This is a genomic window from Vibrio sp. B1FIG11 (genome assembly GCF_905175335.1).
GTDB lineage: Bacteria > Pseudomonadota > Gammaproteobacteria > Enterobacterales > Vibrionaceae > Vibrio > Vibrio campbellii.
Window position 1 is genome coordinate 2,535,363 of the sequence record NZ_HG992751.1, and the last position, 115,343, is coordinate 2,650,705.

General features: G+C 46.3%; 106 protein-coding genes, 1 pseudogene, 1 riboswitch and 1 other annotated feature (2 of these 109 cut by a window edge). Of the genes and pseudogenes, 30 read left to right on the top strand and 77 right to left on the bottom strand.

The window, feature by feature from the left end; all coding sequences use genetic code 11:
* Positions 1–104, bottom strand: a sequence feature (His leader region); it reaches 34 nt to the left of the window's first position.
* A gap of 362 nt (positions 105–466) precedes the next feature.
* The gene (gene txr, locus KHO06_RS11710) at positions 467–1,423 is read left to right on the top strand and encodes a putative sigma-54-dependent transcription factor Txr (protein ID WP_045397998.1); all 957 of its coding nucleotides are present in this window, start codon (positions 467–469) and stop codon (positions 1,421–1,423) included.
* A 292-nt stretch (positions 1,424–1,715) separates the two neighbouring features.
* Here txr and tet(35) read toward each other — a convergent pair whose 3' ends face one another.
* Positions 1,716–3,317, bottom strand: coding sequence for a tetracycline efflux Na+/H+ antiporter family transporter Tet(35) (gene tet(35), locus KHO06_RS11715; RefSeq protein ID WP_005427522.1), 1,602 nt, complete (start codon positions 3,315–3,317; stop codon positions 1,716–1,718).
* 109 nt (positions 3,318–3,426) lie between these two features.
* Positions 3,427–3,607, bottom strand: a riboswitch (Lysine riboswitch).
* 601 nt (positions 3,608–4,208) lie between these two features.
* Between tet(35) and KHO06_RS11720 the strand changes: the two genes are divergently transcribed.
* Positions 4,209–4,616 (top strand): H-NS family nucleoid-associated regulatory protein, encoded by a 408-nt coding sequence (locus KHO06_RS11720; RefSeq protein ID WP_005427520.1) that lies wholly within the window; start codon positions 4,209–4,211, stop codon positions 4,614–4,616.
* A gap of 128 nt (positions 4,617–4,744) precedes the next feature.
* On the opposite strand, the gene KHO06_RS11725 is transcribed toward KHO06_RS11720, so the two are convergent.
* Together KHO06_RS11725 and KHO06_RS11730 are read right to left on the bottom strand one after the other, a co-directional pair.
* On the bottom strand, positions 4,745–6,049 hold the full coding sequence (locus KHO06_RS11725) for an inosine/guanosine kinase (protein WP_005427518.1): 1,305 nt from the start codon (positions 6,047–6,049) through the stop codon (positions 4,745–4,747).
* A 116-nt stretch (positions 6,050–6,165) separates the two neighbouring features.
* The gene (locus KHO06_RS11730; RefSeq protein ID WP_005528818.1) at positions 6,166–6,435 is read right to left on the bottom strand and encodes a hypothetical protein; all 270 of its coding nucleotides are present in this window, start codon (positions 6,433–6,435) and stop codon (positions 6,166–6,168) included.
* Positions 6,436–6,625: 190 nt separating this feature from the next.
* Here KHO06_RS11730 and mnmA point away from each other — a divergent pair, with 190 nt between their 5' ends.
* The 3 genes and pseudogenes from mnmA to purB all read left to right on the top strand — a co-directional run bounded on the left by mnmA (position 6,626) and on the right by purB (position 9,900).
* Positions 6,626–7,750 (top strand): tRNA 2-thiouridine(34) synthase MnmA, encoded by a 1,125-nt coding sequence (gene mnmA, locus KHO06_RS11735; protein WP_038889518.1) that lies wholly within the window; start codon positions 6,626–6,628, stop codon positions 7,748–7,750.
* 10 nt (positions 7,751–7,760) lie between these two features.
* Positions 7,761–8,378 carry a high frequency lysogenization protein HflD gene (gene hflD, locus KHO06_RS11740; RefSeq protein WP_005427511.1) on the top strand — a complete coding sequence of 206 codons (618 nt, stop codon included), beginning with the start codon at positions 7,761–7,763 and terminating at the stop codon, positions 8,376–8,378.
* A 152-nt stretch (positions 8,379–8,530) separates the two neighbouring features.
* Positions 8,531–9,900, top strand: a pseudogene (purB, locus tag KHO06_RS11745) (adenylosuccinate lyase).
* Positions 9,901–10,173: 273 nt separating this feature from the next.
* Here the strand turns inward: purB and KHO06_RS11750 are convergent.
* The 9 genes from KHO06_RS11750 to htpX all read right to left on the bottom strand — a co-directional run bounded on the left by KHO06_RS11750 (position 10,174) and on the right by htpX (position 17,420).
* Positions 10,174–10,692 (bottom strand): DUF3833 domain-containing protein, encoded by a 519-nt coding sequence (locus KHO06_RS11750; RefSeq protein WP_212582475.1) that lies wholly within the window; start codon positions 10,690–10,692, stop codon positions 10,174–10,176.
* A gap of 17 nt (positions 10,693–10,709) precedes the next feature.
* Positions 10,710–11,303 carry a chalcone isomerase family protein gene (locus tag KHO06_RS11755; protein WP_045368520.1) on the bottom strand — a complete coding sequence of 198 codons (594 nt, stop codon included), beginning with the start codon at positions 11,301–11,303 and terminating at the stop codon, positions 10,710–10,712.
* Positions 11,260–11,775 carry a DUF2878 domain-containing protein gene (locus KHO06_RS11760; RefSeq protein WP_038889521.1) on the bottom strand — a complete coding sequence of 172 codons (516 nt, stop codon included), beginning with the start codon at positions 11,773–11,775 and terminating at the stop codon, positions 11,260–11,262. Before KHO06_RS11760 ends, KHO06_RS11755 begins: the two co-directional genes overlap by 44 nt.
* Positions 11,776–11,781: 6 nt before the next feature.
* A complete protein-coding gene (locus KHO06_RS11765; protein WP_162093504.1) occupies positions 11,782–13,038 on the bottom strand; it encodes a cyclopropane-fatty-acyl-phospholipid synthase family protein in 1,257 nt (418 codons plus the stop codon).
* Entirely contained in the window at positions 13,032–13,853 is an 822-nt protein-coding gene (locus tag KHO06_RS11770; RefSeq protein ID WP_050910473.1) for a DUF1365 family protein, read from the bottom strand. Before KHO06_RS11770 ends, KHO06_RS11765 begins: the two co-directional genes overlap by 7 nt.
* 1 nt (position 13,854) lies before the next feature.
* On the bottom strand, positions 13,855–15,165 hold the full coding sequence (locus KHO06_RS11775) for an NAD(P)/FAD-dependent oxidoreductase (RefSeq protein ID WP_081233904.1): 1,311 nt from the start codon (positions 15,163–15,165) through the stop codon (positions 13,855–13,857).
* A gap of 12 nt (positions 15,166–15,177) precedes the next feature.
* The gene (locus KHO06_RS11780) at positions 15,178–15,903 is read right to left on the bottom strand and encodes an SDR family oxidoreductase (RefSeq protein ID WP_005528835.1); all 726 of its coding nucleotides are present in this window, start codon (positions 15,901–15,903) and stop codon (positions 15,178–15,180) included.
* Entirely contained in the window at positions 15,900–16,319 is a 420-nt protein-coding gene (locus tag KHO06_RS11785; RefSeq protein ID WP_005427506.1) for a nuclear transport factor 2 family protein, read from the bottom strand. The genes KHO06_RS11780 and KHO06_RS11785 overlap by 4 nt, the downstream gene beginning before the upstream one ends.
* 231 nt (positions 16,320–16,550) lie before the next feature.
* The gene (gene htpX / locus KHO06_RS11790) at positions 16,551–17,420 is read right to left on the bottom strand and encodes a protease HtpX (RefSeq protein WP_005528841.1); all 870 of its coding nucleotides are present in this window, start codon (positions 17,418–17,420) and stop codon (positions 16,551–16,553) included.
* A gap of 362 nt (positions 17,421–17,782) precedes the next feature.
* On the opposite strand from htpX, the gene KHO06_RS11795 reads away from it, so the two are divergent.
* On the top strand, positions 17,783–17,950 hold the full coding sequence (locus KHO06_RS11795) for a hypothetical protein (protein ID WP_010449198.1): 168 nt from the start codon (positions 17,783–17,785) through the stop codon (positions 17,948–17,950).
* A 95-nt stretch (positions 17,951–18,045) separates the two neighbouring features.
* On the opposite strand, the gene bioD is transcribed toward KHO06_RS11795, so the two are convergent.
* From bioD to bioB, 4 genes are read right to left on the bottom strand one after another with little or no spacing between them, the layout of a single operon-like run.
* The gene (gene bioD, locus KHO06_RS11800; RefSeq protein ID WP_038889525.1) at positions 18,046–18,729 is read right to left on the bottom strand and encodes a dethiobiotin synthase; all 684 of its coding nucleotides are present in this window, start codon (positions 18,727–18,729) and stop codon (positions 18,046–18,048) included.
* The gene (gene bioC / locus KHO06_RS11805) at positions 18,726–19,532 is read right to left on the bottom strand and encodes a malonyl-ACP O-methyltransferase BioC (RefSeq protein WP_045368499.1); all 807 of its coding nucleotides are present in this window, start codon (positions 19,530–19,532) and stop codon (positions 18,726–18,728) included. Before bioC ends, bioD begins: the two co-directional genes overlap by 4 nt.
* Positions 19,532–20,683: an 8-amino-7-oxononanoate synthase gene (bioF, locus tag KHO06_RS11810; protein WP_212581629.1), complete on the bottom strand. Its 1,152-nt coding sequence runs from the start codon at positions 20,681–20,683 to the stop codon at positions 19,532–19,534. The genes bioC and bioF overlap by 1 nt, the downstream gene beginning before the upstream one ends.
* Entirely contained in the window at positions 20,670–21,722 is a 1,053-nt protein-coding gene (gene bioB / locus KHO06_RS11815; RefSeq protein ID WP_005378222.1) for a biotin synthase BioB, read from the bottom strand. Before bioB ends, bioF begins: the two co-directional genes overlap by 14 nt.
* 130 nt (positions 21,723–21,852) lie before the next feature.
* Between bioB and bioA the strand changes: the two genes are divergently transcribed.
* Complete coding sequence (gene bioA / locus KHO06_RS11820) at positions 21,853–23,133, top strand: adenosylmethionine--8-amino-7-oxononanoate transaminase (protein ID WP_212581630.1); 1,281 nt, start codon at positions 21,853–21,855, stop codon at positions 23,131–23,133.
* Between the two features lie 69 nt (positions 23,134–23,202).
* Here bioA and KHO06_RS11825 read toward each other — a convergent pair whose 3' ends face one another.
* The 8 genes from KHO06_RS11825 to lrp all read right to left on the bottom strand — a co-directional run bounded on the left by KHO06_RS11825 (position 23,203) and on the right by lrp (position 32,403).
* On the bottom strand, positions 23,203–23,469 hold the full coding sequence (locus KHO06_RS11825; RefSeq protein WP_012127608.1) for a DksA/TraR family C4-type zinc finger protein: 267 nt from the start codon (positions 23,467–23,469) through the stop codon (positions 23,203–23,205).
* Between the two features lie 137 nt (positions 23,470–23,606).
* Entirely contained in the window at positions 23,607–24,047 is a 441-nt protein-coding gene (locus KHO06_RS11830) for a hypothetical protein (RefSeq protein WP_212581631.1), read from the bottom strand.
* Positions 24,041–24,772, bottom strand: a complete 732-nt coding sequence (locus KHO06_RS11835) for an ATPase (protein ID WP_212581632.1) — start codon at positions 24,770–24,772, stop codon at positions 24,041–24,043. The genes KHO06_RS11830 and KHO06_RS11835 overlap by 7 nt, the downstream gene beginning before the upstream one ends.
* A 207-nt stretch (positions 24,773–24,979) precedes the next feature.
* Positions 24,980–26,287, bottom strand: coding sequence for a serine--tRNA ligase (gene serS / locus KHO06_RS11840; RefSeq protein ID WP_045378081.1), 1,308 nt, complete (start codon positions 26,285–26,287; stop codon positions 24,980–24,982).
* 92 nt (positions 26,288–26,379) lie between these two features.
* Positions 26,380–27,735, bottom strand: coding sequence for a replication-associated recombination protein A (locus KHO06_RS11845; RefSeq protein WP_038889531.1), 1,356 nt, complete (start codon positions 27,733–27,735; stop codon positions 26,380–26,382).
* Positions 27,736–28,362, bottom strand: coding sequence for an outer membrane lipoprotein chaperone LolA (gene lolA, locus KHO06_RS11850; RefSeq protein WP_005431005.1), 627 nt, complete (start codon positions 28,360–28,362; stop codon positions 27,736–27,738).
* Positions 28,363–28,423: 61 nt separating this feature from the next.
* A complete protein-coding gene (locus KHO06_RS11855; protein ID WP_212581633.1) occupies positions 28,424–31,756 on the bottom strand; it encodes a DNA translocase FtsK 4TM domain-containing protein in 3,333 nt (1,110 codons plus the stop codon).
* 152 nt (positions 31,757–31,908) lie between these two features.
* Positions 31,909–32,403, bottom strand: coding sequence for a leucine-responsive transcriptional regulator Lrp (gene lrp, locus KHO06_RS11860; protein ID WP_005528862.1), 495 nt, complete (start codon positions 32,401–32,403; stop codon positions 31,909–31,911).
* A gap of 156 nt (positions 32,404–32,559) precedes the next feature.
* Between lrp and ald the strand changes: the two genes are divergently transcribed.
* Positions 32,560–33,684, top strand: a complete 1,125-nt coding sequence (ald, locus tag KHO06_RS11865; protein WP_012127601.1) for an alanine dehydrogenase — start codon at positions 32,560–32,562, stop codon at positions 33,682–33,684.
* 93 nt (positions 33,685–33,777) lie between these two features.
* On the opposite strand, the gene KHO06_RS11870 is transcribed toward ald, so the two are convergent.
* Together KHO06_RS11870 and cysB are read right to left on the bottom strand one after the other, a co-directional pair.
* Positions 33,778–34,974, bottom strand: a complete 1,197-nt coding sequence (locus tag KHO06_RS11870; RefSeq protein ID WP_212581634.1) for a methyltransferase — start codon at positions 34,972–34,974, stop codon at positions 33,778–33,780.
* 53 nt (positions 34,975–35,027) lie between these two features.
* Positions 35,028–36,002, bottom strand: coding sequence for an HTH-type transcriptional regulator CysB (gene cysB / locus KHO06_RS11875; RefSeq protein ID WP_005425353.1), 975 nt, complete (start codon positions 36,000–36,002; stop codon positions 35,028–35,030).
* Between the two features lie 338 nt (positions 36,003–36,340).
* Here cysB and KHO06_RS11880 point away from each other — a divergent pair, with 338 nt between their 5' ends.
* Together KHO06_RS11880 and KHO06_RS11885 are read left to right on the top strand one after the other, a co-directional pair.
* Positions 36,341–37,105: a hypothetical protein gene (locus tag KHO06_RS11880; RefSeq protein WP_050918679.1), complete on the top strand. Its 765-nt coding sequence runs from the start codon at positions 36,341–36,343 to the stop codon at positions 37,103–37,105.
* 126 nt (positions 37,106–37,231) lie between these two features.
* A complete protein-coding gene (locus KHO06_RS11885) occupies positions 37,232–38,011 on the top strand; it encodes a tRNA isopentenyl-2-thiomethyl-A-37 hydroxylase MiaE (RefSeq protein ID WP_005528870.1) in 780 nt (259 codons plus the stop codon).
* 242 nt (positions 38,012–38,253) lie between these two features.
* Here KHO06_RS11885 and KHO06_RS11890 read toward each other — a convergent pair whose 3' ends face one another.
* Both KHO06_RS11890 and KHO06_RS11895 read right to left on the bottom strand, forming a co-directional pair.
* The gene (locus tag KHO06_RS11890) at positions 38,254–39,282 is read right to left on the bottom strand and encodes a metal-dependent hydrolase (RefSeq protein ID WP_212581635.1); all 1,029 of its coding nucleotides are present in this window, start codon (positions 39,280–39,282) and stop codon (positions 38,254–38,256) included.
* Between the two features lie 157 nt (positions 39,283–39,439).
* Positions 39,440–39,697 carry a hypothetical protein gene (locus KHO06_RS11895; RefSeq protein WP_038889538.1) on the bottom strand — a complete coding sequence of 86 codons (258 nt, stop codon included), beginning with the start codon at positions 39,695–39,697 and terminating at the stop codon, positions 39,440–39,442.
* Positions 39,698–40,092: 395 nt separating this feature from the next.
* Between KHO06_RS11895 and guaD the strand changes: the two genes are divergently transcribed.
* Positions 40,093–41,511: a guanine deaminase gene (gene guaD, locus KHO06_RS11900; protein ID WP_212581636.1), complete on the top strand. Its 1,419-nt coding sequence runs from the start codon at positions 40,093–40,095 to the stop codon at positions 41,509–41,511.
* A 94-nt stretch (positions 41,512–41,605) separates the two neighbouring features.
* Here the strand turns inward: guaD and KHO06_RS11905 are convergent, their stop codons facing one another.
* The 3 genes from KHO06_RS11905 to KHO06_RS11915 form a co-directional block, all read right to left on the bottom strand.
* Positions 41,606–44,044 (bottom strand): M9 family metallopeptidase, encoded by a 2,439-nt coding sequence (locus KHO06_RS11905; protein ID WP_212581637.1) that lies wholly within the window; start codon positions 44,042–44,044, stop codon positions 41,606–41,608.
* Positions 44,045–44,284: 240 nt separating this feature from the next.
* Positions 44,285–44,623 (bottom strand): aldehyde-activating protein, encoded by a 339-nt coding sequence (locus KHO06_RS11910; protein ID WP_047478898.1) that lies wholly within the window; start codon positions 44,621–44,623, stop codon positions 44,285–44,287.
* A 68-nt stretch (positions 44,624–44,691) separates the two neighbouring features.
* On the bottom strand, positions 44,692–45,549 hold the full coding sequence (locus KHO06_RS11915; protein ID WP_212581638.1) for a YDG/SRA domain-containing protein: 858 nt from the start codon (positions 45,547–45,549) through the stop codon (positions 44,692–44,694).
* 340 nt (positions 45,550–45,889) lie between these two features.
* On the opposite strand from KHO06_RS11915, the gene KHO06_RS11920 reads away from it, so the two are divergent.
* Both KHO06_RS11920 and KHO06_RS11925 read left to right on the top strand, forming a co-directional pair.
* Positions 45,890–47,218, top strand: coding sequence for a sphingomyelin phosphodiesterase (locus tag KHO06_RS11920; RefSeq protein ID WP_212581639.1), 1,329 nt, complete (start codon positions 45,890–45,892; stop codon positions 47,216–47,218).
* A complete protein-coding gene (locus tag KHO06_RS11925; RefSeq protein ID WP_212581640.1) occupies positions 47,215–48,174 on the top strand; it encodes a chromosome partitioning protein ParA in 960 nt (319 codons plus the stop codon). Before KHO06_RS11920 ends, KHO06_RS11925 begins: the two co-directional genes overlap by 4 nt.
* Before the next feature lie 222 nt (positions 48,175–48,396).
* Here the strand turns inward: KHO06_RS11925 and trpS are convergent, their stop codons facing one another.
* Positions 48,397–49,419: a tryptophan--tRNA ligase gene (gene trpS, locus KHO06_RS11930; protein WP_212581641.1), complete on the bottom strand. Its 1,023-nt coding sequence runs from the start codon at positions 49,417–49,419 to the stop codon at positions 48,397–48,399.
* A 797-nt stretch (positions 49,420–50,216) separates the two neighbouring features.
* Here trpS and katG point away from each other — a divergent pair.
* Complete coding sequence (gene katG / locus KHO06_RS11935) at positions 50,217–52,397, top strand: catalase/peroxidase HPI (RefSeq protein WP_212581642.1); 2,181 nt, start codon at positions 50,217–50,219, stop codon at positions 52,395–52,397.
* Between the two features lie 142 nt (positions 52,398–52,539).
* Here katG and KHO06_RS11940 read toward each other — a convergent pair whose 3' ends face one another.
* Entirely contained in the window at positions 52,540–53,988 is a 1,449-nt protein-coding gene (locus tag KHO06_RS11940) for a lytic transglycosylase F (protein ID WP_212581643.1), read from the bottom strand.
* Between the two features lie 252 nt (positions 53,989–54,240).
* Between KHO06_RS11940 and KHO06_RS11945 the strand changes: the two genes are divergently transcribed.
* Entirely contained in the window at positions 54,241–55,197 is a 957-nt protein-coding gene (locus KHO06_RS11945; RefSeq protein WP_045453126.1) for an AEC family transporter, read from the top strand.
* A gap of 135 nt (positions 55,198–55,332) precedes the next feature.
* Here the strand turns inward: KHO06_RS11945 and KHO06_RS11950 are convergent, their stop codons facing one another.
* From KHO06_RS11950 to KHO06_RS11960, 3 genes are all read right to left on the bottom strand, one after another.
* Positions 55,333–56,034 (bottom strand): DUF1028 domain-containing protein, encoded by a 702-nt coding sequence (locus tag KHO06_RS11950; protein WP_212581644.1) that lies wholly within the window; start codon positions 56,032–56,034, stop codon positions 55,333–55,335.
* 24 nt (positions 56,035–56,058) lie between these two features.
* Positions 56,059–57,450: a TIGR00366 family protein gene (locus KHO06_RS11955; RefSeq protein ID WP_045378038.1), complete on the bottom strand. Its 1,392-nt coding sequence runs from the start codon at positions 57,448–57,450 to the stop codon at positions 56,059–56,061.
* Positions 57,451–57,583: 133 nt separating this feature from the next.
* Positions 57,584–58,831, bottom strand: coding sequence for an allantoate amidohydrolase (locus KHO06_RS11960; RefSeq protein ID WP_212581645.1), 1,248 nt, complete (start codon positions 58,829–58,831; stop codon positions 57,584–57,586).
* 238 nt (positions 58,832–59,069) lie between these two features.
* Here KHO06_RS11960 and KHO06_RS11965 point away from each other — a divergent pair, with 238 nt between their 5' ends.
* Complete coding sequence (locus KHO06_RS11965) at positions 59,070–59,816, top strand: FCD domain-containing protein (protein WP_212581646.1); 747 nt, start codon at positions 59,070–59,072, stop codon at positions 59,814–59,816.
* 29 nt (positions 59,817–59,845) lie between these two features.
* Here the strand turns inward: KHO06_RS11965 and KHO06_RS11970 are convergent, their stop codons facing one another.
* From KHO06_RS11970 to KHO06_RS11995, 6 genes are all read right to left on the bottom strand, one after another.
* Positions 59,846–60,298, bottom strand: coding sequence for a MarR family transcriptional regulator (locus KHO06_RS11970; protein ID WP_212581647.1), 453 nt, complete (start codon positions 60,296–60,298; stop codon positions 59,846–59,848).
* Positions 60,299–61,071: 773 nt separating this feature from the next.
* Entirely contained in the window at positions 61,072–64,233 is a 3,162-nt protein-coding gene (locus tag KHO06_RS11975; RefSeq protein ID WP_212581648.1) for an efflux RND transporter permease subunit, read from the bottom strand.
* A 2-nt stretch (positions 64,234–64,235) separates the two neighbouring features.
* Positions 64,236–65,372 carry an efflux RND transporter periplasmic adaptor subunit gene (locus KHO06_RS11980; RefSeq protein ID WP_162092628.1) on the bottom strand — a complete coding sequence of 379 codons (1,137 nt, stop codon included), beginning with the start codon at positions 65,370–65,372 and terminating at the stop codon, positions 64,236–64,238.
* Between the two features lie 353 nt (positions 65,373–65,725).
* Positions 65,726–67,363 carry a methyl-accepting chemotaxis protein gene (locus tag KHO06_RS11985; RefSeq protein ID WP_212581649.1) on the bottom strand — a complete coding sequence of 546 codons (1,638 nt, stop codon included), beginning with the start codon at positions 67,361–67,363 and terminating at the stop codon, positions 65,726–65,728.
* 194 nt (positions 67,364–67,557) lie between these two features.
* Entirely contained in the window at positions 67,558–68,025 is a 468-nt protein-coding gene (locus tag KHO06_RS11990) for a hypothetical protein (protein WP_212581650.1), read from the bottom strand.
* 173 nt (positions 68,026–68,198) lie between these two features.
* Positions 68,199–68,534 carry a zinc ribbon domain-containing protein YjdM gene (locus KHO06_RS11995; RefSeq protein ID WP_005426222.1) on the bottom strand — a complete coding sequence of 112 codons (336 nt, stop codon included), beginning with the start codon at positions 68,532–68,534 and terminating at the stop codon, positions 68,199–68,201.
* 711 nt (positions 68,535–69,245) lie between these two features.
* On the opposite strand from KHO06_RS11995, the gene KHO06_RS12000 reads away from it, so the two are divergent.
* The 3 genes from KHO06_RS12000 (at position 69,246) to KHO06_RS12010 (ending at position 75,243) form a co-directional block, all read left to right on the top strand.
* Positions 69,246–70,364 (top strand): hypothetical protein, encoded by a 1,119-nt coding sequence (locus tag KHO06_RS12000; protein WP_005426312.1) that lies wholly within the window; start codon positions 69,246–69,248, stop codon positions 70,362–70,364.
* 66 nt (positions 70,365–70,430) lie between these two features.
* Positions 70,431–74,123: an RHS repeat protein gene (locus tag KHO06_RS12005; protein ID WP_212581651.1), complete on the top strand. Its 3,693-nt coding sequence runs from the start codon at positions 70,431–70,433 to the stop codon at positions 74,121–74,123.
* Entirely contained in the window at positions 74,113–75,243 is a 1,131-nt protein-coding gene (locus KHO06_RS12010; protein WP_212581652.1) for an RHS repeat-associated core domain-containing protein, read from the top strand. The genes KHO06_RS12005 and KHO06_RS12010 overlap by 11 nt, the downstream gene beginning before the upstream one ends.
* A 66-nt stretch (positions 75,244–75,309) precedes the next feature.
* Here KHO06_RS12010 and KHO06_RS12015 read toward each other — a convergent pair whose 3' ends face one another.
* From KHO06_RS12015 to KHO06_RS12025, 3 genes are all read right to left on the bottom strand, one after another.
* Positions 75,310–76,857, bottom strand: coding sequence for an arylsulfatase (locus tag KHO06_RS12015; protein WP_212581653.1), 1,548 nt, complete (start codon positions 76,855–76,857; stop codon positions 75,310–75,312).
* A gap of 160 nt (positions 76,858–77,017) precedes the next feature.
* Positions 77,018–77,257, bottom strand: a complete 240-nt coding sequence (locus tag KHO06_RS12020; protein WP_005426150.1) for a hypothetical protein — start codon at positions 77,255–77,257, stop codon at positions 77,018–77,020.
* A 296-nt stretch (positions 77,258–77,553) separates the two neighbouring features.
* Positions 77,554–78,291: a carbon-nitrogen hydrolase family protein gene (locus tag KHO06_RS12025; protein WP_212581654.1), complete on the bottom strand. Its 738-nt coding sequence runs from the start codon at positions 78,289–78,291 to the stop codon at positions 77,554–77,556.
* A gap of 381 nt (positions 78,292–78,672) precedes the next feature.
* Between KHO06_RS12025 and KHO06_RS12030 the strand changes: the two genes are divergently transcribed.
* Positions 78,673–79,044: a zf-TFIIB domain-containing protein gene (locus tag KHO06_RS12030; RefSeq protein WP_005528920.1), complete on the top strand. Its 372-nt coding sequence runs from the start codon at positions 78,673–78,675 to the stop codon at positions 79,042–79,044.
* Positions 79,045–79,107: 63 nt separating this feature from the next.
* Here KHO06_RS12030 and vopD read toward each other — a convergent pair whose 3' ends face one another.
* Genes vopD through sctW form a run of 12 tightly spaced genes read right to left on the bottom strand, consistent with a single transcriptional unit; the run spans position 79,108 to position 88,771 of the window.
* Positions 79,108–80,112 carry a type III secretion system translocon subunit VopD gene (vopD, locus tag KHO06_RS12035; protein ID WP_005426184.1) on the bottom strand — a complete coding sequence of 335 codons (1,005 nt, stop codon included), beginning with the start codon at positions 80,110–80,112 and terminating at the stop codon, positions 79,108–79,110.
* A 9-nt stretch (positions 80,113–80,121) separates the two neighbouring features.
* The gene (vopB, locus tag KHO06_RS12040; protein ID WP_212581655.1) at positions 80,122–81,321 is read right to left on the bottom strand and encodes a type III secretion system translocon subunit VopB; all 1,200 of its coding nucleotides are present in this window, start codon (positions 81,319–81,321) and stop codon (positions 80,122–80,124) included.
* Positions 81,322–81,324: 3 nt separating this feature from the next.
* Entirely contained in the window at positions 81,325–81,816 is a 492-nt protein-coding gene (vcrH, locus tag KHO06_RS12045; RefSeq protein WP_005426175.1) for a SycD/LcrH family type III secretion system chaperone VcrH, read from the bottom strand.
* A gap of 12 nt (positions 81,817–81,828) precedes the next feature.
* Positions 81,829–83,646: a virulence-associated V antigen gene (locus tag KHO06_RS12050; protein WP_212581656.1), complete on the bottom strand. Its 1,818-nt coding sequence runs from the start codon at positions 83,644–83,646 to the stop codon at positions 81,829–81,831.
* A gap of 10 nt (positions 83,647–83,656) precedes the next feature.
* Positions 83,657–83,947: an LcrG family type III secretion system chaperone gene (locus KHO06_RS12055; protein WP_005426293.1), complete on the bottom strand. Its 291-nt coding sequence runs from the start codon at positions 83,945–83,947 to the stop codon at positions 83,657–83,659.
* A gap of 60 nt (positions 83,948–84,007) precedes the next feature.
* Positions 84,008–84,421 carry an LcrR family type III secretion system chaperone gene (locus KHO06_RS12060; RefSeq protein ID WP_005426145.1) on the bottom strand — a complete coding sequence of 138 codons (414 nt, stop codon included), beginning with the start codon at positions 84,419–84,421 and terminating at the stop codon, positions 84,008–84,010.
* Complete coding sequence (vcrD, locus tag KHO06_RS12065) at positions 84,421–86,547, bottom strand: SctV family type III secretion system export apparatus subunit VcrD (RefSeq protein ID WP_086369559.1); 2,127 nt, start codon at positions 86,545–86,547, stop codon at positions 84,421–84,423. The genes KHO06_RS12060 and vcrD overlap by 1 nt, the downstream gene beginning before the upstream one ends.
* Complete coding sequence (vscY, locus tag KHO06_RS12070) at positions 86,531–86,869, bottom strand: type III secretion system chaperone VscY (RefSeq protein WP_005426237.1); 339 nt, start codon at positions 86,867–86,869, stop codon at positions 86,531–86,533. Before vscY ends, vcrD begins: the two co-directional genes overlap by 17 nt.
* Before the next feature lie 5 nt (positions 86,870–86,874).
* Entirely contained in the window at positions 86,875–87,252 is a 378-nt protein-coding gene (gene vscX, locus KHO06_RS12075; RefSeq protein ID WP_005426245.1) for a type III secretion system protein VscX, read from the bottom strand.
* Positions 87,249–87,623 (bottom strand): type III secretion chaperone SycN, encoded by a 375-nt coding sequence (gene sycN, locus KHO06_RS12080; RefSeq protein ID WP_005426085.1) that lies wholly within the window; start codon positions 87,621–87,623, stop codon positions 87,249–87,251. Before sycN ends, vscX begins: the two co-directional genes overlap by 4 nt.
* A complete protein-coding gene (locus KHO06_RS12085; RefSeq protein WP_005426113.1) occupies positions 87,610–87,894 on the bottom strand; it encodes a TyeA family type III secretion system gatekeeper subunit in 285 nt (94 codons plus the stop codon). The genes sycN and KHO06_RS12085 overlap by 14 nt, the downstream gene beginning before the upstream one ends.
* A complete protein-coding gene (gene sctW / locus KHO06_RS12090) occupies positions 87,875–88,771 on the bottom strand; it encodes a type III secretion system gatekeeper subunit SctW (protein ID WP_212581657.1) in 897 nt (298 codons plus the stop codon). The genes KHO06_RS12085 and sctW overlap by 20 nt, the downstream gene beginning before the upstream one ends.
* A gap of 187 nt (positions 88,772–88,958) precedes the next feature.
* On the opposite strand from sctW, the gene vscN reads away from it, so the two are divergent.
* The 8 genes from vscN to sctU are packed head-to-tail and all read left to right on the top strand — an operon-like array spanning position 88,959 to position 96,035.
* Positions 88,959–90,281 carry a SctN family type III secretion system ATPase VscN gene (gene vscN, locus KHO06_RS12095; RefSeq protein ID WP_038892010.1) on the top strand — a complete coding sequence of 441 codons (1,323 nt, stop codon included), beginning with the start codon at positions 88,959–88,961 and terminating at the stop codon, positions 90,279–90,281.
* The gene (locus KHO06_RS12100) at positions 90,278–90,739 is read left to right on the top strand and encodes a YscO family type III secretion system apparatus protein (protein ID WP_212581658.1); all 462 of its coding nucleotides are present in this window, start codon (positions 90,278–90,280) and stop codon (positions 90,737–90,739) included. Before vscN ends, KHO06_RS12100 begins: the two co-directional genes overlap by 4 nt.
* Positions 90,740–90,748: 9 nt before the next feature.
* Positions 90,749–92,296, top strand: a complete 1,548-nt coding sequence (locus KHO06_RS12105; RefSeq protein WP_212581659.1) for a type III secretion system needle length determinant — start codon at positions 90,749–90,751, stop codon at positions 92,294–92,296.
* On the top strand, positions 92,296–93,261 hold the full coding sequence (sctQ, locus tag KHO06_RS12110; RefSeq protein WP_212581660.1) for a type III secretion system cytoplasmic ring protein SctQ: 966 nt from the start codon (positions 92,296–92,298) through the stop codon (positions 93,259–93,261). Before KHO06_RS12105 ends, sctQ begins: the two co-directional genes overlap by 1 nt.
* The gene (gene vscR, locus KHO06_RS12115; RefSeq protein WP_005426130.1) at positions 93,258–93,908 is read left to right on the top strand and encodes a SctR family type III secretion system export apparatus subunit VscR; all 651 of its coding nucleotides are present in this window, start codon (positions 93,258–93,260) and stop codon (positions 93,906–93,908) included. The genes sctQ and vscR overlap by 4 nt, the downstream gene beginning before the upstream one ends.
* Positions 93,909–93,921: 13 nt before the next feature.
* Positions 93,922–94,188 (top strand): SctS family type III secretion system export apparatus subunit VscS, encoded by a 267-nt coding sequence (gene vscS / locus KHO06_RS12120; protein ID WP_005426136.1) that lies wholly within the window; start codon positions 93,922–93,924, stop codon positions 94,186–94,188.
* On the top strand, positions 94,185–94,967 hold the full coding sequence (sctT, locus tag KHO06_RS12125; RefSeq protein WP_005426270.1) for a type III secretion system export apparatus subunit SctT: 783 nt from the start codon (positions 94,185–94,187) through the stop codon (positions 94,965–94,967). Before vscS ends, sctT begins: the two co-directional genes overlap by 4 nt.
* Positions 94,968–94,985: 18 nt before the next feature.
* On the top strand, positions 94,986–96,035 hold the full coding sequence (gene sctU, locus KHO06_RS12130) for a type III secretion system export apparatus subunit SctU (protein ID WP_038866876.1): 1,050 nt from the start codon (positions 94,986–94,988) through the stop codon (positions 96,033–96,035).
* A 146-nt stretch (positions 96,036–96,181) separates the two neighbouring features.
* Here sctU and KHO06_RS12135 read toward each other — a convergent pair whose 3' ends face one another.
* The 20 genes from KHO06_RS12135 to KHO06_RS12230 all read right to left on the bottom strand — a co-directional run bounded on the left by KHO06_RS12135 (position 96,182) and on the right by KHO06_RS12230 (position 114,354).
* Positions 96,182–97,660 carry a CesT family type III secretion system chaperone gene (locus tag KHO06_RS12135; RefSeq protein WP_212581661.1) on the bottom strand — a complete coding sequence of 493 codons (1,479 nt, stop codon included), beginning with the start codon at positions 97,658–97,660 and terminating at the stop codon, positions 96,182–96,184.
* An 11-nt stretch (positions 97,661–97,671) separates the two neighbouring features.
* The gene (locus tag KHO06_RS12140; RefSeq protein ID WP_212581662.1) at positions 97,672–98,130 is read right to left on the bottom strand and encodes a CesT family type III secretion system chaperone; all 459 of its coding nucleotides are present in this window, start codon (positions 98,128–98,130) and stop codon (positions 97,672–97,674) included.
* 340 nt (positions 98,131–98,470) lie between these two features.
* A complete protein-coding gene (locus KHO06_RS12145; protein WP_212581663.1) occupies positions 98,471–99,631 on the bottom strand; it encodes a VopS family T3SS effector adenosine monophosphate-protein transferase in 1,161 nt (386 codons plus the stop codon).
* A 3-nt stretch (positions 99,632–99,634) separates the two neighbouring features.
* Entirely contained in the window at positions 99,635–100,072 is a 438-nt protein-coding gene (locus KHO06_RS12150) for a CesT family type III secretion system chaperone (protein WP_212581664.1), read from the bottom strand.
* Between the two features lie 277 nt (positions 100,073–100,349).
* Entirely contained in the window at positions 100,350–103,253 is a 2,904-nt protein-coding gene (locus KHO06_RS12155) for an ADP-ribosyltransferase (protein ID WP_212581665.1), read from the bottom strand.
* A gap of 3 nt (positions 103,254–103,256) precedes the next feature.
* Positions 103,257–103,652 carry a hypothetical protein gene (locus tag KHO06_RS12160; protein ID WP_005426189.1) on the bottom strand — a complete coding sequence of 132 codons (396 nt, stop codon included), beginning with the start codon at positions 103,650–103,652 and terminating at the stop codon, positions 103,257–103,259.
* 226 nt (positions 103,653–103,878) lie between these two features.
* Entirely contained in the window at positions 103,879–104,514 is a 636-nt protein-coding gene (locus KHO06_RS12165) for an HrpE/YscL family type III secretion apparatus protein (RefSeq protein WP_212581666.1), read from the bottom strand.
* Positions 104,493–105,158, bottom strand: coding sequence for a SctK family type III secretion system sorting platform protein VscK (gene vscK, locus KHO06_RS12170; protein ID WP_212581667.1), 666 nt, complete (start codon positions 105,156–105,158; stop codon positions 104,493–104,495). Before vscK ends, KHO06_RS12165 begins: the two co-directional genes overlap by 22 nt.
* Positions 105,151–105,897: a type III secretion inner membrane ring lipoprotein SctJ gene (gene sctJ / locus KHO06_RS12175; RefSeq protein ID WP_212582476.1), complete on the bottom strand. Its 747-nt coding sequence runs from the start codon at positions 105,895–105,897 to the stop codon at positions 105,151–105,153. Before sctJ ends, vscK begins: the two co-directional genes overlap by 8 nt.
* A gap of 17 nt (positions 105,898–105,914) precedes the next feature.
* A complete protein-coding gene (gene sctI / locus KHO06_RS12180; RefSeq protein WP_005426285.1) occupies positions 105,915–106,259 on the bottom strand; it encodes a type III secretion system inner rod subunit SctI in 345 nt (114 codons plus the stop codon).
* An 8-nt stretch (positions 106,260–106,267) separates the two neighbouring features.
* Complete coding sequence (locus KHO06_RS12185; RefSeq protein ID WP_212581668.1) at positions 106,268–106,930, bottom strand: YopR family T3SS polymerization control protein; 663 nt, start codon at positions 106,928–106,930, stop codon at positions 106,268–106,270.
* Positions 106,930–107,286, bottom strand: coding sequence for a YscG family type III secretion system chaperone (locus KHO06_RS12190; RefSeq protein WP_212581669.1), 357 nt, complete (start codon positions 107,284–107,286; stop codon positions 106,930–106,932). The genes KHO06_RS12185 and KHO06_RS12190 overlap by 1 nt, the downstream gene beginning before the upstream one ends.
* 3 nt (positions 107,287–107,289) lie before the next feature.
* Complete coding sequence (sctF, locus tag KHO06_RS12195) at positions 107,290–107,538, bottom strand: type III secretion system needle filament subunit SctF (RefSeq protein WP_212581670.1); 249 nt, start codon at positions 107,536–107,538, stop codon at positions 107,290–107,292.
* Positions 107,539–107,558: 20 nt separating this feature from the next.
* Positions 107,559–107,759, bottom strand: coding sequence for an EscE/YscE/SsaE family type III secretion system needle protein co-chaperone (locus tag KHO06_RS12200; protein WP_212581671.1), 201 nt, complete (start codon positions 107,757–107,759; stop codon positions 107,559–107,561).
* On the bottom strand, positions 107,746–109,047 hold the full coding sequence (gene sctD, locus KHO06_RS12205) for a type III secretion system inner membrane ring subunit SctD (RefSeq protein WP_212581672.1): 1,302 nt from the start codon (positions 109,045–109,047) through the stop codon (positions 107,746–107,748). Before sctD ends, KHO06_RS12200 begins: the two co-directional genes overlap by 14 nt.
* Positions 109,048–109,052: 5 nt before the next feature.
* Entirely contained in the window at positions 109,053–110,924 is a 1,872-nt protein-coding gene (gene sctC, locus KHO06_RS12210; RefSeq protein WP_212581673.1) for a type III secretion system outer membrane ring subunit SctC, read from the bottom strand.
* Complete coding sequence (locus KHO06_RS12215; RefSeq protein ID WP_005426227.1) at positions 110,924–111,352, bottom strand: YscB family type III secretion system chaperone; 429 nt, start codon at positions 111,350–111,352, stop codon at positions 110,924–110,926. Before KHO06_RS12215 ends, sctC begins: the two co-directional genes overlap by 1 nt.
* A gap of 12 nt (positions 111,353–111,364) precedes the next feature.
* A complete protein-coding gene (locus KHO06_RS12220) occupies positions 111,365–112,345 on the bottom strand; it encodes a T3SS regulon anti-activator ExsD domain-containing protein (protein ID WP_005426156.1) in 981 nt (326 codons plus the stop codon).
* Between the two features lie 143 nt (positions 112,346–112,488).
* Positions 112,489–113,349 (bottom strand): AraC family transcriptional regulator, encoded by an 861-nt coding sequence (locus KHO06_RS12225; protein ID WP_012127524.1) that lies wholly within the window; start codon positions 113,347–113,349, stop codon positions 112,489–112,491.
* Positions 113,350–113,946: 597 nt separating this feature from the next.
* Positions 113,947–114,354, bottom strand: coding sequence for a YscW family type III secretion system pilotin (locus tag KHO06_RS12230; protein WP_021017830.1), 408 nt, complete (start codon positions 114,352–114,354; stop codon positions 113,947–113,949).
* A 358-nt stretch (positions 114,355–114,712) separates the two neighbouring features.
* On the opposite strand from KHO06_RS12230, the gene KHO06_RS12235 reads away from it, so the two are divergent.
* Complete coding sequence (locus KHO06_RS12235; RefSeq protein ID WP_005537110.1) at positions 114,713–115,159, top strand: CesT family type III secretion system chaperone; 447 nt, start codon at positions 114,713–114,715, stop codon at positions 115,157–115,159.
* 7 nt (positions 115,160–115,166) lie between these two features.
* Positions 115,167–115,343: the 5' portion of a T3SS regulon translocated regulator ExsE2 gene (gene exsE2 / locus KHO06_RS12240; RefSeq protein ID WP_212581674.1), read on the top strand. It continues 123 nt past the right edge of the window; the window shows 177 of its 300 coding nt (coding positions 1–177); it begins with the start codon at positions 115,167–115,169; its stop codon lies beyond the right edge, outside the window.

Sequence of the window (115,343 nt, forward strand, 5' to 3'; positions counted from 1 at the left end):
GGTTTAAAATCTGTTTTCACTTTGATTTTCACCTCCGGGAGTTTCCTATCTCCCGGGTATGCGTACATCTCCCGAAAGACTAGGCTGGGTGATGATGGTGATGAATGTTCATTACAAAATTACGCATACTTATTTAAGGCTCAATTGTGTTGCTTCGTTAAAGACCACACTAACCAAGGATTAATTTTTTTTCAACAACGAATTTCCACTTTTCCTAATATTTTTATTATCCAATTGATTTTGTTAACTTTAATTTTCATTTCAATCATCAAAAATGCATCACGCAAACTCATTTATGCCATCAATTTGTTATAAAAAAACGGCGTAGTACTAAATCTTCTAAAAACAACCGTTTAAAATCCTTCAAATTCCATTACTGAGATCTTTCTCAATAGTGGCACACATTGCTCATTTTTGAGACTACGTTCGTTACTAAACTTTGTGTGGGGCATAAAAGAGAAGAAAAATGAAAGTGCAAAAATGCAAAGCTACGTTACACAGACGTTCTTTGGATGCAGACCCATTACTTCCTCTTATTGGTAATAGCACTTGCATCAGTGAACTACGTAACAAACTCAAAAAATACGCGCAATGTGATGCGGAAGTACTCATCCAAGGCGAAACCGGGGTGGGCAAAGGTATGTGTGCTCGAATCATTCACGAACTTTCAAGTAGACACATATACCCATTTGTTGAAGTTAACTGCGGAGCGATTCCAAGCGGACTCATCGCATCAGAGCTCTTCGGTCACGAGAAAGGAGCATTTACGGGTGCAATTTCGGATCGAATTGGCTTCATTCAAAAAGCGAACAAAGGGACGCTATTTCTCGATGAAATCGGCGACATGCCGCCTGATCTACAAATTCATTTGCTGCATTTTTTGGAGAGTAAGCAAATCCATAAAGTTGGTGCAGACAAAATCATTGATGTGGATTGCCGCGTCATCGCAGCCAGCCATGTAGATTTAAAAAGTGAAGTAATACAAGGAGGATTCCGAGAGGATTTATTTTACCGACTGAACATACTACCACTCACTATCCCCCCACTTCGGAAGCGTGGTGAGGATACGGTCATGTTGTCAGAGCGTTTTTTAGAAGAATTATCCAACGGAAAAGTTCAGAGTATGTCTCCGGAAGTGAAGAAAAAGCTACTGAAACATAAATGGCCCGGCAACGTGAGAGAGCTGCGCAATGTCATTCAAAGGGCGATTGTAATGTGTGAGGATAACACTCTTCACATCGCCGATCTCGGCTTGGACAATAACGAAAGACAGCTCCTTCCTTCTGTCGAACAAATTGACTTAGATTATTTGTTAAAAGCAATCGAAGACAACAAACACAACATGAGTGCGGCTGCGAGGAATTTAGGTATTTCTAGAACCACACTCTACCGTCTAATCAAGAAATATAACCTGCCCATCTAACAAGCCTACATGGCGTTAAATTTCGCTAGAACTGTAACGTAACACTGTGTAACAGGTGAACTGTTAATTATCATAGAGTTAGCCCATCGCGTTAAAACCTGCAATTAAAGTTCCTTATAATTCATGAAGTTAAAATAGGCACACCCTTTGCTTATATTCCTTTGCTTACATTGATGTGGACTTAATAGGTTATCCCCAAAACGCGATTTGCCCCCCTCACCATAAATCGCGTATAAAAAAAGCTCCGCTAGTAATAGCGGAGCTTCCTCTTTTATACGCTTAGTAAAGCTAACTATGCGTTCTGGCAGGATGCCATTTTAGACTTCGACAGCCACGACAGAATCGCACAAACGATAACGAACGTGATCGATGCAGCGATGAAAGAGAACGCGATCGATGCAGTCATACCCAGCGTGATAAAGCCAATACATGACACAAACGCCACTGATAATGCATAAGGTAGCTGCGTCGATACGTGATCGATGTGGTTACAGCGTGCACCTGTTGACGACAGAATCGTTGTATCTGAAATTGGTGAACAGTGGTCACCAAATACTGCACCAGCCAGAACCGCACTTAGCATTGGTAGCATTAGTGCCACGTCTGTTGCGCCAGCCATGTCACCCGCGATTGGAAGCATGATACCGAAAGTACCCCATGACGTACCTGTAGAGAACGCCATTAGGCCAGACAGCAAGAACAGGATAACTGGTAGCCAGTGTGGGTTGATGTTGCCTTGCGCCATTGTAGATAGGTAAGAACCCGTCTTCATGTCACCGATAACTGAACCAATAGTCCAAGCGAAAACAAGGATAAGGATTGCACCAAACATTGACTTAGCACCAATCCAAAGCGTGCGTGCAATCTCAACCATTGGTAGACCTTGCTTAATAACAGTGAACAACGCAACTGCTAGACCAAGTAAACTACCGTAGATTAGAGAAGTGCCAACATCCGTGTTTTCAAATGCACCCAACAGCGCAAATTCTTTACCATCTGCTGCTAGCGCTTGACCACCGGTGTAAAGCATAGAAGCAATAGTCGCCACAATAAGCGTTACGATAGGAAGAATTAGGTCAGAAACCTTACCCTTCTCGCTTTCACGAATATCCAGCTCTTCGTTTAGGTCGTGTGCTTCTTGTGAGTCGTTCTCTTTATCTTTATCAAAACCACGGCCTTGAGACGCTGCGATTTCATGTTCACGCATCTTACCGATATCCAGACCAAACCACGCTACTGCAAATACCATTAGTAGAGCAAAAACTGCGTAGAAGTTCATAGGAATAAGACGAACGTAAGCACCAAGAGCAGAGTACTCAGTGATGCCGTGTGACACCAAGATACCACCGATGATGGTAATGATGTACGCACCCCAACTAGAAGCTGGCATGATCACACACATTGGTGCAGCGGTTGAGTCAAGGATGTACGCAAGCTTAGCGCGAGAGACGTAGAAACGGTCAGTCACTGGGCGAGAGATCGCACCAACGGCAAGACTATTAAAGTAATCGTCGACAAAAATGAATACGCCAAGGAAGGCTGCAAGAAGTTTAGAGCCGCGTTTACTTTTTACTCGTGTTTGCGCCCATTCAGCGAAAGCGCGAGTACCACCAGAAAGTGTTAACAGTGCTGTTGTCATACCTAAAAGGATTAGGAAGCCAACAATGCTCATGTTCCAAGTATTAATACCACCGTCTTCAATAAAGACAGAGGAAACTTGAGAGCTAACATAACCTACCGTGTTACCGATAGACCAATCGTTAAGTAGCACCGCACCCAGTACGATACCAACACCAAGAGAAACTAAAACACGTCGAGTTAGAATCGCCAGCGTCAGTGCGACAATAGGCGGTAATAACGAAACAGGAGAATGTGCAAAATCTATTAAATTCATGATCTTCAAAAACCAAAGTTTGGCTAGAGATCTACTGCAGACAAGTCACGTAGCATACGGTACGTGCTCATGTTGAACTTAGCGACAGGGAAGCGAACACTCCACCCAACCCTACAGTAGCGCTCCATAGTTTAATGTAAATATACTATGGCAGTGTTGTTCCTTTCAGAGACAACCCCAGCAAGTGGCTTCGATAGGCCACCTACTTCGGCAATCCTCGCCTTCCACTATTATTCATTGGCATCACCCCAATAATAGCTACTCTTCGAGACTGCACCTCTACGGCAACAACAAACATTTAACTGTTAATCGTACAAATTAACAACAATTTGTCTGCAATATTGCATCAGGTGACAGCCATTGTACTCATGAGGCCTACCAATGCAACACATCAAACTAAATTAAATGAATAAATAATCGCACTTTCGATTTATAAATGGAATGTGATCAAATCATACATTACGCAACTGCAATCACTTCGATGTTGTCGTTTATGAAACTTTATTACTACTATTAAATTCGTCATAGTTTTACGTGTAACAATAAATGAAAGAAATATGACGACAACGACATTCACAATCTCACCCTTCTCTGTCAGAAAAAGAGAAATTAAATTCAAGCGATAAATAAACATGAAGGTGATCGAGAAAAAGATGGTATCTATAAAGAGAAAAGTGTTGGAAATGACTAATTAGATTTCAAATTGATTAATTAATATTGTTTCGCCCCCAAAAAACTAAAGAAATTTAATCTAAATCATGAATTAGCATTTGCACATATGAGAAAGATAAAGTTAAATATAAGGACACTAATTTTTAAATCTAGATTCGCATTTTATTTATCGTCTCGATAAGCAATGTAGAAACTTTTAACCTATTAATAGGAATCGTTATGTCTGAGCTGACTAAAACACTTCTAAATATCCGTAGCCTCCGTGCATTTTCTCGTGAGCTAACTCTAGAGCAATTGGAAGAAGCTCTAGATAAACTAACTATCGTTGTTGAAGAGCGTAAAGAAGCAGAAGAAGCAGACCGCGCAGCACAAGCTGAGCAAGAAGCGAAACTAGCAGCTATCGCAGAAAAAATCGCTCAAGACGGTATCGACGTTGAAGCGCTAATTAGTGCACTTGCTGGTGAAACAAAAACTAAAGCAAAATCTAAGCGTGCTCCTCGCCCTGCAAAGTACAAATATACTGATACTAACGGCGAAGAAAAAACTTGGACTGGCCAAGGTCGTACACCTTCTGCAATCCAAGAGCAACTTGATGCAGGTAAATCTCTAGACGATTTCCTAATCTAATAATAGATTTATGAAATTTAAAAAGGTTCCCTAGTGGAACCTTTTTATTTATAAATAGATACAAAAATGGCGCATTCAAAATGCGCCATTTTTCGTATGTGATAGGTTGGCTAATTCAACATAATAAATTAACGTTCCCAGTATGCTTCTTCCAAGCTATCTTCACGCTCAGGAAGGCCACGAGATAAACGTGGAGAATGCTGTACTAGCACCTCATAACTCGCACGGTTTGCATATTTACAAACTTGAGAGAATGAAGAGTAAGTTAAATACTCATTATTGTGCTTGCTTGAGTTAGGCACATTTTCTTTGTGGTATTTATTTGCAGCCATATCGTGCAGAACCGCAGACAATGCTGCATCACCTGCACCATTGGTGTTCTTAATCTTTTCAGGACCACCCATGTAAGGCGAGATGTGCGAATATATTTTAATTGCGTTTTCGCATGAGTCTTTCTTCGCAGGTCGGCTAAATTCGTAACGGTTGAATTCCGCAATAGAGCCAGGAAGCAAAGGTAATGACGTTTCACGCTTAGCGCTGTCTTCAGTGTAACCTGCCATAAATAGGCCAACAGGGCCTGCTGTACAAAGTACTAGGTCAGCCCATTCAAGCGTTTTATCTGAAGCAGCTAATGGGTCAGATTCACCCGTTAACGCTTCTGCTTCATCTTCATTCATTGCTACAACAGATACGTTGTCGCGAATAAACTCTTGCCAGAATGTTGGATCGTCTTGAATAACGAATTTAGTACCTAGTGTTAATACCACTGGTACATCGTGTTTCTTCGCGTATTCAATCGCGCGCATCGTTGCTTCAGGCATTGGATCGCCTTCTTTACAACGAACTAGGTACGCAGTAAGAACCAGAGCAGATGCACTCTTGAAGATTTTCTCAGGGATATTGTCTGGGTGAAGTTGGTTCATTTGGCCTTCGCTGATTGCGAAAGTACGTTCACCATCTTCAGTAATAAGAGCGAAACAACGACCAATTGCACCATCAACGCCTTGTAGGTAGTTCAGGTCCATACGACTAGATGTGTTACATAGGTAACGGTAACCGTAGCTGCCGATTTTGATATCTTGGCTCATTACACCTAAAAGCGTCGAACGGTCATCTGCCAATACTGAGTAGTTATGTAGCGTGTTACCGATCGTACCACCTGCATACTCGTTAGTAATTAGGCAGTCTTCTTTTAATTGTTGGTAAAGTGCTTCAGCTGTCGCATCATCGATTACCAATGAGTGTCCTTTACTCAAACCGTACTTTTCAATCACTTCCGTTGTCACTTTCGCTTCAATATCAACCAGCGTTTGATCAATGCCGATGATATGAGTGCGCGTCATCTTCTTGCTTTCTTGTGCTTGGCTCACTAATGGGTCGCGAGCATGAACAGGAAAATAGTGCTTGGATTTGCGTTGTCCAGGAAATTTCATATTGTTAGTCTGAGTAAGGGATGAAAAGGAGAACGGATTCTATACCGCTGACAATAAAGCAGCAATAAAAGCGAGTATAGCAAACGTTTGCACCCTGCTTTTTATTTTCTAACGCTCTATTCGCCTTCCATGAAACCTAAATCTGGCAGCTGTTCGAGGTGTTCGGTATAGCGTTTTAGATTGAACTCACCACCATTTTTCATTACGTCAAAAATCTCAATCGACATTGCACAAGCCATCATTGCAACGGCATCTTCACGTGGCGTACCTGTCATCATTAGTCGCATTAAGGTTTCTTTTACTTTTATTGGGTTGCCATCTTCGAGCTGGTTTTCAACAATTTCAATCAACTCAGCTTCTTGCATAAATTGGTTTTCTTCGGTCATTTGATATTTCCTCTTGGATTTTTGCCAACTATGCCATATATAACCCTTCTATACTTATCGAATTCTCACACACGGTTTGTTTTCGGTGAAATTTACATCAAAATCGAAGTGTGATTTCGATCTCGGATCTGTCCCCGGTCAGTGGATTCTGGTAGAATCTGCGTCCCGTTAATTTTAGTGGTGTTTAGTAATGTCTGATAACAGCCAAAAGAAAGTCATCGTCGGTATGTCCGGCGGCGTTGATTCATCTGTTTCTGCGTATCTTCTAAAGCAACAAGGCTACCAAGTAGAAGGCCTGTTCATGAAGAACTGGGAAGAAGATGACAACGAAGAATATTGTACAGCAGCAGAAGATCTTGCTGATGCTCAGGCAGTATGTGACAAGCTAGGCATTCACCTACACACCATCAACTTTGCTGCTGAATACTGGGATAACGTATTTGAGTACTTCCTTGCTGAATACAAAGCAGGCCGTACACCAAACCCAGACATTCTTTGTAACAAAGAAATCAAGTTCAAAGCATTCCTAGAATTCGCTGATGAAGTGCTTGACGCTGATTACATTGCAATGGGTCACTACGTGCGTCGCTCTTTCCCAGAGAACGGTGAAAAGCCAGAGATGCTACGCGGCCTAGACAGCAACAAAGATCAAAGCTACTTCCTGTACACATTAAGCCACGAGCAAATTGCACGTAGCCTATTCCCTGTCGGTGATTTAGAGAAGCCAGAAGTACGCCGCATCGCAGAAGAGCAAGATCTGATCACAGCGAAGAAGAAAGACTCTACGGGTATTTGTTTCATCGGTGAACGCAAGTTTACAGAATTCCTAGGTCGCTACCTTCCAGCTCAACCAGGCAACATCGAAACGCCTGAAGGCGAAGTGATTGGTCAACACCAAGGCTTGATGTACCACACATTAGGCCAGCGTAAAGGTCTGCACATCGGTGGCCGCAAAGGTGGCGGTGGTAACGAAGACCCATGGTTCGTTGGTGAGAAAGACCTAGAACGTAATGTTTTGATTGCCGTTCAAGGTAAAGACCACCCAATGCTAAAATCAGAAGGTCTACTTGCATCACAACTTCACTGGGTAGATCGTGAGCCAATTCGCGATGTTATGAAGTGCACAGTGAAAACTCGTTACCGTCAGGAAGATATTCCTTGTACAATCATCCCTATCGATGATGAAAACATTAAAGTGATCTTTGACGAGCCACAAATTGCTGTAACACCAGGTCAATCAGCTGTGTTCTACAAAGATGACGTGTGCCTAGGTGGCGGCATCATCGAGCAACGCATTAAATATTCTCAAGCTTAGGAGTCGTTACGTGGCGAATACACTTTATGACCGTACTATCGCTTTTGCAGGTATCTGCCAAGCTGTTGCTCTAGTTCAACAGGTAGCGAGAGACGGACATTGTGATCAAGATGCCTTTGAAACGTCAATTAACGCCATTTTGAATACTAGCCCAGCGAACACCATTGGTGTTTTCGGTCGCGAAGCCGACCTTAAGCTGGGTCTTGAATGCTTGGTGAAAGGGATTGATAGCACCCCATCGGGAAGTGAAGTCACTCGCTACATCATCAGCCTAATGGCATTAGAGCGCAAGCTATCGGGTCGTAACGATGCAATGTCACAACTTGGTGATCGCATCCAAATGGCTCAGCGTCAAACGGAACATTTTGAATTGCTAGATGATCAAATGATCAGCAACCTAGCAAGCATTTACTTGGATGTAGTCAGCCCTATTGGTCCTCGTATTCAAGTAACTGGTACTCCATCGGTACTGCAACAAACCTCTAACCAGCACAAAGTTCGTGCGCTGTTGTTATCGGGTATTCGTAGTGCAGTACTTTGGCGTCAAGTTGGCGGTAAACGTCGCCACCTAATCTTCGGACGCAAAAAGATGGTAGAGCAAGCGCAAATCCTTCTTGCTCGAATGTAATAAGGTATCTAGTAAGCAGCTCGCGTTTATCGCGAGCTCATTTTTTTAGACCAAAACAAATCTCGCGCAACGTTTGCGCAATATTCGTGACAATTGCCACAGTTATTGGTATAAAGCTCACGAAATTTAGAAACCCAATTCAGGAGAACATCATGGAACTGTCAGCATTGACTGCTGTTTCACCAGTAGACGGCCGTTACGGAAGCAAGACAATTGCGTTACGCGAAATTTTCAGTGAATACGGTCTACTAAAGTACCGTACTATCGTTGAAATCCGCTGGCTACAAAAGCTTGCTGCTACTGCTGAAATTGCAGAAGTGCCAGCGTTTAGCGCAGAAGCAAACCAATTCCTAGACGACCTTGCTGCAAACTTCTCTGAAGAAGATGCACGCCGTATCAAAGAGATCGAGCGTACAACTAACCACGACGTAAAGCGGTTGAGTACTTCCTAAAAGAGAAAGTAGCAGACGTTCCTGAACTGCACGCAGTAAACGAGTTCTTCCACTTTGCATGTACTTCTGAAGACATCAACAACACTTCACACGCTCTTATGCTTAAAGAAGCGCGTGAGAACGTGATTCTTCCAGAAATCCGTAACCTAATCGACGCTATCAAAGCACTAGCAGTGGAATACCGCGATATTCCTCTACTATCTCGTACACACGGTCAGCCTGCTTCTCCATCTACTATGGGTAAAGAAATGGCAAACGTGGCGTACCGTATGGAGCGTCAATTCAAGCAAATCGAAAACGTTGAGATCCTAGCGAAAATCAACGGTGCAGTAGGTAACTACAACGCACACCTTTCTGCTTACCCAGAGCTAGATTGGCACAAGTTCTCTGAAGAGTTCATCACTGAGTCTCTAGGCGTTACTTGGAACCCTTACACAACTCAAATCGAACCACACGATTACATCGCTGAGCTGTTCGACGCTATCGCTCGTTTCAACACTATCCTGATTGACTTCGACCGTGACGTTTGGGGTTACATTGCACTAGGCCACTTCAAGCAAAAAACCATTGCTGGTGAGATTGGTTCTTCAACAATGCCTCACAAAGTTAACCCAATCGACTTTGAAAACTCAGAAGGTAACCTAGGTCTTGCGAACGCTGTATTCGGTCACCTAGCACAGAAACTGCCTATCTCTCGTTGGCAACGTGACCTAACTGACTCAACGGTTCTACGTAACCTTGGTGTTGGTGTTGGCTACGCAATCATCGCTTACACTTCTACGCTTAAAGGCATCAGCAAGCTAGAAGTAAACCGCGAAGCACTTCTTGCTGAACTAGATAAGAACTGGGAAGTACTAGCTGAGCCAGTACAAACAGTAATGCGTCGTTACGGCATCGAGAAGCCATACGAGAAGCTAAAAGAGCTAACTCGTGGTAAGCGTGTAGACGGCGAAGCAATGCGTAACTTCATCGACGGTCTTGAGCTTCCTGAACACGAGAAAGCACGTCTGAAAGAGATGACGCCAGCAAACTACATCGGTCAAGCAATCGAGCTGACAGATAAGCTGTAAGAGAATCGAGAATCGAGAATCGAGAATCGAGAATCGAGAATCGAGAATCGAGAATCGGATAATTTTGAGGGTTGACGTGAAAGCGTCAACCCTTTCTTTTTATGGGAATGGGCTTTGCCCTATGGAACACTAAGATTCGGGATAAAAGATTAGGTGGCGATTGCTATCAACACTTTCTAAACTCAACTTCCCTTCGTTAAACCTTCAACGCCCCACTCACGATTCCTAAAGCGAAGCGCTCCCGCATCTCGAAGCGCAGCGTTCCTAGCTGTTTTATTGCCTCTGGAAGAAAAGAGTAATCGTCCCTACTTCAACGCCAAACTTCTTAATCTTGGTAAGGTTAAACACGTGCATATCATCCTGGCGGTACAACCAATCATCGAACGACACCGTGATGGTTGAATCATCCATTTCCAGCTCGAAGTCGTATTGCCATTGCAGCGCATTACCCATCTCTTTACCGGTGGCAACACCAATAATGTCATCCGCTTTGCCTTTATAGGTGCCGTCTTCGAGTTTAGTAATGACCCATATACGCTGGTCGAGCTCGCCATCATCAAAGACAAAGTCTTCCACCAGCGTTAGTTCATTACCTTCAACCGTCCCGACAATATCGACTTCAAATCGGCGAGTTTGTTTCTCAGTGTAGTCCTGCACCATTCCCCAGGCCTTGACGTCACCTTCGAAGTAGCCAAACAGATCAAAGGTTGGTGATGCCGCTTGATAGTTATCAATATCAGCAGAGCATGCGCTAAGAAGTGTTACCGCAGCAATCACTGGTGCTTTGAGCATTCGTTTTAATAATTTCACTACCTTACCTGCCCTATCAGTTGTTTACGAAGTTTAGGAAACTCTGTTTTCGGTGATAACCAAATCGAAAGAAACGCATCATTAAGCCGCTCATCTTTCACATATCCGACGGTTTGATACGGTTCACTCCCGGCTTTGCGATAAATAAGCTGACCATTTGTACCATCAGTGAGGTAAGTCAACTCATCGCCTTTCTTAATATCAGGGAACATAGTGTTCAGTTCAGAAATCCACTGCTGACGATAAGCTTGTGTAAATCCTAGTTTCTGCCACTGTTCATCCGTCACATCGAGCAGCTGCTCTTTGCTAATATCACGCTGATAGTTAATCTCTAAAGCAAAGGGGTGGGGAGAAACATCATTAGACACCAAATACTGTCCATCGGGCGCTTTAAGGCGGGACTTGTAGATATCAAAAACAAACCAAGTAAGTTGAGCTTCGCCGACCGTTTGCCACTGTTGCCAATTGCTAGTGGTTATTGTCTCACTCGAACCCACCACATTTTGAGCTTGCAAAGGCACCGCACAGAACAAGGAGGCAGCCATTACACTACTGGTCAGCTTCCGTTTCCAATTTCTCTTCAAGCTTTTCATTTCCGTACACCTTGAGTATCAAAAGCATCATTGCACACCATTCGACGAACAAGATCGTAAGTGTGACGCCAACGCTAAATCCAAATTCAACGGCTTGGAGTTTGTAGCCAGCAAAGTAGCTCGCTGTCCCTCCGATACCGCCTACTATTGATACGTAGGTTTTTGGGAAACGGTACAAAATTGACTTAAGTTGGTAGGCATACCAAGAGAACAAAACCCACAAGCAAACAAGCCAGATTGGCAACCAAGTGGTTGGGAATATAAAGACGGAAAATTGCTTGTTGAGGGTGTCTAGCACCAAACCAACGGATACAATCGTGGTGATATTCTTGAGAGCAGAAGGCTCTACTCTCCAGCAGTATACAAGGGTAAGCAACGTGAGCACGAAAGTCAGCCACTGCCATTGATAGGTTCCAAGCACTGCGGCAAACCAGCAGAGTTGGAACCATGTCGATGCAACAAACACTCTCATAAAGAACTACGGACGCTGAAACGTCATGTGAACGGCACTGATCGTGCGAGCTAAAAAGCCACCCTCACAGTAGCTCAAGTAATAACGCCACATGCGCACGAAGCGATCGTCGTAACCAAACGAGCGCACTTCACTCTCAGCTTGATTAAAACGATGATGCCACTCATTAAGCGTTTTGGCGTAATCAAGCCCGATATCGAACAAATCTCGCGTAACCAAGTCACTGTATTTGGTCGTTGCTTGAGTTAGCGAGGTAACTGAAGGTAAGAAACCTCCTGGGAAAATGTACTTCTGAATAAAATCGACATTGTTGCTGTAGTAATCATAGCGCTGGTCTGCAATGGTGATCGCTTGAATCGCCATCAAGCCTCCCGATTTCAACAAGGATTCGCACTTCTTGATGTAAGAAGGCAGAAACTGCTTACCCACCGCTTCAATCATCTCTATTGAAACCAGCTTGTCATAGGTTCCCGTTAGATTACGATAGTCCTCTTTGAGCAAAGTGACTTTGTCTTCTAAGCCACGCTCTTTGATCTTCTGTTCCGCGTACGCATGCTGCTCTTCAGAAATGGTTGTCGTCGTCACTTGGCAGCCATATTGTTCAGCCATGTAAATCGCCATTGCACCCCAGCCGGTGCCAATTTCGATGACATGATCACTAGCTTTCAGCTCAAGTTGCTGACACAGGCGATCCATTTTGTTGATTTGTGCCTGCTCTAATGAATCATCCGCTTCGTTGTACAACGCTGACGAATACAGCATGTTGGTATCCAGGAATGCTTCATACAGATTGTTACCCAAGTCGTAGTGAGCATGGATATTCTTACGGGAGTTTTCTTGCGAGTTACGATTGCTCCAATGGCTAAACTTATAAAGCAGTTTTGTTAGCCAGCTGCCCTGCTCTTCGAGTTTATCCAGTGCACGCATGTTGAGAGCCATCAGCTTCATCAATGCCGTCAAATCTGGGCTATCCCACCAGCCGTCCATGTAAGCTTCACCTGCTGCAATACTGCCACCTTGTAAAATTCGAGAGTAGAAGCCTGGATGTTTGACCTCAATCGTCGCCACAACTGGTTCACCATTATATTCCCCATTTGGCGTAGAGAATCTCTCACTGCGCTCTGTCGTTTCTGTTTTGAAGCTCTCAATAACCGTTAAGCAGCCGATTTCCATCTTTTGAAGACACTGAAATAGAACTCCACGAGCCGCTTTTTGCGTCGTCGTCAATTCACGTGGCATTGCCATAGAAGTTGTATTTAACATGCAGAGTTCTCCTTGTGCTTATTATTCTTTTCGTCTTTACTCACCGACTCGGCTCCCGTCTTTTTTGGTTGAGCATATTTAGGGTGTGAGTAAAAAGGCGCGCCTTTAATCCAAAGTTTTAGAGCGTGCCAGTAAATACCAACCATGACTTTTACCGTTTGAATCGGCGTAACGATCAAGCACTTCAATAAGGTTTTACTTGAAAGTGGCTGAGCTTTCATCGCCATGGTGGCATCAAAATGTTTTTCACCTTTGTGGCATTCAAGATGGATATTCAACTTGTCTGTCAAAGGTTTGATTTTCCAATGGTAGCGTTGGTCGATTGGGTTAAACGGCGAGACATGAAACGCTTTGTCTTGCTCCCAACCAAAATTTTCATCCTGTTCGTTTGCCGCTATCACGTAATAATGACGTTCATTCCAAGGGGTGTTGCTGACCTCTGCCAGCAGGTACTTCCACTCGCCCTCCTTGTCATAAACGTAGTAGAAATTAACCGGACTGAAATAGAGCCCTAAGTAACGTAGGTGACAAACGGCAACCACTTTTCCCGTCAAACGAACACCTGTTAGCGCTTCCAGTTTGTCTTGAACGGCTGACTTAATGCATCCTTTACCACCAATGTAATCACTGCGCTTAAAACGTGCCCAATGCCACCAGCGTGACCCAAAGCCCCAAACATTTTTCTCCAGCGCCTCGAGTTCATCTACGTCGATGGCTGGCATGAATAAGGAGTAATTCAGCTCATGACTCACAGGCGTGAATCGACGGTGGCGAACATTGCCTATAAACAATCGGCTGTTCATCTGGCTACTCATATCACGCCGCGCCTTTTTCAAAAGGCACCACTTTTTGCTCGCGGTATTTTTCTTCTAGCCCTTGAACGACATCAAGCGCGCTACGAACACCATCTTCATGGAAGCCGTTGTACCAATAGGCGCCACAGAACCAAGTACTCTTTTTGCCTTGGACTTCATCTTTTCGTTGCTGTGCGGCAATAGACTCCGTGGTAAATACAGGATGATGGTAAGTGAATGAGCGTAGAATCTTGTTTGGATTGATTTTTTTCGTACTGTTCAACGTGACACAGAAAGTATGCTCAGACTGAATGTGTTGCAGTATGTTCATGTTATAAGTCAGAGAAGGAAGACGCTCTTGCTCTTCTTGACTGCCATCGAGTAGGTAATTCCATGCAGCCCAAGCCGCCTTACGTTTTGGCAACAGGCCAATATCTGTATGCAACACGACTTCGTTTGCTTGGTATGCCATATCGCCTAGGATTTCTTGCTCGGTAGAACTTATGTCGCCCAGCATTCGCATTGCTTGATCACTGTGGCAAGCGAAGATAACGTCATCAAACCAGTGCGTCTCACCATGAACTTCAATACCAACACCGTTATCAGTACGGATGACTTTTTTGACTGGGCTGTTAAGACGAATATTATCGGCAAAACCTTTGGTCAACGGTCCAATGTAAGAACGTGAACCGCCTTTTATCACATACCATTGCGGGCGGTTTGTGATATCTAACAATCCGTGGTTGAGGAAGAATCGCAAGAAGAACATTAACGGGAATGCGCGCATGTCTGCCAAGGTCGATGACCAGATTGCAGCACCCATTGGTAATATGTAGTTATCAGTAAAAAATGGACTGAAGTCGTGTTCGTCAAGAAACGCCCCGAGAGTCTGAGAGTCTGTCGATTTATCGTTAGCAAAGCTTTTCGCCAGTTTGTTAAAACGAAGGATCTCTGAGATAAAGCGGTAGAATTTTGGGTTTGCCCAGTTTCGTTTTTGAGCAAACAGTGTCGACACGGTGTGACCGTTGTACTCCAAACCATTACCGTCGTTTCTGACACTGAAGCTCATTTGGGTCGGCAAACCTTCGACACCGATTTCGTTCATCATTTTGATGAAGTTTGGGTAAGTCCGGTCGTTGTAAACAATAAAGCCGGTATCGATCGCGTACTCTTTTCCGTCAACGCTCACGTCAACAGTCGCCGTATGCCCACCTATGTAGTCGTTCGCCTCGAACAACGTTACGTCATGTTCTTTATGCAAGTAATAGCCACAAGTGAGACCAGAAATCCCGGTACCAACAATGGCGATTTTCTTTCTTCCTGCAACGTTCATGCTTCTTCCTTCTTATGATACGAGTTTTGCGGTTAGCCGTGCTTGCCAGCTGTAGGGAAGCAGCGAGATAAAGCGCAAAATGCCAGTGAATCTCGCTGGGAAATAGATATGGCTTTTGTTTGCATCCAACTGCTTGCGGATGGCATCAGAAGCCTGCTTTACCGATACAATCATCGGCATATCAAAAGTGTTTTTGTCAGTGAGAGGCGTTTCAACAAAACCAGGGAAAACTGTGACGACTTTGATCCCTTTCTTCTTCAAGTCGACTGCAAGCGTACGCGCGAAATAACTCACCGCAGCTTTGGAGGCGCCGTAAGCCTCTGCACGAGGCAGTGCGACTTCCGATGCAATGGACCCAACAATCACGACGCGATGACCACGTTCAAAGCGAGGCTGACAAGCTTCAACACAATTAGCTACGCCAACCACATTCACGTTCATAACGCGCGCCATGAGTTTCGCGTCAACAACGCCGTCATCCATGTATTCGCAGTCGCCAGCGTTGAAAATCCAGTTTTCAGGAATAAAAGGCAATTCAGACAGTGTTTGGATCGTTTCCTCATACTGCGTCACATCAAAACGTAAGGTTGAGATGTTCCTCGACGCGTCCACAAGCTCTGCCAACACGGCCTCATTGCGTCCACAGGCAATCACCTTCCAACCTGCATTTGCGTAGTCCAATGCAAGTTGTCGACCGATCCCCGAGGTCGCCCCTGTAATCAGTACGGAACCGCTCATTGCCCTAGCCTCTGTTTAATGGTTCTAACCACAGAGCCAAGCAGCGGCAGATTTTCGTAGAGCATTTCGCCCAAATCGAAATAGTCTCGGTGATAAATAACCTGCCCATCGCGGAACTTGAGATGTGAGACGCCATTTACCGAGATAGGCGCGCCTTTTTGAAGTTTCGGGTGTTGTAGATCCATCGTCCACGTGAGGAAGCCAGTTTCCCCGACTTGTTGATGGTCATGAATAACGAAGTCACAACGAATGACATTGGTGTAAAGTGATTGAAAGTAATCGGATAACGCAGGCCACCCTTCTAAACGATGAGCGGCATCTTCAAACACCACGTCTTGGTGATAAACCCCTTCGAGCAAATGCAAATTCGCCTTACTCAACTTTTGATAAATGTTGCCAACTGACTGAATGTCCATTCTTTCACTCCCATACCGCTTCAACAGTTGTACAAAAATATTATATGTACAAGATAGACTAATCGAGAAAAGTTGTACAAAAATATTTTTGTATAACTTTGTTTCTGTAAAGTGATACGTGACGAGATCCACTAGCGATCAATGGGCACAAAAAAAGGCTTGGTCAAAAAACCAAGCCTTTTCAGGATATTAAATTTAGTTACTGAACAATTAGTCCAGCCTATTTGACGATTAGTATTGTTGGCTACGTAGTGCCGAAATACGCTTGTCTAGCGGTGGGTGGCTCATTAGAAGCTCAGTCATCGAACGCTTACCGTTGATACCAAATGCCATCATTGTGCCATCCAGTTGCGATTCGTGACTCATTTTCAAACGCTCTAGCGCAGCAATCATCTTCTCTTTACCCACTAGCTGGGCTGCACCAGCATCTGCATGGAATTCACGGTGACGGCTGTACCACATAGTTAGGAAGCTTGCTAGGAAGCCAAATACCAGCTCAAGCACCATAGACACACCAAAGTAAACCATCATGTTGGTGCCTTGGCCTTCCTCATCATCGTTAGAAGCAACGATGTTGGCAATGAAACGTGATAGGAAGATAACAAAGGTGTTCACCACACCTTGCATTAGCGTCATGGTAACCATGTCACCATTCGCAATGTGACTCACTTCGTGCGCTAGTACCGCTTCTGCTTCATCGCGAGTCATGTTGTGTAGAAGGCCTGTAGAAACAGCAACCAATGAATCGTCACGCTTTGCGCCTGTTGCGAATGCGTTGATGTCTGCCGCTTCGTAAATCGCGACCGTTGGCATACCAATACCCGCTTGCTGAGCTTGGCGACCAACTGTTTCAAGAAGCCAGTGCTCTGTCTCGTTACGAGGACTTTCGATGACCATGCCACCCACAGAGCGCAGTGCCATGCCTTTCGACATCATTAGTGAGATAAACGCGCCACCAAAACCAAACACGGCGGCCATGACAAGTAGACCAGACAGACTGCCTGGCTGCATTCCAGTTACAGCGTAAACAATATTCAGAACAACACTAAGCACTAGCACGACTGCTAGGTTAGTTGCTAGGAATAACATAATTCGCTTCATTACTTTTCTCCGGGGAAGCTTATCGTTTTTTCAAAACGGATTATTATATGGAACAGGTTTTTTATAAGTAACAGAACGCTTAGAAAGCTAGTCCCGCTTAGTTTCGTGCTCCGTTGCGTTATAGATATAGTCTATCCGCGATAAAAACAAGGTTAAGCAATAAATTGCAACATTTGTTTTCGAGACTGAAATAATACAAACATTTTACCCGCTTAAAAACAGTATCTTAGCGCCAGTATAGACTTTGGTCTTATTGTGCGACTATCTGTACGTGCTAGATTCAGCTTAGATGAACGAAACGGGGCGAGCTTTAAGGACAATAAAGCAGTTCCAAAAAACTTCCATGTCTTGAGGGAAAAATCATGGTAGAAACTAACGACTATCAAATGGCTATCGATCTACTTTGTTGTCATCTAGGTATCTCAGAGGATGAGGCAAAACAACAACTTGGTATTTCAACTGACGCTCACATGTCAAAGCGCGTTGCTGAAACACAGCAAGCTTTGATGGGGCTTAGCCAAGAGAAATAAACTGAGCGTCGGATCTTACGATTAGACACAAAAGTTTACATGAGAAAAGGGCTGCATTGTGCAGCCCTTTTTGTATTTATCGAATCGCGAAGCCTTTATGCGTTTAGCAACGGCTCAACGTTAATGTATTTGCCTAGATCTTTACGCTTCGCACTTGGAATGTATGGGATCTCACCAAGTTTTGGAGCATCTAAACGATCTTCCAGCATATCGATGATCTCTGCATAGTGCTCTGTGCCTGGGTTAACACGGTTCGCTACCCAGCCAACGAGATTCAAACCATCCGCTTTGATGATCTCTGCCGTTAACAGTGCGTGGCTCAAACAACCCAGCTTGATACCTACAACCAGAACTACCGGAAGCTGCTCTTGCTGTACCCATGTCGACAGGCTGTCTGTATCAGATACAGGCACACGCCAACCACCAGCACCTTCCACAAGAACAATGTCAGATTGCTCTTTATGGTGAGCCAATTTTTCGCTCAGTACTTCGTATTTAATTTCTACATGTTCGTGCTTAGCGGCGATGTGAGGAGAAGCGGGTAATTCCAAAGCGTATGGGTTTACATCGTCGTACGCGATATCTAGTGTTGCCGCTTTCTGCAGATGCAATGCATCCGAGTTACGCCAACCTTCCGCCGTCTTGTCGCTTCCCGCAGCCACTGGCTTGTAACCAATGGTGTTAAGCCCTTTCGCGCCAAGTGCTTGTAAAATAGCTTTAGACGCTACCGTTTTTCCTACATCAGTATCCGTACCAGCAATAAAAAATGCATCAATCATTTAACTATGACTCCAAAACAAACCTGATAACTTGCAGGTAGAAGACCTTGATCGTTTCTAAATGCTTGGTACTCGCGCTCAACTTGCAACAAGGTGCGACGACTCGTCAGACCATGTGAGCGCCCGCTTACGTGATTTGCACCAATGCCTTTGAGATCACGCATGACAGAAAACGCTGAATCGTACCAAACTGTGATGGGGGTCAAGTCTAGATGATGGTTGTGGCACCAAGATTGCGCTAACGCAATTTTTACCTGATTGTGGGTAATAAAGTTATTCACGTGTTGATATGTATCAATTTTTGACCACGCCTCTCGCAACTCATAAAGTGAGCCATCGGCTAATGTTGAGAAACACCCCGTCCCTCCTACCTTTAAGACGCGACGAATCTCTCTTAACGGGTAACTTAAATCCACACACCATTGCAAAGCCAAACTTGAAAAAACGTAATCGAAGCTCTCATCATCAAATGGCAAGTTTTCGGCATCAGCTATTTGGTACTGCATTTGCTGTGTACCACAACGCTGCTGCGCTTTATCTAACATCGCTTGAGAGATATCGCCGCAAACCACTTCTGCACCACGTTGTTGGAGCAGTTGAGAGAAGTAGCCTGTACCACACCCCAAATCTAAGACGCGTTTTCCCGTTAAGTTTTCAGGAAGTTTATCAAGCAAGCGATGTCCAACATCACGCTGAAACGCCGCGTGTTTGTCGTACGTTTCTGCTGCTTTTCCAAACGAAGAGGCAATCGCTTCTTTGTCTTGGTAAAAGCTTTCCAATGTCATATTTTCTGCATTATCCATTACAGCGCTCCTAATGCTTGCTTCAATGCCATTGAAAGCGTTTTAACTTGCTCATTGGTGTGATTGGCTGTGAGCGTAATTCGAAGACGAGATGTTCCTTTAGGTACCGTCGGTGGACGAATAGCAGTCACCCAAATGCCGTTCTGTCGACAAGCACTTGCAACCTGCAAAGCCAGTTCAGATTCACCAATCATAAAGGGCTTAATCGAGGTTTGGGTTTCGACAAAACCGTCGAGATCTTGAAGACCATCTCGATATACTTCATTTAATTCCGTAAGCTTTTCGCGTCGCCAAGACTGCTCTTGAATCATCGAGACTGCATGAGTCAACGCATAAGCTTGTGCTGGCGGTATCGCCGTTGAATACACATGGTGACGAGCAAACTGAGTTAAAAAGTCCCCCGTTGCGTGGTCACATAAGATAGCCGCGCCGGACATACCGAAAGCTTTGCCAAAAGTAACGATCAACAACTCAGGCTTAACTGTAGCCAGCTCGCAAGAACCACCACCGGATTCACCAAGGACGCCAATACCGTGTGCATCATCGACGGCGAACCAAGCATCGTGGCTGCTTGTAACTTCTGCGATATCAGCAAGTGGTGCACAATCCCCGTCCATACTGAATACCCCTTCAGTTACGACCAGATGATTGTCTTCGCTATTCAGCAGCGATTTTAGGTGCTCGATGTCGTTATGTTTAAAGCGCTTCATTTTAGCTGGCGACAACATACCTGCCTCCATCAAAGAAGCATGGTTCAAACGGTCTTGAATGAGTACGTCTGATTTTTCTAGCAAGGTGAATAACAACGCTTGATTGGCACTGAACCCAGAACCAAACAGGATTGCCCGTTCGTAACCCAGCCATTCGGTCAATGCCGCTTCTAAATTGCTGTGCGCCGCACTAAAGCCTGTCACCATTGGAGAGGCGCCGCTACCGCTGCCGTATACACTCAAGCCTTGCTGCCAAGCACGAACAAGCGCTTGGTCATTGGCCAAGCCTAAATAGTCGTTACTTGAGAAGTTGATGTAGCGTCTGCCTTCGTATTCCAAAATCGATTGGTTGCCGGAAAACACCACATTCATCGAACGATTCAGCCCCTGCGCTTTACGATCGGCAAGGGCGGACTCGATACGAGATTTAAACGCTGGCATCGTAGAAAAGGTCGTCTTTTGTTGGACGAGCAGCAACACGCTCTACAACGCGATCCAGCAACTCGTTTTCTTCGATTTCATCAGGTTTTTGAGACACTTCTTGGCTGTTAATGCCGAGCTTATTGAACAACATCATGTCTTTATCTTCAGAAGGGTTTGGCGTGGTCAGAAGTTTGCAGCCATAGAAGACTGAGTTTGCACCCGCCATAAAACACAGCGCTTGCATTTGTTCGTTCATGTTTTCACGGCCAGCCGATAGACGAACCGCTGATTGAGGCATCATGATACGTGCAATCGCAATCAAGCGAATGAAATCGAACGGCTCAACATCGTCCACCTCTTCCAGTGGTGTGCCTTTCACCTTAACCAACATGTTGATTGGCACGCTTTCAGGGTGCACTGGCAAGTTAGCTAATTCAACCAGCAAGCCCGCTCGGTCATTGGCACTCTCACCCATACCAATAATGCCACCAGAACAAATCTTCATGCCGGCATCACGAACGTGAGACAAGGTATCTAAACGGTCTTGATAGGTACGTGTGGTAATGATGTTGCCGTAGAACTCAGGTGAAGTATCTAGATTGTGGTTGTAGTAATCCAAACCTGCAGTTGCCAGTTGCTTTGCTTGGTCTGGCGTCAACATGCCTAACGTCATACACGTTTCTAAACCCATGCCTTTCACGCCTTTGATCATGTCGGTCAAGTGCGGCATATCACGCTCTTTAGGGTTCTTCCACGCTGCGCCCATACAGAATCGAGTAGAACCCGCGTTTTTCGCTTTTTGTGCAGCGTCGAGTACGCGTTCTACTTCCATCAGACGCTCTTTTTCTATGTCTGTGGTGTAACGAGCACTCTGAGGACAGTACTTACAATCTTCCGGACAAGCACCTGTCTTTATCGAAAGAAGCGTGCTTACTTGAACATGGTTGGTTTGTTGGTATTGACGATGAACAAGCTGTGCTTCGAATAGCAGATCCATGAACGGTTTTTCCATGAGATCGCGCACTTCAGCATGCGTCCAGTTATGACGAACTTCCACGTGTATTCCTTTAGTCACTTTTTTTGTTGTGTTGACAGTCTACTGAGTCTCGATAAACTGTCAACACAACACCAAACAGCAAAGTTTACATCTGTTTATTTTTTAATCTTAGTTACTATTGGAATAGCACATGGATCTCGCCTTCGACCGCCAGCACATCTGGCATCCCTACACTTCGACGTTGACACCTCTGACCTGCTACCCAGTGGCATCGGCAAGTGGTGTCCAGATTAAATTGGAAGACGGGACAGAGCTTGTCGATGGTATGTCTTCTTGGTGGTCAACGATCCACGGCTACAACCACCCGCACTTAAATCAAGCGGCTCACCTGCAAATCGACCAAGTCTCTCACGTGATGTTTGGCGGGATTACCCACCAGCCAGCAATAAGTTTGTGCAAAAAGCTATTGGCCCTTGCACCAAGCAACCTAGAACATGTCTTTCTGGCTGATTCTGGATCCGTTGCCGTAGAAGTCAGCTTGAAGATGGCACTGCAATATTGGCATGCGAAGGGCGAACGCCGACCGAAGTTTCTGACTTTGCGACACGGTTATCACGGCGACACCTTTGCGGCTATGTCGGTCACCGATCCTGATAATTCCATGCACTCTCTCTACAAAGGTTTTTTGCCTGAGCATATCTTTGCCCAGTCACCTACTTGTGGCTATTGGGATGAATGGAAGCCGGAAGATCTTGCCGACTTTGCGCACAAGATTGAAACGCATCATCAAGAACTCGCTGCGGTGATCCTAGAGCCGATCGTTCAAGGCGCAGGCGGTATGCGTATCTACCATCCAGAATTTCTCAAAGGTGTGCGTAGGCTTTGTGACAAATACGGCTTGTTATTGATTGCAGATGAAATCGCAACCGGATTTGGGCGTACCGGCAAATTGTTTGCCTGCGAACATGCAGACATTCAACCAGACATTTTGTGTGTCGGCAAAGCACTCACTGGCGGTTATATGACCCTCTCTGCGACCCTAGCGAGCAAACACGTTGCGGATACCGTTTGTGGTGGTGATGCTGGTTGTTTCATGCATGGCCCAACCTTTATGGGTAACCCGCTCGCCTGCGCCGTGGCCACCGCAAGTTTAGAATTGATAGAACAAGGCAACTGGCAGCTACAAACCCAGCAAATTGAAACGTTGTTTTCTGAACTACTGCCAAAACTGGAAAAATACGACTTGGTTAAAAACACCCGTTGGTTGGGTGCCATTGGCGTTGTAGAAACACACTGCCCAGTGAATATGGAAACCATCCAAGCACTGTTTGTTGAGCACGGTGTTTGGATTCGTCCATTTGGCAAACTGATTTATATGATGCCGCCATTTATTAGCAAGCCAGAAGATATTGAAAAGTTAGTGAATGCGATTGATGCTGCGTTACAACGTAAAGACTGCTTCGCTTCATAGTTCAATTCAACATGGAAACGGTTTGAGTATGAGACTCAAACCGTCTCGTTATTTATTAGAGCAGTAAAGCTATCGAAGTTGACTATCTTTACTCGCTCGTCGATTAAATAACGCTTGGCGTTGAGACACCAATTCGATTGTTGACTGACATTCGATACATAAACGAACGCCTTTCATGGCTATTCGACGCGCTTCAGGAATTTCATCTCCGCATTCATCACAATAATGAGCACTTTCGCCCTGTTTGATATTGCCACGAACACGGGAAATCTCGTCGTCGATGGTATGTTGAATTTGTTGGCTGACGCTATCGTCGTTTGCCCACCCTACGGCCATAAGCCCTCCTCGTTACTTGAATGAGAAAATCTACTTACCGTGGTAAGGTGGATGATTATATCGGTTACAAATAACAAGATAATTAGGGCTTATAAGAAAACACTATTACGTATTGGTAATAATTCTTATGTCATCGGTTAATCGCTGCTCTCTTGAAAAAGCAATGCAAGGTTACTCATACTCCCTTCCTCACACTCATAATATTGCGTTTGCTCTGGCTCTCTCAAAGTAACACTGAGTATCTTCTCTACCTCATTAAACTCCTCGCTAAAGTACTCACTGACTAATATGACGCGCTCACCAATACTAAATTCCAGTGACTTCTCATCGACCAAGGCTCGGTGATAGTGTTCAACGTGATAATCTTGAGGTCTTATCCATTGAGAAAGCCGACTTCGATTATCAATGGACTCATTAAAGATAAGCTCGCCTTTGCCTTGTTCTATCGAAATACTAAAGTTCATAGTTTGGTTTACTGAACATTCAAAGACTTTTCTAGGCGAGGTATCAGCGACAGCAAACGTACTCACCATGGCAACCCCTAAAAAACAAATAACCGCCAATCGTTTCATTACCATTCAGCCAACACAGTAAACAGCGCTTGCTCAGACATGCGAGTTAATACATAGCCGTGTGAAGAAGAATACGAGCCACTGAGTACGCTATTCTTTTTCTCAATAACGATATCCTCGATTCCGTCAGCGTTGTAATCCCCTTTTGCCACAATCGTAATGACTTGAAAACCATCGGTCGCGTCGAAGTACTCTGCTCTCACTGGACTGGCGACCTGAGTTCTTTGGATACGGTCCGCTTCATCCCACGTTAATAGTGTCTTTGCTTTCTCAGCGCTTTCGTTAGAAATAACAAAAGCAAGCGCACTTGGAGCTAAACTAGGAAAGCGATCATCTAACTTAAATTTCGATATATATGAGCACTTAGAGGCAGCTAACTTTGCCATCTCACTCCATGTTTGGCACTGCGTTAAATACGCTTTAAACGCACCGTATTCATAAGCTTTAGCCGCAGTAAAACCCGCTGAGCTTGCATTAGCTAAATCTTTGCAATTAGACACCAATTTTGTGTCACCAGACGCACGTCTCAATTCAAGTTCATAGCCCCAATCGAGCGAGTTACGAAGTTGCATATTTTCTTTGGAAGGTTTCGCTACTTCGCGCGCGAAAAAGCGGTCTGTTCGCTCACTATCTAAGTATTGAGGTGGGATAAGTTCGTTTGCGATAACCCTACCGAAAACGAACAAGGTAAGCGCAAAAATAACACGTAATAAAAGGTGATTTACTGGCATAACATTTCACAACAAAGACAGATGAGGACGTTAGCTTGTCACGTGAAAAACCGCTAAGAAAAATATCATTTATCTCGTACTGCCAGATTCTGGGCGAGCTCGTCACTAATGCGTGTGCTAATTACATAACAACGTATTTTCACTCGACGCAGATAACAAAAAACCCAGCACTAAGGCTGGGTTTTTTGTGTTCTAGTGGTTAATGAATTAACCGATGTGCGTTGCGCCCGCCATGTACTTCTGAAGTACTGTAGGGATTGCAATGCGGCCGTCTGCTTCTTGGTTGTTTTCTAGGATAGCAACCATGGTACGACCTACAGCAAGACCAGAACCGTTTAGCGTGTGTACAAGCTCAGGTTTCTTCTCGCCTTTACGACGGAAACGCGCTTGCATACGACGAGCTTGGAAGTCCCACATGTTAGAACATGAAGAGATCTCACGGTAAGTTTCTTGAGCAGGAACCCACACTTCTAGGTCGTAAGTCTTACGAGCGCCGAAGCCCATGTCACCTGTACATAGAACCACTTTACGGTAAGGAAGCTCTAGAAGTTGTAGAACTTTCTCAGCGTGACCTGTTAGCTCTTCTAGTGCGTTCATTGAATCTTCTGGCTTAGTGATTTGTACTAGCTCAACTTTGTCGAACTGGTGCATACGAATCAGACCACGAGTATCACGACCGTAAGAACCTGCTTCAGAACGGAAACATGGTGTGTGAGCTGTCATCTTAAGTGGTAGATCCGCTTCGTCAGAGATCGTATCACGAACTAGGTTCGTTACAGGTACTTCTGCCGTAGGGATTAGAGACAGTTTACGTGGCTCTTCGTCGTTTACTTTTTCTACTAGTGGCTCAGTGTGGAAAAGATCTTTACCAAACTTAGGAAGCTGACCAGTACCGAATAGGCTGTCAGAGTTTACTAGGTAAGGTACGTACATTTCTGTGTAGCCGTGCTCTTCAGTGTGAAGATCCAGCATGAACTGAGCGATTGCACGGTGTAGACGAGCAAATTGGCCTTTCATCACGATGAAACGTGCACCAGTGATTTTAACTGCGCTTGCGAAGTCTAGACCGCCACCCATTTCGCCTAGGTCAACGTGGTCTTTTAGTTCGAAGTCGTAAGTCTTAGGCTCACCCCAACGAGAGATTTCAACGTTGTCGTTTTCATCTTTACCATCTGGCACTTCATCATCAGGGATGTTTGGTACAGAAAGCGTGAATTCGTCTAGTTGAGCCATTACTTGCTCAAGTTCAACTTTCTTCGCATCAAGATCACTACCTAGAGTACCGATTTGCTTCTTGATCTCTTCTGCGCCTTCTTTGTCGCCAGCCGCCATTTTTTGGCCGATTTGCTTGGAGATGGAGTTACGCGTGGATTGTAAATTTTCTACTTCTACTTGAATGGACTTACGTTGTTCTTCAAGTTTACGAATAGTCTCTACGTCTAGCTTAAAGCCACGACGCGCCAGTTTAGCAGCTGTTTCATCCAGCTCTGTACGAAGTAATTTAGAATCCAGCATTGTTAATCCTATGCTTTTTGTTGTGAAATCACGCGCACTTTCCAAGGCGTGCGCGTTAAAAAAATTTACTGAACAAATGTATCCAAAAACGCCTACTTTTCATAGCGCTTTTGTGGGCTATTTGCGTCTAAAGTAGCCAAGTAATCTAACTTTTCGCCGATTTTGGTCTCTAGACCACGATTTGTCGGCTGATAGTACCTACGATCACCCATTTCAGGCGGCAAATATTGCTCACCTGCGGCGTAAGCGCCAGGCTCATCGTGCGCGTAACGATACTCTGCCCCATAACCCATGTCTTTCATCAAACTGGTCGGTGCATTTCGAAGGTGATGAGGCACTTCATATTCAGGCAAATTATGAGCATCTGTGAGCGCTTGTTTCCACGCCACGTATACCGCATTACTTTTTGGCGCACATGCTAAGTACACGATCGCCTGTGCAATAGCGCGCTCACCTTCTGCCGGACCAACACGAGTAAAGCAATCCCAAGCGGAAAGTGCCACTTGCATTGCGCGAGGGTCAGCATTACCCACATCTTCAGAGGCAATCGCCAGTAGGCGGCGAGCAATGTACAAAGGGTCGCAACCTGCTGCGATCATACGTGCAGCCCAGTAAAGCGCGGCATCAGGGTTAGAGCCACGAATCGACTTGTGTACAGCAGAGATTAAGTCGTACCAAATGTCGCCTTTGTTATCGAAGCGAGAGACTTTCTCCCCTGCTACTTCCGCAAGCAACTTAAGCGTGATTTCTTTTTCGCCCTGCGCATTATCCTCTGCCATGTCGTAGAGCAGCTCAAGGTAGTTGAGAGACATGCGTGCATCACCGTTTACCAGTTCTGCTAATCGATCTAATACGTTATCAGCGAAGTGTGCAGGCGTATTACCCAGCCCACGCTCTTTGTCACTGATCGCTTGATTCAGCGCCAGTGAGATTTCATCTTTATCGAGAGACGTTAACTTGTACACACGCGCACGTGACAGCAATGCGTTGTTTAACTCAAACGATGGGTTTTCTGTCGTCGCACCAATAAAGGTAACGGTGCCATCTTCGATATGCGGTAAAAACGCGTCTTGTTGAGACTTGTTGAAGCGATGCACCTCGTCCACAAATAAGATGGTGCGGCGACCCGCCATTTTATTCTCACGTGCTTTCTCGATTGCAGCACGGATTTCTTTCACGCCAGACGTCACCGCAGACACACGCTCAACTTCTGCGTTAGCATAGTTTGCAGCCACTTCCGCTAATGTCGTTTTGCCAGTGCCTGGAGGTCCCCACAAGATCATCGAGTGAATATGACCCGCCTCTAACGCGCGACGTAAAGGCTTGCCAGGACCTAAAATGTGCTGCTGTCCGATGTATTGTTCGATCGTTTCCGGTCTCATACGAGCAGCAAGGGGACGAAAATCTTCGTCCCCCGAGAAATCTAATGTGTAATTGCTCACTACCAATTAATTCCTTTGGTCATCCACTTCCACGCCATTAGGAATAGTGAATGTGAATCTGTCTGCTTTTGGTTTTCCAAGCTTCACGTTATTAAAGGTGAACAAGCCTTTCTGACCGTCTTGTTCAACCACGTTGAAGCCTTTCACCACACCTTTGGCATCAATATTAATCTGAAATTGCCCCTGTGTGGAGTCTACCGCAGTAGGAATAAGCGTGAACTGGTCACCCTTTTGGGAGATCTTGTAGTTATCCCAATCACTTGCGCGGTTACGTGTTAACAAAACAAATGGCGTTTGCTCTGTTGCTTGTTCTTGCCAGTAGATACTCACTTGCTCGATGAACGGGCTGTAGTACCACAAAGTTTTACCGTCAGAAACCAATAGGTTTTCATCAGGGAATGTTGTGCTCCAACGGAACAGGCTCGGACGAGCGATTTCAACCGTGCCTTCCCCTTCCATCACTGTTTCGCCTTCAGGGCTGATCACCTGTTGTGAGAAATCCGCACTGAAGCCATCGTTCATCGATAGGCGTTTGTTTAATTCATCTTTAGGAGACGCGGCGTGTGCAGTAGAGAAGAGAGAAAAGCTTAAAACAAGCGCAGAGAAAAGTTTCGCTGAAAATAGTTTTTTCATTCAGATACCTATTGTTAGAACCACTCACCTCAGTTGGACTGAGGTGAGTAACACAAGTTCATTAATCTTTTGGTGGCGCAGGAGCCAGTACTTCACGGTTACCATTATGGCCCGGAGCACTTACGATGCCTTGCGCTTCAAGCTGCTCAACAATTCGAGCCGCTCGGTTGTAACCGATCTTGAATCGACGTTGTACACCAGAAACCGAACCACGACGCGATTGCACTACGTGCTCTACGACTTGATCGAACAATGGATCCACTTCTTCATCCGATTCCATCTGCTCACCCGGAAGCAGGCTTTCTGGACCTTGGTCACCACTGATGATCTCATCGATGTAGTTTGGCTTACCACGAGCTTTCCAGTTGTTTACAACCGCGTGAACATCATCATCCGATGCAAACGCACCGTGAACACGAGTCGTATGGCTTGAGCCCGGTGGTAAGTAAAGCATATCACCCATACCCAATAGCGATTCTGCACCGCCTTGGTCAAGGATAGTACGTGAGTCCGTCTTCGTAGATACAGTAAACGCCACACGCGTTGGGATGTTCGCTTTAATCAGACCGGTAATAACGTCAACCGATGGACGCTGTGTCGCAAGGATCAAGTGAATACCTGCTGCACGCGCTTTTTGCGCCAAGCGAGCAATCAGTTCTTCAACCTTCTTACCTACCACCATCATTAGGTCGGCAAATTCATCGACAACCACAACGATATAAGGCAGTTTCTCAAGCAATGGCGGCTCAGTGTCCATGCTGTCGCCTTCTTGCCAGAATGGGTCGTGAATTGGGTGACCTGCGTCTGCAGCCATCTTAAGCTTCTCGTTGAAGCCTTTCACGTTACGTACGCCCAATGCCGACATTAGTTTGTAACGACGTTCCATCTCGCCCACACACCAACGTAGTGCGTTAGACGCGTCCTTCATGTCCGTTACTACTTCAGAAAGTAGATGAGGAATACCTTCGTAGATTGAAAGCTCCAACATTTTCGGGTCGATCATGATGAAACGCAGATCTTCTGGCGATGCTTTGTAAAGCATACTCAAGATCATCACGTTCACACCTACTGACTTACCAGAACCAGTTGTACCCGCTACCAGTACGTGAGGCATTTTCGCTATATCGGCAATCACCGCTTCACCGGCGATATCTTGACCAAGAACGACCGTTGTTGGTGACGTTGCTTGTTCAAACTGAGGGCTACTGATTACATCAGACAAGAATACCGTCTGACGGCTCATGTTAGGCAACTCTAGACCGACATAAGGTTTGCCCGGAATCACTTCTACTACACGTACCGCCATTGCAGACAGCGCACGTGCCAAGTCCATAGACAAGCCAGAAATGCGGCTTACTTTCACGCCCGGCGCCAAATCAAGCTCGAATCGAGTGATAACAGGACCTGGGTAAATACCGACTACATCAGCTTTAATCTTGTAATCTGCAAGTTTGGTTTCAACCAAACGAGCCACCTCTTCCAGAGCATCACGGTCGATAAAGTTATCGCGCTTCTCTGGGTGGTAAAGCAATTCTAGCGTTGGTAGTGGTTCTGCTGGTACTGGCAAGTTTTGCTCTTGCTGCACCAAGAATGGGTTCTGCTGAGCAGCCACTTTCGCTTGAGCGTTCGATACCAAGTTTTGGAATGCTGCGACATCTTGATCGCCGTCTTGAACCTCTTCTACCTCGGCTTCTTGAGGTGCAGGTTCAAACGTAGCAGAAGGCGCCGGCGCTACCGATTGTGGTTGCGGTGCGACTTGCTGCTGCATAGGTTGTTCTTGTACAGACTGTTGTAGAGGCTGAAAAACGGGTTGTTGCGGCTCTACATAAGTAGGCTGAGCTTGTTGAACAGGCTGCTGCGCTTGGTAGTCATCCTCTTCATCTACAACATCGAAGTTCGAAATAGTTGGCTCGATGTGCTGGCTTGGCTCAGTTTGCTCAACAATGTTATCCAGTGCTGCAGCGTTAATCACAGGCTCTTCGTTTTGAGGCTGTTCTGCGTGTTCCATCGGCGCTTGAACTGGCGCTTGCTCTTGGGCAACTTGCGCCTGTTGAGCCTGCTCTGCTTCGAACTGAGCATACTCATCGTAGCTTGGCTCATTATCGTACGATTCCACAACGCTTGATTCAGACTGCACAAACGGTTCTTGCGGCGCTGCCGGTTGATGAGCAGTTTGCTGGCCAACCTCTTGTTGAGCAACAGCAGGCTGAGGAACCACTTCTTGAGAAACAGGCTGCGTTACTTCAGGCTGAGCCGCAATAGAAGCAACAGCAGGCTCTTGTGCTTCTTGAACTTGCGGCGCTTCATCAGCCCAATCATCGGCTTGTTGCGCTGCGGCTTCTAATTCTTCAATGGTGACGTTCAGCTGCTTAGTGCGCTCAACCGTTGGGTCAACATTGTCTGTGTTTACGGAACGAACAGGCTCAACAGTTTGAGCTTGCTCTTGGACTTGAGACTGAACTGGAGCCTGAATCGGCGCTGCGTTCACAGCTGCCGCTTGTTGCGTTGGCTGCGCAATAGGTTGCGCTGCTGGCTGCTGTTTCGATTTGTCTACGTTAGATTGCTCTACCGCCGATTGTGGCATGTAGATCGGGTATTCATGTGCAGGCGCTTCTTCTTTCGGCTCTTCTACTTCGTAAGCAGTAAGGTGCGGCAGAGACTCATCTTCCAGCTCCTCTTTACCACGCTTGCTCATCACTCGGTCTTCTGCAAACTCATCCAACTGAGGCTCAAGCGTTTCTTGTTCAGTGCCACGAGCTTTGTTTGTAACAGCGGCAACAGCACCGAGTGCACGATCACCCAGCCACTCAACAATCTTCAACCAAGAAATACCCGTAAATAGAGTAAAGCCTGCTCCCCATAGGAAAAGAAGTACAAGCGTTGTACCCAGCACATTCAGTGTGGGTAGAGACAGACTACTTAGCACGTCACCAACAACGCCACCAGACGAGAAGTACCAAATGTCGTCAAAGTTGATATCAGCAAGACCACAACTGGTAAGAATAAGGATAACTAAACCTAATAGACGAGTACCCCACAACATAAGGTCGATAGGATCGTCTGCGGAGCGCTTACGGCAAATCACCCATGCACCTGCCGTCAGCAGGAACGGCAATGGGTACGCGAGGGAACCGAAGGTAAAGAATAGCGTGTCAGCTAACCAAGCGCCGAACAAGCCACCAGCGTTATTGATCTCTCCGCCCCAAGCCGTTTGGGACCAAGACGGATCGGCTGGGCTAAAGGTAAATAGTGCAACGGCCAACAATACCGAGCTAAGAACGCCAACGATAAAGCAGCACTCTTTTAAGCGTTGGAAGCCATTTAGACGTGAAGACTGAGGCTCTTCACTGGTTTTGATAATGGTTTCGACTTTCTTTGCGTTCTCTTTGAACATAAATCAACTTGAATATGGAAATGAATTAGGAATAAGCAAAACATTCCGAGCGGCACAAAGCCGCTCGGTAAATTGATTTAACCATATCAAAGAGAAAAACCCAATTACTCTATGGAGAAAGCGGAAGCATTTACCGCTTTCTTTGCAAGAATTTAACGAGTTTTAATCACAAGCTGGTTAGTTTGCTTCACTTCTTCCATAACGACGTAGGTGCGTGTGTCGTTTACGCCTGGAAGACGCAGTAACGTATCGCCCAGTAGTCGACGGTAAGCACCCATATCAGATACACGTGTCTTTAGAAGATAGTCGAAATCACCTGACACTAGATGACATTCTTGGATGTCGTCTAGTTTTTGAACAGCTGCGTTAAACTGCTCGAACACATCTGGCGCACCACGGTTCAACGTAATTTCTACGAATACCAATAGTGATGCATCTAGGAACTGCGGGTTTAATAGCGCAGTGTACCCTGTGATGTAACCTTGACGCTCTAAGCGACGCACACGCTCCAAACACGGCGTTGGAGATAGTCCTACACGTTTTGAAAGTTCAACGTTCGAAATACGACCGTCTTTCTGCAGTTCATTAAGAATGTTGCGGTCGATACGGTCTAGTTCCTTGGACGGCTTCTTATAGTTCTCTGCCATTTTTTATTCCACCTTATTACTTCCTTGCAAAAAAATATACTACAACTTTTTAATATTTGGTGCCAAATATTACAAATCAACATCTATACTAGATATTAATTCGACAATAACACCCTACAAACAGTTAATACAACCATTTTAGAAAGAGGACACAGGATGATCATTGGCGTACCTAAGGAAATCAAGAACCACGAATACCGTGTGGGTATGATCCCAGCTAGCGTGAGAGAACTTATCTCACATGGTCACCAAGTTTTAGTTGAGACCAATGCAGGTGCTGGCATTGGTTTTTCAGACGATGATTACATCGCTGTAGGCGCATCCATTCTTCCTACTGCTACAGACGTGTTTGCGAAAGCAGATATGATTGTAAAAGTAAAAGAACCCCAAGCTGTCGAGCGAGCAATGCTCCGCGAAGGGCAGATTTTATTTACCTATTTACACCTTGCACCAGATTTTCCACAAACTGATGAGCTAATCAAGAGCAAAGCTGTCTGTATAGCGTATGAGACTGTAACAGATAATATGGGTCGTTTGCCACTGTTAGCACCAATGTCGGAAGTGGCAGGTCGGATGTCTATTCAAGCAGGTGCGCAAACGTTGGAAAAATCGCACGGCGGTCGTGGTTTACTACTAGGTGGCGTACCTGGTGTTGAGCCTGCGAAAGTTGTTGTAGTTGGCGGTGGCGTAGTTGGCGCGAACGCAGCTCGTATGGCTGTAGGTCTTCGTGCAGACGTGACTATCCTAGACCGTAACGTAGATACACTACGTAAACTAGACGAAGAATTCCAAGGTCGCGCTAAAGTGGTTTATTCTACTGAAGACGCTATCGAGAAGCATGTTCTAGAAGCAGACCTAGTGATCGGCGCAGTTCTAATCCCAGGTGCAGCAGCACCTAAACTGGTAACAAAAGAGCACATCGCTAAGATGAAGCCAGGCGCGGCGGTCGTTGACGTAGCGATTGACCAAGGTGGTTGTTTCGAAACTTCTCACGCGACAACGCACGCAGAACCAACTTACATCGTTGACGAAGTGGTTCACTACTGTGTAGCAAACATGCCAGGTGCAGTGGCTCGTACTTCAACATTTGCACTGAACAACGCGACGCTTCCATACATCGTGAAGCTAGCAAACAAAGGCTACCGTGAAGCACTTCTAGAAGACAAAGGTTTCCTTGAAGGCCTAAACGTTATCCACGGTAAAGTGACTTGCAAAGAAGTCGCAGAGAGCTTTGACCTAGAATACGTTGAACCAACGCAAGCTATTGCAATGTTCAACTAATGACAAAATAACGCATAAATTGTCACGTTTTGTTTACAAAAGCCCACTGAAAAGTGGGCTTTTTTGCATAGAGCATTTAGCTATAAAAAAGATCTAAATCTTATAAGCGCAAATTAAAATGTTTCGAGGTGTGACAGATTTAGCGCAAAACTCTGCCAATCTAACACGATAACCACGTTCTTCAAGATAAAGTGCTTTATCTAAAGCGAGCCAAATCTCCAACGGACGTTGAAATACCAACTGGACCAGACTCAAACGCTCCATTTGCCAAAAGCGCTGTTCGCTTAACTTTTCAAAATGATCGAAGTCGATTTCTTGCGCAAGATCGATGCCCTTCTGTTCCGCTGCCCAGCGACATAACGATTCAAAGCCATCACTTAATTGCGACTTACGAATGCTTGGCACTGGCTGATATCCTTCCATGTCCAAAGCTTGGCGCGTGATCAAATCAAACCCTAAACGAAACACCATTTCTTGCTGACGATGACGGCGTACACGTTCACCCCCCGTCACAGTTTGCTGCAGCGGAATACGCAGCTCTTGCTTAGACAGCGAGAGAGAAGACGCTCTGCCCTGCTCCGACATCGGCTGATACTGCTCAGACTGAATCAAATGGTAACAACAAGGCGAGATTGTCATCGCAGCAATGCCGTTTTCGCTGCCGTACTGCATCAAACGAACATGAAGATCACCACACGCATGCAATGCTACTGCGTGTTGAGTTGGCTTAAACACCGCTTTGGCTTGGCTATTGAACGCATCACCTTGAATAAAAGTCATTTTCCAATGATGCTCATTCGCCGCTTGTTGCCCCGAGTCGCACAGCGCTTGTTGGTATTCAAAACTGGTAACAGGCTGATCGGTTTGCGTTGTCAGGATGCGTCCCAAGTACCCTTTACCTGAACACCACTCTAGCCATTCTTCACCGTGATGATGTTGAATCGCCGCTTCGCCCATAGAACTAATTTGCTCTAACTTACGGCCAGGAATGCCACTGTCTAACCCGCGAGCAAGCTCTAAGCCGTTTAACGCTAGAGGTTCTAAATGCGTCAGTTCAGCGAGCGTTTCAAGTTCTGGCAAAAAAGGACTAAGTGCCTGTAAAGCGAGCTCAGGTTCTGCTTTGTATTCTTCGATTTGAGAAGGAGTAAGAGACGCTAACCACTGGCACAACTGAGGATGTTGCGCTTGCCAAGGTAACGATGCGTGAAGGCTGCTTTGAAATGGATCGAATCGCCACAACGATTGATTTTCGATTAAGCAGTCATTAATAAATTGAAATTGCGTTTTCATAGCTCCCCCTACAACGAGCGCATTGTAGAGGGAATCGAAACAGCAATGAAGTGTTATCTAACCGGAAGTTCGATGTCTTTAAACATCTCTTCAATTTCTGAGTTCGACTTCAGTGAAATCGCTTGTTCAACCACAGGACGGGTTAAGTGTGGAGCAAAGCGCTCCATGAAATCGAACATGTAAGAACGCAGGAAGGTACCACGGCGGAAGCCAATGCTTGTGGTACTTGCGCCAAACAAGTGGCTTGCGTCAATGGCAACCAAATCGCCGTCTTGGTCTTCATCCACCGCCATGCTCGCAATCACACCAACACCGATGCCCATACGAACATAAGTTTTGATTACGTCGGCATCCGTTGCGGTAAACACCACACGTGGCGTCAAACCTTCACGGTTAAATGCGGTATCCAGCTCAGAACGACCAGTAAAGCCAAACACGTAAGTCACCAGCGGATAAGCCGCCAAGTCATGAATCGTGACAACGTCTTTCTTCGCCAATGGATGATCTTTTGGTACCACGATAGAACGATTCCAGTGGTAACAAGGCAACATGATGGCATCTTGGTAGAGATGAAGCGCTTCTGTTGCAATCGCAAAGTTCGCCGTGCCTTTGGCAATCGCTTCAGACATTTGTGAAGGCGTACCTTGGTGCATGTGCAGCGATACTTTCGGGTAACGAGCCGTAAAGCCTTTGATTACGTCAGGAAGTGCGTAACGAGCTTGGGTGTGCGTGGTAGAAATGTTCAGCGTGCCCATTTCTGGGTGAGTGTGCTCACCTGCCACGGCTTTGATGCTTTCCACGCGCGCCAGAATCTCTTGAGAAATTCGCACGATCTCTTCACCGGCCGGTGTCACCTGCGTTAAGTGTTTACCACTTCGTTCGAAGATCTGAATGCCCAGTTCATCTTCCAACAAACGGACTTGTTTACTGATGCCCGGCTGAGAAGTGTAAAGACTCTCTGCTGTCGCAGACACATTCAGATTATGGTTCACAACCTCAACAATATACTTCAGTTGTTGCAGTTTCATCGTAATCCCTTACTCATTGATTGAGATAATAACGTCATACTTATCTTGCCTACTCGCCAGAGTAGATATAATGATTAGTTATAACGTGTTAGCAACTAAATGAACAGTAATTTCTAACTTATAGCTCAAGCTCATAGCTAATCATTTATCTCGCCTTCATATGCACAAAGTTGAACCTTTAAAATCCGCTTTTTTATACAGCTCACCGTATTCTCTGCTTAAATCCGACGGAAAACGTGTTTGGGGCAAAATAATCAAATAAATAGGGTGCCGAGAGAGAGAAGATTCATGTATTCTCTATCGCTAGTCATACAAAAGTAAAAAGCAGACGCAAAGATATGAATACTGGTTTAATAGTCATTTTGGTAGCCGTTCTACTGGTCTTGATCCTTGGGTACAACATCATGTTGCAGTACAAGGTGAAAGTAGAGACCGCGAAAAGACAGGAGTCTGCTCGTTACGTGACACTGATTGACGGTACCGAAGAGCTTATTGGTCACGCTCACCATATTCCTTTCAGCAAGGACCTACTGCTGTGCCTAAACAATCGCATTCTTGATGCTCTTGAAAGCATGCGCGAGCTGGATCCAAAAAACAAACAGCTTGTCCAACGCATCGAGAACATGAAGCAGCAAATTACTCAACTTAAAGAAAGTAATCAAAGCGGCGAAAGTACGACGTTCAAAATGCCAAGCAGCGACAAGCAAGCAATCCTAATGCTAAAACTGGTTAAACGTCTGCGTGATACGGTTCGTAACGAACACAACAAAGGCCGTTTGGATACACAAACTTACGTAACGGAAAATGCACGTCTGGAAACGATGCAAATCCGCATCAACATCGAGAACGTGATCAAACGTGCGAACGATTCCATTTCCCGCGGTCAGCCTGGCACTGCCCTACAGCTGCTTCGTAAAGGCATCGATGCGCTCAGCACCAAAAACGACGCATACTCGATTCAAGCGAAACAAAAACTTGAAGACATGCTTGGTGACCTAGATAAGAAACGCCAAGACAAAAACGATGCTGAAATGCAGCAACTTGCCGATAAAGAACGTGACAGTGATATGGATGCGCTCTTCGGCGAGAAGAAAAAGTGGTAAACTCTCCACAAGCTTTCCGCCCTATCCGATTAAAGGCTGCGTTTGCAGCCTTTTTTGTGTCTTATCCCTTTGAAAAGACGCTGGCTGGATAAACCGAAATTTAAATGTAAAGTATTAAAAATTAAAATGATTAATCTCGACGCCTATCAGGACCTTCTTGCTCCAATTAACCAATTCTTGCAATGCAGCACCCCAGATGAATGGGTTGAGGAAGCAAAGAAGCCTGAAAACCTTCAAACCATTTTATTAGACCATCTACTGTGTGAACTGAAAGCCGGCCAATCCGCGATGTTCCTTATCCGTAAATACGCCGTAGACAAAGCCAGCTCACACGCTCTACTCGATTGGTTCAAACCTTATGAAGACTTCGCGTACCGTAAGACAGGTTCCCTTGAGACTCTGAAAGGTAAGAGCAATATTTCTAAAGCCATCATCGCTAAATCAGACTCGCCTTACAGCCAAGATCTGATCGACAAAATGGTTCTGCTGATCAAAGAAGAGTTACACCACTTCTATCAAGTGCTAGAAATCATGGAAAGCCGTGGCGTGGAATACAAGAACATTCCAGCAAGCCGCTACGCGAAAACGCTAATTTCTGAAATGAAGACGCATGAGCCTGAAACCTTGATTGATAAGCTCATTATCGGTGCCTACATCGAAGCTCGCTCTTGTGAACGTTTTGCAAAACTGGCTCCGCATATGGACGACGACATCGCGAAGTTCTACGTTTCTCTGCTGCGTTCAGAAGCACGCCATTACCAAGATTACTTAATTTTGGCAGAGCAAATCGCAGGCAAAGACATTAGCGAGCGCGTCGCGGAGTTTGGCCGCCTTGAAGCTGAGCTAATTTCGACACCGGATGAAGATTTCAAATTCCACAGTGGCGTTCCAGTGTTAGCGGCATAGGCTGCAGCCCGACGTTAATTAAATACCAAAAAGCCGGACATCGCGTCCGGCTTCTTTTCTGGAGCTAATCCAGTACTCACTGTAATTCTGTGTTGGCAAGAGATTCACGACTGCGCTCCTTCTTCGCTTTCGGGAGTGACACACTTAAGACATCTCACAACATCAACATCGTCACTCCCATCACTCGTATCTTCATCCCCAAGAGCGAGGCACGAGCGAGTTGGGGATCTCATACACGTAAACTAAGAACGTGCACTCAACTCCATACGCTGTAGATTCGCATCAATACTCTGGTCACCCTTCAGTCTCTCCCAAAGCTGACCGAGCAAATCTAAACGGCGCTCACTTGGGTAACGCTGGGTCGACTCTAATAGCTGCCACTGCCCATCTTCACCTTTCTCAGCAAAGATAAACTCGAACGACAGATTGTTAGACATACCCAAACGCAAGTCCGTCACAATCAGAGCATCATCTTCCACGCGATAGTTGAGGTAATCGTGAGAAAAAGCCTTTAATCCTTTCAGCGTGTCCGGCTTATCTGCCATCGGCCAACTGCCAAGAGGATGCGTGACAAAATCAATGCGCTGATCACTGTCTAATACCGACGCTAAACCTTCGTAATATTGGCCATCGTCCATCACCAGCACGCGCCATAGAAACGTGTTAAACGGCGTTGGTGTAATCAGCACTTGCTGATTCGGTAAGTTCTGCGCAGCCAAGTTTTGCTCAACACGAGACGCAACCATTTGTTGAGAGGCGTATCCCCAACCGAGATAAAGTGTGGAGATAAGCACCACGCTTTGACACCAGCGTCCACCGCGAGATTTAGAAAACAGTGCCACACCGATCGCCAGCAACAGCGGCAAGGTGTAAAGCGGATCGATAATGAACACGTTCCGTAGCTCAAAATAGCCCTCAAATGGCCAAATAAGCTGAGTGCCATACGTCGTCATTGCATCCAGTAAGGTATGCGTCACGAGTACACTGACGGTGAGGAAAAACACTCGTGATAGTGTCCAGAACGAATCAGGTCGCCAGCGGCAATAAAGACAAGAAATCAGCAACGCAAACGGAGGCAATACCAATAAAGAGTGCGTAAAGCCACGATGCTTAATCGTGTTCTGAACCGCATCACCGTAGTCCAGAATCACATCCAGGTCTGGCAAGGTACCGAGAGCCGCGCCCATCAACAATACCTTGGCATTGCAATGTTTACCTGCGATCGCGCCAGCAACGGTCGCCCCTAATGCTGCTTGTGTGATTGAATCCATATCCCGCTATCTACACTCATTCATGACAAAGATTGATTGGTTCGAAAACTAAAACGACTTTCAATAAGAGTCAAACCACTCACCCACTTTGTGCCTCTTATTTACTTACTTTTACACACTAAGGGGAGATCAAATGCCTTGACACGTTTAAAGCCATTTACTGGCTAGCCGTAGCCTCTGGGCGGGATATTTTCTTGATCAATGCTTCACGTCGGAGATCTAAGATCTCATCAATCAATCTCTCTTTAGCGTTGATACCAAAGTGCTGATCGTAGTTTTTTACTTTTTCAATTTCATGCGGGTGCAAGCGGTACACCTCATCTTTTAAACGAGCCTCAGCTTCGCTTTTGATTAAGCCTTGGTTTTGTAGCAGCTTAATGATCACTTCATCAGCTGGGTTTACTGCTCTTGACATGGTTCTCCAATCTACGGGTTAAGTTGTTCGCCAAATCGCTGATCAATTCAGCTTATTCATTTGGCATCGCCAATTTACGTCGCACAACTTATAGCCCAAACATGACAACTTTATTGCAGCCCAAGGTCATTTACTAGCAAAGCATCGCATGCACCACTTCGGTTCAAACCTTTGTTTTTCTTCACCATCATGGATCGTGAGTACCTACTTTCACCTTACGCCACTTTCCGCCGAGCCCCATTCTGTCTGCCCTGAGAACGCAAACACACATCTGGCACACATCTCGCTGTAGTGACTGTGCTTTTAATGGTTTTCGGTTGTTACACTCTATTGACAAGGACTTGTTCTGATAAGTCAAAAACCATGGATTTTTAAACGATTCAATGGAGTGACTTATGAACAAAAACGCGATCCTTCTATCTTTACTCGGTACGGCTTTCTTCTCTTCGCAAGCGGCGGCGGACATCACCGCAATCCGCTCTAGCCTGTTACATTTCATCAACGATCCAGCCAAAGTTGAACACCTTCCCGATGCCTATCAGTATTTTGAAGACGGTTTATTAGTGATTGAAGATGGTCATATCAAAGCCATCAAAGCGTTCAGTGAAAGCGATTCGACACAGTACAAAGAGATTGTCGATCACAGGGGAAAACTCATCGTGCCGGGCTTTATCGACACACACATCCACTACCCACAAACTCAGATGATTGCGGCGTATGGCGAGCAGCTGCTGGAATGGTTAGAAACCTACACCTTCCCAACGGAAAAACAGTTTGAGGACAAAGCCCACGCCAAAGCCATCTCTCAGTTCTTTATCAATGAACTGCTGAAAAATGGCACCACCAGCGCATTAGTGTTTGGCACTGTTCACCCTCAATCGGTGGAAGCGCTTTTTGAGGAAGCTTTAGATAAGAACATGCGTATCATTGCGGGGAAAGTCATGATGGATCGCAACGCGCCAGACTACCTACTCGACACACCTGAAACGGGCTATCAAGAAAGCAAAAGCCTGATCAACAAATGGCATAACCAAGGACGATTGCAATACGCCATTACTCCACGCTTTGCCCCTACCTCGACGCCCGAACAATTAACGGCTGCTGGGAAACTCAAAGCTGAGTATCCAGATGTCTATGTGCATACCCACTTGTCAGAAAACAAAAATGAAATCGAATGGGTGAAGTCGCTCTTCCCCGACCGTGAGGGCTACTTCGATGTTTACGAACATTACGGCTTAGCTGGCAAGCGTTCTATCTTCGCCCATGCCGTTCACCTGACCGACAAAGAATGGAGTGCATTTCAGCGTACCGATTCCGTCATTTCCTTTTGCCCTACGTCCAACCTATTCCTCGGTAGTGGCCTATTCGATTTAGAAAAAGCAGAGCAGAAAGGTGTACGCGTTGGCTTGGGCACCGATGTAGGCGCAGGCACCAGTTTTTCTCAGTTAGAATCCTTAAATGAGGCCTATAAAATCATGCAGTTACAAGGAAAGAAACTCTCTGCGTTTAAAGGCTTTTACTTAGCGACATTGGGCGGTGCGACCTCGCTTAGCCTCAATGACAAGATAGGCAATTTTGAAGCAGGAAAAGAAGCTGATTTCGTTGTCCTCAACTGGGCGGCAACAGACTTGCAGAAGCTGCGTTTCCAGCACTCCAAAAGCTTGGAAGATAAGCTCTTTGCTTTAATGATGTTAGGCGATGAGAGAAACGTCGAAGCAACCTACATAGCCGGCAAACAGGCCTATTCTGCCGATGGCGAAGTCACTAAAAAGGCGAAAGTCACTAGAAAGACAAAAATCGAGAGCTCAATCTAAACAGACCAAAGCCTTGAGCATAGAGACATCTAAACCGAAAAGCCGGACGCAGTGTCCGGCTTTGTTTTACATCGATACTTGTTCAGAGTAACGGTTAGTGAAAGTAAACCATCATCTCAACTTCATCCCCTTGTTGCGGCGCATCCAACGTGAAGTGCAAATAGCCCGCCTCAGTCACTGGAATTTGCAGAAACTCATTACTGCCTGTGTAGTTAGATGAGTATTCATGCTGATCTGCGGTTGGCCAGTAAGCTCGGCTCGCGTACAAGTCCACATCGCCATTGTCAGAGTAGCCGTTTGTATCCGTTAGCCACACTCGTACTTCTTGAACGCCTTGCGGTACATAAACCGCCGCATAGCGTCGTTCGAGTACCTTGAGCGTCTGCGGTTTACCCGATTCCAATACTACAGGCGTTAAATCATCTCGCTCCGGCGTTGTTGGTGTTGGCGCCTCAGTTTCCAATGAGGCCTTTAGCGTCACCGTATTAAATTCAGAACGACCTGTGATACTCAGGTAATAACGGCCTGGCTTAATGTAACCCGATGGTTCTGGCTCAAACGTCACGATCTCATTGCTGCCCACGCCATATTGGCTGAATTCGAAATCGTAGTAATGCGCTTCTTGCTCAAAGCTCATGTACAAATCTGCATCACCTTGAGCGTCGCCTTGGATCTCGACTTCGAAGTGAGTCGTGTATTCAGGCACATCAACGTAGAACAACTGCTCACTGTAAGCCGCACCGCTCAGCACCACACTCTGGTTCGCGGTAAGCTTAATAACTTGGTCAGAAGGCTCCGTCGGCTCGCCCGGATTTGGGTCAGGGTTCGGCTTAGGTGGCTCAGGCTCATTAGAAACGGAATCTAACCAGCGTTCAAATTCACCATCGTTTTGCTCACCCAGCAATCGGACCTGCCTAGCCCACTCAGAAAGCTGACCAGAACGAGAGAGCGTAAGCAAACTCTCCACCTCTTGCGGATGTTCTTCCAACATAAAGCGCACCGCGAGATAGCCCCAGCGATAAACGCGATTAGTATCGTGAGAGTAAGTGGTCGCAAACACCTTAGACAGGCTCATCTTGCCCTCTGCAATCAAGCCAATCGCCGCATCGTAGCCTTGCTTGTAATGCATGTATTCCGCAAAACCTTCTAGCCACCATACAATGTAACCGTGCTCCAAGTTATCACCGAACGAGCCATATTGGTTGAATCGCGCATCGAGGTAGTGGGTGTACTCATGCTCTAAATTAAGAATAGAAAGCTCGTCACCATTGTTGTAACGGTAAGCCACAAAGCGCGCCACGTTGCCTGTTTCTGCTGGGTTACCTTCCAGATACTGACCGCCATTGTCGGTGGTATTGCCAAACAAGAACGATGAGTAGTCCGCGTAACTCGTCTTGCTAGCAAACACCGCCACTTCTACTCGTTCATTGTTATCGTCTGCTACCGGTTGATGACCTGTATTTGCCACTTTATGGAAGTCCGCCTCTTTCGCTGCTAAAACCTCACACGCTTCCACGGCCTGAGCTTGAGTCAAATCTTGCGAACGAATGATTGCCGGGCCATCACACTCATACCGATTCGGCAGAACACGTGCAGCCAGATCGCGTTTGGCTTGGTCTAAGTCCAGACCGTTTAAACCTTCTGGTGCGTAGTATCCCATCATCTCAACCGCGGCTAACCATAGCTTGTCATGTTTGCTACCCAGCGGGTATTGCTCCATCACTCGTTGCATCTCTCTCAATGCCGCAGTACGAGTTGAAGAATAAGGACTGGCAAGCAGACGACCCACTTCACGCACCGCGTTATACACCAGAAAACTCGCGTCGGTATCCAGTGCCCACTCGTTTTGCTGAGCGAATTTTATCAGTACTTCTATATGCTGATTATGGTCTGCCATGTAGCGATAAAAATCGTCTCGCACAGCATGGCCAGACATAGCACGAAAGAGGTTATTCAACCCATCGACCCACTGCGTATCTTGCTCAGTTTGTGGGTTAAAATGGCGAAGAGCTGCAAGTTGAGATTCCATCGTGAGCGGCAGTTGCTTCACGTTGTCGACCATCAAAGTCAGACTCTTCATTGCACCGACTTGCTCACGCCCTTGGTCTAACGCATGGCGGTTAGCAAGGAAGGCATTCGTCGATTGGGCAAAACCTTGACTCAGCCCTTGTGAATAATCAGGCTGTTGCGCGTTGTAGCGAACGTAATAAGCCGCGCGTACGAACTCACCCAGGTTTTCCAATTGGCGTGCTTGCTCTGCCTCACCTTGATAACTTGCAATGGCTCGATTCAGAGCGGTCTGAATGCGACTTAAGCTCGCTTCACTGTAGATATCATTTAAAGAATCAGCAGGGGCAGAAAACCAAGATTCGTAACAATGATAAGTGGCAGCAGAGACAGCAGATGCAAGATCCGGAGCTTGCTGAAGCGCAGGGACTTCACACTGCTCTTCAGCAAATGAGAAACTGGAAACACTGGCGAGCATACAAGCTAGCGCCAAGCGATGACGTGGGAATAGACGGGTATGAGACATAACGACACTCATTGATTGATTTAATAATTGAGGCCGCTGTTATATTCCTTACAATCAGAATGGTGAATTCAGTTGCATAAAATTTATGAAGTCAGTTCAGGAAATAGATTTTATGCTCTAATTTATAAACTAATTACTAAATATGCCGATTATCTCTCTACGAAAACGTTACGCAACTGACTGAAATATCAAAGATAAAATCTAATCATAAAAAAGCCAGACGGTGTGTCTGGCTCTCGGTTAATAACGCTTACCATCAATGAGTCTCAGCGGAATATCTTGCAAGATTTTCTCTTCTGCCATCCTCATATTGATGGCAACAACATCAACGTCACACTTTTCTGTCGTCACATAGTGAGTCATGCACCCACATAAATTACAGCGGTGAAACTCAACTTCCTTGTCGCCCCAGATGTAAAACACCGAAGACTCTTTCACATAGCGAACCGAAACTTGCTCAGGGGAATAATACGCCCAATAAGCCGCATATCGACGGCAGATAGAGCAATTACATGATGCTATTTCTTTCGGAACCTCAGCTTGAACAACGATGTTTCCGCAATGGCATGTGATTTCCATATACTAAGATTCCATTCCAGATTTTTTCTTTGCTACTTTAACAAAAACTAGTCGCCCATGGTTGGTAACTAAATCTCAAAATAATGCTCACGGTGATACTGAAGAAACGCCTGTTCAATCTTGTGTTTCTTGTTCAGTGTTAATTGCCCCTTCAGGCCAATCAACGTGAAGTCATCTGCGATTGAGAACACACCGTTATCAAACATCACGTGGTGGTTTGGACATAGGCACAGAATGTTTTCGACCACATCAGGTCCGCGATGCGGTTCACCCAGCGGTTGAATATGGGCAGCTTCTGCGTAGTACCCTGCTCCAGTATCAATGGCTAAGCCGCATACTTGGCATTGGTATTGATGCCAGTCTTTCACCTGCTTTGCCTTTCTATAATCACGCACGATCTTATTGATCGTTACTGCTTGACGAGACGTTACCTCATAACGTGCTTTGGTTGCGTCTTGCACTTCTGCCGCAGGTTCCGAATCAACTTGGACAAGTTTATAACGCCATACTTTGAAGCCGGATAACCCTTGCTCACACCAATAATCTTGAACGCGATATAAGCCCGCATATTGATAACCTTTAGCAGGAGAATAATGGCTTTGGTGTTTATGACTTCGAGTAACTCGGACGGGTAAACCCTCTAGCTTGTTTCTAGCTAGAGCGAGGTTGGTGCGTTCTAATTTTTGATCGGCAATTTGTTTATTGGTGTTTTCGTCACGACCGCCAGCTCCGGTATAGATGATGACATCGCCAAAATCTTCGTCGTCTTCATAACCGCCGGAAAGCACGATTGAATCAGCGCCTTCTTTAGCGCCACCACTGATACCAGCCTGCGTTGGAGGATGAATGCCAGATTTGGCTAACGCCGCTCGATTTTCAAACATGTCACCGATTTCGGTATCGGGTATGTGTCCAAAAACTCTCATAGTAAAACCTTGTATGTGTACTACTCAGTGAGAAAAACCATCGCAAATAGCGGCGGTATTCCAACCGATACATACGCTAACGGTATCACATTCAATCAGGCTTATACGCGGTAAACATTCTCATTTTTCACAAGAAGTTTTTGTGGTGACAATCGTTTATTTTCATATAGATAGAGAGCAGCATCGGGTAAACAAAATGCTCGATATTACATCTCTAACAAAACAAAGATCACAACTTATTATCAAAGTCCGACGTGCGGTTTGCTGTCATCCATATTTAACGTGCTAGTCATAATTATCAATAAGAATAATAACTCTAATTCGACATATGGACAGACAGATGAAACTAACACAATGGATTATTTGGCTAAGTGGCTTACTAGCACTGCCAAGCTTCGCAGATACCGATATATACCTAACGAATAACTCGGACCAACCTTTAACGATTCAAGTCACTCACGAAGGCAGTGACTTATTGGAATACGGCGAAGAGTGGCAACAACATGTGCAAGTACTTGGCCCGTGGGAAACCAAATCAATTTTAAGTTTTAACCGCTGGGAAGGCGTTCGAACCGGTCAGCAGTATCGCTTCGAGACCGTTGTTTCTAACCCCTTGGGTGAAAGCATTACTTTAAAGCAAGTGATGGACGGCCATTGGTATAACTCCACCATAAAATATGGTGTAACCGCTGCCGATGTGGTTCTGGCATTAAAAGAGGATCGCAACATCCACCGCTCTGCGACCGATGCATTTGGTACTCGTACAACCGAGCTGGCTTTTAAATCCAACAAAACCGCTCGCTACGATGACTTGTATTACACCATCACGCCGAACAAGGTCGATGAGATTGCCGATGACAACGAACAACACCTTAAGTTGGTGACTTACAACATTTGGGCACTACCAGCAGTAGCTTCTCACATTGGTGACCGATACGAGCTGATTCCTGAATACGTGAAAGGCTACGACGTGGTCGCGCTGCAAGAGGTGTTTGCGGATGGTCGAGAGGCGTTTTTGCGTGAGCTTGCTAAAGAATACCCATATCAAACCAAAATGCTGGATAAGGATGGCTTCAACATTCATGACGGCGGCGTGACGATCGTAAGCCGCTACCCTATCGTGAATCAGGCGCAGTACGTCTTTCCCGATTGTTCTAGTACTGACTGCTTCGCCGACAAGGGCATAAATTATGCGGAGATCATTAAAGGTGGTCAGGCTTACCATGTCTTTGCTACTCATGCCGCCTCTTCTGATACCGACATCGCGCGTGAGCATCGTCAGCGTCAGTTCAAGCAGATGCGTGCGATGGCTAAATCCTTGAATATCCCAGCCAATGAAACCGTGGTTTACAGCGGCGACTTTAATGTGAATAAGTTGAAGTTTCCTGGTGATTACCAACAGATGATCGCGAACCTCAGCGCGGTTGAGCCTGAGTATTCTGGTTATACCGCGTCGACGTTTGACCCGCGCATTAACAACTTTGCAGGCAAAGCGTTATCTGGTGGCGACAATGTGGAGTACCTCGACTACGTGATGGTGAGTAGTGAATATGGCGCGAAGTCGTTTAACGATAACCGTGTAGATGTGCCACGCTCAACGGCAGCAAGTCTATGGAAGCATTACAATCTGTCGGACCATTTCCCAGTTAGTACAGTGCTCAAGCCATGAAGCCAATCGCGTTAATTACTGTGTCCGCTGTGGTGGCGGGCACAATTTGGTTTTCAGCCAATGGAGGCAAGAGTGGAAGCTTATTGCCGTTATCTTCTGCATTGGAAAAGGTTTCTGAACCCCAAACGAACGACGGAGCCTCTTTAGGGGTGAGTCAGTCGACTGGTAAGGTCATAGTACCGAAAGCCAGCGAGACGCCCTCTCCGATTGAGGCCATGTCTAAGCGCTTTACTGAGCTAAAAGGACGAGCATTCAAAGCAGAGATTGAGGTGTTTTGGCATACGTGTATGTCTGACCACAACTGCGAATCTCAATTGGCTGAGCTTGAAGCACATTTGTCTGCGGAGCGTTTTGCCCTGCTAGCGAATTACCACCAGCTCAATAGCCTTTGGCAGCAAAGCTTGGGAAATTTGTTATTTGATGAGCAACAGCCGTTGGCGTCTCGTATCGCGCTTCTCAAATCAGAAGCAAAAAAGATTTGGGGTGAACTGGCAGAAGTGATTTTTGCTGATGAATTCGCGCTGTACGATTTTAGTTTGCAAGCCGAGCAATTGGCTTCAACTCCAGCTCAAGACTATGTACAAGCCTACGAGGATTTGCTCCAAACGTGGCAAGGCAGTGAGGCCGCGTTGGGGTTAGAGAGCCACCAAGCCAAGTATGAGCGTGCGGTCGCATTGATTCCTGACGGCGTAAGTGAATCAGAACGTGAGGCATTGATTCAGACATTTCAACAGAGCTACCTTTCTGAGCAAGAGAGTGAGGAGATAGTCGCCCGAGAGCAGCAAATTACAGAGCAAAAGCAGCAAGTACGCGATTATCAAAGTGAGTTGCAGCAACTAGAATCAAGGCTGGCGTCGCAAAGAGCCACCAGCCACGCGAATTGGTCAGATTCCGAGTGGCAACGTTATTACCAACAAGAGGTTGCGGATTTTCGTCGTGAGTTCTTCGCGGGTTAATCACTCACTTGTTTATTGAGGTGTAAGGATAACCAAGAGATTCCCTACTCACTCATTCTCCACTCTAGGAAATGACGCAGTTGCGAGTCTCAGTGCGAGTTAAGTCCCAATAAACCATCGCCCAAATCTCAAACGGGTCATTCCAGCAAGCCTAGGCGCGACTAGGAATCTAGCGACAGCGAGCTGGAGCTTATGCAGAGCTCGCTGTCACCGAAAGCGACTTCAGAACAGGTTCAAACCGAATACGCCTTTCACATCAAACAGAACTTGTTCGGTTTTCTCACGTGAGCGTTGGCTGCCTTGTTTAAGTATGTCGATCAGCTGCGCTTTGTCGTCTAAGAACATCGCACGTTTTTCTCGGATTGGTCGCAGCATTTCTTGTAAGCACTCTTCTAATACTTTCTTGGTTGTGCCGTCTCCCAATCCACCACGACGGTAGTGCGCTTTTAACTCTTCCACATACGCTTTATCGGTATGGAACGCATCCAGATAAGTGAACACGATGTTGCCTTCTACTTGGCCTGGGTCTTCGATGCGTAAGTGGTTTGGATCGGTGTACATAGACTTCACGGCGGCTGAGATTTCTTTCTCTGTCGCGCCTAGGTTAATGGCGTTGCCCATGCTTTTCGACATCTTGTTTTTGCCATCAGTACTTGGCAAACGTGGCGCGTCACTCAGCAGCGGACGACACTCTTTCAAAATCTCTTTTCCGCCAAGATGGTTTATCTTTCTTACGATTTCATTGGTTTGTTCTAGCATCGGCAGTTGATCATTACCAACAGGGACTAAGGTTGCATGAAAGCCAGTGATATCGGCCGCTTGCGAGATTGGGTAAGTCAGGAAGCCAGTTGGAATCGAACGTTCGAAGCCCTTGTTTTGAATTTCATTTTTTACGGTTGGGTTACGCTCTAATCGCGCGATCGAAACCAAGTTGCTGTAATACATGGTCAGTTCAGCAAGCGCTGGCACTTGAGATTGTAAACAGATGGTGGTTTGAATCGGGTCGATGCCCACAGCGAGATAATCGGCCACCACGTTTAAGATATTGGAGGAAACCTTGGAAGGGTTATGCGCGTTATCGGTTAAGCCCTGCATGTCGGCAACCAGAATGGTTTGGTCATGTTGAGATTGCAGCGCAACGCGTTGTTGCAGAGAACCAACGTAATGGCCTAAATGCAATGGGCCTGTCGCTCGGTCGCCAGTAAGAATGATTTCGCGTTGTTGGGTATTTTGTGTGGTGTTCATAACTTATCTCCGAATAAATTTAGATCGCTACTGGAGATAAAAAAGACAAGACACGCTTAGCTACCGTCCAGCAGCGTAAGAATGTCAGGATTCCGCGCCGCTCTAATTAGAGCGCCACCAGAAGAAGTTTGATGAAGGAGTAAATGTCGTTTTCATGCCTTTTAACCTAACAAGGAGCAGAGCTGAAAACAACCCTACTCCTTGTACAATTTGATTTTTCAGTTTTGACACGTTCGCCAAAACCGCATCAAATCTGGATATACATGGCGATGACCAGGGCGGCACCAAACAGGCTGCCTGATACAAACGCGCACAATACCGCTTTGTTTTGTTTGCTTCTCATCCTTTACTTCTCGACTTTAGAGCACCCGAGCAACGCTGCTTGCTCCGTTCTCATATTGAGTGGGACAGTGGTAAATCCTTTTCGGTAAATCGATACATCACACTTTCTTCGATTCACTCTGCTGAATACAGCCTTACGATTTTTGGCCAAAACTTAAACCACTTCGTCCGAGAAGTGTGATGACGTTAGAACAAGTTCAATGAAAGCCAACATGATTTACACAGGTACGTTTCTTAAAAAGCGCAGTTTAGACTCTTCGGTAAGAAACCGATTATTTCGATTTTTAATGGATAAGAACTGAACTTATTTAGCATCAAATACTGTTAAATGGGATAAGGATGACGCGGATCATCTTTTGACCAAAACCTTGAAAAATAGAGCGAAACCACGAAGGCGAAATACGTAACCCATAACTAAACTTTCAGGACACTAACCCCCAGTCAGGGAGCAAGAGATGAGCGACAAAAACCATCACTCCAAATGTCCTGTTATGCATGGAGCGAATACTAACCAACAAGCCAGCGAGTTCAATTGGTGGCCGAAAAGCCTCAACCTCGACATTCTTCACCAGCATGATCATAAGACCGATCCAATGGGCGCGGACTTTAACTATGCCGATGCATTTAACTCGCTCGATTTTGATGAAGTGAAAAAAGACCTGAAAGATCTGATGACTGACAGCCAAGATTGGTGGCCAGCGGATTGGGGCCATTACGGTGGCTTGATGATTCGCATGGCGTGGCACTCAGCAGGTACGTACAGAATTGCGGATGGTCGTGGCGGTGCGAGCCGAGGGAACCAGCGTTTTGCGCCACTCAACAGTTGGCCTGATAACGGCAACCTCGACAAAGCACGACGTCTATTGTGGCCAATCAAAAGAAAATACGGCAATAAGCTCTCTTGGGCCGATTTAATGATTCTTGCTGGCAACATGGCTTATGAATCGATGGGCTTTAAAACGTTCGGTTTTGCTGGCGGTCGTGAAGACATTTGGCACCCAGAAAAGGACATCTACTGGGGCGCAGAGAAGGAGTGGCTGCAACCGAGCGGCGGTGAGAATAACCGTTACTCTGGCGAGCGCGATCTTGAGAACCCACTCGCCGCGGTGATGATGGGCTTGATTTACGTGAACCCAGAAGGCGTCGATGGCAAACCAGACCCACTCAAAACCGCACACGACATGCGAGTCACCTTTGCGCGCATGGCAATGAACGATGAAGAAACCGTTGCACTAACCGCTGGCGGTCATACCGTGGGTAAAGCTCATGGTAATGGCGATGCTTCGGTACTTGGGCCAGAGCCTGAAGGCGCAGAAATTGAAGACCAAGGTTTTGGCTGGCTTAATAAGACCTCTCGAGGCATAGGACGTGATACCGTCACAAGTGGCGTTGAAGGCGCGTGGACGACGCATCCAACGAAGTGGGATAACGGCTACTTCCACTTGCTGTTCACCTACGATTGGGAAATCACCAAGAGCCCTGCTGGCGCCGCCCAGTGGGAACCGATAGGCATCAAAGAAGAAGACATGCCAGTGGATGTGGAAGACTCAAGCATCCGCCACAATCCGATGATGACCGATGCGGATATGGCGCTCAAGTATGACCCAGAATATCGCAAGATTGCAGAGCGCTTTCGTGATAATCCAAAAGAGTTCGAAGACTGTTTTGCTCGCGCTTGGTTCAAACTAACACACCGCGATTTAGGCCCTAAGTCTCGCTACCTTGGCCCCGATGTGCCAGCGGAAGGTTTGATTTGGCAAGATCCAGTGCCACCGGTGTCTTACTACCTGTCTGAAGACAATATCGATGCACTGAAGATGGCGATTCTCAATAGCGAATTGAGCATTGCTGATCTCGTTTCCACAGCATGGGACAGCGCACGTACTTACCGCGGCTCTGACCGTCGCGGCGGTGCAAATGGCGCTCGCATTCGTCTTGCCCCACAAAAAGACTGGGTAGGTAACGAGCCAGAAAGGTTGCAGAAAGTGCTCAACGTACTGGATTCAATTCGCACGACGCATCACTCTCCTATCAGCATGGCGGATTTAATTGTCCTTGCTGGCGGCGTAGGCATCGAGAAGGCTGCATCGAATGCGGGGATGAACATCTCTGTACCATTTAGCCAAGGTCGCGGAGACGCCACGGATGCCATGACGGATGCGGATTCATTTGATGTGCTGGAGCCCATTCATGATGGCTTCCGCAACTGGCTGAAATCCGATTATGTGGTCACTGCGGAAGAGCTCTTACTGGAGCGCAGCCAGTTGATGCAATTGACCGCCGTCGAGATGACAGTGCTTATCGGTGGTATGCGCGTTCTCGGCACGAACTATGGAGGTACGAGCCAAGGTGTGTTCACCGATAACGTCGGCGCTCTGACCAATGACTTTTTCGTCAACCTCACCGATATGAGCTACACATGGCATCCAACCGGAGACAACCAATACGAAATCCGTGAGCGTGCTTCTGGCCAAACAAAATGGACAGCATCACGCGTGGATTTGGTGTTCGGCTCTAACTCCGTACTTCGCTCTTACGCTGAGGTTTACGCTCAAGACGACAACAAAGAGAAGTTTGTGCAAGACTTTGTGGCCGCGTGGGTGAAAGTGATGAATAACGATCGCTTTGACCTATAAAGCATATTGAGCAATACAAAGAACCTCCCTGCGCACTCGACAGGGAGGTTCTCGTTAATGATTTCGAGAGCCGCGAGTTTAAAGTCCATCAGTTCGACCTGAATGTATTCGAGTCAGGAAAAGGCAAGCGTACAATTGCGAACTAATAATAGAGCTTAATCGCAGAACGTTTGTAAGGTGGATGAAGGTAAGGCTCAAGCTCACTGCGGCGGTTGTTCAATCGCTCTAAAAGCTTATACGCAATGAAGTAGCGGTTAATGTTAGTCACATAGCGTATTGGCTCCATCCCTATGTATTGTCGCGTCACCACTTCCACATTATCGAACCATACATTTGGGTCATAGCCTTTTTCTTCTGCGATTCTTCTCATCTTTCTGATGTTGCCGGGCCCTGCATTGTAGGCCGCCAGACAGAAGTAAATAACGTCGCTTTCGCTTATCGCCTCATCGTTAAAAAAGTACTTCCTCAGGTAGTGCATGTATTTCAAGCCCGCGTGAATATTGGGCTCTTTTTCGTAGATATTGGAGATGTTTATCGCTCTGTCTCTTGCTGTGGTCGGTAATATTTGCATGATGCCCACGGCACCTTTGTGCGAGATAACATTCTGATTCAACCCCGACTCTTGAAAGCCTTGCGCCATCATCAATAAGTGGTTGAACTGATACTCTTGAGCATAAAGATAGAAGATATCCCAGAGCTCTTTAGCGCGTGTAACATTCTCTCGCTTGAGGAACTTCTTTAACCACTTGTCGTTTTCTAGATACCTTTCATTGACCACATTGCCGAATAAGGTGCCAATCCTGACTTGCTTGATGAACTTGTTTACCGCTTGCTCAAGTTGCGGGGAGTCTTTTCTTATTCCCCAAGCAATTTGCGCATTGTTTCTTACCGTCAATTGATCATGGAAAATGACATCAGGGAAGATATTGCCCCACATGCCCGTCTTATGCTGATCAAGCACGGTGACATCAATAAAGCCAGCGCTGATCATCTCAAGGATCTCATAGTCTTGAATGATCTCATCAAGAAACATGATATTGATGAGAGGCTTCTTTTTGATGCTTAAGTAGTTGTTCGCCTTCGTTAAGCTCTTGTGATAGCTGGAGCTCTCTCTTACCCAGATGTCTAACCCACTCAGTTCGTCAATGGTTGTTATGTCTGAGTGCTTGCCGTTAGTTACGATGATTTCCGAGACGTTTTCCCGTAATGGCGCGCTGAATGCGATCAGCTCTTTACGCTCATTGGTGACGGTTAAGTTCGCCACGATGATGTCACCATACCCAGCGATCAGTTTGGGGATGAGCTCATTTCTCGCTACAGGAATCACCTGAATGTTTATCGCCTTGTTGTTCTTGTGCAAGTGGCGTTCAAGTTCATGAATGAGTTCAGAGATGATGCCTTTCGGCTTGCCGTTTTGGACGTAGTAAAAACCGAGATCAGCAGAGACGAGAATGCGAACGGCTTTTTTCTCCTTCAACACTTCCAAATCCCCAACATAAGGCTCGGCCCTTAGCGGCGACAATTCCAAAGCAGGAGTGGAAAATGAAAAAGACAAAAGAAACAGAGCGATACAAAGTACTTTACCCATCATGAGGTTATCCGTTCGCAAACCACTAATGATAATTTTAGCAATAAAAGACTCTATACACGTATGTGAGGAGCAAAACGATTTACACAGTGAACGCACCATTTAGAACAAAATTGTCGAGCCTGTTCCCTCTAATCTTTGCCAGAACCCCGCAATTACTGAAGAAAATATCATCACCCTACTGTTTCCCATCGTTAAGTTATGGTTCCATTGGGAAATAACTAGAAAGAATACTTTTTTGCTGCGGATACACTCATGGATGCTGTTTTACATCAGTTGCAATTCTCGTTGTCGATCACTGGCCCCATCTGCTTAATGCTGGTGTTGGGCGTTATCTTCAAACGCATTGGGCTTATCAACGACAACTTTATCGAAGTCGGCTCTAAACTGGTGTTTCAGGTCACGCTGCCTGCGATGTTATTTTTGAGTATCGTCGTTTCCGAGCACGACTTCTCCGCAGCCAGTGGCTTTGTCAATTACGGCATTGTTGCCAGCATTTCGTTTTTCATCTTCACCTATATTTCCGTCAAACTGTTCTTCAAATCTTCACCAGACCAAGGTGTTTTGATTCAAGGTGGCTTTCGCGCCAATACAGGTATCATAGGTATTGCGTATGTGGCGAATGCTTACGGTTCACAAGGTGTTGCTCTGGCTGCGCTTTATGTCGCGGTAACGACCTTTATCTATAACGTGCAAGCGGTGATTTGTTTGTCTCCCAAAGGAGCTACGTCTGGCTCTCAAGCCGCCAAACTGATGATGAGAACCTTAACCCGCAATCCGCTGATCATCTCGATTGTCTCTGGCATGGTGTTCTATCTTCTGTCTATCCCAGTCCCTGATGTCGCGATTGATGCGGGCAATTATCTGTCGAAGATGACGCTTCCCCTCGCTCTGCTGTGTACTGGCGGTTCACTCGATTTAAGTTTGATGAAGAAAGAGAAAGGACCGTCTTGGTTTGCCAGCAGCTACAAACTGATCGTTGCTCCTATCGTGATTACCACAGGTGCGTATTTAGTCGGATTTAGAGGGATTGAGCTGGGCATTCTGTTCTTTATGAACGCCTCTCCTGTGGCGGCAGCAAGCTACGTTATGGCACGCTCAATGGGAGGTAATTCTGTCTTGGCGGCGAACATCATTGCTTTGACAACCGTGCTTTCAACAGTGACTTGTACCGTGGGAATTGTGATTCTAAAAGCGTATGGCTTAATCTAAACGCTCGAATGGAAGAAGCGGTGCGAGTGGCTGGAGAGGCATGAACAGCTAGAAAACCACGAATAACTAGAAAGATACCAATAGAGACAATAAAGCCTCAGCGAACTGAGGCTTTATGCTTGTACTTTTGGTCACTTACTGATTCGGCAATCCGCTTAGAAACTCTTGAAAGCTGGGTGCTCGCACACGGCTCAGTACCTTCCTCATATCTTCTATCAAGCTATCGTCAGACCAATCAACACGAATATCAATCGGTGCTTGCGTATAGCTCTCGATACGAAGAGAGGCAGAATACGTACCGCGCTTATCGCCGCCCGCTGCCAATGCCGCTTCTAATGCGTTAACCAGCACTTCCGCCAGTGTTGCCTCGTAATCATCACGATATTGAGGTTTGCCCCCCAGTTTCACTTGCTCTGCATTAAGCATCGTCTGAGCCATGAACGAATCAGCAAATGCCTCAATAACTGCGTTATTTTCTAGCATGTTGCCCGCAACCGCTACGTCTTGATACGCAAGAGAACCCACGTGCGCGATGTTCTCTTCGCCATTGATAAACGCCGCATGGCCGTGCTTATCCATTACCATGCATTGTCGCTTGGCAAACTCGGCGTCACTCTCTTTCAGACGTTCAACAACATCGTGGCAAGAAAGCCCTTGAGATAACCATCGATTGGCATTGTCTGCATACCAAGGGTTAGTAAAAAAACCTTGGGTTGCACAGGCGCCAATCCCGCGCCAACTGTGGTTCACGTAACCACCAACGGCAACGCCGCCAGTGGCTGTAATGGAAGCCGATAACCCCGTTTCAGGATTAACGTGAATAAGTGAAATCGTCATAGATTCTCGATATAAAAAAAGATCTTAGTAGCCAACCATTTGTCCAATAAACAGCGCCAACCAACACAAGGCGTAAACAAATACCATGAATGGCATAATTGCCTTTAACCACTGCTCGTAAGAAACACGCCCCAGCGCCAACATCGCTAACGTACCACCAGAAGTCGGTACAATAAGGTTTGTAAGACCGTCACCCACTTGGAATGCTGTGATCATTAGCTGACGGCTCATACCAGTAAGGTCTGCCACAGGAATTAGGATTGGCATGGTCACCATTGCCTGACCAGAACCCGATGGCACGAATAGGTTGATCACACCTTGCACCACACTCGCGACAATCGCAGAGATGGCAATCGGCATATCTTGGATCAGTGAGCTTAACGCGTTAACGATTGTGTCGATGATTTGTGCTTGGTCGAGGATGATTTGAATCGAAGCCGCGACACCAATCACCAACGCACCTGCGGTTACGCCCGATGCACCTTCCATCATTTGCTTGACGATGCCATTCGCACTTAAACCGTTCACCGCGCCGATCACAATTGCCATCAATAGGAACAAGCCTGCGATCTCGTTGATGTACCAACCGTTGGCAAATACACCGTAAAGCATGATACCAAGACCAGCTAAGAATACGCCCAGCGTCAGTTTGTCTTTCTTCTCTAGGTGGTATTCCGATAAATCTTTGCTTAAGCCTTCAGCTGAATCTGGCTCTTTAAACTCCATCTTCGCCACGCGGGTACAGATGTAGTAAGACAACAATGCAAGAGAAGCAATTACCATCGCTGCACGCAGCCAAGCGCCAGAGAAAGTTGGCAGCTCTGCAATACCTTGAGCCACACCTACGGTATAAGGGTTGATTGGTGACAGTGCAAAGCCTACACCGATACCGCCCACTGCCATTACCGTGCCTACAAGGCTGGAGTAACCAACCGCAGCAGAAATCAGAACCGCAACCGGAACAAGCGCGATGTTGTTCTCAAAGCCTACCGCCACGCCAAAGAAACCGTAAATAAAGGTGCCGATGGTGATGATCAGATTACGGTTCTTCACACCCGCTTTGTTTACCGCAACACCGATTGCGTTTTCTAGCGCACCAGTACGTTGCAAGATGTGGAACAAGCCACCAGCGATAAATACGATGAACAGGTAAGGTGCCGCGCTGATCAAACCTTTCGGAATCGCGACAAAAATATCAAAGAAATGCACCGCAGGCACATCACTTAGATAGGCAAATGAGTTAGGTACAACGGTAGTACGACCGTCCACCACAACACGTGAGAATTCCCCGGCAGGAACAACAAAGGTCAGTAGATACGTTGCCACCAAGATCATAAAGATCAGGACCATTGGGTCCGGCATACTTTTGTACCAAGCCTTCTTCTGTGTTGTCTCCATCTTCTTTGTCATATCCATAACAAAATCTCTCCTTAGTATAGGAATGAAAACCCATTGGTATGAGCCTTCACATTCACAAGCTAAAACCAAGTCTTGGTTTTGAAAGTAAAAAAGAGGATGAATCCCCACCCTCTTTTGTGTTATTTCGCTTTTATTGGTGTTTCATCAGCATGCAGAAGTGGTTCAGCACCTCTACTGCGGCAACAAGATCTTGTTGCAAAATCGCCTCATCAGGGTGGTGACTAACGCCGCCAGTACAACGCATAAACAGCATTGCAATATCCGTCAGTTCGCACACCGCTAGACCATCGTGGCCTGCGCCACTGAATAGGTGTTTGGTGTCAATGTTGGATAGCTCGATCGCTTGAGTCAGCGCCGCAGAAAGTGAATCCGAACAGGTTACGGCCGATTGCTCGTAAGTTTGCTCGTGGCGATACGCGAGGTTGTACTGCGCCATCAAGGTTTCGATGTTCGTCAGCATTTCTTCTCGCGCAGCAATACGAGAAGCATCGTTTGGTGAGCGAAGCTCAATGGTGATGTCCGTTTGCTGAGGAATCACATTCACACCGTTCGGGAAGTTGGCAATTTTGCCCACGACACCCACTAGGTCGTCTTCACGTTTGCACAGTTGATCAAACATGTGGATGACCTGAGCTGCCCCGACTAACGCATCTTGACGCATGTCCATTGGCACTGTGCCCGCGTGTCCGGCTTTACCAACAATCGACAAGGTATGACGCTCGATCCCCGTGATGGCAGTAACCACACCGACTGGCAGATTCGCTTGTTCAAGCTGCGGGCCTTGCTCAATGTGCAGTTCTACAAAACCAAGCACTTTATCTTTGTCGTAAGCGTCTTTTTCGATTTGCTCTGGATGGCAACCAAACGACGTCAATGCTTCACGCATGCTCACGCCATTAGCATCTTGTGCGTCCAATACACTTAGATCGAATGTGCCAGATATCGCTTTTGAACCGAGCAATGTCGATTGGAATCGAGTGCCCTCTTCATCGCTGAAGGCGATCACATCGATATTGAATGGAAACTCGAGTTTCTGCTGATGAAAATAGTGAATCAACGCAACCGGTAGAATCACACCCAAGATGCCATCGTATTTACCGCCATTTGGCACCGTGTCTTGGTGGGAGCCAAAAATCAGCGTCTGGGCATTTGGATTTGGGCTGTGGTAGCGACCAATAAGGTTTGCAGCATTGTCCATGCGCACTTCCATACCAGACAGCAGCATCCACTCGCGCAGTTTTTCATTCGCTTTCGCGTGCTCTTCACTGGCACACAAACGAGTAACACCTTCGCTATCTGGGTCTTGGGTTTGGCTGCATTGAGCAATGTCTTCCAACCATTCCCACGCTAGGCTGGCAGTTTCTACAAATTTTTCCATTTTGAATCGCTCTTTTTCTAACCATGTTTATTTTTAATTTATCATATAAATATCAAATGAAAGATATTTATCATGATAAATAGGCTTTTTTTGTGAGAGCGATTCGATCGATAATCGGATGGTTTCATAATCAACAACCCGTACTTTTTCCAAAAAAAGAAACGTAGAAAACAGGTGACATCCTTTGAATTTCCTTCAGAATTCAATAGGTACCGCGAGAAAAACCAGCGAGGATAATGTGGCAAGCAGCGCAAAAGGACGTAGAACTCAACAACTGGCCGAATCGATCAAAGCGTGGATTGTCGATCAAGCTTTGCAACCTGGCGATCGTCTCCCAAGCGAAGCCGACGTGATGGAAACTTTTGATGCGTCAAAAAGCACGGTGCGTGAAAGCATGCGCATCTTAGAGGCACAAGGTATTATCTCGACTAAGACCGGGCCAAAAGGCGGTGTGTTTGTGAGCGAAATGAGTGAAAACAAAGCTCAGGCGCTACTGAGTAACTACCTGTTCTTTAAAGACGTTTCAATTTCTGACCTATACCAAATCCGCTTATCGCTAGAACCAGAGATCGCGGCATCGTTGGCGGGCACATTGACCGATGAACAACTTGCTAGCCTCGATCAGCAAATCGATAAGTACCAAACGCCACCAGAAGATGTGTATCAAGAACGCGAACACCACATTGCATCGATTGAGTTTCACAGCCTCTTAGCGAGCTATTCTGGCAACGAGCTGCTGAAGTTTGTGGTTCGCTTTACTGCACAAATGCTTACCGAGCTTACGATTTATCGCAAACTGTATGAACCGGGTAACCACAAGCTGTGGCACACGGGCGTGCAAAGCCAGCGTTCATTGGTGGAAGCATTAAGCAAAGGTGACGCGTCGAAAGCCAAGCACATCATGGAACAGCACATGCTGACTGCACATCAATTAATGAAGAAGCAAGAAGCTGAAGTGGCGAACCGCTTCCTCACAGAAAGCTAAGTGGCTCGCCATCATCTAAAAATAAAGAATTAAGGGTGATTGGCTAATGTCATTTTACGGACCAAACGGAAGAATTCATCGGATTCCTCCTCCGTCAGACAAGAGAAGAAATCCTGCTTGAGGTTAGTCATGATGCGATGCACTTTGCGTACCGCTTCTACCCCTTCTTTGGTGAGCGTCAGAATCTTTAATCTCTGATTGGTTTCACACTTAGATACTTGAACAAAGCCGCGCTTCTCTAAGTTATCCACCATGCGTTTTGCGACGCTTCGCTCCGTTAGAACCGCGTCCGCCAATTCTTGCTGGCTCATTGGCTGAAACTCTTCCAACGCCGCCAAGGCACTCGCCATTTCTAACGTCATTAAGTCCTGACGCGATAGCTCTGCTTGGGCACGATTGCGAAAGATTCGGTTCATCACGCTGCACACAAACATCGGGCTTTGATCCAACACGGATATCGGAGAAATTTTCTGATCTTTCATACTTGCCTATTCTACTTTCGGCTTTGTTTTCATTTGGATAGTACTGCGTTTACGAGAGATTCCCGACTGCGCTCCTTTGTCGCTTTCGGGAATGACGAGAAGCATAACCGAGAGAGCGACACCCCGTCATTCCGACGAGCCTAAGCGAGATCAGGAATCTAACTGCCACACGCTCTCACTCAATATTTCACATTAAGTCACAGCACTCGGTGAGCAGATTCTGAATCATGCTCGTCCCTCGCTGTTCAGAATGACGAGAAACATAACCGAGAGAGCAACACCCCGTCATTCCGACGAGCCTAAGCGAGATCAGGAATCTAACTGCCACACGCTCTCACTCAATATTTCGCGTAAAGCCACAGCACTCGGTGAGCAGATTCTGAATCACGCTCGTCCCTCGCTATTCAGAATGACGAGAAACATAACCGAGAGAGCAACACCCCGTCATTCCGACGAGCCTAAGCGAGATCAGGAATCTAATTGCCGCACGCTCTTGGCTCAATATTTCTCATCAAGCCACAATACTCGGTAAGCAGATTCTGAATCACACTCGTCCCTCGCTATTCAGAATGACGAGGAACACAACCGAGAGAGCGACACCCCGTCATTCCGACGAGCCTAGGCGAGATCAGGAATCTAATTGCCACACGCTCTTGGCTCAATATTTCACCTCAAACCCAAACTATCCAATTGAATCCAAAAATAAAGGACGCCGAAGCGCCCTTTTCTTGTACTTATTAGCAATAGTATAACTTAGTCTTTAGCGCTAAGTCTTACTCTTGGCTTGCCGTTGGTTGTGAAGTAGATTCCACTTGCTCTTTTTGTGCTTCTTTTCTCGCGCGGCGGTCAAACAAACGCTCAACCACGACGAAGAACACCGGCACGAAGAAGATACCAAGCAAGGTCGCACTTACCATACCGCCAAGTACACCTGTACCTACCGCGTTTTGACCCGCAGAGCCTACACCCGCACTGATTGCCAGTGGCACTACACCCAGACCAAACGCAAGCGAGGTCATGATGATAGGACGAAGACGAACACGTACTGCGTGCAGCGTTGCTTCAATCAAGCCCGCACCTTTCTCGTAGTATTCCTTCGCAAACTCCACGATAAGGATCGCGTTCTTCGTTGCCAGACCAACAGTGGTCAACAAGCTTACTTGGAAGAATACGTCGTTATCCATTCCACGAGTCATGACCGCAAGTACCGCGCCTAACACACCTAGAGGCACTACAAGCACAACCGCGAATGGTACTGACCAGCTCTCATAAAGTGCAGCTAGTACAAGGAAGACAACCAGAATCGACAGCGCATAAAGCATTGGCGCTTGGTTACCTGATAGACGTTCCTCGTAAGAGATACCGTTCCAGTTCACCGTAAAGCCAGGAGGCAGTTTCTCTACCATGGCTTCGATTTCTGCCATCGCTTCACCAGTACTTACGCCCGGAGCCGCCCCACCTTGGATGTTCATCGCAGGTAGACCGTTAAAGCGTTGCAATAGTGGAGAACCGTAAGTCCACTCACCCGTTGCGAATGCCGAGAATGGCACCATTTCGCCCTGTGAGTTACGCACATACCAAGAGTCGAAGTCTTTCGGCTGCATGCGGTGTTCTGCGTCACTCTGTACCATTACCTTCTTCACACGTCCGCGGTCGATGTAATCGTTGATGTACGCACCACCCCATGCCGAAGCTAGGATTTGGTTTACATCGTTAATGCTCACATCAAGCGCACGCAATTTCACATGGTCGATATGCACTTGGTACATCGGCGCGTCTGCTTGACCGTTTGGACGCACACCCACCAGTTTCGGGTTTTGTGCTGCCATACCTAGGATTTGGTATTGAGCCGCCACAAGCGCTTCATGACCGTTACCGGTTGAGTCTTGTAGATAGAAGTCGAAACCAGTCGCGTTACCCAACTCTTGAATCGCCGGTGGTGCAAACGCAAACACCATTGCTTCTTTTATCGTTGAGAAGTAACCCATCGCACGACCTGTCAGCGAAGCCGCATCCGAACCCGGAGCTTCACGTTCTGACCAATCTTTCAGACCGATAAACGCCATACCCATGTTCTGACCTTGACCCGCGAAGCTGAAGCCCGCAACCGAGAAGACAGATTTAACATTGTCTTTCTCTTCTTCAAGGAAGTAGTTACGGACTTTTTCTAATGTCTTTTCAGTCTGCTCTTGAGTCGAGTTCGGTGGCAAAATTGCCATTGAGAACACGGTACCTTGGTCTTCGTCCGGTAGGAACGACGTTGGTAGGTTCATGAACAACCAACCTGCGCCCGCGCTCATTGCCGCGAATACTAACAGCATGCGACCGGTGCGTTTTAGCATTTTCGCTACGCCCGCTTCGTAACCCGCCGTTGCCGCATCAAACTTACGGTTGAACCAGCCGAAGAAGCCTTTCTTATCCGAAAATTCTGCGTCACCTTTTTTCAGCAAGCTCGCACAAAGTGCCGGAGTAAGAATGATCGCCACCAATACCGACAGCGTCATCGCCGCTACGATGGTGATAGAGAACTGACGGTAGATAACACCAGTTGAGCCAGACATGAACGCCATCGGTACGAATACCGCAGACAGCGTCAGACCAACACCCACTAGCGCGCCAGTTATCTGCCCCATTGACTTCTTGGTTGCTTCTTTTGGATCAAGACCGTCTTCGTGCATTACACGTTCCACGTTCTCTACTACTACGATCGCATCGTCCACCAGCAAACCGATGGCCAGAACCATCGCAAACATGGTTAAGGTGTTAACACTAAAGCCGGTCGCGTAAAGGATTGCGAACGTACCCAACAATACCACCGGAACCGCAATCGTCGGGATGATCGTTGCACGGAAGTTCTGCAAGAACAGGTACATGATCAAAAATACCAACACGATCGCTTCGAGCAGTGTCTTGATTACTTCTTTGATCGACGCATCAACGAATGGCGTTGTCTCAAACGGGTAAGCGATCTTCAAGCCGTCTGGGAAAGTCGCGCTCAACTGACCAAGACGTTCTTTTACAGCTTCTGCCGTTTCTAGCGCATTCGCACCAGTACCGAGGGAGATACCAAGACCTGCCGCTGGGAAGCCGTTGTACTGACCTTTGATGCCGTAGCTTTCTGCGCCGCGCTCAACACGCGCCACGTCTTTCAGGTAAACGTTCGAACCGTTCGCTTCTGATTTCAGAATGATGTTTCTGAATTCAGCTACGCTGGTTAAACGACTTGCTGAAGAAATCGTCGCGTTAAGCAACTGACCAGACTGAGCAGGTGCTGCGCCTAACTGACCAGAAGAAACCTGTGCGTTTTGTTCACGAATCGCGTTCGCAACATCGATTGCCGTTAGGTTGAACTGAGTCAGTTTGAATGGGTCTAGCCAAACGCGCATTGCGTATTGAGAACCAAACGCTTGCACTTGACCTACGCCCGTTACACGGCTGATCGGGTCTTGAATATTGGTAACAACAAAGTCGCCGATGTCGTTTTCTGTGAAATCAGGGTCTTCAGAGTAAACCGCCACAACCATCAAAAATGAGGTGTTAGATTTGTTTACGATGATACCTTGGCTTTGTACTTCCATCGGAAGCGACGTCATCGCCAATTGCAGTTTGTTCTGCACCTGAACTTGCGCGATATCTGGATCGGCTTCGCTATCAAACGTCAGCGTAATGGTTGCGTTACCAAACGCATCACTGCTTGAGTTTAGGTAACGTAGGTAGTCCAGACCTGTCATGTTTTGCTCGATAACCTGAGTCACTGAGTCTTCTACGGTTTTCGCAGAAGCACCAGGGTAACGGGCATTGATAGAGATCGTGGTCGGTGAAATCGTCGGGTATTGAGAAACCGGCAAGTTGAACAGAGACATCACGCCCGCCAACATGGTCAGAATCGCAAGTACCCAAGCAAATACCGGACGATCGATAAAGAATCGTGCCATGATTATGCCTGCTCACCCGATTGAATGGTCACTGGGTTACCCGGTTGGATCATCTGTAGGCCGGTTGTGATGACTTTATCACCCACTTTAAGACCTTCTGTGATGCGCCATTGGTTACCAATAGACTCAGCCGTCGTCACTGGAGTGATAGACACCTTATTGTCTGCACCCACCGTCATGACGGAGGCTTTACCCGTTGCGTCGCGCGTTACTGTGTTTTGTGGGATAAGAATCGCCACAGGGTCCACACCTACTGTTACCGTTGCGCGCACGAACATGCCTGGTAGCAATAAACCATCTGGGTTCGCGAATTCTGCACGTAGCGTTACGCTGCCCGTACTTTCGTCTACGTTCACTTCAGTAAACTTCATGGTGCCTTTGTGTGCGTAAGTCGAACCATCTTCAAGCGTTAGTGTCACTTGAGCGGACTCGTCTTTTTGCAGATGACCTTGTGACATCGCTGCTTTCAAACGGAGTAACTGAGCAGAAGATTGCACGATATCAACATTGATTGGGTCTAGCTGTTGGATAGTTGTTAACGTCGCCGCTTGGTTTGCCGTTACCAGCGCACCCGCCGTTACGTTAGACTTGCTGATCACACCGCTGATTGGCGCTTTCACTTGTGCGTAAGACAGATTGATCTTCGCCGTGTTGATTCTCGCTTTCGCTACCAACACTTGCGCTTTCGCTTCTTTGTAAGCTGCTTCTGCTTCATCTAGATCTTGTTGGCTGATCGATTTCTTGGTGATCAACGCGCGGTAACGACGAACTGTTGAGTACGTCGATTCTTCCGATGCTTGAGCACGGATCAGTTCAGCTTCTGCGCTTAGTAGGTCTGCTTGGAACGTAGAATCGTCGATCTGGTAAAGGGATTGACCTTGCTCAACCACACCACCCTCTTCAAAATTACGCTCAGAAATAATACCCGTTACTTGAGGGCGAACTTCTGCCTCTTTAAACGCTCGGCTACGGCCCGGCAGTTCTACTGTTAGCGCTTGGCGAACAGGTTCAACCGTCATTACCGTCACTTCTGGTGTCGGCACTGGACCACCTTGCGCTTGTCCTTCTTGGCTCTGTTCACACCCGACCAATAATAGGCTCGACGCAATCAAGAGCGATAGCGTGGTTCTACGTGTCATGCAAATTCTCTCTTCCTAACTAAAAAACGTGACTCAATAAAAAGTCAGCAAATATTAGTCGGGATGATAATTACTCAATGTTGTACATACAACAAAATTTACCGCTCTTTACGATAGACAAAAATGTTTGTTCTAAAGCTGTTATTGATATCTCAATTCAGCCTCTTTTTTATTGGAAAATAAATTTTCTGTGAGCAATCGAAATCACATTTTTCTCAATAAAAACAAGAAAAAAGAGTAGACAAAACGAAAGAATTCGTGACAAAGAGCGTCTGTATAGAGATAAGAGCTAGAATTAATAAAACCCACCTTTTGTGGGTTTATTAATATTTAACGACGATCAGGTAAAAATATTAAACGCGGAACTGACTAACTTGTTTGTCTAGCTGCTGAGTTTGCTCTGATAGCATAGAAAGTGACTGTTGTGCTTGATTCACCACATCCACTATCGACGTGCTGCTGTCTGCGATACCTTGAACGTTGCTGTTCACTTCATCACTCGCTGAGCTTTGTTGGCCCGCTGCTGTCGCAATGTGCGTGTTCATCTCGTTCATGCGTGCAATCGCGTTGAGGATTTCAGCCAAGGATTCTGTCGCCAAACCTGCCGATTGAATGGTGTCTTCGCTGCTGGTTTTACTGCCCAGCATCACTTCCACCGCCTGAGCAGCACCCGCTTGCAGCTTCTCAATCATGGCTTGGATCTCGCCAGTGCTCTTTTGCGTGCGGCTTGCTAGGGAACGCACTTCATCCGCCACCACAGCAAAACCACGACCTTGCTCACCCGCACGTGCCGCTTCAATCGCTGCGTTCAATGCCAACAAGTTGGTTTGTTCAGCGATACCACGGATAACGTCCAATACCGACGCAATGTTACTCACATCGCTGTCTAACGTATTGATCACTTGGCTTGCACTCTCAATCTCGCCCGCAAGATCACGAATCGCAGCAACGGTTTGTTCCAAAATCACGTTGGTATTGGACAGCTCTTCATTCGCCGTTTGGCTTGCCAATGCTGCTTCTGTCGCGCTATCACTTACGTTACGGCTGGTCACCTGCATTTCATGCACTGCCGCTGCCACGGCTTCACTGTCACGTTGCTGATCAACGGTTGAGCTAGCAATCGTCGACGTAAGAGAGTTCAAGTTACTCATTTCATGACGAAGCGTCTTCGAGCTTTCTACTACTTGTGACACCGTCGCTTGGATCTTAGTAACGAACTGGTTAAAACCACCAGCCAATTGACCGATTTCATCCTGAGAATGGATGTTAATACGCTGACTTAGATCGCCTTCACCAGAGGCAATTTGCACCATCGCCTCTTTGATATTGTTGATTGGCTTAACCACGGTTTTAAGCAGCAATACCATCATACCCAGTGCCGCAATAATCACGATAGCAATGCCCGCCTCTAGAATGAACTCTGCACGCAGACCTGCTGCATTGATCTCCGACTTCAACGCCTTTTGCTTAACTTCAATCGCATCTTTAACCACGTTTAACTGCTTGCGAACGGCAACAAACTGGGTATCAAATAGTCCTTTGCGCTCGCTGTAGTAACTTGGCCATTGTGCTTGCGGGCTGTGAATCATCTCTTCATAGCTATCGAGCCATTTCTGACCTAATGACACAAGCTTATTAATTTCCATTGTTTGATGGGCAGGCAGAAGACCAGCTTGAGTCAGTTCGAGCGCTTTCTGCATTCGTGGTAAGGCTTTGTAAGCATTGTCTTTATATTCAAAAAGGTGATGGTCGATCTCTTGCTGTGTTTCTGCCAACGCTAAGGCTTGGATAGCAGAAGTCGCTTGATAAAGATCGCGGTAGGCATCTTCTATCGTGAATAGGTTTGGAATGATTTGCTCATTAAGTGTGTCGCTTAGCTCCGTTTGTTTCCACATGGTAAGAACATTTAATACCGAGCTAATGGTCAGTAATGCAATCATCAAAGATAGGGGGAGCACTATCTTTTGCTTGATAGACAGGTTGCTGAACATGAATAGATACCTTTTGTTATATTGTTCAATATCGCGCCCAATTATAACAAAGAGATAGGACAAGTAATTCCACATACAGTGCAACGTATTATAATTATTTCTATCTTTACGACCAAGACTTCAAATCGAACAACCAACTGATTTATTAGACTATTTCCCTAGGAAGCAAGATCACAAATAACTAATTTCGAAAATCAGTTAGAGCACAACTGGACATTTTGATTAGATTGAAATATCGCCATCATGGGTTCAACTTTCGAGTAGCCCCACACGGAGAAGCCCAAACACAACAGCGGTAACAGGAAATGGCCCAACGATTTGAACGTACCAAGCTTGCCCCTTCGAATCACAGTGGGCCTGAATACCTTCATAACTTTGGGTGGAAACTGGCCATCGATTAAGCCGCGCACACCTGGAGGTAACATAAATAAAGAGGCGAGCAAAAACGTGGAAAGTGGCATCCAGAAAAACAGTAAGTGCGCCAAAAACTCCGCGCCTTGCATACCCAAAAACTCAAAACACTGAGGTTCCACAGTAATAGACACCAAATAGGGCAACCCCTTTAACTTGAACCATGCACCAAAAGCCACACCAATGATGCCTATCGCGATGAGCCGTATCAGCTTTTCTTTTTTCGTATACTCCGGTGCGTATTCCTTCATGCCCTTCCCTACAAAGATAAAAAACGAATCAGACAAGATTAAGAATGGCACGCCAAAGGGCAAATGTGTTGCTGGCTTTTGAGACACGTACTGAGGAATGATGAAACAGAAAGAAAACAGCCTCAATATCGCTATTGAGGCTGTGGGAAAGTTGGGTTCCGAGTGACTTTAAATTACGCTTTCTTTACAAACTGCGCTGTCACCATCATCTCGCCAGCGCCATCAACTTTGCAGTCGAGCTGATGATCTTTGCCATCCTTGATGCGACGAATCACCGCTTTGGTGCCGATCTTAAGTACCAGCGAGCTGCCTTTTACTTTTAAGTCTTTCGCTAACGTGACCTTATCACCTTCTTGCAGCAACGTGCCGTTGGCATCCTTCACGTTTACGGCATCTTCGTCTGCCGCCTGAGTCGGGTTCCACTCGTAAGCACATTCCGGGCAAACAAGATGGTCTTGGTCTGGGTAAACGTATTCTGAGTTACAGTTTGGGCAAGGAGGTAGAGACATAAGTAATTACGAGCTAATGAATTTGCCGTTATGGTAAAGGGTATTGCTCACCTTATCGAGTAGATTTGTCAAAAAACGCTAGCCCAGCTTATTCTCGATATCCCCGTACTAGAATGGTTATCTCTTCCAATAACTGAGCACACACCTTTCTCTTCCGCTGTAAGTATTTGCTGTTTTTTTAACCAAAGCAGACTAGCAAGATTATTTTCTCTCGTAACTTTCGTCAAAATACTATTTCTCAGTTCAACAATCCGTTGGCCAAAAAATAAAAACATTCATAAAAGTGAAGCTATTACGCTCGCATATTAAACAAGATAATTGATAATTAAATCAGGAAAAAATCATTAAATTTCGGCTGACAACAAATATCAAAACCTCTTTTTATAAAAAGAATTGAAGTTGCCATCAAGAATTTAAAAAAACGGCTATTGAGTCTTGAATCACTCTGAATACAACTCAAGAATAAATTGTCAAGTTATTGATTTTTAATGTAATAACTTTTCAATACCATTTCAAAAAAAAACCGAGCTGCCCTTTTTGCAAACCCCATAACTTCCCCCTTAATCTGACCTCGACGATGTACTAACAAGAGGCTCAAGAATCTCTAATTAAGTTAGAAACAAAGTCTAAAACAACTAAATAAGAAAGAAGTTAATAACAACCAAAAAAGGAATCGTATCGAGTACGCTTCCAAACCATGAGGGAATAATAATGGGCAATTTAAAGCAGAATTTATTCATCACACTGCCATTAACTCTACTTTCCGCATCAACGTTCGCGGCAATTAATAGCAGCTATGAGGTTTCGTCGATCACACTCAGCGCTGACCACAATGAAAGCCTTGGGGCCCCGATGCCTTTTTATGCGAATGGGAAAATGCAATCAAAGCTGAATGTTACGGTTGCCTTCGCTGACCGATACGGTCAACCAGTGACGGTAAGCAACGACGAAGTAAAGAATTCGATTTCGTTTTACCTAAAGAGCAATGATGTCCAACTAGGCAGAGACAAAGACTGTAGCTATGGCCGCGACTGTTGGGGCTACACATACAACGAGAATGACTACGCACACCAAATCAGCGGCGCGTATCGCAGTGCTGAAAGCCTTCCTAACTCACGCGTTCTTTCAACGGCATCCAACAAGCTGACAGCTTGGGTATATGGCAACGAAACCGCTCAATATCGCCAAGTTTGTGCACAAATCCAGTTCGAGGGTGGCAACGTCTACGACAGCTGTGCCTACCCATACGATGAAAGTGCGCTCTACCAAGGTGTGCAACCTAAAGAGTACAGCGCTTCTGAGTTTGCCGACATTGGTACAGGTGAAAGAGTTTGGAAAGACGACGGTGACGGCTTCTACTTTGAAAAGGCAGAAATTCGTAACTTCTACATCACACCAACAGACACTTCCATCACCATGACCAAAGTTGCCATGGATAACTGGGAAGAGTCGAATAACGACAAGGTCTTTTTACGAGACGAATGGCTTGGCTGTTACGGTGATTGTCCAAACGGATTCCGCTCAGTCAAAGGCTACATCTTTGAACCAGGGCGAGAGCGCACGGTTTCAGACGAATACGTATGGAACAGCGCCGCTGGCCAAGGTCGCACAGCAACGTGGCGCGTTAACCAAAAGCTGCGTTCTGTGACGCTAAGTCAGCTGCTTTTCTCTGGCAACACTTCAATTAATGACTCTCAAAATGAGTACCGCTTCACCGCTTATGACCAGTACGGAAACAAAGCGCGTCTTAAACTGACTTACCCTCAAAGCCAGTTTAGCGGCGGTGGTCAGAAGTGGGACTACACCAAATGGAACCTAGTTAACCAATAATTTCTCGGCCTTAGAAAAACGTTAGCCCACACTCGCTGGGCTAACTTTCGCCTTAAAGGAGGCACTATGTCTAATTGGACTTCAAATGCGTTTAACTTTGATAGTTTTTGTTCAGGGGGCGTAGACCAAAGAACAAGAAGCTACTCCTATCAAATTCTTCTCGGTTCCTTAGTCGGTAACTGGCTAAAAGGCCCTAACCTTGATATCGCTCTGCAATTTTCTCCCTACTCGACAGATAACCTAGGCTTCGGCAAAGGTTGGAAGCTCAACATTCCAAGATACGATCTAAAAAATAAGCAACTGCATCTTGCGAATGGACAGTCTTACCGAGCTGAATTAGGTTCAAACTACAAACTTGATCTCCGCTACAAGAAGCTGCTCGATTTCTCAGTAAAAGGCGATGCCAGCGGTTATGAAATTACTTATCGAAATGGTCGTAAAGACATCTTAGATGACCACGGTAACCTAATTAAAATCATTCAAAGTGATGGCCATGCTTTGCATTTTTCTTGGTTAAACATCGGCTCAGAAAAACGCCTAAACAAAGTCTGGGATGACCGCACATCTGAGAGCCAGCCACTTTTGCTTATCGTCCACGTGAATCCGGGCAGAGTGAATATTTTCACCAACATTGGCAGTGCACACGAAGCGTATTTCAGCCTTATTTTGAACAATAATAACCTTGTTCAATGTAACCTATCTGAAGATGCAGGTAGCTATGACTTTGGCTACAAAACGATTGGGGCTTATAACCTAATTCAGAGTGTCACCCACCCTTGTGGGATGCTTGAGCAACTTGCCTATGAAGCAAATGGGATCAGAGTCAACACCAACACTTACCTCCCAGCGGTGACTTCTCATCGTGTGCTGACTCGAAACTCGCCCATTATTACGACCGAGTATGACCGCGTAAATTCCGATAGCCGCAACTTTATGGGCTACGGCGTTCAGGGCGGCAGTTTAGGTGAAGGTATCGATAACCTTCTTGAACGTGGGTTCGAATACACATACCAAGTACAAAAAGTGGAAGGTGGGACGATTAAGACCATTCAAACCTACAACCAATTCCACTTGCTGGTTAAAGAAGAACGTCTGGTAAACAATGAAGTTGTTCACCTCAAGACGCTTGGCTATCCAGCGCGTAACAATGAGAATTTTGCCAACCAGCCAGCTCAGTATGCCTTAATCAACAAAGAAGAGCAGAAATGGTCATCGGGTGAAGATAGCCACCTACAAACTCGTCATTGGGATTACGATCAATACGGCAATATGTTGTCTTTCAAAGATGAAAACAACATCACTGAGTTTTATGAATATTACTCGTCAAAAGGTGAGTCTGGCTGCCCTGCTTCGCCTTCTGGTATGGTTAACTTTGTGAAGTCTCGTACCCTAAGTAATGGCTCTGAAGAACGTAAGATCTCCTATGAGTACGGTGAAACGACTGGTTTCAACAACCAAAAGGATGTCGTACTGCGCTTAGAAACTGCTCATGACCGCTACCAAAGCCATTACAGCTACCATGAGGATAAAAACGAGGCGTTTTCTGTAGGTCGTTTAGCATCAATCAAGAACGATATCATGCATGCAGATGGAACCTTCTCAAAAACCTCAAGCTATCAGTACACCTTGGGCAATGAGACGGTCGAGGAACATGAAGAGCTGGTATGCCACGACAACACCAAAACTAACGTCGTTGTCGGCCATTATTTTGATATCGGCGAAATTTCTCATCACGTGGACGCGGATGGTGTTCGCTGTAGCTTTGAATATGACTCGCTACGTCGTACTAAAACCGAGCGTATTGATGGCAGTGCAGCACGCTCATACCAATATCTTGTCGACACAACCCAAGCTAGACAAACTTTGGTACTGACGGACTGTAAAGGCAACTTATGCGAACAAAGTTGGGATGGCCAAGGCAGAGAGTTAGAAGCGAAACTAGGCAACACAACCACTTGGAAGAAAGAGTACGACGCGCTCGGCCGCCTAGAAAGCAAGAGCTCATTTGATGATCTTCCCGATAAAAATGCACGCTCGATTTCTGTCATCCAAACCGAAAGGTATGAATACGACGATTGGGGTCAGGTTAAAGCCACTACGCTGCCGAATGGCAATCGTTACATTGCGTTTAACAACCTTGCAAGCCGTCAAAAAACACAAGGCATTGAGGGCTTAGCGTTAACAGTTAGCAATTTAAACAGTTGGGGATTGGAAGACAGGAAGCAACAGGGTGATCGTGTTTGGCATTATGAATACGACGCTTGGGGTCGACTGAAAAAAGAAACCGATCCTGCGAGTCAATCGAAAAGCTATCAGTACGATAAGTTTGATCGTGCGATTCATATTACTCAAGCTAACAATGTAGCTCAGCAGATCACCTACGCAGCGCATACTGATCAAACGCAAGTCACCAAACTAGAGATCGGTTCGCAGATCGTTGGTCAGCGTGACGTAGACGGGTTGGGACGACCTCTTGAGCTTCGTCGAGGAGCGAGCAATCAAGCTTCTTTAGCGTGGACGTACGCAGACAGCAGTAATATTCCAGAAACGGAAACCAGCTTGTCTGCGCCAACAAGACGCTTTACTCGTGATGATCAATTAGGCGTTCTCAACGAGAAAGAATCCGGCGATCAGTTAACGACATACCAATACGATCCCGTTTCTGGCCTACCAACTGGCAGCCAAGATAACAACGGCAGTCGCAGCACGATCACGTATTCCTCAACAGGGCTACCTGAGTTTGAACAGCATGACGGAAGTATCCGCCAATATGCTTACTCAAAAGGCGGCGTGATTTCCTCCATTCAAGGTGCGCGTGATAGCCGTCAGTTTGGTTACGATGAGCTTGGCCGATTGGTCAAACTCAGTACGGATAACGCTACTGTCGAATACGAATACGATCAGTTTGATCGCGTTATTGAAGAGCGTTTGACGTCCGGCAATCAAACACAAATCACCGAGATTGAATGGGATGAATACAGCCGCGAAATCAACCGCGCGGTGGCACTCAACGACGTTTATATCTTTGAGCAGTCTCAAGACTACAACGAACTTGGTTTGCTTTGCTCTCGCGAAAAAGAATGCGCGACGCAGGGCAAGGTAACGGAGACGTACACCTATGATTCACTCTCGCAGCTAAAACGTGTCGATTTCTTAGGTAGTGGTCCGCTCAGTGATTGGGGGCAGCCTATCGTATTCCTTGAATGGAGCCACGATGACCTAGGCAATATGTTGACTCAACGCTGCGTAACCAACGAGTCCCAAGACTTCGCGAATTACTACTACGAAGCGGGTGATCCAACACAGTTAACACGCATTACTCACACGCACCCTCAACTTCCTAGTCAAACCGTACTGAAATATGACCAGAACGGAAACATGATTCAGGATGCCGAAGGTCGAGAGCTTCGTTACGATCACTTCGACAAACTCACTAGCGTGTTGTCCGGCAATACAGAATGGCAATACTCATACGACAGTAATGATCGCCTAATCCGACAACATTCTGGCTCCGAAAGTCGTCAATTTGAGTATTTATGGAGTGATCTCGCGTCTATCGAAGAAAATGGCAGCGTCACTCACTACATCTACGATGATGGCGTGCCGAAATGGTCAGAGCAAGGTTCTGTGGTCTCTATGCTAGCAACCGATCAAAACGGCTCTGTTATCGCTTCCAACACAGCTGGTCAAACTGGCTCGATGTACCGCTACTCTCCATATGGACAACGCGAACAGGTGGGAAATACCAATGAGCAATAAAGATTCTGTATTCATTACTCCGCTTAATCGACGTGAGTTTCTGATTAAAATCGGCCAAACCAGTGCAGTGGCTGGTGGCATTTCATTACTGCCAACGTCTGTGCGTCTTGCAATGGCACAATCGATGACGGTCTCCCCTTCACACTTAGGCTTTAACGGCGAATGGTTGGATCCGGTACTTGAGGGTTATCACCTAGGTCAAGGTTATCGTGTCTATCAGCCGAAGTTGATGCGCTTTAACGCTCCAGACAGTCTGGCGCCATTTAGCGAGGGCGTGCACAACGCTTACGTATACTGTCACAACGACCCAATTAACTTTACTGACCCAAGTGGCCACTTGAACATCAGTAAAATCTTGTTTGGTGCGTTCGGTATCATTGCGGGGATTGTCGGGATTGTGCTTGCGGCCCCAACCGGAGGCTCAAGCTTGGTTCTTGCTGCTGGTATCATCGGCGGCATCGCGGGCATGACCAGTGGTGCGCTCCAGCTTGCGTCGGGCATCATTGATGACGGCGACATCTCACGTAAACTGGATATCGCCACCATTCCATTTGACATTATTGGCGTGGTCAGTGGCGGCTATTCGGCTTTCAAATCGGTACAAAACTTACGTTGGGTACGAGCAGGCGGGGCTTTAGAAGATGTCACTCAACCAGGGCTTGGTTCTCGACTGTGGAACAAAATTCGCCCATCCGGCGAGTACAACCTTGAATGGGCACGCAAAACAAACCCAGCGATGAGGATCGGCAGCTCGGAAGGTCAGGTTATTGCAACCAAGATGGTACAAGGTGGCAAAACCATGACTTATACGCCTCCTCCGATTCACGGTGGTTTTACTAAGATTCTGCTTGGCCAAGTAAAAGTAGGCGCTCGTGGCTACACCATCTACCAAGGAATCATGACCGCACGTTCTATCGGCAGTCTTGGTTGGTCAGTGGTTAAAACCATCCCGGGAAGATTAGATAGCGGGAAGTCATCAGCAGAGAGTATGGTGACGGAAGGAAGAAGTGCAAACCCTGAAGCAAGAAAGACCCAGTTGTATTCTCTAGAGGAGACTCGCCAACGCGTCAAATACGGGAATGACGTACAAAGAATGATACGTCAATTACCTTTGTCGTAACGCACGATATGAAAAGCCAGAGTGAAAACTCTGGCTTATTCTTCTTAGTCAACTTTTGTTTTTTAATCAGCTTTTGGCTTGTTCGAGCTTACGCAGGTTGGTCATTTGCTCCATGACTTTATCGACGGAGAAGCTCGGAATGTCTTGTCTTGGAGGAAACTCTTTAAATGACTTCAACATTTCAGCGACTTTCTGCTGAGCTGGGACTAACAAGAACACGTGCTCAAATTGCCACTTCTTGTAGCCAAAACCTTGATCGCCCTTCTCAAGTGGATCGACTTGAAGATCGAAAATCATAGGAAGGCGCAGATTCGTTAATTCTTTGGTCCACACTTCCCAGCCTTCATGTTCTTGGATCTTGAAGTGCATCTTGAAGCGTTTGTCACGCATCGCTAGAAGCTCGCCATCGTCAGACCAATAGAAGAACTCGTCACGGGCTGATTTGTCTGTTCTGCCCGTAATAAAATCAACTTGGTTGTAACCATCAAGATGGTTTTTGTAAGTCTGGTCTGCCGAAGAAGACTTGTACCCCTTTAGTAAGTCTTGCTTAATGGTGTCGTTGCCTGCAATCGAGAGTAAGGTTGGGAACCAGTCTTCACTCGCGAACATATCATTCAGCTTGGTGTTTGGCTGAATATGACCAGGCCAACGAATCATTGCAGGTACGCGGAAGCCTCCTTCCCAACCCGTGTTCTTCTCACCACGGAATGGGCTAAATGCCGCATCTGGCCATGTCGCATTCATTGGGCCATTATCCGTGGTGTAAATAACAATGGTGTTGTCCGCGATCTTCAAGTCATCAAGCTTATCGAGCAAATCACCTACCATGTTGTCGTGCTCAACCATACCATCTGCGTATTCCCCAAGCCCTGTTGTACGGTGCTCAGCTTTAACGTGAGTACTGATGTGCATACGCGTTGCGTTGTACCACAAGAAGAATGGCTTATCCGCTTTGACCTGACGCTCCATAAAGTTCATCGCAGCATCAAGGGTCTCTTCATCGACCGTTTCCATACGTTTGCGCGTGAGTGGCCCTGTGTCTTCAATTTTGCCATCGGCGTAAGAGTGGATAACGCCACGCGGGCCAAAGTTTTTACGAAACTCCGGGTCTTTCGGGTAATCAGGATTCTCGGGCTCTTCTTCTGCATTTAAGTGATACAGATTACCCATAAACTCATCAAAACCATGATTGGTTGGCAACATATCGTCTTTGTCACCCAAGTGGTTCTTACCAAACTGGCCCGTTGCATACCCCATGTCTTTTAAAGCTGTCGCCATGGTGATGTCTTGCATCTGCATGCCTTGCGCGGCGCCCGGCAGACCAACTTTCGTTAAGCCAGTGCGAGCCGGCATTTGACCGGTGATGAAAGTGCTGCGACCCGCAGTGCACGACTGTTGAGCATAGTAAGTTGTAAATAGCGCCCCTTCTTGTGCAATGCGGTCGATATTTGGCGTCTCATAACCCAACATACCTTGGTTATAAGCAGAAATATTGCCATAACCGACATCGTCCCCAAATATAACTAGCATATTAGGTTTAGAAGTCGCATGGGCTGCTACTGATGATGTGGCGGCCACCATCGCGAGCGTGAGAGTAGATTTATTTATCTTCATAATATTATTTCTATAATGGTTCTTGGTTGAGTGAATCAATAAATATTTAAAAAGGAAAAGGAGACTCACTACCCATGTTTCAGAACAGCATTGTTTATATATAGAAATTGACGGCAGATATATTCAATACGTCCACCGTTTCAGAATTAATATTGAGTATTTAGCTACGGCCTCTCAACTCTATAGGCTGAGATTCATCCACTTGGCTCTTAGTGACTAAGCCACCAGCACGAGCTTCATTCCGCCCTTTTAACTTGATATTAGAGTCAGCCACACGCTCATACTTCACTTGATTGCCCTGCGGCATAGTCATATCGATCGTACCCGTGTATGTGCCTTCACCAGCAACTGCTGCGTTACCAAAGCAAACTGCAAGACCCAGGATTATCAGCCTTTTCATAACTAACCTCTCTTACTCTATTATTGAAATAGTGTCTTTCTAATAACTTGAGTGAAAATGATTACTCAAGCTTTATCGATATAATGATATAGAGAAGTTAAAACAAACAAGGAAATATCATCTTTCCAAATTGGATAGGAAATTAAAAAAGATAAGATTAAAACAAAAAGTTATATTAACTATAACTTTTTGTTTTAACTTAAACCATATAATAAATAACACTAAATAAGAATTTACTAACTATTTATTTCTTTATTGTATATTGAAATAAGGTTATCAATATCTTGCTTTATGCCCTACTCTACAAGCTCTATCGTTCCTTGGTTCAAACCCAAGATACAGACTGACTCTTTATCAAAGGGCATTGTGTATATACATTGGCCAGAATCATCATAAATGTGACTCCCTCCCATCCCTCTCAAATTTGGGTCATTCAAGGCATGAGGCCAATTGCATTGCACGACGAAGGCGCCCGCTTCTTTTGCAATAAGAGATGCTCGCTCGTAGTAGCCCTGTGTTTGCTGCTCTTGTGATTGTTGACCAATGTAACTAGGCCAAAGGATCAAACTGGCTTGTTCTTGTACCTCAGATAAAAACCATTCGATGTCATCAACCTCTCGACACATGACACTCGTTATTGATGATTGCGCCAAGTTAAGCAGCTCACGTCTTTCGCCTCTTGCAAAGAACTTGGCCTCACTTTCCGTTAGCCCTACTTTATTCCATTGCGCCAAGACGTCACCATTAACATCGATACATAGGTAGCTGTTAAATATACACTCGCCTTCCGTTAACGGCGCACCAATAAAAAGCGTGGTCTTGTAATCGAAAGCAAGCTCGCATAACGTCTGAATAGCGTGATTAATAGTTTGAGGCTCCGATTCCTGTTTGATGTTGCGATGGAAACCGCTAAGGCTGAGTTCAGGGAAAACCAGAGCATCTAACGCCCTCATATTCTCAACATGAGAAATGATTGTTTTTAGATTTTCTCGGACCGTCCAACTCATCCTCATCTGAACTACACCAACCTTCACTCTTAGCCACCTCCCTGACCTTTCAAATTTATAGGATTGTTCGGTTACTCGTCTCACTTCGACGTGCCAACCCTTTCAATTCAAATAACTTTTCAATACCTTTTAACACATTCAAATAAGCAATGAGTTTATGAACAAACGGATTCATTCAAAAGCGTGACATTTAACGGAGATAGAAGCTCTCTAAAAAGAATTCATCACCGAGAACGCTGCTAGTTAGGCTCAAGCAATCATGGACTCGTCTTTGCTAAGAAAACAATTTCAACAACTTAAAAAGATTCAAAACGTATGGCACGAGAGATGTCGTATTTTGATTTGTCGTCAAAGAGAGCTGGGAGTACTAGGCTCACTTCTCTTTAGAAAATAAAAAGGAAAAACAAAATGCAATGCCCAAAATGCAATTCTGACTTTGAACAACTGCAAACTCCGCTAGGCGATGTTGAACGCTGCACTGAATGTAAAGGTTTATGGATCGATGCTTACGAAGTGGAAGCGATGAAGCCGTTAGCTGATGTGATTGATTCAGGTGACGAAGAAATCGGAAAAGCCTTCAATGCGATTGATCGTATCGATTGCCCTGTATGCCCAAACAATCAACTGCTTCGATTAGTCGATCCAAAACAGCCTCATATCTGGTTTGAAAGCTGTCCTACGTGTAAAGGTCGCTTCTATGACGCTGGTGAATTTAAAGATCTAGCGACACTCGACCTATCCGATTTTTTCAAGAAATTTGGCTTGGTTGAGCGCGTGTAATTTATTTCTTCTTTCCATAAAAAAGGCGCTGTATTCCCAGCGCCTTGATGATTGATAGCAAACCTATACCGTAGGGATAGAGGCACGCCATGCTTGGTTTTGACTATCAGCGATAGAGCGGAAAAGCTCACGCAGCTCTTTTAGCAAACCTTCTTGGAAGCCAATGTTTTCATCGGCTCTCTGTTTGTCTGCTTGAGCACGAGTTGCTAATACCTCATCCTCTTTGCTTCGAGCTTGAGCTTTCGTTTGCTCCACATTTGCAGCTGAATTCGCCATTTGGCCAAGTCCCTGCAGTACCGCGTTCTTTGATTGGTTTGCGCCCATCATCTTGTCGAACTTGCGGCCACCACTAGCCAAAGTATTTGTCGTGTCAGTAATGCTATCTTTTGCGAACGCATGAGCACGTCTCACTTGATCTTGCTGAGTTTTCGACAAGTTAGTATTGCCCATTAACTCTTCAACCTGATCAAAGCCTGCTTTTTGCGTCTTCAATACATTGTTGCCCGCGACTTCTGCCTTGATTTCTTTACCCGCTTTGAAAGAACCCACGGCACCGATAATAGCAGTCACACCAGCCAATACGCCTGATACTACCGCCATCGCGATCATCGCTTTAGCAGAGTTGTTCAACTCTTCCGCTTGGCTCTTGATGCTTGCAACGTTTGCTTCAACGGCAATTTCACGTTGCAGGACCTGTTGCTCACGGCTTAGCTTAGACACTTGGTAAAGCAGAGTAATCAGAGACAGTGATTGCGAAATGGTATCCGATGGTGACTTAACCACTTGCTCACCATTCAGTGCTTTTTCTGTGGTTTGCATTAATAGATTTACGGTTGGAGCCAACGCGCTCATCAGCTTTTCTACCACACGCGCTTGATCGCCAATCGCAGGCGCTTTTGGCCCATCTAATTGGTAGTTCTTCGCACCCGTTACTGCACTATCATTGCTGCTACGGATAGCAGCAGCTTCGGTTTTAGTCTCAGACGTTTTCTCTGTCTGAGTTGTTTTGCCTAGTTCACCCAAACCGTAAAGGTCAGCGCGTCCAGTATTACTAATTTTATCTAACATAGCTGCTCCTTAAACCGTCGTTGGACGACTCATTACCGCTTGCATCGTTTCGCCTTTCGCCTGAATCATCTGCATGATGACACTCATCAGCTCTTGGAAATCTTCCATCAGCTTGGCGATTTCTTCTTTAAGTTTGTCGATCACCGCTTGGCTAAGCGTCATCTTCGCCCTTAAATCTGTAATGTCAGCTTGGATTTCCGTTACATGCGCATTGTTCGCGGCATGAATACTGTCCGTGGTCCCCTTACCTACGTTAACAGTAAGGTCGACGGTCTCAGCACTGTAACGGAACGCCTTCGCGGTGGTTGTCGCCGCTTTAGAACCCATATCGGCAATTTTCGCCATGTTTGTCGCCGCTTTGGTTGCGATATCGGTTACTTTTTGTGCAATTGAACTTGCACTTTTCGCCGCCAACTTCGCAACTCCCCCCGCTAATGCGCCACCAAATGTGACTACAGCGCCAATGATGGCAGTCGCAATCTCTAACGCCTTGACGACCTTGTTAAGTATATCAACGTTAATTCCGGCCTCTTTCATCGCCTCTTGAACAGCAGGTTCTTGCAGAACCATGCTAACCGCGCCCAACACTCCGCCCGCGATCATTAATGCGCCAGCTGCCGCACCAACACCCGTCGCCACCATGATTGCACCAACGACAATAGAAACCACAGCGCTAACCCAACCGAAGATCTTAGAAGCTAAGCCCGACTTTTGTGCTTCTTTCGCTGCCGCTTCAGACTCTTTGATCTTCTCTAGGTTTTCTGCCATCTCTTGTTCGTGCTTCGCTTTCGCTACCTTCACTTCCTGAATTTTGAGCTCGTTTTGAGCGCTTTTCAGTTTGTCTGTGATAGCAGCCAGTTCAACTTCAAAATCATCTGCATAACCTGAGATGATTTTCACTGCTAGCGAGCCCGTACTGTCGGCAACCGCGTGTAAAACCTTGGCAATCGAGTCTACGATTTTTTGTAGCTGTTCCATGGCTTTAAGCGTAAGGTCATTTACCTTATCGCTGACTACGGCATTTGGTGCATCAAGCTGAACTTTTACCTTACCGGTGTTCAATGCTTCAGCATCTTTACCTTTTACGTTTTCAACGGTTACTGACGGCGATGCATGAGCAGCGGTCTTGTTAACCTTGTTTAACGTAGTTTGGTCAGAATCAGGCGCAAAGACCTGATTCTGAATGCGGTCAAGTGCAATAGAACTCATATTCTAGTTACTCCTTTTGTTTCTCACCGCTTCTAACATGATGCCTGCTCGTTGATGCAAGTCTGCATACTCTGATTTCCCAGCAGACATCTCCTTCGCGCTGTAAAACCCACTCTCCGCTTCCGTCAGTTGCTCAAGCTTGAGGTGACATTCTGCAGAGTGGAAAGGTGGGCGTGGATCATTAACGTCCACAAGCGCAGCGTAGCTGTAGGCGTCAAGCGCCTGCAGGTACTCACCCAGTTCCTGACGAGCCGCGCCCAAACCAATGAAAAATCGCGCTTGATAGTGATCAAGCATGCTAAGCAGCTGAAATACCTTAGCAGCCTGCTCTATTTTTCCTGACTGGAAAAAGTTGTACCCAACCGCGTAAATGTGCTCGATGGTATCTGCTGATACATCGTGCAGCATTTTTAGCGTGCCCCCCTCTTCCAAAAATGAAAGGAGTTCCTCCGCTTGCATTTGAGATGGGTCAGTTGGCGCGTTTTGTGTAGTCATGGTTATTTATCCTTAAAGGGCTCGTAGGATTTCTTGTAAAATACTGTGGTACTTCTGAACAAATTTGTTCATCGCTTCAACGGTGGCGTTGTACTGAGAACTGGTGTCGTTTAACTCGGTCGTTTTAATCTGCACTTCATCGTTGAGCACTTTAGATTCTGCGGTGACAGAACTGGAGAAATTAGACAGCTTGTCCCCTTTGAAAGAGTCGCTTCCAACTTCCATTCCCTGCTTTACTAAAAAGTCTTTATGGTTAGTGATGTTGTTATCTTTTAAGTATTTGTATTCAGGAGAAGCCTTAAACGCCGCATCATTGTCGTAGCCAAAATCGCTGGCTTTAAAGTTATTCGCTGCGTCACCCGGCTTGTAAGTGCCATCAACACTTTGGGTCGAGTGTATTTTTGACTGAACAACACTAAATACTTTCAATTGGATCGTTAGATCTTCGAGTTGTTCTTTTTGCTCGTTACGCTTTTCAAGGCGGTCGACTCGGCGCTCGTTTAGAGCAAACAAGACGCGTTCATCAAAGCGGTCACCGATACTAGATTCAATCACCGACAGTAGGTCAATAGCGGTCAATGCGTGCTCAGCATTCACTTCTTTACTGCTAATTTCCTCTGGTGTGATTTTGCCCAAGCGATCATTGAGTTTTTCTAGGTTCTCCATCATTTTTTGATGACGTGCAATGAAATCCGTCCCGATGTCTTGGCCTGCGACTATTTTGTCGAAAAGGAGTCGGATATCTTGTGCGGTGTTTTGTTTAATCCGCTCAAGTTGCTCCGGTGTTGTTTGAGTGACCTGAACATCGAGCAAGCCTTTATAGAACGCACCGATCTGAGTGTTGATAAGCGCAATGGCTATATTGGAGAACAAACTCGATAAGGTGATCGCACTAGGATCCGATTTTATTCTCGCGATCTCGTCATCAAGGATGGTTTGCAGTTGAGCAACACCACCAGCGCCGTAAGCATTTTCAAACTGTCCTTTTACTTGTGTCGCTAAGCCATTTAGCGCATCAGTAAGTTCCTGCTCAGACATGCCTGGAATCCAAGCAATCTTGTTCGCCAAGGCCTGTGCATCAGCGGTGCTGATGGTGATCCCAATGCTATTGAAAGAGGCAACAAGTTGAGCGGTAACAGCAGCTCTAAAGCTTTCTTCTGTTAAGAAGTAATCTGAATTCTTAATCTCATTAAGGTTGACCGAACCAAGATTACCAAAGGCATTTCGCAAGAACGGAATAGCACTCTCACGAACCTCACTCGTACTCATCTGCACTGCCAGTGCATTTACAAACGAGCTAATCTCTGCCGTTGCTGCTTTAAGAGCGCTCGTATCTAAAGCCTCAATTTGCAGTGCTTGGTTACTCTGGCTTCCCAAACGGAAATTAGCGACAAAATCGGTCGGAAGCGAGCTGTCGACCTTGTCTTTTAGCTGTGTGCTAAACCAAGATTGGAATTGATGTGCGAGCGTAGTATTAACGCCCATCTCCACTTCTTTAGGTGCGATCTGACCATTCAACGCTTGGTGTTGCAGTGACTGCATCCAATGCGCAGCGGTCTCAGCGGCAGCAGTCCCAGTAAAGGCACCTTGCTTCTTTAACAAGGTGTCCAATGAATCGGCATAAAGATCCAAGCTTTCTTGTTCCGTACGCCCAACGACCATGGGTAATTGGCGAATCAATGACTCTAATTGATTCGGGTCGATATGGGCATCGCTTAGAATGGGAGAAAGGGTCTTAACCAAACTCTGCTGGAATGCGATCTGAGAATCACGATTGGCTGTTGTATTGAGAACTCCGGTGATGGAGTTCATGGTTGTCATATCCGTCATGTAAAAACCTCTAGATCACCATGCCACGCATCATGGTCGGTCGCTTGCGCCTAGTGCCTTTGGTGCTCGCGGCTTGTGGCTGATGCTGTTGTTGTCTGCGGCGTTGTACTTCTTCAAGCAGCTCATGCTCTGCTTGTTTCATCAATTGAGGCGAAGCATTTAACCCATCGAGCAGAATGTTGCCTGCTACCGGACCAACGCCTAATCCTTCGAGTAGTTCATTGAATACGTCAGTCCTGTCTTCTGCATTGCGAATAGCAAGTTCTGAGTTTTCAATGGTTTCAGTAAAGGGTTGCTTCATCTTGGGTCCTATCTTAAAGCGAAGCATCTCTGGGATGCTGTCAGTAACAGTCGAGAGTTTTTACTTTTTTCTCTTTTTAAGTGGGCGGTAATCACTGAGGCGCAGGAAGTACCAATCTTCTTGTTCATCGTGGCTCGCGCCGCAGGCTCGTAAGTAGAATTGTGCTAACCGCTGGCTGCTCATGTTGCTACCTCGCAATACATCAACGTTGCCACGAATAGCCCAGTCGAGCGGGTACAAACGGATGGCATGTTCTGCGAGCATAAATAGCGCGGAGAAAGGGTTGCTTAGACCTTGGTTTGGGCTGATTCTTCGCAGCAATACGATGATGATTTCGCCCTCTTCGACACGAAAGACCAGCTCCATCCCATCACATTCATAACGATGACCAAGTAAGATGGTGCTTTTCTGCCAAAAGTAGGGCGTCACTTCGATGCCTGACGCCACTAGAGACTCAGTGAGAAGGCATTCCATCACATACCTACCCTGCCAAGCGGTTGAATATTGATTTGTTGCGTCAGCTCTTGGAACGACAACACCGGCAACTCGTAGTATTCAGATTCAATCAGTTTGCGTACGTAACGGCGCACGTCCATCGACACCACCAGCACAGGTTTATTTGGCATGCGGCTTAAATCACCAATGGTTTGCTTAACGTCGCTGACAAATTGCTGTGTCACAGAAGGGTCCAGCGCCAAGTAACTGCCCGCAGAAGTCTGACGAATGCCGTTACGGATCGTATCCTCCAAACTCTGATCCAACAGATAGGCTGGCAGCATGTTTTGACCGCTGGCGTACTTGTAACAGATATAGCGTTTCAAGCTCGAGCGGATATATTCCGTCAGCTGTACCACGTCTTTCTCTTTCTGGCCCCACTCAACCATGGCTTCTAAAATCACTCGTAAATTACGAATAGAAATGTCTTCAGAAACCAAACGCTGCAGGATTTCCGTCATCTTTTGCAGAGGCACAATACGCTGCGCTTCTTTTACCAGTTCGGAATAGCTGCCTTCCATTTGCTCAAGCAGATAGCGGGTCTCTTGAATACCGATGAAGTCTTGTGCGTACTCTTTCAAAACGTGAGACAAGTGATAAGTCAGAATGCGATCGGGGGTCAGAAAGCCCACGTGACTATTTTGCAGTTTTTCGTGATGACTTTGATCGACCCAAATGCTCGTAATGCCCGGTAGAAAATCATCATCTTTTTCGTAAGGTACGCCCAGCAAATCAATCTGTTCATTACCTTCGGTCACCAGCAGTTTTTCGCTTTCAATTCGGCCGCGAGCAACTGGCACTTCTTGCAATTGAATCAAGTACTCGCCGTTACTCATTCCTTCGTTGAAGCGTAAGTGAATACCGGGGAACGGCACACCGAGATCGAGATAAAGCGCGCGCCTGACTCGTGCAAGCTCATCATTCAGAGCCACGGCTTCTAAACTCTCTTGTAAGCGAGAATCTAAGTCGATAAGCAGCGGTACTGTCATCGCAAACTCTTCTTGCTCACCCAGCTTGCCTTTGCTGTTGCGAGATGGCGTCGGTTTATTAGGCTTAGCCGCTGGCGAACCAGCTCCTTGGGCAACGAAGCTAGGCAAGTCAGAACTGTCGGATTCGCTTTGTTTTTTCTGTTGGTAGAACAAGAAGAAGCCACCACCGCCAACAATCGCGGCAAGAACCAGGAAGGTAACCTTCGGGAAGCCCGGAATAAGAGCAAACAAGATGAGCAGAACGCCACCAACTAACAAAGCTCTTGGCTGAGCAGTCACCTGACCACCAATATCTGAGCCTAAGTCAGAAGAGTCCTCGTTTGAAACTCGGGTAACGATGATGCCGGCCGTGATAGCGATAAACAGTGCCGGGATCTGCGACACCAGACCATCACCGACGGTCAGGATTGCGAACAACTCAAGTGCCTCAGAGGCAGACATGCCCTTTTGAGTCACACCGATGGTGACACCACCGAGAATGTTCACCACGATGATAATCAGGCCCGCGATTGAGTCGCCTTTCACGAACTTCATCGCACCGTCCATCGAGCCATACATTTGGCTTTCTTTTTCTATCAATGAACGGCGGTGACGCGCCTCATGAACATCAATAACCCCAGCGCGCATATCGCCGTCGATACTCATCTGCTTACCCGGCATCGCATCAAGAGAGAATCGAGCGCTGACTTCCGCAACCCTTTCAGAGCCTTTGGTGATCACCATAAATTGAACAATGGTGATGATCAGGAAAACAACAATACCGACCACCAAGTTACCACCGACCACGAAGTTACCAAAGGTGTATACGATCTGACCTGCATCGCCTTGCAGCAGGATAAGTCGCGTTGTCGTAATAGAAAGCGACAAGCGAAATAAAGTAGTGATCAAAAGCACGGCTGGGAATGCAGAGAATTCTAGCGGTGTGGTGATGTAGATAGCCAACATCAATAAGACGACCGCAATACTCATGTTGGTACCGATCAAAACGTCCACTAGTGCCGTCGGTAGAGGCAAAATCATCATAAAGACGATCGCAAGTAGCATCACGGCAAGCATGATGTCTTTACGCTGTCCGGCTTTGTTTAGAATGTCGATCAACTTATTCATTTGATTCACTATTTAGGGATTGTAGATAACGTCGATGTGCGTGGCGGGCACCTTCAACATCCTGTTGTTTCCAGCGAGCTTGGCTTAGGCAAAACCACAAACCGGCTTTATTTGAATGTTCGGTTTTCAATAAGCTTTCACACAGCTCGATTGAACGTGTGTATCGACCTGAATTCAGGCATGCTACTGCTAATGTTTGGCGAGCTTCTTGATGCTGAGGTTCGATTTCCAGCAGTGCATCAAGCAAGGTAATCGCTTGTTCCGGCTTTTGATATTGAACTTGGAGTGCAGCGTGGATAAGCAACAGCTCCACGTCTTTCGTTTGCAACATGGGGCTTAAACCTGAATCAGTAGATTCAACGCCATGGTGAGATAACGTTGGTCTAATTGGGTACTTTGCAGTGTTTCCAGTGCCTGATTGAGCGCATGCGAACCATTTTTCTGCGCCAATTCCTGAAGCCGCTGCTGAGTGGTATCAAACTGTTGACGGTATTTGTCTGGGCGAAGTAGCTCCGAATGCGTCAACTTTGGCTTGGCAAGTGACATCAAGTACTGCTCAGAGGGGCGAAGCTCGTACAGTTTCTCTAAGTGCGTCGCGATGGCTTGACCATCAGGCAACAGCTGAAAACGCTGTGGGAAGTCGTTTTCAACTTGCTCAAGCGAAACGTGAGTAAAGCCCTCAATACCAACGTTTAACGTACTAATGCGACTCATGAATCCGCCACATCTTTATGTAAACGAACCAGTAGAGCGAACGCTTGCTCGATGGTTGGCAAGGTCACTTCATCCCCTTCAATTTGTGCAGAGAAGACCAGGGTCTGTTCATCCAATAACCCGGTCTTAATGAGGAATGGCCAACCTTGACCTGCATGGCAAAAACTCAACGCCTTTTTAATCGGCTCATTCGACTGGTGCCAAGGCAGCGGTTTCGCCAGCATAAGAAACAGGCAGTCCTGATGCTTCTCGATATGCAGAGTGCCGCTTTGCTCGAAGCTCAGTTGAACGCGTCCTGCGGACGAGAAGTCCACCGCTTCAAGCCCCATTCCTCGGCAAAAATCATCCACTGACGCATCAATCCAATTCATCGTCCCACATTTCCTCTTCTTCTAAATCAATCGCTTCATCAAGCGCTTTTTGCACAGCTTGTATTAGGTTTTGTCGCTGTTCTTCATCGTTAAATACATCAATTGGAATATGGCGAATCAATTTGTGCAGTTCCCTAAAAAAGCTGATTTTTCGCTCCGTGGACGCCAACTCCATGGCGTTCACTAGGTTCCATATCTCGGCACTTCCCACCCAACGCTGTTCAACCAAAGCGATGACGTCTGACATCAAATCAGTAACTTGATAAGCCATAGTTTGCCTGCTGAGGTTTGAACATCTGGTAGAGGTTGCTAACTTGGTCTTGAAGCGTATTCAACGTCTTAAGCTTTTGCATATCGGACATCAGAAGCTGAAGCTTAACGGAGTCAATATTGCTACCTTGAACGCTCAAGTCTGCGCTCATGCCCTGCAACATAAAGTCGACCGCCGTGGAGACCTCTTTTGCACCAAAACGCTCAACCACATCCTTGTATGCTGAGCCTAAACCTTGGTAGCTATGTACCGTGTCGCGATAGAAACCACGCAATTGGTGCAAACTGCTAAAGCCTTGCTCTTGGCTGTATTCATCCGCGAAGCTTGAAACACGAATTTCAGTATCAATCTGAGCCCAAGAGTCCGGGTTTTGCTCAAAGGTCAGAATGGCTTGGTCTATCAGCGCCAATAAGTTCTTACTTTCAGGGTTGGCGCAGAGGAACTTTTTCACTGCTTGCAGCGCGAGGTACTGATGGCTCTTCTCTTCAGAGAATCCGTTGTTGAGGTACGCCTGTAACTGAGCAATCGTTGATAAGTTGCCGCTTGCCATTTTGGTAGCAAGGTCTTTGATCTTTTGGTTCTTTTCAAGATCAGGCACTTTTCTTAGGTAATCAGAGACCAGCTCATGCGCTTCATTCACGCGAATGCTGCCGTCTTTCACTTTACGTTTCGTGAGATCTTTTTCTGCTTTTTCTGAACCTAACGCCGTCAGCTCTTCCATCGCATCAAACAACGACTGAGTTGCATTGTGTACGCGGACAGTTTCACCTCGATAATTACCATTGACTGAGGCTCCCGTGCGGGAAGACTCAAGGTTACTTCGAATTGGCGCATCAAATTTGTTGCCCGTTAAAATTTGGCTATTGATAGTGCTCATTGATTTGCACTCCTTCCTACAATATGAGCGAATTATAGGAATTGCATTTTTAATCGGCTGTCAAAATCAGACGTGTTTTTGTTAGGCTTATTTATTGTTTCTAAAAACTCCCGACCAATAGTCACTATAAATACGGCGCCATCCTTTCTATTCTCCCATCATCAGTTATTGCGCATGTTTTCTTAAATTGAACGACTTCTCATACATCACCGAAACTCAACAATCGGCCATCAAGCAAACGCGTTTGATCCAAATCCGCGGTCGCGTGACTCAAGTGACTGGCACCATCATCAAAGCCGTTGTGCCTGGTGTTCGTGTCGGCGAGCTTTGTGAGCTACGAAATCCCGATCAAACCTTGTCTCTGCTTGCGGAAGTGGTGGGGTTTCAGCAACACCATGCGTTGCTTACCCCACTTGGCAACATGTTTGGTATTTCCTCCAATACCGAAGTGAGCCCGCTCGGAAAAATGCACGAAGTCGGCGTTGGCGATCATCTGTTAGGGAAAATTCTCGATGGCCTGGGCCGCCCATTCGATGGTTCTCAAAGCATTGAACCGAGCGCTTGGTATCCGGTTTATCGTGATGCGCCGCCACCAATGCAGAGAAAACTGATTGAAAAGCCGATTTCGATGGGCGTGCGTTCCATCGACGGATTGCTCACCTGTGGTGAAGGACAAAGGATGGGCATTTTTGCTGCGGCTGGCGGCGGTAAAAGTACCCTACTCGCCAAGCTTATTCGCTCTGCCGATGTCGATGTAACCGTGCTTGCCCTCATCGGTGAAAGGGGCCGTGAAGTAAGAGAATTTATCGAACACGACCTTGGCGAAGAAGGCATGGCAAGGTCAGTACTTGTTGTCGCAACCTCAGACAGGCCAGCAATGGAACGTGCCAAAGCGGCGTTCGTCGCGACTTCCATCGCGGAGTACTTCCGCGACCAAGGTAAGCGTGTTCTGCTGCTGATGGATTCGGTGACGCGTTTTGCCCGAGCTCAACGTGAAATCGGCTTGGCAGCTGGCGAGCCACCAACACGACGAGGCTATCCGCCTTCTGTTTTTGCCGCACTACCAAAACTGATGGAACGTGCAGGTCAATCAGACAAAGGCTCCATCACCGCGCTGTATACCGTACTTGTGGAAGGTGACGATATGACTGAGCCAGTGGCCGATGAGACCCGTTCGATACTCGATGGTCACATCATTCTTTCTCGCAAACTGGCGGCGATGAACCACTATCCAGCCATTGATGTGCTTCGTTCAGCCAGTCGTGTGATGAATCAAATCGTCGATAAAACTCATCAAGCGTCCGCTGCTCACATGCGTGAAATGCTGGCCAAATATGAAGAAGTCGAACTGCTGATAAAAATTGGTGAGTACCAACACGGCGCTGACAGTCGCGCGGATATGGCCATCGCACAGGGAGATGATATCCGAGCGTTCTTGCGCCAAGGCACGCACGAGCCAAGTGAACTCGAAGAGACCGTCACACAGCTGCGTGGGCTTGCAGGCTTATGATCGAGCAATTGCTGGAGATAAAAAAAATTCGTGCCGACCGTGCCGATCGCGCGGTTCAGCAACAAGAGTATCGAGTCAATAACGCACGATCCTCACTCCGAAAGGCGGAACAGTCTGTCGTTGATTATCGTCAATGGCGCGAAGAGGAAGAAGAACGGCGCTTTGCGAAAGCCAAACAGAAAACCGTCGTTCTAAAAGAACTTGAAATATTGCGGCAAGAAATCGCGCTGTTAAGGGAAAGAGAGGCCGATTTAAAACAACGAGCCGCAGAAGAAAAAAAGGCATTAGAACAAGAGAACCAGCGACTCAAGGAAAGAAAGCAAGAAGCTCTGGCCGCCCATAAAACCAAAGAAAAATTCATTCAATTAAACGAACAAGAAATCGCTGAGCAAGCACGCCAAGTGCAGTATCAAGAAGAGCTCGAACAAGAAGAGTTCCGCAGCGTTGTTGTTTCATAGAAGGTAAAGATGCGAGTCAAAAACGATCATCCAAACACAACTGAACGTCCGCAACAGGTTCAACAGAGGCCGGTCAACCAAGTCTCAGAAGAGCTTGAATCTCGCTTTAATAATGCGCTTAAGCCAACGCAAGCAGAAAGCGAAGATGAGTCAGAGACCTCTCGTTTATTCGCTGCTGTATTGAACGCAGATAAGCTCGATGGCATGAAGCACAAAGGCAAGGTCAGCAGTGCTATTCCTGAGTCGGGGAAAGAGCAGATCGAGGGTGGCCAAGAGCATCCTGAAAACTTGAAAGATCAGCCTGCTAATGAGAAGTCAGACGCTGGTCTGCATCCAGAAAAGCCAAGTCACGATCTCTCAGAAAGAGAAACCGCGCAGGTAATGGACAACAAAGATAAAAACGAAGAGAGCCATAGCGAGACTTCAGAGCGCCCTGCGAAAGAGCCACATTCAGATACCGCCAAACCTGTAAAGCCACACTCTCTAATCGAGCAGTCGGTAGGAAGTAAAGAGACGGATAAATCACAGCCGGAGAAATCGGCTATCGATGTGTTAAGTAAACGCGCTCAGCAAAAAAACGAAGGGAGCCATAGCGAGACTTCAGAGCGCCCTGCGAAAGAGCCACATTCAGATACCGCTAAACCTGTAAAGCCACACTCTCTAATCGAGCAGGCGGTAGGAAGTAAAGAAACGGATAAATCACAGCCGTTGGCTTCTAACTCCGCGGAAGAAAAAGGCTCGAACAATAAGCAAGTCAGCTCGGTAAGCACGGCACCGTTAGATAGTGGGTCGTCTCGTGATCCTAAAATACCGATGACCAGCTTGCCTAACGCTCTAAAGGATCAGGTATTACCGATTCAGACTGACCAAGCTAATCTGCGTAACAAAACCAATCTACGGAACAAAACTGAGCCATCAACCGTGCAGAGTGTGCTGCAAGGCCAACTGCATAAGTTAGATGCCGCAGCTCATAAACTCGACCCTGCGGCAAAAGACGCTGCTGCTATTGTGGACTCGAAAATTGTCGACTCGAAAGCCGTATTGTCCGCGCTTGAAGAGAAGGTTAAAGCAGTGAAGCACATCGAACTGCGTCATCCAAGTTCAGAGTCGGACGCTAAGCTTCACCCGACGGCCAACCTAAGCCAATCAACAGCGCAAGGCGACATCATCCTGAAAAATGTAGAGACACACGCGCCCCAGAACAGAGCTCAAGACGTAAGCGAATTGATAAATAAGTTAGTCGATAAGATCTACGTGTCTCTTCCTTCAGCAAACGAGAAAGAAGTTCGCCTGCTTCTGAATGAAGGCCAATTAAAAGGTGGCGAGATCTCCATCAAGCAAGACAGTTCTGGCTACAGCGTGCTGATTAAGCAAGAGCACGCTCTTTCGCTGATCAACCAAACGGCTAAGCAAGAGTTGACCGAGCGTCTGCAACGTTTAGGTATCGACCAACCGATTCGAATTGCAGTCAGCGAACAGATGAACCAACAACAAGACCAACAACGCTCGCGACAACAACGCAGCATTTACGATGAATGGAAACCTGAGGACGAATAATGATATTAGATTTCCCAAAGGTCGAGCCTTCAAGCATCGCTCTCAGTAATCAACTGTGCGCAAAACAGTGTCACTTTCAAGATAGTCAGAGCAATAGCTTATCGGTCACGCTTGGCCAAAAGCCGGAGTTTTCTGGCTATCGTTTAACGCTACTCATCGGTGGACAAACCATTCAAATCGATTTCAGCGGTGCGCAATTACAGCAATGGTTGCATGGCATTCTTGACTCGACGGCATTTGAATCACTGCCAAACTCTTTGCAATTGGCGTTGCTCAGTAGCCAAATTGAGCCCTACACCGACATGATTAAGCGCTTATTTGGACAACTTCCGGTATTAAGCAAGCTGCAAGTTCATGAGCAGCCAGCACCAGAAGAAAACGTGTTGATGCTCACCATCAATCGTGATGATGTCTCTCTTAGCCTGTGGGTCCACGAAGGTCGGGATGTGTTGATTGACACTCTGCCACAAGCACCCTCTTACCTGAGCCAAAACATCGCACTGCCCTTCTGGTTGAGCTTTGGCAAAACACGTTTGGCACTCAGTCAATTTGAGCATCTTGAACTGGGCGACGTGGTGTTTTTCGACGATTGCTACATCGCGCAACACCAAGTGCTGCTTCAGGTCTCCAATCACAACCTTTGGCGATGCCAACTCGACAATACGACACTCCATATCCAAGAAAAAGAAACCAATATGAACGATATCAACAGCTCTGAAGCACTGACCGACCACCAGCAATTGCCAATTGAACTGACTTTCGATGTTGGTCAGCAAACCATTACTTTAGAACAGCTTAACGCGCTGCAACCGGGTTTTACCTTTGAGCTTAACCAGCCAATTTCTAACCCAGTCACCATGCGAGCAAACGGCAAAATCATTGGTGAATGCGAACTAGTGAACATTAATGAACGCTTGGGTGTCCGCGTTCTCGAACTGTTTGGCGGCAGTCAGGAGCCAGCATGATCCAGTTACCTGATGAACTGAACCTCATCGTTACACTCGCCCTTCTTGCTTTGATTCCTTTCATTGCAATGATGGCGACCTCCTTCGTTAAACTGGCCGTGGTTTTCTCTCTGCTAAGAAACGCATTAGGTGTACAACAAATTCCACCCAATATGGCCTTGTACGGATTGGCGATCATTCTGTCGATCTTCATCATGGCGCCAGTGGGGTTTGAAACCTATGACTACGTGACCCAGCACGAAATCTCACTTGAAGATTCGGAGAGCATCGAAGGTTTAATCGAGAGTGGATTGCAGCCGTACCGTGAGTTCTTGAAAAAGCACATCCGTGAAACTGAATCGGTCTTTTTTACCGATGCAGCAAGAACCTTGTGGCCACAAAAGTACGTCGACCGTTTGGAGTCAGACAGCTTATTGTTGTTGCTCCCCGCCTTTACCGTGAGTGAGCTAACGAGAGCGTTTGAGATTGGCTTCCTGTTGTACCTGCCATTCATCGCTATCGATCTGATCGTATCCAACATCTTGCTGGCCATGGGCATGATGATGGTCTCGCCAATGACCATCTCACTGCCATTCAAACTACTGCTCTTTGTGTTGCTAGACGGTTGGACCAAGTTGACCCATGGCCTAGTGCTCAGTTACGGATAATGAGGAGAGAAGCATGAATCCGGCTGAAATCATCCACTTTACCACTCAGGCTCTAACGCTTGTTCTGTTCTTGTCGCTGCCGCCAATTTTGGTTGCGGCACTTGTCGGTACCTTGGTCTCTCTCGTCCAAGCGCTAACACAAGTACAAGAACAGACGTTAGGCTTTGTCGTCAAACTGATCGCCGTCATCATAACCCTATTTGTTACCACTCAATGGCTGGGCGCCGAACTGCATTCATTTGCTACCTTGACCTTGGATAAAATCCCGCAAATACGATGAGTTACGATGATTTGCACCAGGCCCTGTTCCTATACAGCTTGACGCTCCCTAGGTTAATGGCTTGCTTTATATTTTTGCCGATTTTAAACAAACAAACGCTCGGTGGCACCTTGGTAAGAAATGGTGTTTTGTGTTCGCTTGCGCTGTTTATCTTCCCAATGATCAACCAACAAGACCTGCCCGCAGAAACGGACGGGATTTGGTTGATGGTCATCTTAGGCAAAGAGGTACTATTGGGTATGCTGATTGGCTTTGTTGCAGCAATCCCTTTTTGGGCTATTGAGGCGGCAGGGTTTCTAGTGGATAACCAACGTGGTGCTGCGATGGCAAGTATGTTTAATCCCACTCTCGGCTCTCAGTCAACGCCAACGGCTGTGCTATTGACTCAAACACTGATCACCTTGTTTTTCTCCGGCGGTGGCTTTGTCGCTTTTATTTATGCGCTGTTTAACAGCTATTCGTCGTGGCCTGTGATTAGTTTTTTCCCAACCGTCACTGAGGAATGGGTGCGCTTTTTCTACGCTCAGTTCGAGCAACTTATGTGGCTTGGCGTATTGATGTCTGCGCCTTTGGTTTTAGCCATGTTCCTTGCCGAGTTTGGACTCGCACTGATTAGCCGATTCGCCCCACAGCTGAACGTTTTCTCTTTAGCCATGCCGATCAAAAGTGCCATTGCCAGCGTGCTATTGATTGTTTATTTGGCATTGATGATGGACCACTTTCAAGCCCTTTTCTCTGACATCGTACTGTTCAGAGAACAGCTCAATACCATTTGGTAATAACAGACAGGAAGAGCAATGAGCGGAGAAAAAACAGAACTCCCCACCCCGAAAAAACTTCGGGATGCCCGGCAAAAAGGGCAAGTCGCTAAAAGTCAGGAAGTCGTCTCATCGGCGTTAATCCTAGCCCTCATTGCCGTCCTATTCGCCTTTGCTGACTACTATATGTCGCACATCTCTGCTCTACTTTTGCTGCCGAGTGAGTTGGCTTATCAAGGGTTTCAGGATGCGTTGCTTGACGTAGCCATCGCCATCGCCAAAGAAATGGTTTACTTGCTGGCACCGATCCTGATCGTGGCGGCATTGATCGCCATCATGTCGAACATGGGGCAATTCGGCTTGCTGTTTAGTGGTGAATCCGTCAAACCAGATATCAAAAAGATCAACCCTGTAGAAGGGGCAAAACGAATTTTCTCGCTAAAGAGCATCATTGAGTTTATTAAGTCAATTCTTAAAGTCTCGCTCCTTTCCTGCATCATTTGGGTAACACTGAAAGGCAACTTAAACACGCTACTGCAAATCCCGACATGCGGATTAGAGTGTGTACCGACCATCACCGGCGTATTGGTGAAACAACTCATGATCATCTCTTCCGTCGGCTTTATTGTGATTGCAGCTGCCGATTACGCTTACCAAAAGTTCGACCACACCAAGCAACTAAAGATGACTAAAGACGAAGTTAAACGCGAATATAAAGAGATGGAGGGCAGCCCGGAAATCAAGAGTAAGCGTCGTCAGTTGCACCAAGAGCTGCAAGCTTCGAACCAAAGAGATAACGTTAAACGTTCGAATGTGTTGGTCACGAACCCAACCCACATCGCTATTGGTTTGTACTACAAAAAGGGCGAAACGCCGCTGCCTGTGATAACCCTTAAAGAAACCGATGCGATGGCAAAACGTATGATCGCGATAGCCCACGAAGAAGGCATCCCTGTGATGCAAAAAGTACCACTCGCACGTGCTCTTTATGCCGATGGTCAGTTAAACCAGTACATTCCAGGCGATCTTATTGAAGCCACCGCTGAGATCCTGCGTTGGGTTGCGTCTCTTGAGCAGTCTGAGGAATAACGGGAAACGGGTTTATTTTGTCTTTACAGGAACAGGCATTGGCACTGTTTTTTAAGGAATTTAACTGAACAAAAGGGAGCATCTGCTCCCTTTTGTTTTTCTTCTTAATTAGGATTCGCCGTGATCTTTCTTTTAAAGTCAACGGATTAAATCCAGCCTTCTGCTAAGTACATCAATCTTAACTGGCTTGGTGAGCCAAGCTTCTCTAACGCTGACAGTTGACCTTCACTCAGGTTCGGGCTTCTCTTTAAGTACACTAGCCCGTTCTCAGCTTCGAGAGGCATTGTGTAGGTCAACATTTCATTGATGTCTTGCGCCTTGCCTTGGTCAATCGCTCTGACTGCTGGCATTAACCAGCTCCATTCTTCACTGAGCAGATTTTTAAAGGCTCCATTCGCCTCTGATTCCATTCTGCTCGGCGCATCTTCAGCACTTAATTTAAGCATGGAGTCCACATCAGGCACCAAGTGTTCACTGGCATTAGAGCCCAACATCTTCTTAAGCGTTAATCGTGCCGTTTCCATTTCCTGTGCTTCTTTCGGCGCCTGAGGAGACGTCATCGACTTGTCCTCTTTTGGACCTAAATACGCCATCAAAGCACGTACTGATGCGGCTTCTTGCATGCTAAAGGTAAAATCTCCTTTGCTGTTAGATACTTCAACACGCGGCAGTACACCAGATATGGGGTCTTGGCGCAGCGCCTTTTGAGCTTCGTTATTCAAACCATATGAGCCCGCTTGACCTGCCACAAAACCAGATCCACTGATTAAGCCAGATGCCGCAGCACTGCCTATTGCTTCTTTTGCAAGAGGTAGCACACCCGCCGTTCCCACAGAGTTAACTCCAAAAGCACCAAGACTGCCTGTAGCCATCCCTAATGTTGCTGTAACAGCGCCTTCAGTCGACAAGGTGGCGTGCCCGTGTGCTAAGGCTTGTTGCATCGGCAAGGCAAGTCTCTGATCACGACCGGGCAGTTGCGCAATTTGATCCAATTGATGATGGTAAGCCTCTGCATCGCCATTTACCGCTGCTTTGTGCAACTCACGACCTGTCGCCACCAGCAATCCAACGCCCGGCAAGGCAAGGTTAATCGCCGCATTCACACCAGTGCCTTTGAGCTTCTCCTTTGCCATCTCAAGCAGTTCTGCACCAAAGCCATCCATTTTCCCTGGATGTTGTTTTTCGAGGCTCACCTGTAAGCGAGGATCGTGACTGATCGAATCAAACGTACCTTTGAGGTTTTCATAAGCGCTACCGTCAATCTTAACCTCTTCCAACAAGTTCACTACTTCAAGGATCTTTCGTTCCGTCAGCGGTTCACCTCGGTACCCTGATGGGCTGACAAGGGAGAAAGCTAACAATGCCGTCTCTGGCTTTTCTTGTTTTAATAACGCCTGCTTTAAATCAAGATGAGTCTTAATATTTTCTTGAAAGTACTTTGGGTATTTGGAGCGCAGTAAATGTTCACTCACTGCCGCAAACTTTTGCCCTTTATGGAAGGTCGACGGCTCTTTTACCTTGCCACGCTTGCTGATCACTCGGTCATCTTTTTGCGCCGCCACAGAGCGAAATTGATCTAAGCTAGGGACCGGGCTTTGGCTGATTTTATTGGTTGGATTTACCATGGATTAACTCCTTAGACTCGAAGGGTCTGTACGTGAGATTGCTGTGTGTTGGGTAATGGAGTGATGTCTTGATCTAGCATTGCAAATCGAGCTTGCCAGAGCTGAGCTTGCTCATTGAGCGCATGGAACCAAGTTGACAAACTCGCGGCATCTAAGTGCTCTACTGGCTTCCTGCCAGCAAGAACAATCTGCCTGCCATTTGGTGCTAGTGACAAGGTTAGGGCCCCTTCTGCAATGGCGAAGTAATTGGCATGAGCTATGAGCTCAAGGCCTTTCACCCTCAGCTCACCACTTTTTTCGAGTCCACCAAAAGCCACGGACAGAATAAGTTCGTTGTTATCTGATGCGCTAAAATAAATAACATAGCGGTCATCAACTAATAATTGACAGCGACCTTCTTCAGAAAAGTTAAGTGGCGGTAGCTCATTTATCTCACAAAACTCATTTAATAGAACTTGTAGTGTATTCATTGCAATTCCCTCTATTTACTCTATCTAGTAAACCGTAAATAGAGATTTTTCGATATCGAAATTGGCTTTTATTTTGTTGTTTTCCATTACCTCTCGCGAACTACTGCACAAAATAATAGAAATCAATAACTAAATAAAACCTAGCGGAATAAATATAAAAATCCGTTTTAAACAAGACATTTAAAGATAATAATACATCAATAAGTTTAATTTATTAATTCAAGGAAAAATATCAAAACCAGTAATAAAAACTTATTACTTCGGTTTCACACTCCAATATTTATATATAACTCACAACGAAAAAGAGCGACTTTCGTCGCTCTAAATATGGAGTGAATATTTACTTAATCCCGTGAAGGCTAAGCTCTGCGCTTAAAGCGAGAGGCGTAAATGAATCGTTTCTCAGCTCAGCAATCGCATACAGCATACGTCCCATACGACCGTTACCATCCGTGAAGCCATGGTAGCCAATCACGCCAGCAAACAACTGCTTACCAAGATCTTTATCTGCCACTGGGTTTTCTTTCAAAAAGCCCTCTATGTGCTGTTTTAGCATGCCTTCACCACCAATGCTTGATGGAAGTGCGCCACCAGCCGTCGCTGGGCCTCGGTAATCTCTTTCAATATTCGGCACCGCTCGCGCATGAAGCTCTTTTAAGTTATCCATGTTCAGCAAGTCTTTATCATTGGCCGCGTATTCTTTGAGAAGCGCGGTAATATTATCTGCATCGTTTCCTTTCGAAGTCGATGCGTTAATGATCCAAGCCGCCGCGCGCTCAAGGTTGTTCGTCGTGCCCGTTTTATTGAACTTATCTTCCGCTAGCGAATCCGCATAAACACCCGAACTCAAATCTGTGTTTGCCAAACCTTCAATATGTGCTTGTGCCGCTTTTAAGTTCTTAACCTCAGTTTCAAATACAACTTCCAAGCCCATCGCGGTATTTGGGTTGTTCTTCACGCCCATCGCACCGCCACCAAAAGCTTTAACCACTTTGCTAGCTAATGCTTTTGTTGCACCCTCACCAATTTGTGACTTCAAGTCCTGTCCTGATTTCGTATCCAATAGCGCTACTGACATCGCGCGCTCAGCCAATTGGTTAAGTTCACCACTGTCTGACTTAATCGCCTGAGCATCAAGTCGGCTAAAGGCATTTAACACATCGGCCGGCGTTTTAAGGCTGGCATCTTTAAACAGCATTTGACCGTGCTCAACAGAAGAGCTGGTTTGCAAGCGCTGAGCTTGTCCAAGCTCATTATCGAATACCGATTTCGTAATCGCTTTCGCTACTGAGTCTGTGTTGCCTTCTCTAAATAGCTTACCCGTTGCTTCAAAGAATCGAGCGACTGCACTATTACTTGGGTTTGAGCGAACAAACTGCTGAGTATCTGCATCGACCTTATATTCCTTGCCACCAACATTGAGTTTGCCTTCACTTAGAATCTCATTTCGCGCTTGCGGAAGTGCCGCTTGAAGTGCGCTTACGTTTCCAAAACTGATCATTATTTATACCCTTAATGTGGCAAATTGAGCCGCATCTATTGTCTGTGTTTGTTTCTGTTCTTGCGCCGCTTGCTCCTGCGGACTTGCTGACAGCTTTAACCAATCAACAAATTGAGCAATCGACGTTTCAAAATATGTCTCAGTTAACATCGTTTGATGAATGTGAATAAAACCGATGTAGCCAGCATCTTCATCCCAACAGACGTAGGGTTCATCTTTTGTTAATGCTGCCTTCATGTGTTTAAAATAAACATCGGGATGTGGTTTATCACCGGAAATTAAACCAATAAGCGTTAGCTTCTCTTCATTTGATCGAAGTGTAATCGCCACTTCGTTATCAATAATTAAGCGGCAACAACCTTCTTCATCAAATTCCAGCGTTTCTATTTGGTAACGCTTTGCAAAGTCATTTAGAAGGGTCGATATAAATCCGTTGACCATCTGATTTACATTCCTATTTTTGTATTTATTAGTATTTACATCTCCGCGGTTTAGATAAGCGCAGAGTGTTGGCTGATGGGGTTATTATGCTGAATACAGATGGGTGGATATGCTAGATATGGTCGGCTTTTTTTCATTTTAAGCCGTTTATGATAAGACACATAATGAGAAAAAGCTCAGCGTGGTGTGCTGAGCTTTACTGTTTCAGTCTCAAGCAAGCTAAAACTGTTGAGAGACCTCGAGTTGAATAAACTTACTTGAGTAGTTGAGCATTTGGCTAAACAAAGCCACCAGAGTACATTGGTTTAAAGGCTTCTGTTACCGCTTTATCCGCATTCGCTGTATTGGCGCTTGGTGCACTGGACTCTCGGCTCAGTACCACAACCTTGGTTTGCTCTTCCATGTTCGGGGGATTTTTCTTAATACGATCAATCAGGTCAGCAAGCTCTGCCTCTCCTTTTGGATCGCTTTGACCACTTAGGCCCGCTTTATCCATCTCTGGCGTCGTTATACGTATGGTCACATGAGGTTTGCGGCTCCCCGTAGCCACTTCTGCATCGTAAATTAGCTTTTTCATCACCGTATTGGCTGAAGGCGGGTAACCTTTCTCCAGGTGTAAGGTGTAGCTTTGTTCCACAGTAAAAGACGTCCCTGCAGGAACCAAGATTTCTCTCTCACCTTCCGCATTACTGATGGGTTCAATATTCACCCCGAGGTCTGACGCCGGGTTAATGACCAAAAGCGCACCTTTCGCCATGTAACTTTGTGCCACGTCTGGAGCACGCGTTGTACTCATAAAGCCAGGAAACTGAAAACCAGTTCCCTTCTCTAATGCCGCATCAGCAACACTGGTGTGACAGCCATGCCAGACTTTACCGGAGTATCGTTCAAACATTGGAGAGTCTATCGCAGCCTGCAACATATCCACGTTCTGGCGATACTCTTTCTTCGCCTGCGCTCGCTCAGCAGAACTTGTGTATTGATTACGTTTTAGGAACGATTGAAGACGCATTTCCATTTCACTCTCGTTCTTTGGTGGAGCAAAATCGCCGTAGCCTGGGTTGATAATATTCGCGCCATTCCCTGTATAGAATCGAGTCGTCGCCAGCAGCATCGCGTTGATCAGCGTTGCTTGGTTATTTGCATCATCACCAATGGCTTCTAATACCGCTTGTTGGCGTTCAGCTGGTGTGACTTTGCTACTCGCGACATCCTGTAAAAAGGCCAACGCATCTTGGTGATCAGGTTTGTTTTTTAGCACCAACTGAGCATCAAGCATGTTCGACTTATCTACCGTGCGAAAGGTTTCCCACACGTCATTACGCTCACCGTAACGAAAAACATTACTTAGCGATCCTTCCTGTGAAGATTCCGCCAACAAAGACGCAGCATTACTGAGAAGCTGTTGGTATTGCGCAGGAGACTTACCCTCCAACCAGTTGCCTAATGCTTCCGCTTTAACACCATCGATAAATGGTAGCCCTGACGGTTTTCGCTCAGGCAATTCCGGCATGGTTCGCTGCTCGGTATTGTATAACTTCAAGTCATTCATATTTTGCGGAGCGTAGTGAATTTTCTCTGAAGCTAGGCCAAAGGTATCGTCTGCTTCTTGATCACTCTGCGCGGCCTGCGCCAGAACATCAAGATACTCACTCCCTGCATATTGTGATGGGTAGCCTTTCCCTTGAGTCACAGATTGATCGAACTCTTCGACACTCATTTTCACCGGTTCAATTGCGGGTAGATGAACCTCTTGTCCATTTAGTGTGATTGTCTTGGCATCCATACCGGGTAAGTCGATGTCTTGGGTTATCAGCCCCTCGTAAGCACCAAGCCAATTGCCCGTCTCACGTGCTTGCCACGCCATCATGCCATCACTGTCTACTGTCGCAGCACCGTGGTCATTGTGCTCCATTGCATAAGCATCCAGTGCTCCCATGATCTCTGTAAAACTGTGATCACGCGGCTGAATCATCCACCCCAACAGCAAGGCTCGAAAGGCTTGCGCTTCAGAAGCAGGCATTTTGAGAAGGCGTGCCACTTCGTACATAAAAGAGGTGGTACTGGATGGCCCCGCAAACATAGGTAACTTCTTATCCATGTTTTGTTGGCGCCAGTTGACCGAGATTGGTTTATCCTCGCCAATCGTGGTTAACGTTTTGTCATTGATAACGAAACCACCATAGCCGGACTCATGTTCTGGACGCTCTTTTAAAGCAACGGCGTCATTGTGATAAGCCGCAGGCTTCATAGCCTCCTGCATTCTTTGAAACTTGAATCCGGTCCCTTTGTGAGGGTCGCCATTTTGACGACTGCCGATAAAGTCATTGCCAGTTTTGTTGCCGAGCACTTCACTTGTATTCCAATCGGCATACTTAAGCCATGCCCAACCGTGGGGCTGGGTGGTGGTCGGCGTCGAGATCTCTGGCTGCGCCCCTTCACCGTGTAAGTGGAAAATGTTCAGCCTTTGGTTTGCTTCCTTAGCAATCAGCAGCGGCTGATTCACAGCATCGCCCATCATCTTAAGTCGTGAAGGATCACGAAATACCCTCAAATGGCTATAAGCTAATGTGGTCAGTACCCGAGCATTGGCTTTAGGATCCTTGAGTACGCTGTTGAGCTGTTCTGCCCACTTAGCGTCATCATCACTCCAGCCGTCCAGAAAACCGATGCCGGCGTCTTCATTTGTCTTTGCTACTGGCACTGAAGGATCTTTCGCTTGAGCGATCGCTACGTTTTCTAGGATCCGACGCAAAAACGATTGAGACATGTACTCAACGGCAGGGCTCTGCAGCAGGTCATTGCCCAAATGGTTAAACTCAAATGCTTGGTTGGCTTCTGCAATCTTTTCCACCGACTGAGCGACTATCTGGTTTTTCACCGCGTCAGAGGTTGTTGGAAACTGCGCATTTACCTTGTCTCGGACTAAATTTTCAATGCTACCTTCATACTGGGCAGCACGCATGATGGCGTGATTAAATTCTTCCTCGGCCTGACGCAATGGTGGCATCGGGACTGGTTGCGTGTTCAGCGGCGGTTGATTACCGACTAAGGAAACGGAGACCGATGAAACCTGACTTAAAGAGGTATTATCCGCGGTGCTTGCCGCGCTTAGTGTCTGCTGTGAGGACAGCAAAGCCGCAGTGCCTGCCGCGCCGTCTGTTCGAATCGTTGTTTGCATCGATCACCCCGCAGTGGATTCAGTGATCGCATCAAACAAGGCACTGCGTAAACTGAGTGCATTTTGCCAAAAGACATTGAGATCGCTATTCACCACAGACTCATCCGGCAATGCAAAATTGAGTACAACAGTGGCGTTGTCAGCGGCTAACGAGAACGACGCAATGCCGACAACATCGGGGTGAGAATTCAGCGCCAGCAGTTTAGAAGGTGATATTCCCCCCTCAGGCTGCTTGGCTGGTGACAAAGGGAACATGACCACCATGCGGTTTTCATAATTGAAAATCGTGGCGTAATGCATGCCATCTTCGCCAACTAAGTTACATTGACCATTCAAAAGCTGCCATTGCCCGCCAGATAAGTCGGATAGCCAGTTGTTTATGATTTCTTCTTTGTTCATTGCGAGGATCCCTTTTCGTATTGAGTAATCAAAACGATAAGCGCAAGGGCATTCGCCATATATCACTTTTGGTCAGAAGTTTTTAGGGCGCCTTTTATCGGCTAGCGCTTACGGCTTTCAGTTGAATGCTAGTGAGAGGAAATTGATGCTGAATCTAGAAATAACCAGCCACTGAAAATAAAAAAGCCCAGCATGGCTGGGCTTTCGGAGAGCAAAAATAAACGCGTTAAAGCTGTATCTGCTGGCGTTCGCTCAATTGCTTGGTAATAGCTTGCTTGAGCGCTTGCAGCTGACCGTCGATACTCGCATCGATAATACCGACCTCGGTCTCCAGTATGCAGCCGCCGTTTTTTAAACGCGCATCGGCAATGACTTCAACGTACCCCACTTCAGGGAAATCACTGAGTATGGAGGAAACCTTCTCCCGCACTTCAGTAACCTGCTCTGGATGCACATGAAGAATCACTTGCTTTTGGTTACTGACGAGCTGGAGCGCCTCTCTCACGACACTTGCTGTGGTATCCACATCATCAAAGCTGTTGATGATCTTTCTGACGGCATCGAGCACAACGCCTGTCATTTTTTGCTCGACCTGCAAATAATACTCGTTGCATCGAGCAAGTGTTGCCTGCATAGTTTCGGCGTTCTCGATCTTCGCTTGATCGATGCCGTCCTGATAACCTCGCTGCCTTTCTAGCTCATAGGCTTCGTCCGCTTTCGCAATGATGCTTTCTGCTTTTGAGTGCGCCGCCTCAACCAAATGCTGCGAATCTAAGTAACTCACATAGTCTTTTGCTTTGAGCACTTTTAAGCCCGGCGCCAATTGCAAGTTGTCGGTTTTTATTTCAACAAATGAAACCATTGAGGAATTACCTGTTTTGCGATTTTCTTGATAAGTCGATATGCGAGATCACGATGCGCGTCATCCAACCAATCTGCACTGCGTTCCGTCCGCGTCAGTTGACGATCGAGCTTAAATTGCCATCGTTGCACTAGCTCTGATGGTGACTTTGCCAGTAAGAACGTGACCCATAAATAACCCAGTTCTCGGGCTGCCTTTTCAAAGCTTTTTTCATCGAGGCTGGTTGGCAGTGGCTTTTGCCAACCGCTGGGCCAGTTGGAAATCATCATCGATCCTTGTTGGATCAAAAAACGCGTTTCATCCACTCCAAAGACCTGATTAAGACATTGTTTAGGTTGCTTTAGCACCACTTGGCGCATCGCTTGGCAATGCATGATTCCGCCAATCATCAACAGCAGCCGATTTGTTGCCTCTACAGGCAGTAAAGCCAGACTGTTGTATGGATGATTAAAAGCATGATCCGTAATTGGCGACAACGACCAGTCTTCAATACACCACTGATTGATGGCCGCTTGGTTTCTCCAGCCTTGGAGTTTTAACAACCAAGGCTGTTTTTCCATTACCCAACTTTCGTCAATATAACTGCAAGGGCAATAGTTAAACTGATGCTGAATTTGGGAAACTGGCGTTTCGGAATTAACCACGTTTCACGTTCCTGCGGCACCAAGCAAACGTTGCTGCGTTAGAGCCAATGATCAGCAGTACCAAGAAAACAAGGATAGCAATCAGATGGCTTGCGGTGTCTTTGGTCACTTGAATCGACAAAATGCTTTCGAATTGATTACCTTGAGACGCCACACGAACTTCCGAAGATGGCACCATCACCACGCTAATACGATCGTAGTTCAACCCTTCGATGCTGTTGTTTACTAACAGCTTAATTTGAGGGACATAAGAGTCCAACGCGACATCCGCAGCATGCTTGATAAACACAGATGCCGATGCTGGCGTTGGGCGCTCACCAGGACGAAGATTTTGGTCTTCAAGTACCACGTGAACGCGAGCGACCAACACACCATCAATTTGTGACAATGTGGACGACAGCTCTTGCGACTTCGCGTAAATAAGTCTCGCTCGCTCTGCAAGCGGAGACGAAATCAGGTCGTCTTTCGGGAAGACTTCTTTTAGTGTCGAGAACTGCTCTCTTGGGTAACCTTTGCGCTTAAGCGCATCAACCGCAAACGCAATTTGTGCGTTATCTACCATCAACTTGACGGTGTTGTCTTTATCCGGTTCTTTGGTGGCGACGACACCTTCAGAAAGTAAGATTGACAACATTTCGTTGCCTTCTTTCTGGCTTACACCGGTGTAAAGTTCGGTCTGACAACCCACCAAAAATAGAACCAGTAACATGCTTACTGCACGCATTGTTTTTCTTGTGATGACTGACTTCATTGTGACTACTGTGCCTTTAACAGTGTTTCTACGTTTTGCGTCGTTTTACCTACCGTCTTGGCGATCAGTTCCTCTTGAAAGGTAATTCGAGTCAACGCCCATTGCATTTGCAAAAGCTGAGCAGGATCGTCACCCACCATTTTCATACTGTCGGTTAAACTGCTTTTTGCGTTATCGATGGTATTTTTCAGTTCGCTTATGTTTTCTAACAAACCACCTTCTAAACCATTGTTTCCTTCCGGGGCCAACATCGCTTGCTCGAAACGTTCGCTAAGCCCATCCTGAGCTTGCGCATCTTGCACTTGCTCTAGATTCGTCTGCATGACTTCGGTGTACTGCGTATTGATCATCTGCGTTCCTATGAGAGCTCTAGTTTGTGGCTGTAAGTCAGCATGTTTTTGACCATCGAGTTGATTTGTATAACAAAGCTCAACTCTTCCCGAACCATGTCTAACAATGGCTCTTGATCAGGAATGTCTTTCAACTCGGCCCAGCTATGCCAAAGTGCTTGTTCCTTTTGCGCCCCCAGAGGGAAATGCTCAGACAGCAGCACTTTTAGCTCCTCACGGTCTTTTGGAGGATCGGCGAGCAAACGTCCAGAAAAGCTGCCCAGTAACTCTTGTTCGAGTGAAGCCAGTAATTCTGGAGACGCTTTATCGGTGCCTTTTACGCTTCTTTCCTGGCTAAGCGCATACCACAACGCCTCTTTCTGCTCGCTTGGAGAAGTAAGCGCTCCGTCAAGTGAGCGGCTAAGTGCCGTTGAGCTAAAGTTTCCGGAACTCTTGAGCGCTTCATACCACTCTTTAATTGCCGTCACTTTGGCCTCAGACTGAGAGACGATGTCCGTGCTTTTTTGCACTGGTGATGCACTCTTGTTTGATGAATTGCTTTCTGATGCACCGCTGTCTAATGCACTTTCACTCATCAAACGGCTCATCTTGTTTGCCTCTTGCGGATCAACTCTGGCTGGCTGCTGAACCTGACTGAGCGCATAGTTGAGCGAGTTGTTGTCAACCTTCATTAAAGGTTCCTGATATCCTGAGAGAAGCTCGTCACAAAGGCTTGGTTTTCTTCACTGCCTTTTGAAGCCATCGCCAGCCATGATTCCGCTTTACTCGCTAACCCTGCTTTACCCGCCGCCAGAGCCGCTAAGCAGACTAAGTCAGGAGAGTTCACGCACACAGGTTCAAGCAGGCGATGCGCCTCTTCGTAGCGACCACGATTCATCAAACTCATAGAACGAATCATTGCCACAACTTCTTCGGTATCCCCTTGGGATTCGAGGCAAGACGCAATTGTCTCTGCCTCTTCGTGGCGATGCATACCGGTTGCCATCAAAGCCGTTTCGGCCAGCAGCAAACGCATGTCTTTATCCATAACTTACACCTTCTGCAGAATCGACTGCATCACGTCTTTGATTGCACGAGTTGTGGTCGCGTTGATGTTGTAAACCACCGACCATTTGTTGATGGTGTGCTGCAATTCAGCCAGCTTTGATGGGTCGTCGGCGTTGGTTTCTAGGTTTTTAATTGCTTCAGTAACCTTCTCATTCGCAGCTGTTGATTGGTCCAATAATTTGGCTTTAACGTCGTCGAGATTGACGCTTTTGCTCGAATCATAAAATGACATAGGTGTCGCCTCTGGGTTATTTATTGTTTGGAAGTTTCAATTACAGTTAAGGCTGCTTGATACGCCTCATGCTGTTTGAGTAGCAACTGATATTCATGGGGGGCACAGCCAAGATCGAGCTGGCGCTTAACTGCAGATTGCGCTTGCTTGAACTTGAGGACAATGGCCTCTTTCTGTTCCTGCCCTGAGTCGCTTTGTAGTAGTTGTTCAAGATTTGTCATTGGTATTTCCACCTTCATACCCTAGATCGATCGTGATCACTCGCCCGCCTTTCGCCAGCTCTATTCCTGATGGGGTGACGCTAGAAATGCGATACCCTTGAGGGGTGCGAGCCCCAACCATGTAACGAACATTGTCCGTAAGAATCACATAAGGGACTTGGCCGAAATTCACGCTACGAAACGGAAAATCGATGTTGGTTCCCTTGCTTACTTTAGGAATGGACTTCAAAACCAAATAAGGTTTCTCGCCATACTGCTCACGGAAATCCCTCGTAACGCCATAGAAGCGAGTGGTCTCGATATCGTCCAACTCACCGCGAACTTCAATACGATCGCCACTTGTTACTAACTGAACTTTCTTTAGTAACTCTGCTTTTTCAAGCAAGGCTTTGAGTGTATCCATATAGGCGCCCGCTCTTTGCAGTTCGACCTTCCAAGCGACCAGCCCCGGGACATCGCGTTCTAATATCTGCTCGACTTGGCTCCAACGGCTCGCATCATCAATGTACCCCGTTAAGAGCAGCGTGCCTGTCTCTTCACCATTCTCAACTTTGACTTGGTGATAACCGAGGTTACGCAAGATAAAGCGCACGCCACGACGAATCTCTTCCATGGTTCGCAGATCACTTTTGTAGTTGATCCCTAGCGCGTCAATTCTTCCCAACAGTTGCAGTTTTGCGGTTCTATCCTCGACGTACCCTTCCAGTACTGCTTGCCTTGCCGTGGCATTCCATTCAACTCGCACATCATCGAGCTTCAATTCGCTCAGAATATTGCGCACTAAAACGATGGGCTCCGCTTCCGTGATGGCATCGCTGTCGCTGGCTCGGATTTGGCTATACCAAACACCGGCAAATATCACGCTTGGGATCAGGCTGCACATTAAGCCGATCAAAACTGTTCTCTTCCAACCTGATGACGGTTTATGGCTGACCGGTGCCGCTTGTTTATCTGCGGCTTCCGTCGTGATATCGATCGCCAAGTCATCTTCAAGGTGCCCTACTGCAAACGTTAAGCGGCCAACCGAAACCAAGGCGCTGCGTGATAATTCAATCCCATTAGCGTCAACGGTAACGCTCTCGTTATTGATCGAAACCTCATCACAATCACGCAGTAAGACGGTATCACCATCGCATACCAATACAAGGTGACTCGCCTTGATGTCCGAATCGGTCAACACAAGGTCGGCGGTAAAGTCATCGCTCCCCAACACCAATGAATCATTGGGTAAGGTCACCTCTACTCCGGCATGAACACCAGAGAGAATACGAATTTTCCATTGCTGCATTGAGGCTATTGCTCCTCTAATGGTCGAACGCAATGATTCTCTGAGCCATCACACTCTTTGATTTGCACTCGCCATCCTTTTTGCCCTGAAGGCAGCTCGCATTGTGATAACAGCGAAGATTTGCCCTGTGACAATAGATCTTGCTGATGACGCTCCGCTTGTACTTGAGATGTACAGCTGTAGAGCGCGAGTGCCGATTTCAGCTCTGCACTGTTATTTGAAATATTGTTCAAGGTGCCGAGCTTCGGTCTTAAGTCATACTCATTACCGATAAGCACGTTGTCACCAATGCCATCGACAACAATTCTCGGCTCAATAATGAACATGCGCACCGTTCTTCTGGTGGTATCAGTGGTACTTCTAAACAAAGCACCAAGGTATGGGATGTCCCCTAACAAAGGCACTTTACGCAGTTGGTGACTAACTTCATCACGGTACACACCACCGATGAGTAGGCTCTGCCCTTGTTTCACAGTCGCCAACGTGCTGATCTCTGTCTTGCGGATGGATGGCACATCATCAACACCGCCATCTGGAATTTGCGCACCATCTTCAAGATGCAAACTCAGATTGATTTCGGGTCTTTCAACAAATCGATCTCCGACAATACGTGGGACGATTCGCAGTAAGGTACCGTAGGTCACTTCTTCAAGTGCCGCCGTTTCTTTACCAATCAACTTGACGTAGAAAGTACTGCTGTTGTTCAAAACCGCCTCAACGTTTTCTTGAGTTAGCAAAGTCGGTCGAGACACGACTTGAGCACTACCTTGAGATTCCAACAAACGAATTTGAGCCAACAAGTAGTTTAAATTGGTCGCATCAAGCAGTGACTTAAAGGTCTGCCCGCTGCCTAGCGTCACATCACCACCATCAACGTCACCTGTGGTTTTGATGTCTAAAATACTGTTGTTTCCGACCTCAATACCCGCTCGCCAATCCACACCCAATTGGCTCAAATCGTTCGCACTGATATCGACAATCGAGAGTGCCACTTCGATTCGCGACTGTGGCTGATCCAACTGAGCGACCAACTTACGGTACAAAGGCAAACGTGCTTGCGTATCACGCACTATGATGGCGTTTAAACCTGGCTCTGCTTCAACCGACGCACCGCCGTGTACAGAAACATTCTTCGTCGTGGTTGCAGCCGCATTGATGTCCGTTTCTTCACTCTCTTTGGTTGCCTTGATCTGAGTTTGCACACCCGACAACACCCGGCTCAATACCGATGCAATGCCCGGCACCGTCACCGCTTGATCGCGATAAGTGATTTCTCTGTCCGTCGCCGAGGCGTATTTCAAAGGAATAATTTCAACAAACAGCTCATCAGTAGAGTTCGACTTTTGAACCAATCGGCTTTCCAGCGCTTCGGCCGTTTGCACAACCAAATCCACGTATCTAGGTGGGCCCGCTAAATAAACCAGCCCTTTGTTCTCTGCCGCACGCCAACCGTAGCGAGAATCCCAAATCCCTGTCGATATCAGAGTACTGCGCAGCTCACGGGCCGTCAGAAGTTCAAGCTGTAGCAGCCGAGAACGGGTTTCCGTCGCTTTGTACACATGCAACACCGCGCCATCGAAGTACCACATCAGGTTGTAGACCTGTGCTAGATAATCAAGAAACTCGGCTGGGTCTTCTGGCGTAAATCGACCACTGACTCGATCATTGACCTTGTCACTGACCGACACAGAAACACGATAGTTAGCGCCAAAGTTATTCAATAGTTCTTTTAAAGAATCGTTGTCCGCATAGTAACGAAACGGCTGATCAGGCCAATCCAACTCTGATGCGTGTAAAGGCAATGCCGACAACAAACTCAAAGTACATGCAACAGACCAAACAAGTCGGCGAAGTTGTTTTTTTAAAACGGCAAGCATTATGGAATCCAAATACTGTGGCTGACGGTATGATTAACGCGTTGATGCTCTAGCACACCACTAAACTGCTCGACCAAATTCACATGTTGGGAGAGCTGAGCGCATAATGCTTCTGCGGTTGCGCTTTCCATGTTCATCTTTCCTTGCACAATCAACTGTTCGTTATCATTCACCGTCAATGTGCTGCACGTATCTCGCAGTGTCTTCAAAGAGAGCTGCATACAATGCTTGAGTGCCTGCTCTTTTTGGTAATCGAGGTGCTGTTCAAACTGAAATGGGAGCACGGTTTCCCACAAGACCCATGATGAATGCTGCCGAATGTTAAGCAGCATCTGGTCGACTTCGATATCGTAGGAACCATTATTTGAGGCAATAAAATCCCCAACCCCAAGCGTTGCCGCGAGAGATTTCATCATTTGATCTAACATATTTAGCTCTATTTAAATCTGGCTGAGATGGTTACAAGCTTGACCGCACTGGTTACTCTGAATATCAAAATAGTAGTGATCCACATTGCCAACGGTATGCATGTCTTGAAACCACTGCCAAATCTTCGCAACCGCATTTAAGTCGCTGTACACATGGTCACAAGCGTCCCATACGTCGTTGAGCTCAGGCGCTTGTACTCGAGCTTCGCCACACCAGACTTTCCATTCAGAGATAAACTTATCTGATGTTTCGCCGTACTGAGATAGACCTTTGAGCTTCTCAAGCGTTGGCTTCCACTCTTCCACCATCGCTCGGTGAGATTCGACGGCCTGATTTTGTTGTTCATTAAGAACATCAAGCTGCTCATACAGTTCACTCTGCTGGCTCTGAATCAGTGCTAACTGCTGCTCTGCAAAAATCGCACTGTTCTCTTCTGTCGACAGTCTCAACCAGTAGTCTTTCTGAATACTCAGCTGATTGATCAGCTGCTCAAGCTTGATGGTGTCATGCAACACCGTCTGATCTGTCTTTCGGTTCACCCACTCATTCAGGGTTAAATACATCGACAGGATCAGCGTTTTAGGGGACGCCAAATTGAAGCGAAAACCTAATCGGCTGTTAATGTAATCCAGCCTTTGCTCAAAAGAGCTCAACACATGATTGTCACTCAGTTGCCCACCCACCTCGAGAAAGAGGCGCATGGCAAACCGGTCTAAAGAGGTACCAAACCTTTGATAGGTTTTCACCACTTGGCTTGCACATAAGCAATCAACGACATTGCGGTCAAGCAAACGTTGCAGCAAAGACAATTGTTCTGAACTCAAAACATCTTCACTAAGCAGTTGTCGGTGATTGACATTAACAACATTGGGCACTTGCGATGATTGGGTTAAACCTTCGTATCTTGCGCCTCTCTGCAATACAGTGACCTTCCTTTGCGTCACAATGTTGTTAGGAAAAAGCGAACGGCGTCGCCAATGCAGCTTTTTCATTGGTGTTGTTCTCCGCATCTACTTCGAACAATCCAGAAGGAAGTAGAGGTAATAGTTTTGTTCGTTGTTACGCTGAGCATAATAGAGTTTACGTCAGTTGATGCCTTTCAAAATTAGTCAGAAAATTTTAGTCGTCAGACATTTCACTTAGCAATAGCGACTTGTTCATCCCCAGAACGTACACGACTTGGTGTCGTTCCAAAACGGCGTCGGTAACTTTGCGTAAAGTAAGATTGACTAGAAAAGCCCGCTTCCATTGCGACGTCGACAATGCTCATTTTGCTGGTAAGTAATAACTTATGGGCATGCAGCAAACGGCGCTCACTGATCCACGCCCTAGGAGAAACGCCATAGTGCTCATTAAAGAGCTCTTTAAACGTCGTCAGGCTCGCGCCAAACTCTTGAGCGTAGTCGGTCAGCTTCCACTCCTTCAGGTAATGGAGTTCCATAAAGCGACGCAGTCGGTCTGAGGTTTTGTTGGTCAGCTGTGATAATAACGCATACAGGTTCTCACCTTGCTCACCGTGGAGCAATAAGATGAGCATTTCCTCGTATTTTAAGCGCATGATGGTGTCAGGATAAGACTGCTCTTCTAGCGTCTTCATCCCTGATAAGGTCTGCTCTATCAACAAATTGAAAGTAAACGGGAACAATCCAGACTGAACGTTCTCAACTTTTGGTAGCGACATCAGTAAATCACTGTGCTTTTGCAAAAATTGACTGACAAGTTCATTGTCGAATTCGATCACTGACGCCGTATATTGGCCATCTACTGGCGTGTATTCTAGTAAGTAATCCCCTTGAGAGAGGAACACACCACAACCAGCGACGACATCTAACGTGCAATCCCCCGTCTGAACTCGCAATTGCCCATTGTGAACGACAACAATGTGAGACTGGCGAGAATGAAAAACTTCATCGTATTTTTCATAGTAACAAGTACTATGGATTTTTCGCGATAGCGAGTTGACCCTTTCTGTGTTTAGTTGGCCTAACACATCCATTTTCTACCCTTCATAATCCTAATTTCTCTAATCCAAATAGAGAAATGCCAAAGCCTGACTACGCCTATACAAAAACGTACGTGCGATGTTTAATCAGAACGATGTCAATTAAAGAAGCAAAGAAAAGAGCACAGGTGCGATAGCACGACCATACTCCCCGAATAAATTATAAATAGCTCAAAAACTACCGGTGGTAGCAAAAAATAATCTTGGAAAAACGTCTCGATATTGTTTGTTATATTCTCGAGAAATTAATAAGCTTTTGCTAAAGTTCAACTTATAACTAGTGATACTCAAGCAACCAAAGCTCTTATTATATTAGAATAAATGAAAGTACTAATATTTAAGCCTACTCTCACCTATATTGGTATTTCCACAAAAAATGGAGTGTTTATTTTTAAACCACTCTATCTAGCCAACTTCATAGAAGCGGGGGATATAAACATAAAAATTGCAGTGAGTGCAACTGATATTCATATAAAGAAGCACTGAGCCGATGACTTGACTCCATTAATAATTAGGGTTTTAGCCCCGGATTATTCGCTTCATTCAACTTAAATTTTTATTAAAATAGAAAAAATGAAAACGATTACTTTTCTAGTTATTATTGTAAGCTTCTAGTTTTAAATCCTTATGCACTCTGCCTTGCGTAAAAATATAGCCTTCTTCTTTACTGGCTCTGATTTCCCCTTGAGAACGTAACACTGCGCGGATCTTCATTTCACCCTTACCTGCTTGTATAGGCGCAATAACAAAAGAGTATTGCACAGGCAGCTGAACCCCTTGGTATGTCTGCTTTGCGACTGTAATACACCGTTCTGTGGTTACTTGGCACACATCAATATCAACCGATGTACTCACGGGCGCAATATACTCATCAAAAGCCACCCACCCGTACAGCACAGCTTGGGAAGAGCTCGCAAAGCCGCCGTTTGAGGAGTTGGTGTGAGTGCAAGCATTCAAAAACAACAGGCTTAGCAACCCAATAAGCGTTCTAGATTTCACTGCGTACTCTATTTACTTATCTTTTTATTAAAAATGACAGTCGCAATTCTGGTACAGAAATATATAAAAGATCAACCTGTATTTTATAAATGACTCAAAAAATAAATTCTCAAAAATAAGAAACCGTTAATTACACTGGATTTGCTTTGTTTTAAAATTTGACATTAGTTCCAAGCACATAATCAAATATTATATAAGTGAAATTTATATGCACTAATGATATAAGCAACACCATCAATACTTTCTTTATTAACCTTATAGAAAAAACGTTTATATAAAAAAATCCAACCAATTTTGATAAACATCGAAATGCACTTGCCATAACTTCACCCTTAAAATTCTAAAAAGGATGACTTCTATGTCTGCGCGCCAAATCGTAGATGAGGTTTTACTTAAATTTGCTCATCAAATAGGGTTACCTAAATTACAGTTGATTGAAGACGAATTGGGTTTAGCTTTTGATGACAACTTAAGAGTGCATGTGATTTTTCACCCAACGACAGGGATGCTTCAATTAGAAGCTGAGATCGTCGATCTACAAATTGTTAATTCTGACCTTTACCGTTCTTTTATCGCATTCAACTACCATTGGTCTGAGCATCAATTGTTTTTTAGCTTAGATAACCACAGGCACAAGCTTTGTTTAAATAGACTGCTTCACGCAGAGTCACTCGACTACGAACTGTTTGAAGATGCACTGGCTGAGCTGCTCACACAGAGCGAATCTTGGGAAGACTTGTTATCCGCCCACATCGCCATGGAAGCTTTGCCATCTCAGCTTCAGAGCTCGGATTTAAGAGTTTAGGTAATCTATGTCCAATGACATCCAACCAACACAAAAGCACTTATCTATCGATTGGATCGAGAGCAATAGCCAGACTGAGTCTGTACAGAAGGGAAACTTTTTAGGCAGAACGGTGGTGCAGATAAATCCAAACGAGCGAGAGCAAAACCGCACTAACTCAAAATTGGAGCTAGGCGAGACGCTT

Excerpts from the sequence above, each read along its gene's own strand:
- txr (WP_045397998.1), top strand. The coding sequence starts at position 467 with ATGAAAGTGCAAAAATGCAAAGCTACGTTACACAGACGTTCTTTGGAT.
- KHO06_RS11720 (WP_005427520.1), top strand. The coding sequence starts at position 4,209 with ATGTCTGAGCTGACTAAAACACTTCTAAATATCCGTAGCCTCCGTGCA.
- KHO06_RS11725 (WP_005427518.1), bottom strand. The coding sequence starts at position 6,049 with ATGAAATTTCCTGGACAACGCAAATCCAAGCACTATTTTCCTGTTCAT.
- KHO06_RS11730 (WP_005528818.1), bottom strand. The coding sequence starts at position 6,435 with ATGACCGAAGAAAACCAATTTATGCAAGAAGCTGAGTTGATTGAAATT.
- mnmA (WP_038889518.1), top strand. The coding sequence starts at position 6,626 with ATGTCTGATAACAGCCAAAAGAAAGTCATCGTCGGTATGTCCGGCGGC.
- KHO06_RS11750 (WP_212582475.1), bottom strand. The coding sequence starts at position 10,692 with ATGCTCAAAGCACCAGTGATTGCTGCGGTAACACTTCTTAGCGCATGC.
- KHO06_RS11755 (WP_045368520.1), bottom strand. The coding sequence starts at position 11,303 with ATGAAAAGCTTGAAGAGAAATTGGAAACGGAAGCTGACCAGTAGTGTA.
- KHO06_RS11760 (WP_038889521.1), bottom strand. The coding sequence starts at position 11,775 with ATGAGAGTGTTTGTTGCATCGACATGGTTCCAACTCTGCTGGTTTGCC.
- KHO06_RS11765 (WP_162093504.1), bottom strand. The coding sequence starts at position 13,038 with ATGTTAAATACAACTTCTATGGCAATGCCACGTGAATTGACGACGACG.
- KHO06_RS11770 (WP_050910473.1), bottom strand. The coding sequence starts at position 13,853 with ATGAGTAGCCAGATGAACAGCCGATTGTTTATAGGCAATGTTCGCCAC.
- KHO06_RS11775 (WP_081233904.1), bottom strand. The coding sequence starts at position 15,165 with ATGAACGTTGCAGGAAGAAAGAAAATCGCCATTGTTGGTACCGGGATT.
- KHO06_RS11780 (WP_005528835.1), bottom strand. The coding sequence starts at position 15,903 with ATGAGCGGTTCCGTACTGATTACAGGGGCGACCTCGGGGATCGGTCGA.
- KHO06_RS11785 (WP_005427506.1), bottom strand. The coding sequence starts at position 16,319 with ATGGACATTCAGTCAGTTGGCAACATTTATCAAAAGTTGAGTAAGGCG.
- htpX (WP_005528841.1), bottom strand. The coding sequence starts at position 17,420 with ATGAAGCGAATTATGTTATTCCTAGCAACTAACCTAGCAGTCGTGCTA.
- KHO06_RS11795 (WP_010449198.1), top strand. The coding sequence starts at position 17,783 with ATGGTAGAAACTAACGACTATCAAATGGCTATCGATCTACTTTGTTGT.
- bioD (WP_038889525.1), bottom strand. The coding sequence starts at position 18,729 with ATGATTGATGCATTTTTTATTGCTGGTACGGATACTGATGTAGGAAAA.
- bioC (WP_045368499.1), bottom strand. The coding sequence starts at position 19,532 with ATGGATAATGCAGAAAATATGACATTGGAAAGCTTTTACCAAGACAAA.
- bioF (WP_212581629.1), bottom strand. The coding sequence starts at position 20,683 with ATGCCAGCGTTTAAATCTCGTATCGAGTCCGCCCTTGCCGATCGTAAA.
- bioA (WP_212581630.1), top strand. The coding sequence starts at position 21,853 with ATGGATCTCGCCTTCGACCGCCAGCACATCTGGCATCCCTACACTTCG.
- KHO06_RS11825 (WP_012127608.1), bottom strand. The coding sequence starts at position 23,469 with ATGGCCGTAGGGTGGGCAAACGACGATAGCGTCAGCCAACAAATTCAA.
- KHO06_RS11830 (WP_212581631.1), bottom strand. The coding sequence starts at position 24,047 with ATGGTAATGAAACGATTGGCGGTTATTTGTTTTTTAGGGGTTGCCATG.
- KHO06_RS11835 (WP_212581632.1), bottom strand. The coding sequence starts at position 24,772 with ATGCCAGTAAATCACCTTTTATTACGTGTTATTTTTGCGCTTACCTTG.
- serS (WP_045378081.1), bottom strand. The coding sequence starts at position 26,287 with ATGCTGGATTCTAAATTACTTCGTACAGAGCTGGATGAAACAGCTGCT.
- lolA (WP_005431005.1), bottom strand. The coding sequence starts at position 28,362 with ATGAAAAAACTATTTTCAGCGAAACTTTTCTCTGCGCTTGTTTTAAGC.
- KHO06_RS11855 (WP_212581633.1), bottom strand. The coding sequence starts at position 31,756 with ATGTTCAAAGAGAACGCAAAGAAAGTCGAAACCATTATCAAAACCAGT.
- lrp (WP_005528862.1), bottom strand. The coding sequence starts at position 32,403 with ATGGCAGAGAACTATAAGAAGCCGTCCAAGGAACTAGACCGTATCGAC.
- ald (WP_012127601.1), top strand. The coding sequence starts at position 32,560 with ATGATCATTGGCGTACCTAAGGAAATCAAGAACCACGAATACCGTGTG.
- KHO06_RS11870 (WP_212581634.1), bottom strand. The coding sequence starts at position 34,974 with ATGAAAACGCAATTTCAATTTATTAATGACTGCTTAATCGAAAATCAA.
- cysB (WP_005425353.1), bottom strand. The coding sequence starts at position 36,002 with ATGAAACTGCAACAACTGAAGTATATTGTTGAGGTTGTGAACCATAAT.
- KHO06_RS11880 (WP_050918679.1), top strand. The coding sequence starts at position 36,341 with ATGAATACTGGTTTAATAGTCATTTTGGTAGCCGTTCTACTGGTCTTG.
- KHO06_RS11885 (WP_005528870.1), top strand. The coding sequence starts at position 37,232 with ATGATTAATCTCGACGCCTATCAGGACCTTCTTGCTCCAATTAACCAA.
- KHO06_RS11890 (WP_212581635.1), bottom strand. The coding sequence starts at position 39,282 with ATGGATTCAATCACACAAGCAGCATTAGGGGCGACCGTTGCTGGCGCG.
- KHO06_RS11895 (WP_038889538.1), bottom strand. The coding sequence starts at position 39,697 with ATGTCAAGAGCAGTAAACCCAGCTGATGAAGTGATCATTAAGCTGCTA.
- guaD (WP_212581636.1), top strand. The coding sequence starts at position 40,093 with ATGAACAAAAACGCGATCCTTCTATCTTTACTCGGTACGGCTTTCTTC.
- KHO06_RS11905 (WP_212581637.1), bottom strand. The coding sequence starts at position 44,044 with ATGTCTCATACCCGTCTATTCCCACGTCATCGCTTGGCGCTAGCTTGT.
- KHO06_RS11910 (WP_047478898.1), bottom strand. The coding sequence starts at position 44,623 with ATGGAAATCACATGCCATTGCGGAAACATCGTTGTTCAAGCTGAGGTT.
- KHO06_RS11915 (WP_212581638.1), bottom strand. The coding sequence starts at position 45,549 with ATGAGAGTTTTTGGACACATACCCGATACCGAAATCGGTGACATGTTT.
- KHO06_RS11920 (WP_212581639.1), top strand. The coding sequence starts at position 45,890 with ATGAAACTAACACAATGGATTATTTGGCTAAGTGGCTTACTAGCACTG.
- KHO06_RS11925 (WP_212581640.1), top strand. The coding sequence starts at position 47,215 with ATGAAGCCAATCGCGTTAATTACTGTGTCCGCTGTGGTGGCGGGCACA.
- trpS (WP_212581641.1), bottom strand. The coding sequence starts at position 49,419 with ATGAACACCACACAAAATACCCAACAACGCGAAATCATTCTTACTGGC.
- katG (WP_212581642.1), top strand. The coding sequence starts at position 50,217 with ATGAGCGACAAAAACCATCACTCCAAATGTCCTGTTATGCATGGAGCG.
- KHO06_RS11940 (WP_212581643.1), bottom strand. The coding sequence starts at position 53,988 with ATGATGGGTAAAGTACTTTGTATCGCTCTGTTTCTTTTGTCTTTTTCA.
- KHO06_RS11945 (WP_045453126.1), top strand. The coding sequence starts at position 54,241 with ATGGATGCTGTTTTACATCAGTTGCAATTCTCGTTGTCGATCACTGGC.
- KHO06_RS11950 (WP_212581644.1), bottom strand. The coding sequence starts at position 56,034 with ATGACGATTTCACTTATTCACGTTAATCCTGAAACGGGGTTATCGGCT.
- KHO06_RS11955 (WP_045378038.1), bottom strand. The coding sequence starts at position 57,450 with ATGGATATGACAAAGAAGATGGAGACAACACAGAAGAAGGCTTGGTAC.
- KHO06_RS11960 (WP_212581645.1), bottom strand. The coding sequence starts at position 58,831 with ATGGAAAAATTTGTAGAAACTGCCAGCCTAGCGTGGGAATGGTTGGAA.
- KHO06_RS11970 (WP_212581647.1), bottom strand. The coding sequence starts at position 60,298 with ATGAAAGATCAGAAAATTTCTCCGATATCCGTGTTGGATCAAAGCCCG.
- KHO06_RS11975 (WP_212581648.1), bottom strand. The coding sequence starts at position 64,233 with ATGGCACGATTCTTTATCGATCGTCCGGTATTTGCTTGGGTACTTGCG.
- KHO06_RS11980 (WP_162092628.1), bottom strand. The coding sequence starts at position 65,372 with ATGACACGTAGAACCACGCTATCGCTCTTGATTGCGTCGAGCCTATTA.
- KHO06_RS11985 (WP_212581649.1), bottom strand. The coding sequence starts at position 67,363 with ATGTTCAGCAACCTGTCTATCAAGCAAAAGATAGTGCTCCCCCTATCT.
- KHO06_RS11990 (WP_212581650.1), bottom strand. The coding sequence starts at position 68,025 with ATGAAGGAATACGCACCGGAGTATACGAAAAAAGAAAAGCTGATACGG.
- KHO06_RS11995 (WP_005426222.1), bottom strand. The coding sequence starts at position 68,534 with ATGTCTCTACCTCCTTGCCCAAACTGTAACTCAGAATACGTTTACCCA.
- KHO06_RS12000 (WP_005426312.1), top strand. The coding sequence starts at position 69,246 with ATGGGCAATTTAAAGCAGAATTTATTCATCACACTGCCATTAACTCTA.
- KHO06_RS12005 (WP_212581651.1), top strand. The coding sequence starts at position 70,431 with ATGTCTAATTGGACTTCAAATGCGTTTAACTTTGATAGTTTTTGTTCA.
- KHO06_RS12010 (WP_212581652.1), top strand. The coding sequence starts at position 74,113 with ATGAGCAATAAAGATTCTGTATTCATTACTCCGCTTAATCGACGTGAG.
- KHO06_RS12015 (WP_212581653.1), bottom strand. The coding sequence starts at position 76,857 with ATGAAGATAAATAAATCTACTCTCACGCTCGCGATGGTGGCCGCCACA.
- KHO06_RS12020 (WP_005426150.1), bottom strand. The coding sequence starts at position 77,257 with ATGAAAAGGCTGATAATCCTGGGTCTTGCAGTTTGCTTTGGTAACGCA.
- KHO06_RS12030 (WP_005528920.1), top strand. The coding sequence starts at position 78,673 with ATGCAATGCCCAAAATGCAATTCTGACTTTGAACAACTGCAAACTCCG.
- vopD (WP_005426184.1), bottom strand. The coding sequence starts at position 80,112 with ATGTTAGATAAAATTAGTAATACTGGACGCGCTGACCTTTACGGTTTG.
- vopB (WP_212581655.1), bottom strand. The coding sequence starts at position 81,321 with ATGAGTTCTATTGCACTTGACCGCATTCAGAATCAGGTCTTTGCGCCT.
- vcrH (WP_005426175.1), bottom strand. The coding sequence starts at position 81,816 with ATGACTACACAAAACGCGCCAACTGACCCATCTCAAATGCAAGCGGAG.
- KHO06_RS12050 (WP_212581656.1), bottom strand. The coding sequence starts at position 83,646 with ATGACGGATATGACAACCATGAACTCCATCACCGGAGTTCTCAATACA.
- KHO06_RS12055 (WP_005426293.1), bottom strand. The coding sequence starts at position 83,947 with ATGAAGCAACCCTTTACTGAAACCATTGAAAACTCAGAACTTGCTATT.
- KHO06_RS12060 (WP_005426145.1), bottom strand. The coding sequence starts at position 84,421 with ATGGAATGCCTTCTCACTGAGTCTCTAGTGGCGTCAGGCATCGAAGTG.
- vscY (WP_005426237.1), bottom strand. The coding sequence starts at position 86,869 with ATGTTGCAAACGAAAGACGTGGAGCTGTTGCTTATCCACGCTGCACTC.
- vscX (WP_005426245.1), bottom strand. The coding sequence starts at position 87,252 with ATGAGTCGCATTAGTACGTTAAACGTTGGTATTGAGGGCTTTACTCAC.
- sycN (WP_005426085.1), bottom strand. The coding sequence starts at position 87,623 with ATGAATTGGATTGATGCGTCAGTGGATGATTTTTGCCGAGGAATGGGG.
- KHO06_RS12085 (WP_005426113.1), bottom strand. The coding sequence starts at position 87,894 with ATGGCTTATCAAGTTACTGATTTGATGTCAGACGTCATCGCTTTGGTT.
- sctW (WP_212581657.1), bottom strand. The coding sequence starts at position 88,771 with ATGAGCACTATCAATAGCCAAATTTTAACGGGCAACAAATTTGATGCG.
- KHO06_RS12100 (WP_212581658.1), top strand. The coding sequence starts at position 90,278 with ATGATCGAGCAATTGCTGGAGATAAAAAAAATTCGTGCCGACCGTGCC.
- KHO06_RS12105 (WP_212581659.1), top strand. The coding sequence starts at position 90,749 with ATGCGAGTCAAAAACGATCATCCAAACACAACTGAACGTCCGCAACAG.
- sctQ (WP_212581660.1), top strand. The coding sequence starts at position 92,296 with ATGATATTAGATTTCCCAAAGGTCGAGCCTTCAAGCATCGCTCTCAGT.
- vscR (WP_005426130.1), top strand. The coding sequence starts at position 93,258 with ATGATCCAGTTACCTGATGAACTGAACCTCATCGTTACACTCGCCCTT.
- vscS (WP_005426136.1), top strand. The coding sequence starts at position 93,922 with ATGAATCCGGCTGAAATCATCCACTTTACCACTCAGGCTCTAACGCTT.
- sctT (WP_005426270.1), top strand. The coding sequence starts at position 94,185 with ATGAGTTACGATGATTTGCACCAGGCCCTGTTCCTATACAGCTTGACG.
- sctU (WP_038866876.1), top strand. The coding sequence starts at position 94,986 with ATGAGCGGAGAAAAAACAGAACTCCCCACCCCGAAAAAACTTCGGGAT.
- KHO06_RS12135 (WP_212581661.1), bottom strand. The coding sequence starts at position 97,660 with ATGGTAAATCCAACCAATAAAATCAGCCAAAGCCCGGTCCCTAGCTTA.
- KHO06_RS12140 (WP_212581662.1), bottom strand. The coding sequence starts at position 98,130 with ATGAATACACTACAAGTTCTATTAAATGAGTTTTGTGAGATAAATGAG.
- KHO06_RS12145 (WP_212581663.1), bottom strand. The coding sequence starts at position 99,631 with ATGATCAGTTTTGGAAACGTAAGCGCACTTCAAGCGGCACTTCCGCAA.
- KHO06_RS12150 (WP_212581664.1), bottom strand. The coding sequence starts at position 100,072 with ATGGTCAACGGATTTATATCGACCCTTCTAAATGACTTTGCAAAGCGT.
- KHO06_RS12155 (WP_212581665.1), bottom strand. The coding sequence starts at position 103,253 with ATGCAAACAACGATTCGAACAGACGGCGCGGCAGGCACTGCGGCTTTG.
- KHO06_RS12160 (WP_005426189.1), bottom strand. The coding sequence starts at position 103,652 with ATGAACAAAGAAGAAATCATAAACAACTGGCTATCCGACTTATCTGGC.
- KHO06_RS12165 (WP_212581666.1), bottom strand. The coding sequence starts at position 104,514 with ATGGTTTCATTTGTTGAAATAAAAACCGACAACTTGCAATTGGCGCCG.
- sctI (WP_005426285.1), bottom strand. The coding sequence starts at position 106,259 with ATGATCAATACGCAGTACACCGAAGTCATGCAGACGAATCTAGAGCAA.
- KHO06_RS12185 (WP_212581668.1), bottom strand. The coding sequence starts at position 106,930 with ATGAAGGTTGACAACAACTCGCTCAACTATGCGCTCAGTCAGGTTCAG.
- KHO06_RS12190 (WP_212581669.1), bottom strand. The coding sequence starts at position 107,286 with ATGGATAAAGACATGCGTTTGCTGCTGGCCGAAACGGCTTTGATGGCA.
- sctF (WP_212581670.1), bottom strand. The coding sequence starts at position 107,538 with ATGTCATTTTATGATTCGAGCAAAAGCGTCAATCTCGACGACGTTAAA.
- KHO06_RS12200 (WP_212581671.1), bottom strand. The coding sequence starts at position 107,759 with ATGACAAATCTTGAACAACTACTACAAAGCGACTCAGGGCAGGAACAG.
- sctD (WP_212581672.1), bottom strand. The coding sequence starts at position 109,047 with ATGCAGCAATGGAAAATTCGTATTCTCTCTGGTGTTCATGCCGGAGTA.
- sctC (WP_212581673.1), bottom strand. The coding sequence starts at position 110,924 with ATGCTTGCCGTTTTAAAAAAACAACTTCGCCGACTTGTTTGGTCTGTT.
- KHO06_RS12215 (WP_005426227.1), bottom strand. The coding sequence starts at position 111,352 with ATGTTAGATCAAATGATGAAATCTCTCGCGGCAACGCTTGGGGTTGGG.
- KHO06_RS12220 (WP_005426156.1), bottom strand. The coding sequence starts at position 112,345 with ATGAAAAAGCTGCATTGGCGACGCCGTTCGCTTTTTCCTAACAACATT.
- KHO06_RS12225 (WP_012127524.1), bottom strand. The coding sequence starts at position 113,349 with ATGGATGTGTTAGGCCAACTAAACACAGAAAGGGTCAACTCGCTATCG.
- KHO06_RS12235 (WP_005537110.1), top strand. The coding sequence starts at position 114,713 with ATGTCTGCGCGCCAAATCGTAGATGAGGTTTTACTTAAATTTGCTCAT.